Origin of the sequence: Streptomyces sp. NBC_00019 (assembly GCF_045041015.1) — a bacterium.
Classification (GTDB): domain Bacteria; phylum Actinomycetota; class Actinomycetes; order Streptomycetales; family Streptomycetaceae; genus Streptomyces.
This window is the reverse complement of the sequence record NZ_CP108302.1, coordinates 2,602,709-2,716,093: the sequence shown is the minus strand read 5'-3', so window position 1 is coordinate 2,716,093 and position 113,385 is coordinate 2,602,709. Positions and strand designations below refer to the sequence as shown.

Sequence of the window (113,385 nt, the reverse complement as noted above, 5' to 3'; positions counted from 1 at the left end):
CCTGCGCCGGCACCGTCTGACCGAGGTCCTGGTGGACACCGGCGATGGCGAGGGCGCGCTGCTGCGGGGCCGGGCCCTGGAAAGCGTGCTGGCCAACGAGGCGACCGAGCTGGACGGCGTGTCCCACGCCCACGTCCGGCTGACGGGCAGGCGCAACGCCCCGAAGGCCCGCGTACGGCTCCTGCTGGAACCGCACGTGGACCCCGGGACGGCGCTGAGCCACCTGACGGCGGAGGCCCTGGCACACGCTCGCACTTCGGCGGGCCTGGCGTCACTGCCGGCGGAGGTCCGCATGAAGGCGGTCAAGCACCGTGCGGAGAGGGTCAGTTGATATCTAGAACCCGTGTCGCATGCCGCCGTCCACAGGCACCATGATCCCGGTCAGGTAAGAGGCGGCCGGCGACAACAGGAATGCCGCCGTGCGCCCGAACTCCTCCGGAGTCCCGTACCGCCGCAACGGAATCCTCGACTCGTTGGCCGCACGCGTGGCCTCCGGGTCGGCGGACAACCCGTCCAGTTCGCGCACGCGATCCGTGTCGATACGGGAGGGCAGCAGCCCCACGACCCGAATCCCGCGCGGCCCCAACTCGTCCGCGAGGGACTTCGCGAACCCGGCGAGCCCCGGCCGCAGCCCGTTCGAGATGGTCAGCCCCGGAATCGGTTCGTGCACCGAGCCCGACAGCACGAACCCGATGACACCGCCCGCCTCCAACTCGGCCGCCGCCGCACGGGCGAGCCGCACCGCGCCCAGGAACACCGACTCGAAGGCCGTGGCCCACTGGTCGTCCGTGTTGTCCGCGAGGAAGCCGGGCGCCGGGCCGCCGACGCTGATGAGGATGCCGTCGAAGCCGCCGAAGCGCTCCCGCGCGGCCGCGATCAGCCGTGCGGGCGCATCCGGATCGGCGTTGTCGACGGCCACCCCGACCGCGTTCGGCCCCAGCTCGGCCGCCGCGTCGGTGGCCCGCTTCTCGTCGCGCCCGGTGAGAACGACCTTCGCGCCGTCGGCGACCAGCTCACGCGCGGACGCGTTGCCGAGGCCGCGCGTGGCCCCGGTGACGACGTACACGCGGTCCTTCAGTCCAAGATCCATGGCTCCTATCCTGCCTCCTCGCCCCCGAACAGGGCGAGGGCGGTGTTCACCAGACCGATGTGGCTGAACGCCTGCGGGAAGTTGCCGAGCTGGACGCCGCCCACCGGGTCGTACTCCTCGGACAGCAGCCCCACGTCGTTGGTCAGCGCCAGCAGCCGTTCGAAGAGGTCCCGTGCCTCCTTCGTGCGGCCCGTCATGTGGAGCGCGTCGGCGAGCCAGAACGAACACGCCAGGAACGCGCCCTCGCCGCCCGGCAGCCCGTCCACGGGCATCCCCTCGACGCTGTAACGCCGTACGAAACCGCCGTGGTTCAGCTCCGCGCGGACCGCGTCGACGGTGCCGACGACCCGGGGGTCGTCGGGCGGCAGGAAGCCGACGCGCGGGATCAGCAGCAGGGACGCGTCGAGTTCGCGCGAGCCGTAGTACTGGGTGAACGTGTTCCGCTCGGGGTCGTAGCCCTTCTCGCACACCTCGCCGTGCACCTCGTCGCGCAGCGCGCGCCAGCCGTCCACATCGCCGCTCAGCTCCGGGTAGGTCTCCAGGGCGCGCACCGCGCGGTCGGCGGCGACCCACACCATGATCCTCGAGTGGACGAAGTCGCGGCGGCCGCCGCGCACCTCCCACAGCCCCTCGTCCGGCTGCCGCCAGGAGGCCCGGAGAAAGTCCAGCAGGACGCTCTGGAGGGACCACATGTGCGGTTTCGCGGGCAGCCCCGCCCGCCGGGCCACCGACAGCGAGTCCATGACCTCGCCGTACACGTCCAGCTGGAGCTGTTTCACGGCCTCGTTGCCGATCCGTACGGGCTTGGAGCCGGCGAAACCGGACAGCCACGGCAGCTCGTACTCGGGCAGCCGCCGCTCGCCCGCGAGGCCGTACATGATCTGGAGGTCGGCCGGGTCGCCGGCGACCGCGCGCAGCAGCCAGTCCCGCCAGGCCTCGGCCTCCTCCAGATAGCCGCACGACGCCAGGGCGCCCAGGGTGAGCGTGGAGTCGCGGAGCCAGCAGTAGCGGTAGTCCCAGTTGCGTACCCCGCCCAGCTCCTCGGGCAGTGAGGTGGTGGCCGCGGCCACGATGCCGCCGGTCGGCCGGTAGGTGAGCCCTTTGAGGGTGATCAGGGAACGGACCACGGCGTCCCGGTGCGGACCGTCGTAGCGGCAGCGCGCCGCCCACGCCTGCCAGTCGGTGACGCTGGACTCCAGCGACTCGTACGGGTCGACCAGCGGAGGGCGCGGCTCGTGCGAGGGGTGCCAGGTGAGCACGAAGGCGACCTTCTCGCCCTTCTCGACGGTGAACTCCGAGTGCGTCCCGAGGTGTTCGCCCCAGGTGTGTACCGGGGGCTCGCTGCGCAGCCACGTCGAGTCGGGCCCCGCGACGGCCACCCGGTGTCCGTCGGACTCGCGCACCCACGGCACGACCGAGCCGTAGTCGAAGCGCAGCCGGAGCGTGCTGCGCAGGGTGACCCGGCCGCTGAGACCTTCCACGATGCGTACGAGGTCGGGAGCTTGGTGGCGTTGCGGCATCAGGTCGGTGACGCGCACCGAGCCTTCGTCGGTCTCCCAGTCGGTGTCCAGGACGAGGGTGCCGGGGCGGTAGGCGCGGCGGGTGCACTCACCGTCGGCGCCCTTGGGCGCGATGCGCCAATGGCCGTTCTCCTCGTCGCCGAGAAGTCTGGCGAAGCAGGCGGCGGAGTCGAAGCGGGGCAGGCACAGCCAGTCGACGCTGCCGTCCTTGCCGACCAGGGCCGCTGTCTGTTCGTCGCCGATCAGGGCGTAATCCTCGATACGGGGCACGGGAATGCGGGTTCCCTGTGAACCCCGGCGACAATCAGGGGGAGGACCGGGGGAGTGACGCCTGCGTACCGGAGAAGATGACCCCCGGGTCCGAGGGTGCCTGGTTCAGCACCCACAGGCCGATCAGCGTCGCCAGCGCGAAGACGACCGCGATGAGCACCGCCAGGACGAGCCGGCGGCGGCGTTCACGGCGCAGCCACTCGCCGCGTGCCGTGCGATAGGCGTCGGGGGCCGCGTGCACACCGCCCGCCAACGCGGCCAGCGCCTCCTGGAGTTCCCGCTCGGTGCGGTCCGGGGTCGTGTCCTTCATCGCCGGGCCTCCATCGCCTGGGTCAGGGCGGCGAGGCCGCGTGCCGTGTGCGTCTTGACGGAGCCGCAGGAGATCCCCATCGCGGAGGCGATCTCGCTCTCCTTCAGACCGAGCCAGTGTCGCAGCACCAGCGCCTCGCGCTGCCGGGGCGGCAGTTGCTGGAGGGCGTCGATGAGGACGCGCTGGTCGTCGTGGAGGAGTGCGGTGCTCTCGGCGGAGGCGACGAGTTCGTCCAGCGGGGCAGGGGGGTTCTCCACATGTCTGCGGGCGACCTGGAGGTGCCGTATCCGCATCCGGGTCAGATTGCAGACGGTGGAGCGCAGATAGGCCTCCGCCGCCTCGGTGTCCCGCAGCCGCCGCCACTTGCGGTAGATCTGGTAGTAGGCCTCGGCGACCACGTTCTCCGGGTCGTCGGCGCCGAGCAGCACGGCGAGCCGCAGCATCGAGGCGTAGTGCTGCTCGAAGAGCCGGGCCACCCCGGCCTCGCGTTCCAGCTCGGCCGGATCGGTCGCCGCGGGGGCGAGCGGTACCGGTACGGAGGTGGTGTGTCTCAGGTGCTGTCTCACGGGTTGTTCGCTCCCGTCTCCGGGCGCCGGCCGACGGACAGGCGCGACGGCAGATCGGTCAGGTCGGCGCCGCGCGGGACGCCGAGTCGTTCGAGGACCGCGGTGCCGATCACGGCGACGGTCAGGTTGAGCAGGAGGGCGGTGAGGCCGGCGTAGATCTGGAAGGGGCCGGTGCCGACCGACGAGAACCCCTCGCGGACGACCAGGTAGGTGCCGGACAGCATCCCGGCGCCCCATCCGGCGAGCAGCGCCCGTGGATGCAGCCGTCCGGTGAACAGGCCCACGGCGACGGCCGGGAAGATCTGCAGGATCCAGACCCCGCCGAGGAGTTGGAGGTTGACGGCGTCCTGGTCGCGCAGCCCGAACACGAACGCGACCGCGCCGACCTTCGCCGTCAGCGACACCGCCTTGGCGATGCGCACCTGGCGCTTGGGCGTGGCGGTGGGGTGCACGTACTCGACGTAGACGTTGCGCACGAAGCTGGTGGCCGCCGCGATCGACATCACCGCGGCCGGGACCAGCGCCCCCACGGTGATCGCCCCGAACACCAGTCCGGCCAGCGGCCCCGGCATCAGCCGGTCGACCAGCATCGGTACGGCGGTCTCGGCGCCGCCCTCCGGTGCCCGCACGCCCGCCGCGAGCGCCGCGATGCCGAGGAACCCGAAGAGGGCGAGCAGCCCGGTCCAGGCGGGCAGGGCCACGGCGACCTTGCGCAGGGTGCGCGGGCTGTCGGCGGCGAAGGCGGCGGTCAGGACGTGCGGGTACATCAGCAGGGCGAGGGCTGAGCCGAGGGCGAGGGTGGCGTAGGAGGGCTGCTGCTCGGGGGAGATCAGCAGCGCCGGGCCGCCGAGGCGTTCGGCGGCTCCGTCGAAGACGGCGCCCGGTCCGCCGAGCCGTTCCAGGACCAGCCAGGTGACGGCGGTGAGCGAGACGAAGACGGCGACCGCCTTGAGCGCGGAGATCACGGTGGGCGCCCGCAGTCCGTGCCGGTAGGTGGCCACCGCGAGGCCCGCGAACAGCGCCACCATCACCAGATCACCGGCCGCGCCCCGCGGATAGACGCCCCCCGCGGTCAGGACCGCGCGTATCCCGAGCAGCTGGAGTGCCAGATACGGCATCGTCGCGAGGATCCCGGTCAGCGCGACCACCAGGGCCAGCGGCGCCGAACCGTAGCGGCCGCGCACGAAGTCGGCGGCGGTGATGTACCCGTGCCGCCGGGCCACCTCCCCGAGGCGGCTGAGCAGCACGAAGGCGATCGGGCAGACGATCACCGTGTAGGGCACCGCGAAGAAGGCGGCCGCGCCGTTGCCGTACGCCAGTCCCGGTACGGCCGTGAAGGTGTACGCGGTGAAGATCGTGCCGCCCAGCAGCAGCCAGGTCCACACCGGGCCGAGGCTGCGGTCGGCGAGCGCCCAGCCCTCCAGGGACGGCAGCCGGTCGCTGGGGTGCAGCCGGCGCGCGGTCACGGCGAGCAGCGACGCTCCGCCGATCACGGCGAGGAACGTCGCGGTCATGGCGCTGTCGGCCATGGTCACCGTCCTTGGTGTGCCCGCAGGTGTGGCTTGACCCTCGCGCAAGAGTTGCGCGTGCGGCCGGTTCGGATGACAGGGAACCGGCGGGAAATCTTCTGGACATTCGCTGTCAACCGACTGCGACGGGTGGGCAACTCTTGCACAGACCCACAGCGAAGGGGAGAGGAGCGCAGGTCATGGTACGGACCGGTCATCACCGGCTACGGCGCGTCGCGATCGCCGTACTGCTTCTCGCACCCGCCGCGGGACTGCTGTGGGTTCCGCTGTACGCCGGCGCGGAGCCGCGGCTTGCGGGGACGCCGTTCTTCTACTGGTACCAGCTCGCCTGGGTGCCGGGGTGCGGTCTCTGTCTGCTCGCGGCGTACGCGCTGACGGACCGACATCGCCGCTGAGCCCTTTCTCTTCCTGTCTCGTTCCACCGTCTTCCCTGTCTCGTTCCACCGTTTCCGGTGAGGAGCCGCCATGCCCGAAACCGCCCTTCAGCCTGCCCTCGAGGCGCCTGAAAAGTCACGTATGTCACCTCGGTCGATCCTTTTGTGGGCTGTCGTCGCGCTGCTCGGCGCGGTCGCCTGGGGCGTCCTCGCGCTGGCCCGCGGGGAGAAGATCTCCGCGGTCTGGCTGGTCGTCGCCGCGCTCGGCTCGTACGCGATCGCCTACCGCTTCTACTCCCGCTTCATCGTGCGGCGCGTCCTGAAACCGGACGACCGCCGGGCCACCCCGGCCGAGCGCCTGGAGGACGGCGTCGACTTCCACCCCACCGACCGCCGGGTGCTCCTCGGCCACCACTTCGCGGCGATCGCGGGCGCCGGACCGCTCGTGGGCCCGGTCCTCGCGGCCCAGATGGGCTATCTGCCCGGCACTCTGTGGATCGTCGCCGGAGTGATCTTCGCGGGTGCGGTGCAGGACATGATCGTGCTGTTCCTGTCCATGCGCCGGGACGGCAAGTCGCTCGGGCAGATGGCCCGTGACGAGATCGGCCGGGCGGGCGGCGCGGCGGCACTGATCGCGGTCTTCGCCATCATGATCATCCTGCTGGGTGTGCTCGCCCTGGTCGTGGTCAACGCCCTCGCCCACTCCCCGTGGGGCACCTTCTCCGTCGCGATGACCATCCCGATCGCCCTGTTCATGGGCTTCTGGCTGCACCGCATCCGCCCGGGCCGGGTCGTCGAGACCAGCCTCATCGGTGTCGTCCTGCTGCTGCTCGCGATCGTCGGCGGCAGCTGGGTCCAGGAGTCCTCGCTGGCCTCGACCTTCACCCTGAGCCCGACGACCCTCGTCTTCTGTCTCATCGGCTACGGCTTCGTCGCCTCCGTCCTCCCGGTCTGGATGCTGCTCGCCCCCCGGGACTACCTCTCCACCTTCATGAAGATCGGCACGATCGCGCTGCTCGCGGTGGGGGTCGTGGTCGCCGCCCCGGTGCTGCGCGCGGACGCGGTGACCGACTTCGCATCCTCGGGCGCGGGCCCGGTCTTCGCCGGTTCGCTGTTCCCCTTCCTCTTCATCACCATCGCCTGCGGCGCCCTGTCCGGCTTCCACGCCCTGGTCTCCTCCGGGACGACTCCGAAGCTGATCCAGAAGGAGTCGCAGATCCGGATGATCGGCTACGGCGCCATGCTGATGGAGTCGTTCGTCGCGATCATGGCGCTGATCGCCGCGGCGACCCTGGAGCCGGGGCTGTACTACGCGATGAACGCCCCGGCGGGGCTGCTCGGCACGACGGCCGAGTCGGCGTCCCACGCGGTCGCGGGCCTGGGCTTCACCATCACGCCCGACCAGCTCACACAGGCCGCGAAGGCGGTGGAGGAGCAGACACTGATCGCCCGCTCCGGAGGCGCCCCGACCCTCGCGGTGGGCATGTCGGAGATCTTCTCCGGGGTCTTCGGCGGGACGGCCATGAAGGCCTTCTGGTACCACTTCGCGATCATGTTCGAGGCGCTGTTCATCCTGACGACCGTGGACGCGGGCACCCGGGTCGGGCGCTTCATGCTCCAGGACATGCTCGGCAACGTCTGGAAGCCGGTCGGCCGGGTCAACTGGAAGCCGGGCATCTGGCTGTGCAGCGGACTCGTCGTGGCGGCCTGGGGCTACTTCCTCTACAGCGGCGCCACCGACCCGCTCGGCGGGATCAACCAGCTCTTCCCGCTCTTCGGCATCGCGAACCAGTTGCTGGCGGCCGTGGCCCTGACGGTGTGCACCACGGTCCTGGTGAAGTCCGGGCGGCTGCGCTGGGCCTGGGTCACCGGGGTCCCGCTGGCCTGGGTGGTCGCGATCACCTTCACCGCCGGCTGGCAGAAGATCTTCTCCGACGACCCGCGCGTCGGCTTCTTCGCCCAGCGCGCCAAGTACGCCGACGGCATCGACGCCGGACAGGTGCTGCCGCCCGCCAAGTCCCTCGACGACATGCGGACCGTGGTCACCAACTCCACCGTCGACGGCGTACTGATCGCCCTGTTCCTGCTGCTCGTCGCGGTCGTGATCGTCAACGCGGCAGTCGTGTGCGTACGGGCCGTCCGCGCCCCGGGCACCCTGGAGACGACCGAGTCGCCGTACGTCGAGTCCCGCATCGAGGTGCCCGAGCAGGCCGGTGAGGCGCCGCTGGCCGGGGTGCGGTCGTGAGCGTCCGGCGATGGGCCCGGGCCGTCCGCTGGTACCTGAGGGAGCTGACCGGGGAGACGGAGTACGACCGCTACTGCGAACGCCACCTCCGCCACCACCCGCTCGCGCCCGTACCGACCCGGCGCGACTACCAGGTGCTGCGCACCCGGCACCAGGAGGCCCACCCGCAGGGCCGCTGCTGCTGACCTCCACCGCCGGGGGACCGCGGGGCGGACGCACCGCCCCGCGGTCCCCGACGACTCACCTCCGGGACCGAGATGTTCAGACGCCGCCCCGCCCTGCTGGTCCGCCCCGCACTCGACGACGACACGCTGCACACGACCCTGACGGAGCTGCGCCCCACCCCTCAGCTGCACGGCCTGGGCGCCGGCCGTACCCGCCCCCTGTGGCAGCCGGTCGCCGAACTGCTGCGCGACACGGGCCGCGACTGGGACCGTCGGTGGCACCGGATGTCCGTACTGGCGGGGGATCTGCCGCCCGCGGTCTGCGAGCGTTGGACCGCCGACCGGCCCGGTGACGGGGACGCCCTGGTGCTGCGGGCCTGCGTACGGTCCGCGCGGGCCGCTTCCGAGGGGCGGGCCGCCGCCCGGGAGGCGGAACAGGCGTGCCTGCGTGCCGCCGACGCCTGCCCCGAGGACCCGACCCCGTGGCTGGCCCTGCTGGACGTGATGTACGCGCTCGCCGTCCCGGTCCGGGACGCCGTGCCCGTGTGGACCGAGGCCGTCAACCGCGCACCCTGGCACCGGGGTGCCTACCACCGGCTGCTGCGCCATCTGTCCCCGCGCGGCCCCGGCACGGTCACCGCCATGACGGACTTCGCCCGGCACGCCGCCTCCCGCGCACCGCACGGATCACCCCTGGCCCTGCTTCCCGTGGCGGCCCGCGTCGAACTGGTCGCGCACCGGCAACTGCGGGGGCGGACGGGGCTCGGGGCCGACGCCCACTGGAACGAGTCCTGGGCCGGCGAGGAGATCGAGACGGCTCTGGCCAGCTGGTTCCGCACCGCCGCCACGCCGCATGCCGAGGCCGTCGCCGACCTCAACCTCCTCGCCTTCGCCCTGGTCCGCACCCACCGTCCGAACGAGGCCGCACCCGTCTTCCGGCGTATCGGCCGCCATATGACGACGCATCCGTGGGAGCTGCTGCCGGCGCCGGAGCGCACGTTTCTCTATTGGCGCGACCGGCAGGAGGCGTGAGGAGGAGGGACGGGCGTCGCCCGGCTCAGACCGCCGCCGGCTCCGCCTCCGTCGCCGTTTCCTTCTCCGCCGCCTCCCGGCGGTCCCGCAGCTCGCGCCGGACCAGGACGATCCAGCCGATCGGGACGCCCGCGGCGAACAGCCACCACTGGTAGGCGTAGGCGTAGTTCAGCGGGGCGTTCTCCTTGCCCGGCCTGCCAAGCAGCTCCGGGGTGTCGCCCTTGGGCTCGGGCGTGGTCAGGGCGATGTAGCCGCCGAGGACCTGCTTGCCGAGGCGCTGGGCCTCCTGCTCGCTGTTGATCAGCATGATCTGGCGGTCCGGCAGGCCCGTGAGGTTCTTGATGCCGCTCGCCTCGGTCGTCTCGTCGGGCATCAGCCGCCCGGTGACGGTGACCTCTCCCGCGGGGGGCGCCGGGACCTTCGGGAAGGCGGTCTGGGTGGCACCGGTGGGCACCCAGCCGCGGTTGACCAGGAGTACCTTGCCGTCGTTCAGGACGAACGGGGTCAGGACGTGGTAGCCGACCTCGTCGTCGGAGTTGGTGCGGCGGCGGACGGCGAGCTCGTCATCGGTGTCGAAGCGGCCCGTCGCGGTCACCGACCGGTACCGCTCCTTGCTGGTGACCGCGTGCCCGGCGGCCGTCATCCGCTCCACCGGCACCGGGTCGGCGGACAGTGCGTCGGAGACGAGCTGATTGCGGGCGCTGCGCTCCTCGTAGCGATGCATCTGCCAGATGCCCAGCCGGATCATCGTGGGGATGAGGACGAGGGCGACCAGCGTGAGGATCACCCACTGCCGGGACAACAGGAAGCGGTACACCCCATGACCGTACAACTCGGGTCATGGGGTGTTCGCACAGGGGTGTGGTCAGACGCGGTCGACGATGCCCACCTTTCCCTCCGCGCGGGCGCAGTGGGCGCCGCAGAACCAGTGGCCCTCGACCTCGACGCCCTGGCCGATGATCTGCACACGGCAGTGCTCGCAGATCGGGGCCATGCGGTGGATCGCACAGGAGAAGCAGTCGAAGACGTGCACCGCTCCCTGTGCGTGCACCTCGAAGGTCATGCCGTAGTTGTTTCCGCATACTTCGCAAGTCGCCATGCGCCACAGGGTGAGCCGTCGGTCCGGCGCGGGCTAGGCGGCGGCGGGCGAGTCGCGGCGCAATCACCCGTCCGTACGGTCATCCCTGCGACGCCGGTGCCACATTGCCGAGGAGTTGCCCGAAGGCCGCCTCGTCGACGACCGGCGTGCCGAACTGCCGGGCCTTGACCACCTTCGACGTGCCCGAGTCCGGGTCGTTGGTGACGAGCAGGCTGGTCAGCCGGGAGATGCTGGTGGCGACGTGCAGCCCGGCCTCGATCGCGCGGTCCTCCAGGAGGTCGCGCTCGGTGGAGGTGTCGCCGGAGAAGGCGATGCGCATGCCCTGCTTGAGCGGTTTGCCCTCTTCGTAACGCCCCGGGTTGGGATAGGGGCATGCGGGCCTTTTGCGGGCGGGGCGCCAACTGGTCGGCCGGTAGCTGCCGTAGCTCGACTGCTGCTGCCGGGGCACGGCCCGGTCCGTCCACTCGGTCAGTGGCCGGCACTCGTGCAGCGGCAGCCGTACGCCACCCTCGGCCGCCGCCCGCAGGCTCGGCCGGAACGCCTCCGCGAGCACGCGCGCGTCGTCGAGCGCGTGGTGCGCGCGCTGCTGTACGACGCCGAAGTGGGCGGCCAGCGACTCCAGCTTGTGGTTGGGCAGCGGCAGGGCGAGCTCCTTGGACAGCGCGATGGTGCACAGCCGCTGTCGCACCGGCGCCTCGCGCTCCGCCCGCGCGTACTCCCGCGCGATCATCTGCCAGTCGAAGACCGCGTTGTGCGCGACGAGCACCCGGCCGTCCAGCCGGGTCGAGAAATCCTCGACGATGTCCTGGAAGAGGGGCGCGCCCTCGAGCACATCGCTCGTCAGACCGTGGATCCACACCGGGCCGGGGTCGCGCTCCGGGTTGACCAGCGTGTACCAGTGGTCCTCGACCTCGCCGCGCGCGTCCAGCCGGTAGACGGCCGCGGAGATTATCCGGTCGTCCCGGGCGAGGCCGGTGGTCTCCACGTCGACGACCGCGTACCCCTGCGGATACGCGGCCGGCCACGTTGTGGGGGAGGACGCTGCGGTCGACTGGTCTTCGAGCATGGTCCCTGAGGATACGGGCCCCCACTGACAGCGCCGCGCGCACCCGGCCGAGAGGGGTGCATGTGCGGCGGCGGGCGGCGCCGGGTGTTCGCACAAAGGCGTGAGGAACCGCACGCACGCGCGCGTACGGGGCAGCAACCTCGCACCGAAGCCCGGCAGTTGTTCACCGGGTCAGCCCCCTCACCCCAGCGCCGCCACCAGGTCCCCCGCCGTCAGCGCCTCCAGACCGCAGCCGTCGACGGGCCCCGGCAGCAGCCGGTACACCGACCCGGCCGCGCCCTCGGGGGCCACTCCGCCGTGGACCAGCGCGAGGAACACATGCTTCTTCGCGGCCGCTTCACCCGCGAGGGCGTCGGCGTCCTCGGACGGCTGCCGTCTCTCCGGCGGCTCCAGGGCACGCACGCGTGCCGCGAACTCCGTGTCCGGTTCCCCGATGTGCCGCCGGTAGTGCCAGAGCTCGTCCACCGCGCGCGGATGCGGCGCGCGCCGTACCACCGCGACCTCGTCGCCCCGCGCGGCCGCCCGCCACACGGCCAGGTCCCACAGGGTCGTACGGCCGCAGGAGAAGTACTGATGCAGGTCCTCGGCGACCCGTCCCAGGTCGGCCCCGTGCACATACAGGCTGTGGAAGCCCTCGGCGGCCGGCAGGTGCAGGTCGGTCCACAGGAACGTGCGGCGGTCCAGGTCGACCAGCATCGGGACGTGGATGCGCGAGTCGCCCACGAGGTCGTACCGCTGACGGACCGTGCGCGGGTCGTAGGACGCGTCACGGTCCTCCAGGGCGGCGGACGGCAGCGCCATGAAGCCGGCGAAGGCGTCCAGGAGTGCCTCGAACGGGACGTCGTTGAAGCTGAAGACGACGGGCAGCGCGAACCGCACCCCACGGTCGGCGAGCGCGCCGAGGTCCAGGTCGACGTACTCGGTCGCCCCGTCCGGCGCGGGTCCCGAGACCAGATCACCGGAGTGGACCGCCGAACGGCCCTCGTACACGAGGTTGGTGTAGTCGCACAGACCCGCGAACTTCCAGTCCTCGTCGTACAGCGCCACCGACAGGTCCAGGTCCACCCGGGTGCCCGCGGGCTCCATCCAGTGCAGGAAGAGCCGCAGGACCTCCCCCTCGGGCAGCGGCTGCGTGCTGCCGCGCGGCACCGTCACGAGCGCCTTCGCGGCGGCGCTCTCGACGGCCGGTACCGCGAGACCGGTGAGCGCCGAGTCCAGCACGGCCAGGTCGAGCCGAGGCCCGTCGGCCAGGCGGCGCAGCGCCTCGGCCTCCAGCAGCGCGCACACCTGGTCCGTCACCTCCGACGACAGCGGCACGCGCGTGTCGTCGATCGTGAAGGAGTGGGTGACCTGCCCGCGCGGGAAGAACACCCGCCGCCCGCCCGGCAGATGACGGATCCGCATCCGGCCGAGCACGGCCAGCAGCGGACCCGGCCCCGCCTTGGGCAGCACATGGCGCAGGAGGTCCCCGAAACCCTCCGGCAGTGCGTCGAGTTCGCGCAGCCGCAGCAGATGGTCGAGCCTGCGCAGCAGTTCGCCCGGCCGCTGGGCGAGCAGCTCCAGGGCGGCCGTCATGTCCTTCTCGTGCAGCGCCTGTTCGACGCGTGCCGTCCAGGTGGCCGGCTTGACGCGGACCCCGTCGACCCGCACCGCGTCCGGGTGTTCGGCGGCGGTCCGCAGCAGTGCCTCGCCGAGCGCGCCCTCGGAGGTGTCCGTGGCACGCAGGACGGCGAACGCGAGCGCGGCCTGGGGATGGCGGGCGTGCTGCTCGTAGGGGTGCAGGATCTCGGCGGCGCGCTTCCAGGCGCCCGGGTGCCGCAGCACGTCCTCGACCAGCGACGGCATCGCCAGGCCGTCGAGTGTGCCGAGCAGTTGTCGGCGCAGCGCGCGCGGCAGGGAGCGCATACGGGGAGGGTCGAGCAGGTCGGCCTCGCCGCCGGACCACACGCACAGCAGCCGCAGTACGTCCGTCGCGGTCGTCAGATGCGTGGCGAGGAGCCCGGTCGCCGTCACGCGCGTGTGCCGGTCGAGCAGCAGCATGCCGAGGACCAGCGCCTTGGTCCGGCGCACCGGGATGTCCGCCGGGAACCAGCCGAGGTCGGCCGGCGCGTGCGCCAGCAGGATCTTCACATCGTCCCGGTCCTGCGGCGGCAGCGGGGTGCGACGGGCCAGCAGCTTCAGCAGGGCCCGGACCGCGTCCGCCTTCGCGTCCACGCCGAGGGCGAGCGACTTCAGCGGGCCGACGGCGAGTTCACGCTCGTGGCGCGGGTGCTCCGGCTTCAGGAAGGGGTCGGCCCGGTCGATACGGCGATGACAGACCGGGCAGCCCGCGTAGTCCGCGCCGTCCCAGCACTCCCGGCACACCAGATGCGCGCACGGCGACACCGGGTGCACGCTGCCGACCGTGCCGCACAGCACGCACGGCTGGGCGGGCCACTGCAGCAGCAGGGTGAAGATCCGGTCGACGTACAGCTGGAATGTGTCGTCCGGCACCGAGGCCGGGAAGCTGCGGAACATCGGCATATGGGTGCGGTCCGCGCCCAGTTCGGCGTCGATGTGCCGGATCAGCTGCCTGCCCGCGTCCCCGAGCCCGGCGGGCCCCAGCCAGGCGAGGGCCGCGTGCAGCTCCGCCGTCGGTGCGAATCCCCGGTCCAGCAGCTCGGCTTCGAGCGCGACGAGCCCTGGCGTCGTCGACGGGTCGCCCGGGCGGGGCCCGGCCTGGTCGACGTAGACGGTACGAAGGCGGCGGAGCAGCACGGACGACAGTACGGACAAGCGGAGGCCCCCGGCGGGAAGGAAGAGAGAAGAAGGCGAGGGGCGGAGAGTGAGCGCGCTGTCAGCGTCGGAAAGGGAGAAGGAAGCACGCTTGCGGAGCCGCCCCCGCGATCACGAATGTAGGAGAGCCGTCTGTACGGCGCCACTTATTTGTTTTCGAGCAGTGAGCGCGTCAACGCCCGCACGGACGTGACGAACAGCCGCTCCTCGTTCACCGGCCGCGCGAAGGCACGGGCGAGCCCCGGGTCGTCGTACGCGGTGGTCTCCTGCGCGGGCCGCTGCACGGGCGCGCGCTCCCGGTTGCGTTCCACGAGGACGAAGCCCACGACCTGGAACTGCACCGCCCGCACCGCCTCCGCCGCCCGGGCGCCGCGCAGCCCGGCCGCGTGCACCTCGCGCACGAGCGCCTGGCGCGCGGGCAGGAACATCCGCTCGGTCAGGCCGCGTTCGTGGACCATCGCGATCAGATGCGGATGGGCGCGCAGCCGTCGGCGCAGGATGCGGGCCACCGAGACGATCCGCTCGGCCGGGGTGCGCCCGACCGGACGGAACTCGCCCAGGTCGGCCACGGTCCGCTGGACGAGCGCGTCCAGCAAGGACTCCCGGTTGCCGACATGCCAGTAGATCGAGGTCACGGCGGTGCCCAGTTCGGCGGCGAGCTTGCGCATCGTCAGCGCCTCGGGGCCGTGCTGCTTGACCAGGTTCGCGGCGGTGTCCAGGACCTCGTCCCGGGTGAGCGACGCTCTCGCCATGCTGCCCCCAAGTCCGGCTCGTGCACGCGTATTTACCCCGCGGGGCGGGTGCTGTAACTGTGTTACAGGTGACGGCCCATCAGAAGAAGGGCGGTACGACATGGCACGCGTACGGTACGGCGCACGGACCGAGGCGGAGATCGCCGCCGCGCGCACCGCGAGCTCCAGGCTCCCGGACATCTGGTCCACCGGTGTGATGGCGATCTGGGAGACCGACCCGGACGCGCTCGCGGCGGTCCTGCCACCACCCCTGAAACCCACGGGCCGGCCGCTGGCCCGGGTCAACATCAGCAAGGTCGACCTGCCCGGATATCCGCTCGGCGCGGGCTCGTTCGCGGTCGCCGCGGCCCATGACGGCGTCGAGGGCTGGTATCCCCTCGTCATGCCGATGACCCATGAACGGGCCCTCATCGGTGGCCGCGAGGTCTTCGGTGAACCCAAGAAGCTCGGTGAGGTGGTCGTCGAGCGCGACGGTCTGATCGTCCGTGCGTTCCTCGCCCGCCACGGCATCGCCTTCGCCGAGGTGCGCGGCGCGGTCGCCGGCGACCTGCCGCTGCCGGAGCCGGTCCGGAAGACCGACTTCTACTTCAAGTTCCTGCCCGCCGTGGACGGTTCGGGCTTCGACGCCGACCCGGTGCTCGTACGCTGTCTGCGCAACGAGAAGGTCCGCAAGCTGGAGCGGATCACCGGCGACGTCGTCCTGCGCGAGTCGATGTACGACCCGGTCGCCGACCTCCCGGTGTGCCGCCTCGTCGAGATCACCATCGGCGAGAAGACCAGCGACCAGCGGGGCAGGGTGGTCGAGCGGGTCGACGCGCAGGCGCTGTTGCCGTACATCCATCAGCGCTACGACGATCCGGCGCAGGTCCTCGACGCGCCCCCCGAGGGGAGTGCGTGATGGACCTCAGGGAAGGCCAGGTCGCCGTGGTCACCGGCGCGGCGAGCGGCATCGGCCTCGCGATGGTCCGGCGGTTCGCCGCCGAAGGGCTCAAGGTCGTTCTCGCGGACGTCGAGGAGGGCGCCCTGGAGAAGGCCGTGTCGGGGCTTCGCGCGGACGGTGCGGACGTGCACGCGCGTGTGGTGGACGTCGGTGAGCGTGAACAGGTCCTGGAGCTGGCGGACTTCGCCCATGAGACGTACGGGGCCGTCCATGTGCTGTGCAACAACGCCGGGGTCGGTTCGGGCGCCGAGGGCCGGATGTGGGAGCACGAGCCGAACGACTGGAAGTGGGCGTTCTCCGTCAATGTATGGGGTGTCTTCCATGGCATCCAGGCGTTCGTGCCCCACATGATCAAGTCGGGTCAACCCGGTCATGTGGTCAACACGTCCTCCGGCGACGGCGGTATCGCCCCGCTGCCCACCGCCTCCGTCTACGCCGTCACCAAGGCGGCCGTCGTGACGATGACCGAGTCCCTGTACGCCCACCTCAAGGCGGAGCACGCACGCGTGGGCGCCTCCGTCCTCTTCCCCGGTCCGCACATGCTCCGCACGGGCCTGTGGGAGTCGCACCGCAACCGGCCCGAGCGGTACGCCAAGGAGCGGCCGCGCAGGACGCCGTACCGCAGCCTCGACCAATGGGAGGCCGCGATGGAGGAGGCGGGCCGCGAGGTGCGGTTCACACCGGTCGAGGAGGTCGCCGAGGCCGTGGTCGACGGCATCCGCGCGGACCGCTTCTGGATGCTGCCGGCGAGCGAGCACAGTGACGCCCAGATCAGGGCGCGGGCGCAGTCGATGCTCGACCGCGCGAACCCGTCGTACCTAGAGAACTTCATCCTGGACTAGGGAGCTTCGATGACCGACCAGGACGACCCGTACCTGATCATCTCCTCCGACTGCCACGCCGGACTGCCCACCGAGGAGTACCGGCCCTATCTGGACTCCCGTTTCCACCGGGAGTTCGACGACTTCCTCGCCGGGCGCGACCGGCGCCGCGAGGAGATGACCCGGCTCGGCATCCGCAACGAGGCGTTCGCGAACAAGTGGTTCCAGGACAACGAGGAGGGCCTGCGCGGGGGCTGGGAGACCGCGCAGCGGCTGAAGGAACTCGACGGCGACGGGGTGGCCGCCGAGGTCGTCTTCCCGGACGCCGACGCGGTCGACAGCCAGACCGCCGCGCCCTTCGGGGTGGGCCTCGGGCTCTCCGGCGATCACGACCCGGAGCTCGGCATGGCGGGCGCGCGGGCGCACAACCGCTGGCTGGCCGACTTCGTCTCCGAGCACCCCGAACGGCACTGCGGAGTGGCCCTGTTGCCGGTCACGGCCCCGACCGAGCGGGTTGTCGCCGAGGTGTACCGGGCCAAGGAGTCCGGGCTCGGCGCGCTGATGATCCCGTCCATGTGGGTCGACAAGGAGCCCTACCACGACCACCGTTACGACCCGGTGTGGGCGGCGGCCGCCGAATGCGGGATGCCGGTGATGACCCACTCCGGCGCCGCGCCGCGCCATGAGTACGGCGACCACCTCGGGATCTTCGTCTCCGAGGTCACTTGGTGGCCCGCGCGGCCGCTGTGGTTCCTGCTCTGGTCGGGCGTCTTCGAACGCCACCCGGGGCTGAGGTTCGGTGTCGCCGAGTCGGGCTGCTGGTGGCTGCCGAACCTGCTGTGGTTCATGGACCGCCTCTACCTCGGCGCACACGGCGGCAAGAAGCTCTCGCCCTTCCAGGAGGTGAGGCGTCCGCCCCACGAGTACCTCGACCGGCAGGTCTTCATCTGCGCGACCAACACCAAACGCCGCGAGCTCGCCCAGCGCTACGAGATCGGCGTCGACAACATCCTCTGGGGCAGCGACTTCCCGCACCCCGAGGGCACCTGGCCCGACACACGCGCGTGGCTCAAGCGCACCTTCCACGACATCCCGGTCGCGGAGACCCGCCGCATGCTGGGGCTGGCCGCGGCGGAGGTCTTCGGCTTCGACGTGGCGAAGCTGACCCCGCTCGCCCACCGTATCGGCCCCACCCCCGCCGAGCTCGGCCAGTCCGCCGACCAGACGGCCGTGGAGGCGTCCTGGGCGCGCTCGCGCGAGGTCGGCCGGCACTGGCTGACGGACCATGACTTCCCGAACCTGGGGGTGACGCCATGACCGATCGCTACACGGTCATCTCCGCCGACTGCCACGCGGGCGCCGACCTGCTGGACTACAAGCCCTATCTGGAGCGGCGGTACCACGACGAGTTCGACGCGTGGGCGGCGACGTACGTCAATCCCTACGAGGACCTGCTCGCCGACACCGCCGACAAGAACTGGAACTCCGAGCGACGGCTCGCGGAGCTGGAGGAGGACGGGATCGTCGCGGAGGTGGTGTTCCCCAACACCATCCCGCCGTTCTTCCCGTCCGGCTCGCTCATGGCGCCCGCACCTGACGCCGGGGAGTTCGAGCGGCGCTGGGCCGGTCTGCGCGCCCACAACCGCTGGCTGGCGGACTTCTGCGCGGCGGCACCGGGGCGGCGGGCGGGGGTCTTCCAGATTCTGCTCAACGACGTCGAGGAGGCGGTGAAGGAGATCCGCCGGTCCGTCGAAGCGGGCCTCAAGGGCGGCCTGCTGCTGCCGGGCACACCGCCGGGCAGCGGTCTCCCGGAGCTCTACTCGTCGACGTACGACCCCATCTGGGCCGTCTGCGCGGAACTCGGCGTCCCCGTCAACCACCACGCGGGCTCGGCCTCCCCGCCGCTCGGCGACGAACCGGCGGCGCGCGCGGTCTTCATGGTCGAGACGACCTGGTTCTCGCACCGGGCGCTGTGGCACCTGGTGTTCGGCGGTGCCTTCCGCCGTCACCCGGAGCTGAGGCTCGTGCTCACCGAACAGGGGTCGGGGTGGATCCCGGGTGTGCTGGAGATGCTGGACTACTACCACGGGCGCCTGGTCGCCGCCGCGACGAGGGCGTCCACGGCGGAGTCCAAGTTCGGCGCGGGCCTGGCCGCCCGCATGGGCGACGCGCCCTCCGAGGTCTGGCGCGACAACTGCTTCGTCGGCGCGAGCTTCATGCGCCCGCACGAGGTGCCGCTGCGCGACCGGATCGGCATCGACAAGATCATGTGGGGGAGCGACTATCCGCACGACGAGGGGACGTATCCGTACTCGCGGGAAGGCCTGAGGTTCGCGTACGCGCGCGTGCCCCGCGCGGAGGTCGCCGCGATGGTCGGCGGCAACGCCGCGCGCGTGTACGGCTTCGACCTCGACCTCCTCGACCCCATCGCGGCGAAGGTGGGCCCGACGGTCGAGGAGATCGCCGAGCCGCTCACCGAGCCACCGGCGGACGCGACGAGCCCGGTGTTCGCGAAGGGGGCGTCGGTACGGGTCTGGTGAGCGTCGGTGCGGACCGGAGGGCACCCGGGGTGCGATCCTCCCGTCTGTGACCGAACCCACGCATGACGAGGCCCACGGCGGCGCGCTCGCCGAGCGGCTGAACTGGCTGCGGGCGGCCGTCCTGGGAGCCAACGACGGCATCGTGTCCACCGCGGGCCTCGTCGTCGGCGTCGCCGGCGCCACGGACGACCGCTCGGCCCTCCTGACGGCGGGCCTCGCGGGGCTCCTCGCGGGGTCGATGTCGATGGCGGCCGGGGAGTACGTCTCCGTCTCCACCCAACGGGACTCGGAGAAGGCCGCCCTCGCCGTCGAGAAGCGGGAGCTGCACGAGCAGCCCGAGGCCGAACTGGAGGAGCTCACCGAACTCCTCCAGGACAGGGGCCTGTCCCGGGACGTGGCCCGTGAGGCGGCCGTCCAGCTCACGGAACGGGACGCCCTGAGAGCGCACGCGCGCGTGGAGCTCGGCATCGACCCCGACCAGCTCACCAACCCCTGGCACGCAGCATGGGCGAGCTTCCTGTCCTTCACGGTCGGCGCCCTGCTCCCGCTCCTCGCCATCGTCCTGCCGCCCGCCGACTGGCGTCTGGCCGTCACCGTCCTCTCCTCCCTCGCCGCCCTCGTCCTCACCGGCTGGAGCAGCGCCCGCCTCGGCGCCGCCGACCCGGTCCGCGCGGCGCTGCGGAACGTGGCGGGAGGGGCGTTGGCGATGGGGGTGACGTATGCGGCGGGGACGCTGCTGGGGGCGGCCGGAGTCTGAAACTGCTGGTGGTGGCTTTGGTGGAGATCACCAACAAGTAAGCGCGTACTCCCGGTAATACTTGTCAGTAACAACGTCTAGCCGTGGCCGACCAGCGGTTCTACGGTGCCACCATGCCGAACCTGCCCGATGTCGTGCTGTGGTCGATACCCGCCTTCGTGCTGCTCACCGTGGTCGAGGTGATCAGCGTCCGTATCCATCCGGATGAGGATGCCGCCGGATACGAGACGAAGGATGCCGTGACCAGCGTCGGCATGGGGCTGGGAAGCCTCGCCTTCGACTTCCTCTGGAAGATCCCGATCGTCGCGATCTACACGGCGATCCATGAACTCACGCCCCTGCGCGTCCCCGTGCTGTGGTGGACCGTCCCGCTGATGCTGCTCGCGCAGGACTTCTTCTACTACTGGTCGCACCGCGGCCACCACGTCATCCGCATCCTGTGGGCCTGTCACGTGGTCCATCACTCCAGCGAGAAGTTCAACCTCACCACCGCACTGCGCCAGCCGTGGACCACGCTCACCGTGTGGCCGTTCTACGTGCCCCTGATCGCCGCCGGTGTGCACCCCGCAGCCCTGGCCTTCTGCTCCTCGGCGAACCTCGTCTACCAGTTCTGGATCCACACCGAGCGCATCGACAAGATGCCCCGATGGTTCGAGTTCGTGTTCAACACGCCCTCCCACCACCGGGTCCACCACGCCTCCCAGGGCGGCTATCTGGACCGCAACTTCGGCGGCATCCTCATCGTCTGGGACCGGCTCTTCGGGTCGTTCGTCGCCGAGACCGAACGGCCTGTCTACGGGTTGACCAAGAACATCGACACGTTCAACCCGATCAAGGTCGCCACCCATGAGTACGTCTCGATCGTCAAGGACATCAAGGCGGCGCACAGTTGGCGCGAGCGCGCGGGGCGGGTGTTCCGGGGGCCGGGGTGGAAGCCGGCACCGGTGGCGGAACCGGCCGAGGAGACCGTGGCCGCGTGAGACGCCTGCTCGCCGGAGCGTTCGCCCTCGCGGCCGTCGTCGACCTCGTCTCCCTGGCCGCCGGCTGGGACGTCGGGCACACCGTCGCCAAGCCCCTCCTGATGCCGCTGCTCGCCGCATACGCGGCGTCCCGCGGCGCACCCCGGCTCCTGATCGCCGCCCTGCTGTGCGGCTGGGGCGGCGACACCCTGCTCCTCTTCGACGCCGAGTCCGCCTTCCTCGCCGGGATGGGCTGCTTCGCCGCCGGGCACATCTGCTACCTCGCGCTCTTCAGGGCGTACGGCGAGGCACGCGCGCGCAGTGCCTTCCTCGCCCCCGGCTACGCCGTCGTCCTCGTCATCAGTGTCGCCCTGCTCTGGCCCGGCCTGCCCGCCGACCTGCGCGTCCCCGTCGCGGGGTACAGCTTGCTGCTCACCGCCATGGCGTACGCGGCCGCCACCCGGCTCGGACTCCTCGCCGGGCTCGGCGGCGCGCTCTTCGTGCTCTCCGACAGTCTCATCGCGACCGGCGTCGCCAAGTGGCCCCAGCCGCCCCGGCCGGACCTGTGGATCATGCTCACCTATATCGCCGCGCAGTCACTGCTGGTCACCGGCGTACTCGGCGAGCGACGGCCGCGGGAGTCGGCGTACGGTGAAGTGCGCTCGACCACCCCCTGAGCGCACGTACCACCACAGACGAGAAGGATCCTCGCCATGCGCGCCACCACCATCCACGCCCCCTTCGACATGCGCGTGGAGGACGTGCCCGACCCCGTGGTGCAACTGCCCACCGACGCCGTGGTCCGCGTCCTGCGCTCCTGCATCTGCGGCAGCGACCTGTGGGCGTACCGCGGCACGGCCACGCGGCAGCCGGGGCAGCGCATCGGGCACGAGTTCCTCGGCGTCGTCGAGGAGACCGGCTCGGAGGTGGGCACCGTCCGCCGCGGCGACCTCGTCGTCGCGCCCTTCATGTGGTCCGACGGCGTCTGCGACTACTGCCGCGAGGGCCTGAACACCTCCTGCGAGCACGGCGGCTTCTGGGGCTCCGTCGGCTACGACGGCGGCCAGGGCGAGGCCGTGCGCGTGCCCTTCGCCGACGGCACCCTCGTCCAGCTGCCCAAGGACGCGGCCTCCGACGACCGTCTGCTGACCGCCCTGCTGAGCCTGTCCGACGTCATGGGCACCGGCCACCACGCCGCCCTCGGCGCCGGAGCCCGCGCGGGTGCCACGGTCGCCGTCGTCGGTGACGGGGCCGTCGGCCTGTGCGCGGTGCTCGCCGCCAGGCGGCTGGGCGCCGAGCGGATCATCGCGCTCGGCCGCCACCAGGCCCGCACCGACATCGCCCGCCGTTTCGGCGCCACCGACGTGGTCGCCGAGCGCGGGGACGCGGCGGTCGAGGCCGTGCGTGAACTCACCCGCGGCCAGGGCGCGCACGCCGTCGTCGAGGCCGTCGGCACCGAGCAGTCCATGCGCACCGCGGTCGACATCACCCGCGACGGCGGCACCATCGGCTGGGTGGGCGTGCCGCACGGCAGCGGCACCGGGATCGACCTCGGCGTCATGTTCGACCGGAACATCGCGCTGCGCGGCGGTGTCGCCCCGGTCCGCGCATACATCCCGGAGCTGCTGTCCGACGTCCTGGACGGCACCATCGACCCGTCGCCCGTCTTCGACCTGGCCCTCGGCCTGGAGGACGTCCCGGCCGGCTACAAGGCGATGGACGAGCGGACGGCCCTCAAGGTGCTCGTCGCCAACTGACCCTCCCCAGGGCGGCTCACCAGCGGATCGGCACCGGCAGCGCCGTCAGCAGCCCCGACACCACGACCACCACGCCCAGCGCGACGACCTCCGCCCGCGCGGGGGAGCAGGCGGTCAGCGGGTCGGGCGCCCGGCGCAGCCGGAACCGCGCCCACAGGGCGAGCGCGGCGACCACGGCCACGAGCAGCACCTTGGCGAGCAGCACCCGCCCGTACGCGGTCGCCGTCAGCTGGTGCAGGACCGTGCCCGGCGGCATCCGGCGCAGCGTGCTGCACACCCCGGTGGCGGTGATCACGGCGAGCAGAACGACAGCCACGCGCGCGTAGAGACCCAGCAGAGCCGCGCCCGCTTCCGTCGGCCCCCACCGGCGCAGCGTCCGCAGCACGTACAGCAGCCCGCCCACCCACAGCGCCGCACAGGTCAGATGGACCAGGGTCAGCCCCGACCCGACCAACGGGCTCTGCTCGGTCGTGGGATGCGCGCGCAGAGCTTCTGCCACGACGACCGCGGCCAGCGGCCAGACCTGGGTGGCGGGGCGGGCCGAGCGGGAGCACAGGCCCGCCACGAGGAACGCGTTGACCTCGAGGAGCGCGAGCTTGCCGTCCCGGGACTCGTACAGGCCGCCGATGTCGATCTCGGCGAGGCTGTGCGGCACGAGGTTGCCGGTCGCCACCACCGAGGCGAGCCCCAGCGCGGCGACGAAACCGGCGGCGGCCGCGTACGGGGCCCAGCTGCGCGGCGCGGCCGGGGGAGCGCCGGGCACGGAACGGGCCAGCCGGTTCACGAAGAGCTCGCCCACCGGGACGCACAGGGCCGCGAACAGCACCGCCCGCAGCAGCGCGATACCGACGACTCCGGGCGCCGCGGCCTCCCCGGTGCCGTGCAGCGCGGCAGACGGGCCCAGCAGCGGGATCAGCGCCCCGAGCGTCACCAGCACGAGGACGGCGACAGCCTTGCCGGTGCCGGAGCGCGGCGACGGCCCGGTCGCGTCGGAAGCCCCGGCCGTGGGTCTTGTCAAGGTCACCTCGTGATCTTCACCAGCTGTCGCAGAACCGGGCAAGTCCAGGAAAACAACTGGCGGTACGGCATTCCGCCCATGGGTACGTTTTCCGGCCGACCGCCGCTCACGCCCACCGCGCGGGATCCGCCCCCCACGGTCCCGGTGGCCGCGCCCAGTCCGTCGGCCCGCCCGCGAAGGAGACCGGCGGCAGGGCGTACCGCAGCCGCCCGAGGCCACTGTCCGTCTCGGCGAGCCAGGCATCAGGCCCGTCGTACGCAACATCCCCGCGGGAATCGGCCGGGATGCCGTTCATCAGCCACTCCGCCGTCCTCGCCAGCGCCAGCCGAAGGAACCGGCTGCCACCCTCGTCCGACTGCTCGGTCAGCGCCCGCAGCACCTCCGCCGCCAGCAGGTACCCCGTGCCATGGTCGAGGGCCTGTGCGGGCAGCGCCCCCGGTCGCTCCACCGACCCCTCCACCGCCGCGATCCCGGTGGCCACCTGTACGAGACTGTCGAACCCGCGCCGCTCACGCCAGGGCCCGTACGCGCCCCAGGCCGACAACTGCGCCACGACGATGCCCGGCCGCCGCTCCGCCAGCGCCCGCGGCGACAGCCCGAACCGGTCCAGAGCGCCCGGGCGGTACCCGGTGACGACCACGTCCGCCGCCGCGAGCAACTCCTCGAAGGTCCGCCGGTCGGCCGCCAGGTCCAGCGTCGCCGACCGCTTGCCGAAGCCCGTGTCGGCGTGCTGGTCGGGGAGTTCGGGCAGCCGGGGCGCGTCCACGCGCAGTACGTCCGCGCCGAGCAGGGCGAGCGTGCGGGTGGCGACCGGGCCCGCGATCACCCGGGTCAGATCCAGGACCCGCAGTCCTGCGGCGGGCAGCAGGGGAACCCCGCCGAGCGGCGTGAACGCACGTGCGCGTGCTGAGTCGAGCCGGCCGCGCTCGACCAACGGCCGCGCGGCCACCGCCACGGCCTGAGGATGAGCCGCCCACTCCTGCGGCGTCCGCAGCGCCACGGCGAGACCCCCGGCCGCGTACACGGCCTCCTCGATCTCCAGGGCGGAACGCTCGGCGAAGGCCGCCTCGAGGGAGTCCGGCGGACCCATCACCTCGAGCAACCGCTCCTGGTGGTGCGGATAGTTGGCGTGCGTCCGCACCCAGCCGTCGGCCGTGCGCCAGAACCTGGACAGGGGTGCGAAGTTGACCGGCGCTCGGCCATTGATCAACAGATGCCGCTCGCTGACGAACGCCGTGGCGACGGCCCCGTCGTCCACCCGCACGGCGGGCACCTCGCCGAGCCCGGCCCGCCGTGCCCCCAACTCGGCGGCGGCCCGCGCACACGCCTCGACGCAGGCCCGAGCCAGCTCCCGTACGGGAAGTCGCGCTTGAAGAGCGCCCTTGGACATGACTCCAGTCATGACTTCACTATGCAGTATTGATCCAATCAACCCATGCTGTCGGCTGTCGAGGCGGCCGACCACCAGAGACGTACCTCCTTGCGCACGTCCGTGGGCCGCAGCTCCCAGCCCTGGCTGAGGGCGACCTCCGCGACGTAACGACCGCCGGCGCCGCGATAGTCGCGCAGGGGTATCTCGCACTCGACCAACCGCCGGTACTTCTTGAGGTTGCGCGGGGCCGAAGCCATGGCGGTCCATTTGCCGACCACCTTCTCGACCCGGGTCCTGTAGTACGCGGTGTCGCCCTCGTGCCGAAGCTCGGGCCAGGTCACGCCCCAGGAAGGCAGGCGCATGCGAGCCAGGGCGCGGTCCAGCAGCTTGAACAGGCCGTTCTCGTACGAGTTGCTGAGCATGACGATCACTTCTGTGACCATGCCCACGGCGACGGTGACGAGGATGACCACCGTCCAGAACACCCAGAGCACCGGCAGAATCAGCACGGTCGCAATGAAGCGCACTCTCAACAGCCCTCTGGGCCGCACCGGTTCGGGCGTCCAGGTGGCGGGATCTTGGTACACGTCCATGGCCGTAGATCTTCCCCCATACGCAAAAGGGGCCGGGAACCAGTCCCGACCCCTTCACGCGCGCGTGAGCGTTACCTCGTCACCGCGTCCAACGCGTCCGCGGTACCCCACCCGTAGAAGCCGTTGTAGTTCTTCGGCCCCTCACACACCGCGTCGACCTTCCCGTCGCCGTCGATGTCGTACGGGTCGGTGCACGGCGTGGCGTCGGCCTCCGCGTACAGCAGGGCCTTCACCAGGGCCGGGGAGGCCTTCGGGTGCGTCGACTTGATGAGCGCGGCCACACCCGCGACATGCGGCGAGGCCATCGACGTACCGGCCATGTAACCCCAGCCGCCGCCCGGCAGCGTGCCCAGGATCAGGCCGCTGGTGGCCGGCGGGGCCGGGGTCTGGAAGCGGGTCGAGTCGCCGCCCGGTGCGGCGATGTCGATGACGCCCAGACCATGGTTGGAGAAGGACGACTTGATGCCCTTCGCCCCGGTCGCCGCGACCGTCACGACACCCGGCAGCTGGGTCGGGATGTCGAGGCACTCCGACGGGTCGATCACCCGGTCCGAGGGCGTGCCGTCGTTCGGGGAGACCGGGTCGGTGATCTCGTCGGCCGCGAGGTCGTAGTTCTCGTTGCCGGCCGCCGCGACATTGACGGCGCCCTTCTTCTCCGCGTACCGCGAGGCCCGGGAGACGGCGTCGACGAGCGCCCTCTGGTCCGGGTCGTTCTTGCAGTTGAAGTACCACGGGTCGGTGTAATAGCTGTTGTTCGTCACATCGACGCCGTGCTCGGCCGCCCACACGAAGCCGCAGACCACGGCCTCCGTGTAGAAGTAGCCGGCCGTCGTGGACACCTTGATGCCGGACACCTTCACACCGGGCGCGACACCCGTCATGCCGACGCCGTTCTTGGCGGCCGCGATCTCACCGGCCACATGCGTGCCGTGCGGGCTTTCACCCGTGGTGGGCCGCCACGCCCCGTCGGTCGTGTCCGGCTTGCCCGTCACACAGTTGACCGACGCGGCACGGTCGAAGTTCGGCGCGATGTCCGGGTGCGTGTCGTCGACACCGGTGTCGATGACGGCGACGGTCACCTTGCTGCTGCCGAGCGACTTCTCGTGCGCCTTGTCCGCCTTGATGGCGGGCAGGTCCCACTGCAGGGGCTCGAGCGGGTCCTGTCCGGCGACCGCCTCGGCGTCCGCGACCTCCGCGGCGCTGAGCACCTTCGGCGTACCCACGTCCGTCGTCGACTGCGCGGGCAGCGGCGCGTTACGGGTGTTGCCGGCCGACTCCACCCCGCGCACGGTGCGCACGACCTTGGCGAAGTCGGGGTTCGCCGAGTGGACGACGATCACGCCTATCTGGTCGTACGACGTGACGATCGTGCCGCCGGCCTCGGAGATCGCCTTCTGCACATGCTTCGAAGGCCCGTGTCCGGGGCTGACGTTGACGACATAGCTGAGCGAGGTCGCGTCGGCCGCGGGGGACTCCTCCGCCGCGGATGCCGAGACGTTCGGCAGGAACGCGAGTGCCGTCGCCATGGCCATCCCCATCGGGATGGCCAGCGCACGGCGGAAGCGCGGGTCAGGCGCTGTCATGCTGTCTCCAGTTCGTTCGCGGTACGAGCGGACCGTGCGGGTGCTGTGCGGGCTACTGGACCGCGCGCAGCGCGTTGACGATGCCGTAGCCGTAGAACCCGTTCACCCGCTTGCCCCCGACGCAGGTCGCGTCCTGCGTGCCGTCGCCGTCCTGGTCGTAGGAGGCCGGGCAGCCGGGGTTGTTCGCCTGCGCCTTCAGCAGTGCCTGCAACTGCGCCGCAGACGCCTTCGGGTGCGTCGACTTCAGCAGCGCGGCGACGCCCGCGGCGTGCGGGGAGGCCATCGAGGTGCCCTGCAGGAAGCCGTACGAGTTGTTCGGCATGGTCGACAGGATGCGGCCGTTCTTCGACGGCGTGTCCGGGATCTGGTAGAGCCGGTCACCGCCCGGGGCCGCGATGTCGACGACGCCGTAACCGTACGAGGAGTAGTACGACTTCAGGTTCTGCACGCCCGTGGCGCTGACCGTCACGACACCCGGCAGCTGGGTCGGCACGTCGAAGCACTCGTGCGGGTCGATGGTGCGCGTCACCGGCGTGGAGTCGTCGGGGCTGCTGTCGTCGACCAGGGCGTCCGAGTCGAGGTCGTCGTTGGAGTTGCCCGCCGACGCCAGGTTGAGCGTGCCCTTCTTCTGGGCGTACAGCGAGGCCCGGTTGACCGCGTCGACGATGGCCCGCTGGTCGGGGTCGTCGAGGCAGTTGTACAGCCACGGGTCCACGTAGTAGCTGTTGTTCGTGACCTCGACGCCATGGTCGGCGGCGAACACGAACGCGCAGACGACGCTCTCCGGGTAGAAGAGGCCGTTGCTCGGGTCGGTCACATTGATGGCCGAGACCTTCACGCCGGGCGCGACACCGGCCACACCGATGCCGTTGCGGGCGGCGGCGATCTCACCGGCCACGTGCGTGCCGTGGTAGTCGTCCACGGTGTACGGCCGCCAAGCGCCCTCGGTGGTGTCCGCGACACCGCCGTCGCAGTTGGCCGACTGCGAGGCCGAGAAGTTCGGCGCGATGTCCGGGTGGGTGTCGTCGACGCCGGTGTCGATGACGGCGACGGTGACCTTCTTGCTGCCCGGGTTGATCTGCGCGGCCTTGTCGGCGCCGATCGCCCGCAGGTCCCACTGGTCGGCCTCGAGGGGCTCGCTCTCCGCGTCGGCCGCGGAGGCGCTCTCGATCTTCTCGGCCTGTTCCTTCGTCAGGATCTGGGCCGCGCCCTCGTCCGTGGTGCTCGCGGGAGTGAGCGCCGAGGTGCGCGTCGCACCCGCCGACTGCACGCCGCGCACCGCGCGTATCTGTGCGCCGAAGTCCGGGTTGGCCGAGTGGACGACGATCACGCCGATCTTCTCGTACGTGATGACGATCGTGCCGCCCTTGGCGACGACGGCCTTCTTCACCGACGCGATCGTCTTGTGGTCCACCTTGGTGTTGACCACGTACGAGAGGTTGGGCGCGTCCGCGGCCTGCGTGGTCGGCTCCGCGTACGGGGCGGCCGAGGCGGCCGTCGGCAGGAAGCCGAGCGAGGCGGTCAGCGAGAGAACGACGGGCACGGCCAGAGCGAGCCGACGTCTGGAACGCAGATGAGGCATGGGGTCTCCACATCATCCGGAAACGAGAACCGCCCGAACACAGGTGGTGCTCGGGCAGGTACATGACGGGTGGTGCAGTGGCGAAGCTATCCCGCGAAGTCGCTGGCCAGCAATGACCTACCCGAGGTGACTTCGGAAAGAAGCCCGGGTAGTTGAACCGCTCCTCGCGTGCCGCCGTGACGTTGGGCAGGGAGCACGAGCACGATCGAGCCCCCTGGTCACCGTGAGGAACAGAGCCGTCACATGCCCGTCGTACCGAACCCGTCCCCGGACCCAGACCCGTCCCAGTCCACCGTGGCAACAGCACCCGCAACGCGAGGAGACTCCGTGGCTACCGACGCACCGCCCCCCTCGAAAGAGCAACACAAACTCCCCAGCGCCGAGGAGTTCACCGCGGTGCAGGAGAGTGCGGAGTTCGGTGAACTACGCCACTCCTACCGCTCCTTCGCCTTCCCCCTGACCGTCGGCTTCATCGCCTGGTACCTGCTGTACGTCCTGCTGTCGAACTTTGCCGGCGACCTCATGGGCACCAAGCTCTTCGGCAACATCAACGTCGCCTTCGTCCTCGGCATCGCCCAGTTCATCACCACGTTCCTCATCGCCTGGTGGTACTCCCGGCACGCCGCCGCGAAGCTCGACCCCAAGGCCGAGGCGATCAAGTCCCGTATGGAGGGCGACGCATGAGCATCGCGCAGCAGAGTGTCCTCGCGGCCGGAGAGGCCGGCGAGCACCGACCACTGATCATCAGCCTCTTCGCGGTGTTCGTCGTCGCGACCCTGGTCATCACGGTCTGGGCGGGCCGCCAGACCAAGGACGCCGCCGACTTCTACGCCGGCGGACGCCAGTTCAGCGCCTTCCAGAACGGTCTCGCGGTCTCCGGCGACTACATGTCGGCCGCGTCGTTCCTCGGCATCGCCGGCGCCATCGCCCTCTTCGGCTACGACGGCTTCCTGTACTCCATCGGCTTCCTGGTCGCCTGGCTGGTGGCGCTGCTCCTGGTCGCCGAGCCGCTCAGGAACTCCGGCCGCTACACCATGGGTGACGTACTGGCGTACCGCATGCGCCAGCGCCCGGTCCGCACCGCGGCCGGCACCTCCACGATCGTCGTCTCGATCTTCTACCTGCTGGCCCAGATGGCCGGCGCGGGTGTCCTGGTCTCGCTGCTGCTCGGCATCACCTCCGACGCGGGCAAGATCGGCATCGTCGCCCTCGTCGGCATCCTGATGATTGTGTACGTCTCCATCGGCGGCATGAAGGGCACCACCTGGGTCCAGATGGTCAAGGCCGTCCTCCTCATCAGCGGCACGATCCTGATCACGTTCCTGGTGCTGCTGAAGTTCAACTTCAACATCTCCGACCTGCTCGGCACGGCCGCCGAGAAGAGCGGCAAGGGCTCCGCCTTCCTGGAGCCCGGCCTCCAGTACGGCGCGACCGGCACCTCCAAGCTGGACTTCATCTCCCTGGGCATCGCCCTGGTGCTCGGCACGGCGGGTCTGCCGCACATCCTGATCCGCTTCTACACGGTGCCCAACGCCAAGGCCGCCCGTAAGTCCGTGAACTGGGCCATCGGCATCATCGGCGGCTTCTACCTGATGACGATCGCGCTCGGCTTCGGCGCCGCCGCGCTGATCGACCAGAAGGAGATCATCGAATCCAACCCGTCCGGCAACACGGCGGCCCCGCTGCTCGCCCTGCACCTGGGCGGCGTCGACTCGACGTGGGGCGCGATCCTGCTGGCGACGATCTCGGCGGTGGCCTTCGCGACGATCCTGGCGGTGGTGGCAGGTCTGACCCTCGCCTCGTCGTCCTCGTTCGCGCACGACATCTACGCCAACGTCATCCGCAAGGGCCAGGCGTCCGGCAAGGAAGAGGTCCGCGCGGCCCGCGTGGCGACCGTCTTCATCGGTGCCGCAGCCATCGGCCTGGGCGCCCTCGCCCGCGACCTCAACGTGGCCGGCCTGGTCGCGCTGGCCTTCGCGGTCGCCGCGTCCGCGAACCTGCCGACGATCCTCTACAGCCTGTTCTGGAAGAAGTTCACCACCCAGGGCGCACTGTGGTCGATCTACGGCGGTCTGATCGTCGCCGTCGGCCTGGTGCTGTTCTCGCCCGTCGTCTCCGGCGACCCGAAGGCGATGTTCCCGGACGTCGACTTCGCCTACTTCCCGCTGAAGAACCCGGGCATCATCTCCATCCCGTTCGGCTTCGCGATGGGCTGGCTCGGCACCGTCCTGTCCAAGGAGGAGCCCGACGCCGGCAAGTACGCGGAGCTGGAGGTCCGGTCCCTGACCGGCACCGGCGCCCACTGAGTTCGCCGGGCAGCGCTCCGTGACCGGCCGCGTCGTAGGTCTCTACGACGCGGCCGCGTCTTACCTCGTGGGATCGGGCACTGTCGATGTCAGTCGGGTCACGTAGGCTCGCAGGTGACGGGAAACGAGTGCTCCTCGAGTGCTCGACAGTGTTTCGCAGACGAGGGAGGGGGCCCACGTGCTCATCGACACCTACGGCCGGCAGGCCACCGACCTGAGAGTCTCGCTGACCGACCGGTGCAATCTGCGCTGTACGTACTGCATGCCCGAGGAGGGCCTGCAGTGGCTGGCCAAGCCCGATCTGCTCACGGACGACGAGATCGTCCGCCTGATCGACATCGCGGTCACCTCGCTGGGTATCGAGGAGGTCCGCTTCACGGGCGGCGAGCCGCTGCTGCGCCCGGGCCTGGTGGGCATAGTGGAGCGCGTCGCAGCCCTGGAGCCCCGCCCCCAGATGTCGCTGACGACCAACGGCATCGGCCTCAAGCGCACCGCGACCGCCCTGAAGGCGGCGGGCCTGGACCGGGTCAACGTCTCCCTGGACACCCTGCGCCCCGACGTCTTCAAGACCCTCACCCGCCGGGACCGCCACAAGGACGTCATCGAGGGCCTGTACGCGGCCCGCGAGGCGGGCCTGACCCCGGTGAAGGTCAACTCGGTCCTGATGCCGGGCCTGAACGACGACGAGGCCCCCGACCTGCTGGCCTGGGCGGTCGAGCACGACTACGAGCTGCGCTTCATCGAGCAGATGCCTCTGGACGCCCAGCACGGCTGGAAGCGCGACGGCATGATCACCGCAGGCGACATCCTCACCTCCCTGCGCACCCGCTTCGACCTGACGGAAGAGGGCTCCGAAAAGCGCGGCTCGGCCCCGGCGGAACGCTGGCTGGTGGACGGCGGCCCGCACGTCGTGGGTGTCATCGCCTCGGTCACCCGCCCGTTCTGCTCAGCCTGCGACCGCACCCGCCTCACCGCCGACGGCCAGGTCCGCACCTGCCTGTTCGCGACGGAGGAGACGGACCTGCGCGCGGCCCTGCGCTCGGGAGCACCGGACGAGGAGATAGCCCGCATCTGGAAGGTGGCGATGTGGGGCAAGAAGGCGGGCGCGGGCCTGGATGACCCGACGTTCGTGCAGCCGGACCGGCCGATGTCCGCAATCGGCGGCTAGGGAACCTGGCCCTGCGCTTCCCACTCCTTCAGCAGGACGACGTCCTTCAGGAACCCCCGCACACCGAGGAACTGGGACAGGTGCTCCCGGTGCTCCTCACACGCCAGCCACGTCTTCCGGCGCTCCGGCGTATGGATCTTCGGGTTGTTCCACGCGAGCACCCACACGGCGTCCAGGCGGCAGCCCTTCGCGGAGCAGATCGGGGTGGTCTCTTCACTCACTGTTTCGTCTCACAAAGTGCCGTGAACAAGGCGACGCCGAGCAGCCACGGGGGGAGCTGCCCGGCGTCGGTCTGTCGCTCCGACGGGGGATGCGGAGCGCGTAGGAAGTATGTCACGGGTAACCCGTCGCCCGGCACTGGAACAACATGATTGATCTGAGCTTTTCTTGAGCTTGGTACGGAGGTAACTTCCGGATTCGGGCCCTCCGCCAAGGTCACGTCCGCTCGCGCGGTTCCCCCCGCAGATCCGCCTCCGAATCGCCCACGGCGTCTTCCGGGAACGGTTCCGCGGAGCCCCTCCGAGAACCCGGCGGCGTGATCATCGGCGGCGTGGGCGCGGTCACGAACGTCGACGGCAAGGACGGCGCGTTCTCCCGCCCCGCGTTGGCGATCACCACCGCGACGTAGGGGAGAAGAGCTCCCAGTACCAACGCGACGATGGCGACGTGCCGTTCGACGTTCCAGAGCGAGACCGCGAGGATCACCGACGCCGTACGCACAGCCATCGAGATCACATATCGCCGCTGCCGGCCGCGCACATCGTCCTGAAGCCCCTGACGGGCTCCGGTGATCCGGAAAACCTGGGCGTTACCTGCCGCATGCTGCTTCCGCATCACATTCCACCATCCGCCCGCATCGGACTCTCCCCGGCCCGTACCCACTCCGCCCCCGGCAGAGGAACCGGGCCCGGACACGTCCTACGTTACGCCGCGTCTGCGCCGCCTACGAGACCGGGGCACCTCCCGCCCGGGCGAACGACCTGCGCCGTAGCGCGTACGGCTTACTCGACATGCGCCGTACCGTGCATGCGCCGACACTGGGCGTAATGCTCACGTCGAGCCGTACTAGGAGGCAGCCATGGGCTGGTTGTGGGCGATCATCGTGGGATTCGTGCTGGGCCTGATCGCGAAGGCGATCCTCCCGGGCAAGCAGCACAGCCCTCTGTGGTTGACGACCATCTTCGGCATGCTGGGCGCCATCGCGGGCAACGCGATCGCGCGTGCCGCAGGCGTCGACGAGACCTCCGGCATCGACTGGAGCCGCCACGCCTTCCAGCTTGTCGCCGCGATCATCATCGTGGGTGTCGGCGACATGCTGTACATGGCGACGCTGGGTAAGAGGAAACAGCGGACCTGAGAGCACCTACGCCGAGAGGGGCGGCCTCCCGCACGGGAGACCGCCCCTCTCGCCGTGTGCTCAGGCGCCCGTGACCTCGACCGCCGCCAGGTTCTTCTTGCCCCGGCGCAGCACCAGCCAGCGACCGTGGAGCAGGTCCTCCTTGGCAGGAACCGCGTCCTCGGCCGCGACCTTCATGTTGTTCACGTAGGCCCCGCCCTCCTTCACGGTCCGCCGCGCGGCGGACTTGCTGGCCACGAGGCCGACCTCGGCGAGCAGGTCCACGACGAGACCGAGCTCGGCGACCTGGATGTGCGGCACCTCGGAGAGGGCCGCCGTGAGCGTCTTCTCGTCCAGGTCCGCCAGCTCGCCCTGACCGAACAGCGCACGGCTCGCGGCGACCACGGCGGCCGTCTGGCCGGCGCCGTGCACCAGCGTCGTCAGCTCCTCCGCCAGTGCGCGCTGTGCGGCACGGGCCTGCGGACGCTCCTCGGTCTGCTTCTCCAGCTCCTCGATCTCCTCGCGGGAGCGGAAGCTGAAGATGCGCAGGAACTTGGAGACGTCCCGGTCGTCCGCGTTCAGCCAGAACTGGTAGAAGGCGTACGGCGTGGTCATCTCCGGGTCGAGCCAGATCGTGCCGGACTCCGTCTTGCCGAACTTGGTGCCGTCGGCCTTGGTGATCAGCGGCGTGGCCAGCGCGTGCACCACGGCGTCGGGCTCGACCCGGTGGATCAGGTCGGTGCCCGAGGTGAGGTTGCCCCACTGGTCGCTGCCGCCGGTCTGCAGCGTGCAGCCGTACCTGCGGAACAGCTCCAGGAAGTCCATGCCCTGGAGGATCTGGTAGCTGAACTCCGTGTAACCGATGCCCGCGTCGGAGTTGAGCCGCCGGGCGACGGCCTCCTTCGCGATCATCTTGTTGACCCGGAAGTACTTGCCCACGTCCCGCAGGAACTCGATGGCCGACAGCCCCTGGGTCCAGTCCAGGTTGTTGACCATGATCGCGGCGTTCGGGCCCTCGAAGTCGAGCAGCGGGGTGATCTGCGCCCGGAGCCGCTCGACCCACTGGGCCACGACGTCCGGCGAGTTCAGCGTCCGCTCCGCGGTCGGTTTGGGGTCACCGATCAGACCCGTCGCACCGCCCACCAGGCCCAGCGGACGGTTGCCCGCCTGCTGGATCCGGCGCATCGTCAGGATCTGCACGAGGTTGCCGAGGTGCAGGCTGGGTGCGGTCGGGTCGAACCCGCAATAGAACGTGACGGGGCCGTCCGCGAACGCCTTGCGCAATGCGTCCTCGTCAGTGGAGAGGGCGATCAGCCCCCGCCACTTCAGCTCGTCGACGATGTCCGTCACGGTTCTCGTATCTCCTTGGATGATCTTCGGTGGTCGGGTGACAACCAGCTACGAGGTTATACGCCCCGACTGACAGAGCTCATATTGAAGTCCGGCACCCTCAGGGCCGGCATCGCAGCCCTAGTGAACCAGTCGCTCCACTCCCTCGGCAGCGTCTTTTCCGTGCGCCCGGCCTCCGTGGCCCGGCCCAGCAGGTCCACCGGCGACTCGTTGAACCGGAAGTTGGTGACCTCTCCGGTGACCTCGCCGTTCTCGACGAGGTAGACGCCGTCGCGGGTCAGGCCGGTCAGCAGCAGCGTGGCCGGGTCGACCTCGCGGATGTACCAGAGGCAGGTCAGCAGCAGTCCGCGCGCGGTGTTCGCGACCATCTCCTCCAGGGAGCGGTCCTCGCCGCCGTCCAGGATCAGGTTGTCGATGCCCGGCGCCACCGGCAGCCCGGTCAGCCCGGCGCTGTGCCGGCTGGTCAGCAGGCTGCTCAGCTCGCCCGCCCGCATCCACTCGGTGGCCGTCAGCGGCAGCCCGTTGTCGAACACCGACGAGTCGCCGCCGGAGGAGTGCGTGAGCACGAAGGGCGAGGACTCCAGGCCCGGCTCGTTGGGGTCGCTGCGCAGGGTCAGCGGCAGCTCGGTCAGCCGGTCGCCGAGCCGGGTGCCACCGCCGGGCTTGGAGAACACGGTCCGGCCCTCGGCCGCGTCCCGGCCGGACGCCGACCACATCTGGTAGATCAGCAGGTCCGCCACGGCGGTCGGCGGCAGCAGAGTCTCGTACCGACCGGCGGGCAGATCGTGCTTCCGCTCGGCCCAGCCGAGCCGTACGGCGAGCTCGGCGTCCAGCGCGGCCGGGTCGACGTCCTTGAAGTCCCGGGTGGAGCGGCCGGCCCACGCCGAGCGCGTACGGTCCGGCGACTTGGCGTTCAGCTCCAGCGTCCCGTTGGGCTGGTCGTGCCGCAGACGCAGACCCGTCGACGTGCCGAGGTAGCTGGAGACCAGCTCGTGGTTGGCGAAGCCGTACAGCTCGCGGCCGCCCGCACGCGCGCGTGCGAAGGACTCGCCGAGCGCCGGTGCGAAGTCGGCGAACACCGCGGAGGAGGTCTCGGCGGGCCCGTCCGTGAAGTCGGGGGACGCCGGTACGCCCGTCACCAGCGGCTGCGCGTCCTCGGCGGGCGCCGCACCGCGCGCGGCGGCCTCGGCGGCCCGGACCAGGGACTCCAGTTCGTCCACGGTCACCGCGGCCCGCGAGACGACCCCGGAGGCGGTGCCCTCCTTGCCGTCGACCGTCGCGATCACGGTGAGGGTACGCGTGCGTGTGACGCCGTTGGTGGTGAGCGCGTTGCCGGCCCAGCGCAGGTTCGCCGTCGACTGCTCGTCGGCGATGACGACACAGCCGTCGGCCGTGGACAGCTCCAGGGCACGTTCGACGATCTCGTGCGGCTTGTTCGTACGAGGACTCATCGACCGGCCTCCTGGGTCGTGTTGAGGATGTTGACGCCCTTGAAGAGGGCCGACGGGCAGCCGTGCGACACCGCCGCGACCTGGCCCGGCTGGGCCTTGCCGCAGTTGAAGGCGCCCCCGAGGACGTATGTCTGCGGACCGCCCACCGCGGCCATCGAGCCCCAGAAGTCGGTGGTGGTCGCCTGGTAGGCGACGTCCCGCAGCTGGCTGGTGATCCGACCGTTCTCGATCTTGAAGAACCGCTGGCCGGTGAACTGGAAGTTGTAGCGCTGCATGTCGATCGACCAGGACCGGTCACCGACGACATAGATGCCCCGGTCGACCCCGCCGATCAGGTCCTCCGTCGACATCCCGGCCGGGTCCGGCTGGAGCGAGACGTTGGCCATGCGCTGCACGGGCACATGCCCGGGGGAGTCGGCGAACGCGCACCCGTTGGACCGCTCGAAGCCGGTCAGCTTCGCGATCCGCCGGTCCAGCTGGTAGCCGACGAGCGTGCCGTCCTTCACCAGGTCCCAGGACTGGCCCGCCACACCCTCGTCGTCGTAGCCGACGGTCGCCAGGCCGTGCTCGGCGGTGCGGTCACCCGTCACGTTCATCAGGTCGGAGCCGTACCGCAACTTGCCGAGCTGGTCGAAGGTGGCGAAGGAGGTGCCGGCGTAGGCCGCCTCGTAGCCGAGGGCGCGGTCCAGTTCGGTGGCGTGGCCGATGGACTCGTGGATCGTCAGCCACAGGTTGGACGGGTCGACGACCAGGTCGTACACCCCCGACTCGACACTGGGCGCCCGCATCTTCTCGGCGAGCAGCTCCGGGATCTGCTCGAGCTCGCTGTCCCAGTCCCAGCCGGTGCCCGTCAGGTACTCCCAGCCGCGTCCGACCGGCGGCGCGATGGACCGCATGGAGTCGAACTCGCCGCTCGACTCGTCGACCGACACCGCGGTCAACGACGGGTGCAGCCGCACCCGCTGCTGGGTCGTCACGGTCCCGGCGGTGTCGGCGTAGAACTTGTTCTCGTGGACGGTCAGCAGTGACGCGTCGACGTGGTTGACCCCGTTCGCCGCCAGCAGCCGCGCGCTCCAGTCCGCGAGGAGCCCGGCCTTGTCCTCGTCGGGCACGGTGAACGGATCGATCTCGTACGACGAGACCCATGTCTTCTCGGAGTGCACCGGCTCGTCGGCGAGCTCCACCCGCTCGTCCGAACCCGCCGCCTTGATCACCTGGGCGGCCAGTTTCGCCATCGCCACGGCCTGCGAGGCGACCCGCGCCGCCGCGTCCATGCTCAGATCCACGCCCGACGCGAAACCCCACGTGCCGCCGTGCACGACCCTGACCGCGTACCCGAGGTCGGTGGTGTCCGACGACCCGGAGGGCTTGGCGTCCCGCAGCCGCCAGGACGCGCTGCGCACCCGCTCGAACCGGAAGTCCGCGTGGTCGGCGCCCAGTGCACGCGCGCGTGCCAGCGCGGCGTCGGCCAGGGCGCGTAGGGGAAGCGCTGTGAAGGCTTCGTCGATGGTATGAGGCACCGAGGTATCTCCCTGCTCTCGTGACCTGTGGACTCCGATCATGTCGTGTGCGCAGGTTCGGGGACCATACGTTTCCGTGCGTGGTCCGCCGTCTTCTGTAGGGACCCGACAGTGCGGCCCCTGAGCCACTGTCGGTGCCCGAATGTCCGCACGCCGGGGCAGACCGATAGGTTTCGAAGGAAGCCGCCTGCCATCGAAATGCCGGGCGGGTGAGTTCAGACCGCTATCGAAAGGGTGATCCGTTGAGCCGCTCGGTTCTCGTCACCGGAGGCAACCGGGGCATCGGCCTCGCCATCGCCCGAGCTTTCGCCGAAGCCGGCGACAAGGTCGCGATCACGTACCGCTCGGGTGAGCCACCGGCCGCCCTGGCGGAACTGGGCTGCCTCGCCGTCAAGTGCGACATCACCGACACCGAGCAGGTGGAGCAGGCCTACAAGGAGATCGAGGACGCGCACGGTCCCGTCGAGATCCTGGTCGCCAACGCCGGCATCACCAAGGACCAGCTCCTGATGCGCATGTCCGAGGAGGACTTCACGTCCGTCCTCGACACCAACCTCACCGGCACCTTCCGCGTCGTCAAGCGCGCCAACCGCGCCATGCTGCGCGCCAAGAAGGGCCGTGTCGTCCTGATCTCGTCGGTCGTCGGACTGATGGGCGGCCCCGGCCAGGCCAACTACGCCGCATCCAAGGCCGGCCTGGTCGGCTTCGCGCGCTCCCTCGCCCGTGAGCTGGGCTCGCGCAACATCACCTTCAACGTCGTCGCGCCCGGCTTCGTCGACACCGACATGACCAAGGTGCTCACCGACGAGCAGCGCGAGAACATCGTGAAGCAGGTGCCGCTCGGTCGTTACGCGCAGCCCGAGGAGATCGCCGCAACGGTGCGGTTCCTCGCCTCGGACGACGCCTCGTACATCACTGGAGCCGTCATCCCGGTTGACGGCGGACTGGGAATGGGTCACTGAACACCATGGCTGGAATCCTCGAGGGCAAGAAGATCCTCATCACCGGTGTGCTGATGGAGTCCTCCATCGCCTTCCACACCGCCAAGCTGGCCCAGGAGCAGGGCGCGGAGATCATCCTCACCGCGTGGCCGCGTCCCACCCTCACCGAGCGCATCGCCAAGAAGCTGCCCCGGCCGGAGAAGGTCAAGGTCCTGGAGCTCGACGTCTCCAACGACGAGCACCTCGCCCGCCTGGAGAGCCAGGTCCGTGCGCACCTGGGCGACAGGCTCGACGGTGTCGTGCACTCCATCGGCTTCGCGCCGCAGGACGCGCTCGGCGGCAACTTCCTGAACACGCCGTTCGAGTCCGTGGCCACCGCCATGCACGTCTCCGCCTTCTCCCTGAAGTCGCTGACCATGGCGCTGCTGCCGCTGATGACCGAGGGCGGTGCCGTCGTCGGCCTCACCTTCGACGCGCAGTTCGCCTGGCCGCAGTACGACTGGATGGGCCCGGCCAAGGCCGCCCTGGAGGCCACCAACCGCTACATGGCCCGTGACCTGGGCAAGCACAACATCCGCTGCAACCTGATCTCGGCCGGTCCGATCGGCTCCATGGCCGCGAAGTCGATCCCCGGCTTCGCCGAACTGGCGTCGGTGTGGGACAGCCGCTCCCCGCTGGAGTGGAAGCTGGAGGACCCGGAGCCGGCCGGCAAGGGCGTCGTCGCCCTGCTGAGCGACTGGTTCCCGAAGACCACCGGTGAGATCGTCCACGTGGACGGCGGTCTGCACGCCATCGGCGCGTAACGCTGCCGCCGAGCCTCGGCCGACATGGAGGGGCCGCACCCTTTGCACAGGGTGCGGCCCCTCAGCGCGTCCGCGTGGGGTAACCCGTTCGGCCCATCCGGCCGGGCGGGCGGGGCGCACAATTGGGCACTCTGGATTACGCGTTCACCACGCTTCCCTCCCCAGCACGGCCGAGGAGGTCTCCCTTGTGCGCCTGTCCCGCAACATGGCCCCAGCGACCGTCGCCGTAGCTCTCCTGCTGACCCTGCCGCACGAGGCGTCACCGCACGCACGCGTGGCGGCACCGAAGGCCGAGCAACCGGACTTGTTCGGTGCCGCCTGCTACAGCAGGGTCACCGGCTCCCGGGTGACCGCGTACTGCCACAACCCGTATCCCGACGTCGACCACGTCCGGCTGCACATCGAGTGCGCCCGCTGGTGGGACGTCGACAGCGACGGCGCCCCGGTCGAGGTGGGACCCGCGCAGACCGTACGTCTGGACGGCCGCTGCTGGAAGGAAGTCCGCTCGGTGTGGGTCAGCCACCAGAAGCGGTGAACCGGCCCGGCCGGCACAGGAACGGATAGCCCGCCGCCTCCGCCGCCGCCGTCTCCGCGTCGCCCGTGCGGATCGCGTCGACCAGCCGCGCGTGGTCCATGTACGTCTCCGGCGTCAGCTCCTCGCCGACGTCCTCGCGCAGCCAGTCCCGCAGCACCTCGCCCAGGTCCGCGTACATCGCCGACATCACGTCGTTGTGGGAAGCCGCCACCACCGCCAGGTGGAAGGACGAGTCCGCCGTCACGAAGGCCTCCGCGTCACCCGACTCCCACGCCTCCTCACGCCGTACGAGAAGCGCGTCGAGCTGCTTGAGGTCCCTCTCCGAACGCCGCCCGGCGGCCAGCCGCGCCGCGGACGACTCCAGCGTGGAGCGGAGCTCGGCGATGTGCCGGGGATCGGCGTCGGCGAACCGGCGGTGCATCACACCGGCCAGCTCGCTGGTCGCCACGACATAGGTGCCGGAGCCCTGGCGGATGTCCAGCAGGCCGTTGTGCGCGAGCGCGCGGACGGCCTCACGGACCGTGTTGCGGGCCACCCCGAGCTGCTCGACGAGCTCCGGTTCCGTCGGGATGCGCGAGCCGACCGGCCACTCGCCCGACGTGATCTGTTGCCGCAGCGCCGCGATGACCTGCTCGGACAGTGCCGATCGACGGGGGTGGCTCAGAGGCATGGCACACCTTCGCATGGGATCGCCGACCCGGGGCAGTCGGGGGATGGACAACCAATCATCCCATGATTCTATGATGGGCAGCATGGCACGTGAGGAAACCCGGACGATGACGTCCCCGCACATCCGCAGCTCGGCGGCGAGCGAGCCCCCGGCGACCGCCACGCGCGCGTGGCCGACACGGCTGCTCGTGCTCGGCATCGTCCTGGCCGCCGTCAACCTGCGCCCCGCCATCACCAGCCTCGGCGCCCTCCTGGAGGAGGTCCGCGACGGACTGGGCATGAGCGGGAGCATGGCCGGGCTGCTGACCTCCGTGCCCCCGCTCTGCTTCGCCTTCTTCGGCGTCATGGCCCCACGCCTGGCCCGCCGCTTCGGACCGGGAGCGGTGGTGTGCGCCGGCATGGTCGCCATCACGGCAGGCCTGCTCATACGGCCGTACACGGGCAGCACGGCCGGCTTCCTGGCCGCAAGCGCCCTCGCCCTCATGGGCATCGCGGTCAGCAACGTCCTGATGCCCGTCATCGTCAAGCGCTGGTTCCCGGACCGCGTCGGCTCCATGACAGGCCTCTACTCGATGGCCCTCGCCCTGGGTACGGCGACCGCGGCTGCCGTGACCGTGCCGGTGACCGACAGGCTGGGCGGCAGCTGGCAGACCGGGCTCGCGGTCTGGGCGGGGCTGGCCGCCGCGGCCGTACTGCCGTGGGTTCCGTCGATACGGCAGCGGGGGACGGCGCCCGTCGCGGAGGCATACGCGCGCGAGGAGCAGCCCGCGCTGCGCATCACCCGCAGCCGTACCGCCTGGGCGCTCGCCGTCTTCTTCGGGCTCCAGGCCACCGCCGCCTACATCACCATGGGCTGGATGGCGCAGATCTTCCGGGACGCGGGCGTGCCCGCGAGCACGGCCGGACTGCTGCTCGCCGTCACGATGGTGATGGGCGTACCGCTCGCCTTCGTCATCCCGCGCGTGGCCACCCGGCTGGCGCACCAGGGCCCGATCGCCCTCGTGCTCGGCGTCTGCGGTCTCGCCGGATACGCCGGGCTCTACTTCGCACCCGCCTCCGGAGCCTGGGTCTGGGCCCTGCTGCTCGGCGTCTCCAACTGCGCCTTCCCGCTGGCCCTGACGATGGTCGGGATGCGGGCCAGGACCGGCGCCGGCGTCGCCCAGCTGTCCGCGTTCGCGCAGAGCACCGGCTATCTGATCTCCGTCCCGGGCCCGCTCCTGGTCGGCGTGCTCTACCAGCACAGCGGCGGCTGGGGCCTGCCGATCGCCCTCATGGCCGCTCTCATGGTCCCGCAGATGGTTGTGGGCGTCCTCGCGGGACGCGACAGGACGGTCGAGGAAGAGGCGGCCCGCTGACGCCACCCCGGAGGATGCGATGCCGGTCGCAGGTGCGAGACTGGCCGTATGCCAGTGCTCGACCCGAACCCGCAGAACGGCCAGAAGAAGATGCTGCTCGTCTTCGGCGCGTTCCTCGCCATCTTCGTGATCATCGCCGTCATCGCGTCGATCGCCTCACCCTGAACCGGCGGGGGTGGGGCTAGCCCCACCATCCCCTAGGGGGCGAGTCTCAGGGTCAACTGGGTGGATCACCGGATGGGTTGAGGGCCCGGGATTCCGTAACTTCGAGATGTGACCGCGGCACAGCGGACCACCGGCCCACCCGAAGACGCGGAGGCAACCATGTCGGCCCCTACGCACACCCCGCCCCACCCGGCGACCCGGGGCCGCGTCGACATCCGGCTGCCCTGGTGGGCCCTCGCCCTGCCGACGCTCGCCTTCATCACGCTGCTCGCGCTGATCCTGAACCCGTCCGACGCGCACGCCGCCGCGGACGATCCCCTGATCACCCAGCTCTTCGAGCGCATACAGCAGCTGGTCACGCGCTGAGCACCCCGGCGGGACCGGTCCTCGACCACCTCCACACACCGGTGGAGCCGCATGTCAACTCCCTGCGCCTTATGGCCTATTTCATGCGAAGCTGGGTCTCATGAGCGTCGCAGAATCCCGCAGGATCGTCCTCTTCCGGCATGCGAAAGCCGACTGGCCACAGGTGACCGACCACGAGCGGCCGCTCGCCGACCGGGGCCGCAAGGATGCCGCAGAAGCCGGACGCAGGCTGGCCGACACCGAAATCCCCTTCGACCTGGCCCTGTGCTCCACCGCGACCCGGACCCGCGAGACCTGGAAGCTTGCCGTGCACGAGTTCGCGCACCGGCCGAAAACCGTCTACGAGGAGCGGGTCTACGAGGCCTCGCCCGGCGAGCTGATCGCCGTGCTCAACGAGACCCCCGACGACGCGCAGAACATCGTCCTGATCGGCCACAATCCGGGCCTGCAGGGCCTCGCCGACATCCTGGCCGGCTCGGCCGAGGGAGATGCCGGCGAGCGGATGAGCCGCCGCGGCTTCCCGGCGGCCGCCTTCGCCGTTCTGTCGTTCACCGGCCCCTGGAAGACGCTGGAGCCGGGCGCGGCCACGCTCCTGGACTACTGGGCACCGTCCGAATGATCCGACCGATGTGAGAACCCTGTGCGAAGGGCCCGGCACCACCGAGGTGCCGGGCCCTTCGCACACCGTACGACGGCTGCCGTACGCGACGGCTCAGCCGATGTCGTCGTGTGTGTCCGCCGCCTCGACCTCTTCGCGGGTCACACCCAGCAGATACAGGACGGTGTCCAGGAACGGCACGTTCACCGCGGTGTGCGCCGCCTCCCGGACCACCGGCTTGGCGTTGAAGGCGACCCCGAGGCCGGCCGCGTTGAGCATGTCCAGGTCGTTGGCGCCGTCGCCGATGGCCACGGTCTGCGCCAGCGGCACCCCCGCCTCGGCGGCGAACCTGCGCAGCAGCCGCGCCTTGCCCGCCCGGTCCACGATCTCGCCCGTGACCCGGCCGGTCAGCTTCCCGTCGACGATCTCCAGGGTGTTGGCCTGGGCGAAGTCCAGCCCGAGGCGTTCCTTGAGGTCGTCGGTGACCTGGGTGAACCCGCCCGAGACGACACCGACCTGGTAGCCGAGGCGCTTGAGCGTACGGATGAGGGTGCGGGCGCCGGGGGTCAGCCGCACCTCGGTGCGCACCTTGTCCACGACCGAGGCGTCGAGCCCTTCGAGGAGGGCCACGCGCGCGTGCAGCGACTGCTCGAAGTCCAGCTCACCGCGCATCGCGGCAGCCGTCACCTCGGCGACCTTGTCCTCGCAGCCGGCGTGCGCGGCGAAGAGCTCGATGACCTCGTCCTGGATGAGCGTCGAGTCGACGTCCATGACGACGAGCCGCTGTGCGCGCCGGTGCAGCCCGGCCGCGACGACGGCGACGTCCACGCCGAGCGCGGCGGCGTCGGTCACCAGGGCGGTCCGCAGGGGCTCGGTCTCCACACCGGACACCGCGAACTCGACCGCGGTCACCGGGTACTTGGCCAGCCGGAAGATACGGTCGATGTTGCCGCCGGCCTTGGTGATCCGGGAGGCGGTCGCGGCGGTGGCCTCCGCGGTGAGCGGATGTCCGAGCACGGTGACGAGGGAACGGCCGAGGCCACGGGGCCGGTTGTCGCCCAGGCCGGAGATGATCTCGGCCTGCATCTTCATCGACTCCGCCCAGCTGTGGACGGTCTTGCGCAGGTCGCCCTCCAACCCGCGCGGCGGCTCGGTCACGAGCGCGCACAACACCATGCGGCCACGGGTGACGACCTGCTCGATGTCGACCACGTCGACGGAGTAGGCGGCGAGAGTGTCGAAGAGTCCGGCTGTGATGCCCGGCCTGTCCTTGCCGAAGATCTTGACGAGAAGAGTGGGGACGTCGGAGGTCTGCGAAGCGCTCATGGTGTACCCACCGTATCCGGCACCCAGTGCCTTCCGCCCCTGAGGTCCGCCTGACGGACAGGGAACACTGAGCGTCGCTCAAGTGGCGGGGGCCTTACGTGGTGGCTACGGCTCTATGGGCACATGTCGGGAGACCGGACCGACCGTTACCGGCCAAGTGGTCGGCGTGCCGGGGGCCGAGGGCGGCGGAGGCCGTGGGGCAGCGGGCGACTCGCCCCCGCCGCCGCGCCCCCGAAACGCCTTCGCCGACCGCCCCGGCTCGCATCACCACGCCCGGATCACCTCCGCCCCTTCGGCCTCCCCGGCGGGGGAGGAGGCGGCGGTGGCGGCGGCGGACCGTCGTCGGGCGTGGACGGCTCGCGCCCCGGGGGCATACGCCGGGGCGGCTTACGCGGCGACCGGGACGGCGGCTCGATCGGGCCCACCACAGTGGGAGCGCCGTACACATCGTCACCGGCAGGAGGCGACTCGTCCTCACCGGCCGGCCGCGCACCCCCGGCAGATGGATCCACCTCGCCCCGCCAGACGCCCTCACCGGGCGGCCGCGCCCCTCGCCCCGGCGGTGCGCTAGAGGACGGTCGACCTTGCCCCGGAGGAGGCGCCCCGGGCCGCCAGGCGCCCTCACTGGGCTGGCCCTCCGGTCCGGTCGGCGCTCCCGAGGGGGAGCGGCCCTGCCCTGGAGGGCGTGTCCCGGGCCGCCAGGCGCCCTCACTCGGCTGGCCCTCCGGTCCGGCAGGTGCTCCCGAGGGGGAGCGGCCCTGCCCCGGAGGGTGTGTCCCGGCCCGCCAGGTGCCCTCGCCGGGCGGAGTCCCCTGCCCCGGCGGTGCTCCCGAAGGTGAGTAGCCCTGCCCGGGGGGAGGCGCCCCCGGTCGCCTGCCGCCTTCCGCGGACTGTGCCCCTCGCCCCGGTGGCCGCCCGTGTCCCGGCGGTGCGCCCCGCGGCGGCCGCGCGTCGGACGGTCGCGCATCCTCCGGATCCCGTAGCTCGTCCGGCACCTGCAGATACGGATTGGTCGCGGGGTTCGGCGGCCGGTACGACGCGCCCGGCGTGTACGGTCCGGACTCGCCGCCCGCGGGCGTCGCCCCGGCCCCGCCTCCGCGCGGCGCACCCCGGGAATCACCCGTGTACGGATCCGCCCCCGACGCTCCTGGATACGGCGTCGCTCCCGACGCCGCGGCATACGGCGCCCCCCGCGGAGGCCCCACGTGCGGCGCCGAACCGGACTCGCCCGGGTACCGCCCGGGTGCCCCTGGATACGCCCCGGCCCCGCCCGCATACGGCGGCTGCCCAGCGTCCGGCACCCCGTTCCCCGGAACCCCGCCCACGCCACTCAGTGCCAGCGGCGCCGCCCGGCTCCCCGCCGCCCCGGTCGCACGGGCGAGCAGCGCCCCGACGGCGCCCGCACCCGCTCCCCACAGGGCGCCGAGGAGCAGCGCCATACCGAGCTGTCCGTGCAGTTCGATCCCGGCGCCGAACGCGTCGAAGCCCAGCACCGACAGCGAGGCGTTCACGGACACCTCCGTCAGCCAGGCGAGCAACGGCAACGCCACCGCCGTCACGACCCCCAGCCGCAAAGCACAGCGCCCGGCGAAACCGAGGGCACCCGGATCCCGTACCTGCGCACTCCCCGCGCCGCCCCCTGAGCCCCGTACGCCCGCCGGACCGCCGACACCGCCACCGGCCTGGGCCGACCCCGGGACAGGCACCCCCACCGGCGTCCGCACCGCCGTCAGCACCCCCGCCAGCAGCAGCATCATCGCCGCCGCGACCCCCAGCAGCCACACCCGTCCGTCCAGCTCCGCCAGCCGCGACAGCGACACGGACTGGTCGCGCTCGGAGCTCAGGAGGTCGTCCAGGGGGTCCGGGAGGAAGCCGGCCAGCGGACCGGTCGCCCGGCCGTCCCACGGCACGAACAGGCCGATCGGGATGCCCAGCCAGGTGCCGTTGGGCGTGCCCAGCAGCGCCGCGCCCGCGATCCGCTTCGGATGGTCGTCGCCGATCGAGGCGTACGCCGCCGCGGCGAGCCCCGCCGCCACGGCGACCAGAAGGACGGCCACGAGGGCGGACACCGCCGGGCGGACGACGCGATGCACCGCTTCCCAGCCGCGGGGCAACGGCGTGCGGCGCGAGGCCAGGAGCGCGATCAGCAGGACGCCCGCCGACCAGACCAGGCCCCCGAGCAGCGTCGGCACCGTGTCCACCGTGAAGCCGACCGCCGCCTTCGCGTCGACCAGGTCGCCGATCTGGTCCGGGAGCAGTCCGCCGATGTCCCCGACATCGCCGAGTCCCGGGATCTCCAGACCCCCGCCCCCTCCGCCGCCGCCGGGCAGCTCGTCGAGGCCGAGTGCGCTGCCGTCGATCGTGATGACGTCGTGACCCGCCCAGGCCAGCCCGCCCAGCGTGGCCACGAAGAGCGCGACCACCGCACCCGCGCGCACGAGGAGTTCGGCCGGTGCGACGACAACTCCGGCCGCCCGTAAGGACCGTAGGAAGAACCATGACAAAAGGAGCGCACCGACCAGGCCGACGCCCAATGGCGTGATCTCGATGGCCGTCGCCGCCTGCGCGCCCGTCAGTCCGAAAGCGGACACATCGCCGGACGGTGTCACCGAACCACCCGCCCCAAGTGCCACTACCGCCGCGGTCATCGGGCCCAGCGATGCCGCCGAGTCGGCCTCCAGCAGGTGCAGGCCGAGTGCGGCGACGCCCGCCATCCCGATCAACGCCCAGCTCACGGCGGCGATCGCGGACAGCAGGATGTCTCCCCACGGCAACTTCGAGCCGTGCTTGGTGGTGTCGACGCCCATGGACGCACTCATGGCAGACCCCCCGATCCGCGGTGCGGCGATCGCCGCGCATGTCCCCCTCGCGTGGATTACCACTCTCCGGGTCGGTTTCAACCCCGTCAACGGAACCGGTCGAAGCGTGTGCGCGTGGTCTTCACAAGGCCCGACTTTCGGTCAGGGGGCAGAGCCTGAAATAGTTCCCGACGATGTTCGACATCCCTAGACTCCCTGTGTTGGGGGTAACTCGGGGGACTACTCATGGGGCATGGAGTGCCGGAACTCGTACTGGAATTGAATGGACGTACCTGGACGCTAGACGTGTCCAGGCCCTACACCCTCGGACGCGATCCGCAGGGTGACATCGTGCTCGACGACGCCAGGGTGTCCTGGAGGCACGCCACGATCAGCTGGAGCGGCCGTAGTTGGGTCATCGAGGACCACGGCTCCACCAACGGCACCTTCGTGCAGGGCCAGCGGATCCACCAGCTGGAGCTCGGCCCCGGCTCGGCGGTGCACCTGGGCAACGCGACCGACGGCCCGCGGGTGAGCCTCTCCGGCACCGCGGCCCCGGCCGCGCAGCCTCAGCAGCAGCCGTACGCCGCCCAGGGCGCTCAGGGCGGGGGAGCTCAGGCCGCTCCGGCCGCGAACCCGGGCTGGGCGCAGCAGACACCGCAGCACCAGCAGGCCCCGCAGGCCGGCTGGCAGCAGCCGCAGCAGCAGCCCTCTGCCGGGAAGGTTCCGCAGCAGCAGGGTCCCGGCGTCGGCGCGGGGGCGCCGCCGGTCTACGGCGACCGCAGCCCGACCACGTTCCACCAGTTCTCGATCGGCCGCGTGATGCGGATCGGTCGTGCCCTGGAGAACGAACTGGTCGTCTCCGACCTGCAGGTCTCCCGTCATCACGCCGAGTTCCACTCGACGCCCGACGGGCGCATGGAGATCCGCGACCTGGGCTCGCACAACGGCACCTACGTCAACGGTCAGCCGATCGCCAAGGGCGGCTCGATCCTGCTCGGCCCGACGGACATCGTCGGTGTCGGTCACTCGACGTTCCGGATCGTGGGCGACCGCCTCGAGGAGTTCGTCGACACCGGTGAGGTCTCCTTCTCGGCCCGCCATCTGACCGTCACGGTCGACGGCGGCAAGCAGATCCTCAAGGACGTCTCCTTCGGCGTCCCGGAGAAGTCGCTGATCGCGGTCATCGGACCGTCCGGTTCCGGCAAGTCGACGCTGCTCAAGGCACTGACGGGCTACCGGCCCGCCAACCAGGGCGACGTCCTCTACGACAACCGGAACCTCTACAAGCAGTTCGCCGAACTGCGCCAGCGCATCGGTCTGGTCCCGCAGGACGACATCCTGCACAAGGAACTGACCGTCAAGAAGGCCCTGAAGTACGCGGCCAAGCTCCGTTTCCCCGCCGACACCACCGGCGCCGAGCGCGACGCCCGTATCGACGAGGTACTGCGCGAGCTGAAGCTGGACATCCACAAGGAGAAGAAGGTCACCTCCCTCTCCGGTGGCCAGCGCAAGCGTGTCTCCGTGGCCCTGGAGCTGCTCACCAAGCCGTCGCTGATCTTCCTGGACGAGCCCACGTCGGGCCTCGACCCGGGCATGGACCGCGATGTCATGCAGCTGCTGCGCGGTCTCGCCGACGACGGCCGTACGGTCCTCGTCGTCACCCACTCGGTGGCCGAGCTGGCGATCTGCGACAAACTCCTCGTGATGGCTCCCGGCGGTGCGGTCGCCTACTTCGGCCCGCCCGAGGAGGCGCTGAACTTCTTCGGCTACGACACCTGGGCCGACGTCTTCTCCGCCTTCGAGAACTACCGCGACTACGACTGGGCGGGACGCTGGAAGGGCTCGCAGCACTACCAGATGTACGCCGCGGACATCGACGCGATTGCGCCGCAGTCCGTACAGATGCCGCCGATGCAGGCGATGCGGCCGCCGAAGCCACAGGGCTGGCTGTCCCAGTTCAGCACTCTCGTGCGCCGCTACACCTCGGTGATCGCCTCGGACAAGGGCTTCCTGGCCCTGACGATCATCCTGCCGCTCGTTCTCGGCTCGGTGAGCCTGCTCATCGACCAGGGCAAGGACCTCCTGGTCAACACGGAGATCAACCCGACGACCAAGCTGCCCGTCGCCAACGGCACGGCCCTCACCGTCCTGCTGATCCTCGCGGTGGGCGCCTGCTTCGCCGGAGCCGCCAACTCCGTCCGTGAGCTGATCAAGGAACGGGTCATCTACGAGCGGGAGCGCGCGACCGGCCTGTCCCGTTCCGCGTACCTGATGTCCAAGGTGTTCGTGCTCGGCGTGGTCACCGTGCTGCAGGGCCTGATGGTCGGCGTCATCGGCTTCTCCAGCCGCACCCTCCCCGACGAGGGCCTGATCCTGCGCAGCCAGATTCTCCTGGAACTGTGCATTCCGATCATGGCGCTGGGCTTCACCGCGATGATGTTCGGTCTGATCATCTCGGCCCTGGTGAAGACCGCCGAGAAGACCATGCCGCTCCTGGTCATGTTCGCGATCGTCCAGGTCGTCTTCACCGGCTGCCTGTTCCCGCTGTCCGGCTCGGTCGGCGTCAACGAGCTCTCGTACCTGATGCCGTCGCGCTGGGCGGTCGCCGCCGCGGGTGCCACGCTGGACTTCAACAAGATCAGCCCGCCCGCCAAGGGCGAGAGCAACGACCCGCTGTGGGAGCACACCGTCGGCGCCTGGGGCATGGACATGCTCGCCCTGATCGTCCTCGGCGTGATCTGCGGCTTCTTCGTGGCCCGCTTCCTGCGCCGCCACGAGCCCGAGGTCATGCGCAAGTAGTCGTGATCTGTACGACGCCGAAGGGCGGCACCCCGGTGGGGGCGCCGCCCTTCGGCGTGCTGCGCCTTAGGCAGGCGTACGAGAGGTCCGCGCAGCCTCAGTACGCGCCGTTGACGTTGTCGATCGAGCCGTACTTGTCGGCGGCGTAGTTGGCGCTGGCGACGATGTTGGCGACCGGGTCGTACTGGCTGAAGGGGGTGCCGGAGACGTGGTACGCGTCGAAGGTCGGCTTGATGATCTGCAGCAGACCGATCGACGGGGTGCCGTTGACGGCGTTGACGTCCCAGTTGTTGATCGCGTTCGGGTTGCCCGAGGACTCCCGGATGATGTTGCGGTACAGACCGTTGTAGGTACCCGGGATGCCCTTGGACTTCATGATGTCCAGGGACTCCTTGATCCAGCCGTCGAGGTTGTTCGCGTAGGTCTTCGTGGCGGCGGCCTTGACCGTGGCGCGCTTGGCGGACCGGCTCGCGGCCGCCTTCGCCTTGCGCTCCTGCTCGGCCTTCTTCTTGGCCGCGGCCTCGGCGGCCGCCTTCTTCTTCGCGGCGGCCTCGGAGGCGGCCTTGGCGGCGGCCTTCTTCGCGGTTGCGGCCTTCTTCGCGGCTGCGGCCTCGGCGGCCTGGGTCTGCAGGCTGGTGGCGGCGAGCTGCTCGGTCACGTCCGACCGGAGGCCCTTGAACTGCTCGGAGCTGTACGCGACCTTGGCCGAGGCGGCCTCGCTCGTGGTCGTCTCCGCGTTGCTGGGAACCGCGGAGAACGCGAGGGCGGCGGCGCCGAGCGTGGCGACACCGGCGATGGCGACCTTGTGGCGCTTGGTCAGCGCGCGACTGTGGCTCTTCTTCGACATGCGGATGGACCTCTTCGAATAGCGCGGAGGTCGCTCCTCGTCCGGCGGGGGACACCGGTGCTTCCGGCACCCGGTACTTCCGGCACGAACGCCGCGGGCGGAACCCGCGGCGCTGAGCGACGGCTGCCATTCTTAGCGGCCGCAAAAATGTGTGGCAAAGGTGTGACGTACGATCCGGGGTAGTGGATCGGGGAAGGGCAAAACGGGACAGACGGGAGCGTCTTCCCCGCTCACCGGGGGCCGGTTTATCTCCTATCCACCTTCGTACGTGATGTGCGCCCTATGTGCGGGCTCACATCGGAGGCGTAACAGTCTCACCAGCAGTTGCGCCAGCAATGCTCTGTGTGAGGGCCGTCCTCCGGGAGGAGGAGATGCACGTCCCCGAACTCGTGCCACAGGTACAGCCCGCGCAGCGCCTCCGTATAGGCGCGGTCGATCGCCGCCCGCCCGGCCACCGCCTCCAGCATCAGCAGATGCGAGGCCTCCGGCTCGTGCAGCCCGGTCAGCAGCCCGTCCACCACGCGCACCCCGCGCTCCGGGGTCACCACGAGGTCCGTCCACCCTTCACGCGCGCGTACGGCCCCGTCGCTGCCGGCCGCCGACTCCACGGCCCGTACGGCGGTCGTCCCGACGGCGATCACCCGGCCGTCCCCGGCCTTCACGGCGTTGATCAGCCGCGCCGACGCCGCCGGCACCGCGAACCGCTCCGGGTACGGCGCCTCGTGCGCCTCCGCCGACGCCACCCCGGTATGCAGCGTGACCGGAGCGAACTGCACCCCCCGGCTCACCAGCTCCGCCACCAGCCGCGCCGTGAAGGGCCGAGCGGCACTCGGCATCTCCGCACTGCCGGTCCCGTCGGGGGAGGGCAGCGCGAACACCGTCTGATAGACGGAGAGGGGCTGGTCGCGCTCGGTGTAGGAGTAACGGATGGGCCGCCCGTACTCCCGCAACAGCCCGACGATCCGGGCTCCGCCCCCGGCCCCCGACACTCGCGCCCACCACAGCCGCCCGCTCGCCGCGCTCAGCGGCTCCTCCAGGCGCAGCCGCACACCCCCGGGCAACCGCACCTCCGTACCCGCGGGGCCGCCCGCACGCGCACGCGTGGTGCCCCGCTCGTCGGGATCCCGCAGCTCGACCGCCCACCGTCCGTCGTCCCCGCGCGTGGAGAAGTGCACCACCACGCGTGCGTGCCCGATCCGCCCACCCACGGCCGCGGCCAGCGTCGGCGACGTGTTGACGACGAGCAGGTCCCCGGCCCGCAGCAGCCGCGGCAGCTCCGCGAAGGCACGGTGCGACACCTCGGTGCCGCGCGACACCAGCAGCCGTACGGCGTCCCGGTCCAGCCCCGGCCCACGCTGCTCGACCGGGATCCGCGCGGACAGCTCCTCCGGGACGTGCAGGGCCGTCGTCACCGCTCCTCCACCAGCGCGGGCGCGGTGTACCGGCCGCTCGCCGGCCGCTCGTCCAGCAGCCGCAGGAAGCCGGGGACCACGTCGGCCGGGTCGGGCCGCGGGCCGTCGTCGTCCGGTACGGCCGCCGCGTACAGTTCCGTGGCCATGTCCCCGGGGTCGACCGCCCAGACCCGCAGCCCGGGCTCCTCCTCGCCCAGCACCGCCACGAGGTGGTCCAGGGCCGCCTTCGACGCCCCGTAGCCGCCCCAGGTCTCGTAGGCCTCGGCGGCCGCGTCCGAGCTGACCGCGATCACCGACCCGATCCCGGACGCCCGCAGCAGCGGCAACGCCTCCTGGACCAGGCCCAGCGCGGCCACGACGTTCACTTCCAGAGCCCGCCGCAGCCCCTCCAGCGGCAACTCGTCCAGCCGTACGAGCGGCTCGGCGCCCAGCGCGCTGGCATTGCTCACCACCAGATCGACCCCGCCGAACCGCCACGCGGCCGCCACCAGCCCAGCCCGGTGCCCGGCATCCGTGACGTCCCCCGGCAGTGCCGTCACGCGCGCGCCGTACTTCTCCAGCCCCTCGGCCACCTCCCGAAGGGCCTCCGCGCCTCTGGCGTCGAGCACCAGATCCCAGCCGCGCGCGGCCAGCGCCTCGGCGAGCGCCCGCCCCAGACCCTTCGAGGCCCCCGTGATGATCGCTACCGACATGACCACGTCCCCTTGTCGCTCTCGACGCCTTCCGATCGGCGTGATCCCAACGTAGGAACCGCACGGGCCCAGCCGCGTCGGACGCGGGTCGCGAGACGGCGGGGCCCTTTGCCCTAGGCCCACCGCCCTAGGCGACCGCCGCCACAGGTCCGATACGGACTGTCACACCCCGCCGGTACCGTGAGGACATGAGTCAAGGACCCAGGTCCGGCCTCGCAGCGGTGAGCTCCGCGCTGCTGGCCATGAGCAGGCATCTCGAGGTGCGCGACGTCCTCAAGACGATCGTCGCCTCGGCCCGCGAGCTGCTCGACGCGCAGTACGCGGCGCTCGGTGTCCCGGACGACCACGGAGGCTTCGCCCAGTTCGTGGTCGACGGCGTCAGCGACCAGCAGTGGAAGGCCATCGGCCCGCTCCCGCGCCAGCACGGCATCCTCGCCGCGATGCTGCAGGAGGCGAAGGTCGAACGCCTCGCCGACGTGCGCAAGGACCCCCGCTTCGAGGGCTGGCCCTCGGCCCACCCCGACATGTCCGACTTCCTGGGCCTGCCCATCCGCGACGGCGACGAGGTCATCGGCGCGCTCTTCCTGGCCAACAAGAACTGCCCGAAACCCGACGGCAGCTGCGGCTTCACCGCGGAGGACGAGGAACTGCTGTCCATCCTCGCCCAGCACGCCGCGATCGCCCTGACCAACGCCAGGCTGTACGAACGCAGCCGCGAACTGACCATCGCCGAGGAACGCTCCCGCCTGGCGCACGAACTGCACGACGCGGTCGCCCAGAAACTCTTCTCCCTGCGCCTCACCGCACAAGCCGCCGCCGCCCTCGTCGACCGCGACCCTTCACGCGCCAAGGGCGAGCTGCAACAGGTCGCCGCGCTCGCCGCCGAGGCCGCGGACGAACTGCGCGCCGCCGTCGTGGAGCTGCGCCCCGCGGCCCTCGACGAGGACGGCCTCATCGCCACCCTCCGCACCCAGGTCCACGTCCTCGACCGCGCCCACACCGCGCACGTGACCTTCGACAGCTGTGGCGTCCGCGCCCTGCCCGCCTCCCAGGAGGAGGCCGTCCTGCGTGTCGCCCAGGAGGCCCTGCACAACGCCCTGCGGCACTCCGGAGCCGAACAGGTCGACGTGACGCTGGCCCGGCGCGACGGCGGAGTCGTGCTGCGGGTCACCGACGACGGCAGCGGCTTCGACCCGCAGCAGACCCGCCGCGCGGGCCGTCACCTCGGACTGGTCTCCATGCGGGACCGGGCCGGCGGGGTCGGCGGCGCGCTGACCGTGGAATCGGCGCCCGGCAAGGGCACCACGATCGAGATGGAGGTCCCTGGTGGCTGACGCAATCAAGGTGCTGCTCGTCGACGACCACCAGGTGGTCCGCCGCGGACTGCGTACCTTCCTCGAAGTGCAGGACGACATCGAGGTCGTCGGCGAGGCCGCCGACGGCGCCGAAGGAGTCGCCCGCGCCGAGGAACTCAAACCCGACGTCGTCCTCATGGACGTCAAGATGCCGGGCATGGACGGCGTCGACGCGCTGCGCAAGCTCCGCGAACTGAACAACCCCGCGCGCGTGCTGATCGTCACCAGCTTCACCGAACAGCGCACGGTGGTCCCGGCGCTGCGCGCGGGCGCCGCGGGGTACGTCTACAAGGACGTCGACCCCGACGCCCTCGCCGGCGCCATCCGCTCCGTCCACGCCGGGCACATCCTGCTCCAGCCGGAGGTCGCGGGCGCGCTGCTCTCCCAGGAGGAGGCCAACAACGGCCAGGGAAGGGGTGGCTCGCTCACGGAACGCGAGCGCGAGGTCCTCAGCCTGATAGCGGACGGCCGCTCGAACCGCGAGATCGCCCGCGCCCTCGTCCTGTCCGAGAAGACCGTCAAGACCCATGTCTCGAACATCCTGATGAAACTCGACCTGGCGGACCGCACACAGGCCGCACTGTGGGCGGTACGTCATGGAGTGACCGGTTGATCCATAGGACGCACGGCAATACGGAGGGTTCCGCTCCGGACTGAGATTCATACCGTCGTGGGAATGTCCCCCGGATGGCGCATCCTTCGTGGATCTCCACCGTTCTCCAGTGCGTGCCGCGGCGACTGCCGCGGCGATCGCTAGGAGGGGCTCAGAAGTGAAGAACCTGAAGAAGGTAGCGGCCGTGACGATGGTGGCCGGCGGGCTGGTCGCCGCTGGTGCCGGTATGGCCTCCGCCACCGACGGCTCGCACGCCGACGGCAAGGCCGTGGGCTCGCCCGGCGTCATCTCGGGCAACCTCGTCCAGGCCCCGGTGCACGTTCCGGTGAACGCGGTCGGCAACAGCGTGAACGTCATCGGTGTGCTGAACCCGGCGTTCGGCAACCTGGGCATCAACCGCTGACCTCCGCCCCGGAGCGGCAGTGACCTCCGGCCTCCCAGGCACTCACTCCTGGGGGGCCGGTCAGTTTGTCGGCCCAATGATCCGAACGTGCAGTCGCGGTCCACTTTCCGTACCGTTCCCGCACGCTTCCGCGTTGATCAGCGCACGACCCGCGGCCGGGTCGGACACGCATACGCAGGAGGAACGCTTCTCTTGAACCTCGCCAAGAAGGCTGCCGTGGCCCTCACCGTCGCCGGTATCGCCACGGGTGCCGCTGCCGGTGCCGCTGTCGCCGACGCGGGTGCCGACGGCACGGCCGTGAAGTCGCCGGGCGTCGCCTCGGGCAACCTGGTCCAGGTTCCCGTCCACGTCCCCGTCAACGTCGTCGGCAACGCGGTCGACTTCATCGGCCTGCTCAACCCCGCCTTCGGCAACCAGGGCGTGAACGACTGACGTCGGATCCTGACCGACAAGGGGCTCCGCGAGTCAAGGACGATTCGCGGGGTCCTTTTGTTGTGTGCACCCACCCCGCCGCACCTGCTACCGCACGCCCCGCTCCCGCTCCTCCACATACGCGTTGTACGCGGCGACCTGTGCCCGCCGAGCCGTCCGCTCGACAGGCCGCAACGCCTCGGAGCGCGCCGCCATCTCGCCGGCGCTCACCGCGCCCCCATGCCCGTTCTCGTAAGCCACGGAGATCAACAGCCCCACCCGCTGCGCAAGCTCCAGCACCCGCACCGCCCGAGGCGGATAGCCCGGCGCAAGGACCTCCCGCCCCCGCTCGGACCGAGCCCGATACGCATCGACCGCCGCCGCGGCCACCGGCCCGGACCCGGCCACATCCAGCCGCGTCAGAACATCCGTCGCCTCCCGCAACGCCTCCGCCAGCTCCCGCTCCGCCTCGCCCAGGGACGGCACATCCGCGGGCGGCGCCTCCCGCACCGGGAGCACCTGCCACACCACCTCGACATGCACATCACCGGACGGCCCGGCCTCGTACACCTCCGGCACCAACCCGAGCGCGGCCCCGTGGCAGATCACCGCCTCCTCGGCCTCCAACGCCCGCGCATTGAACTCCGGCGGCCCACTCAGCCCAAGCGGATGCCCAGGCGCGGGCAGCGCGATGCGCAACCCCGTCACCCCGAGCGCCCGCAACCGCCCGAGCGCGAGTGTGAGCCCGACGGGCGCCGACTCGCCCGGCAGCCCCTCCACCCGGTGCACGGCGTCGTCACCCACCATCGCGAGCACGGCGTCGTCAGGCGAGACAAGTCCGGCAAGAAGGCCATTTCCCCAAGCGGCAAGGCGGCCAGAGCGTGGTTCCGAGAGCATGACCCCACCCTAAGGACCGGACCGATGGAATGGACCGGCCGACCGGTGGCGTAGATTTCGTCGAGGGCTGCGCTCAAACGCGCACGCGACAGCCGAGACGCCGACGCCGGTCAGATTGCAAGGGGAGACAACGCGCTCATGAGCGATGTTCTGGAGCTTGAGGACGTATCCGTGGTCCGTGAGGGCCGGGCTCTGGTGGACCAGGTCTCCTGGTCGGTCAAGGAGGGCGAGCGCTGGGTCATCCTCGGCCCCAACGGCGCCGGCAAGACCACCCTCCTGAACGTCGCCTCCAGCTACGTCTACCCCAGCAAGGGCACCGCGACGATCCTCGGCGAGACCCTCGGCAAGCCCGGCACCGACGTCTTCGAGCTCCGCCCGCGCATCGGCGTGGCCGGCATCGCCATGGCCGACAAGCTCCCCAAGCGCCAGACCGTCCTGGAGACCGTGCTGACGGCCGCGTACGGCATGACGGCCACCTGGCAGGAAGACTACGACGAGATCGACGAGCAGCGCGCCCGCGCCTTCCTCGACCGTCTCGGCATGAGCGACTACCTGGAGCGCAAGTTCGGCACGCTCTCCGAGGGCGAGCGCAAGCGCACCCTCATCGCCCGCGCCCTGATGACCGACCCCGAGCTGCTGCTCCTCGACGAGCCCGCCGCCGGCCTCGACCTCGGCGGCCGCGAGGACCTCGTACGCCGACTCGGCCGTCTCGCCCGCGACCCGATCGCCCCCTCGATGCTGATGGTCACCCATCACGTGGAGGAGATCGCCCCCGGCTTCACCCACGTCCTCATGATCCGCCAGGGCCAGGTCCTCGCCGCGGGTCCGCTGGAGCTCGAACTCACCTCCCGCAACCTCTCCCTCTGCTTCGGCCTCCCGCTCGTCGTCGAGCAGGTCGGCGAGCGCTGGACGGCACAGGGCCTGCCGATGTCCTGAGCCCTTCTCACCGTCACAGCAAGGGAGTTCACGAGTAAGAACCCCGTGCAGACCCGGACTGCGCCCTGTCCGCGGCGGGACCTGCGGAACTACCATGACCACGTGAACGACATCGACGCATGGGTGTGGTGGCTCATCGGCGCGGCAGGCCTCGGCATCCCGCTCGTGGTCACGGCCATGCCGGAGTTCGGAATGCTCGCCGTGGGCGCCGTCGCGGCCGCGATCATGGCCGGGCTCGGCTTCGACATGGTGGTCCAGGTCCTCGTCTTCGCCGTCGTCTCGGTGGCCCTCATCGCCGTCGTACGACCCGTCGCGGCGAGGCATCGCGCACAGCGGCCCCAACTCGCCACAGGTATCGAGGCGTTGAAGGGGAAACAGGCCGTAGTGCTGGAGCGCGTCGACGGCACCGGCGGCGGCCGGATCAAGCTCTCCGGAGAGGTCTGGTCAGCCCGCGCTCTCGACACCGACCGTGCCTACGAAGTAGGTCAGGAAGTGGACGTCGTGGACATCGAGGGGGCCACGGCGATCATCATGTGACCTCGCACGATGCAAGTGGCGCGAACACCCCCCGAGGCACACGACGGTCTGTCAGACTCGACCAGCAAGATCTTCAACAACCATAAGATCTTCCGAAAGCGCCGAGGCGGAGAGAGGTACGGGGAAGCGACGATGGAACCGGTCATCATCGTTTTGATCATTCTGGTGGTGTTGGTCTTCATCGCCTTGATCAAGACCATCCAAGTCATCCCACAGGCCAGCGCCGCGATCGTCGAGCGCTTTGGCCGCTACACGCGGACACTCAACGCGGGCCTCAACATCGTCGTCCCGTTCATCGACACCATCCGCAACCGCATCGACCTGCGTGAACAGGTCGTCCCGTTCCCGCCGCAGCCGGTGATCACCCAGGACAACCTGGTCGTCAACATCGACACGGTCATCTACTACCAGGTGACCGACGCGAGGGCCGCGACCTACGAAGTCGCCAGCTACATCCAGGCAATTGAGCAGCTGACGGTCACCACGCTCCGCAACATCATCGGTGGCATGGACCTCGAGCGCACCCTGACCTCCCGCGAGGAGATCAACGCGGCCCTGCGCGGCGTCCTCGACGAGGCGACGGGCAAGTGGGGCATCCGGGTCAACCGCGTGGAGCTGAAGGCCATCGAGCCCCCTACCTCCATCCAGGACTCGATGGAGAAGCAGATGCGCGCCGACCGGGACAAGCGCGCCGCGATCCTCACGGCGGAAGGCACGCGCCAGGCGGCCATCCTCACCGCCGAGGGTGAGAAGCAGTCCCAGATCCTCCGCGCGGAAGGCGAGGCCAAGGCCGCGGCCCTGCGCGCAGAGGGCGAAGCCCAGGCCGTCCGCACGGTCTTCGAGGCCATCCACGCCGGCGACCCCGACCAGAAGCTCCTCTCCTACCAGTACCTCCAGATGCTCCCCAAGATCGCCGAAGGCGACGCCAACAAGCTCTGGATCGTCCCCAGCGAAATCGGCGACGCCCTCAAGGGCCTCTCCGGCGCCATGGGCAACTTCGGCAACCTGGGCGGCGGTTCAGGAGGCGGCGGCCAGGGCAACGGCGGATCGGAACGCCGGGAGAAGCCGTCGATCGACTGACGCGAAGTTTCGGGTACGACAATGGGGCTCGCCTTCATCATGAGGGCGAGCCCCAGGTTGTTCAGGGGCGCGGGGAACTGCGCGACAAGCCACAACGAACCCGCAGCCGCAATCAAACAGATCCCGGCACCCCTCTAGGGGCTACGCAGCATCCCGAGCCAACCAGTCAGGCAGCGCCTGAAACTCCTCGGTCCCCAGCGACAGCAACATCGCATCCGCAGGACTCGGCTCGAACGGCGCCCGCAGCAACGGCATCCCCGCCTGCTCCGGAGTCCGGTCAGCCTTACGGTGATTGTCCTCCGCGCAGGAAGCCACCGTGTTCAGCCAGGAGTCCTGACCACCCTGCGCCCTCGGCACCACGTGGTCCACAGTCGTCGCCCTGCGCCCGCAGTACGCGCACCGGTGCCGGTCCCTGATCAGCACACCCCGCCTGGACCACGGCGCTTGTCTTCGGAACGGCACCCTCACGTACCTGCACAGCCTGATCACCCGGGGCGCCGGTATGTCGACCGCGGCTCCGCGCATACGCAGTTCGGGGTGGGACTGCTCGACGACGGCCTTGTCCTGAAGCACCAGAACGACGGCTCGGTTCAACGTCACCGTCGACAGCGGCTCGAAGCTCGCGTTCAGTACCAGCGTGTCCCGCATTACCAGCCCACCTCCTGTGTGCACCGGCCCACCCCCTTGGCGGGCTGGGATCAACTCTGGCCGGGCACGCCGAGATGGACAACGAAATAAAAGTGCCCGCCCCTGATCACTTCCAAGACCAGGGGCGGGCAAACGTTCCATGAACGTCGGGCTTCTTCAGCTGTGTTCGGGGTTCTCGTACTCCCCGATCAGCTGTGCACGCGCGATCGTGTGGAACCTCAGATTGAAGCCCACGTAGGCGGGAGAGGCGTCGGCATCCGGCCCGAGCTTCTCCTGGTCGACCGCGTACACCGTGAAGACGTACCGATGCGATCCGTCCCCAGGAGGCGGCGCGGCCCCACCGAAGTCCTTGCTGCCGTAGTCGTTACGTGCCTGTACGGCACCCTCGGGCAGGCCTTCGAACTTGCCGCTGCCCGCACCCACCGGCAGCTCGGTGACCGAGGCCGGAATGTCGAACAGCACCCAGTGCCAGAACCCGCTGCCCGTCGGGGCGTCGGGGTCGTAGCAGGTCACGGCGAAGCTCTTGGTCTCCGGCGGGAACCCCTCCCACCGCAGCTGCGGCGAGGTGTTGCCGGCCGCGTACACCTGAGCGTCCTTGAGCGCGGCCCCTTCCTCGATGTCCTCGCTAGTCACCGTGAACGACGGGACGGGCGGGTGGAAGTCATGGGGGAGAGGCCGCCGCTTGAGCTCGGTCACCTCGGTACCTCCTGATCGATCAACGGAATCAGCAGTACCGAGCCTAGAACCAGTTGCGCTTGCTGCCGACCTCGGACAGCCACTGGTTGAGGTATGCCGCCCAGTCGGTGCCCTGGTAGTCGTGCAGACCCACCTGGAAGGAACGGAAGGTGTCGCTGCCCTCGCTGAAGAGCCCCGGCTTCTTGTCCATCTCGAGCACGACGTCCATCGCGTTCTGATCGGCCACGAAGCTCAGCTCGACCTGGTTAATACCGCGGTACTGCTGCGGCGGGAAGAACTCGATCTCCTGGTAGAACGGCAGCTTCTGCCGCGTACCCCGGATGTGACCGCGCTCCATGTCCGCGTTCTTGAACCGGAAGCCCAGCTGGATGAAGGCGTCGAGGATCGCCTTCTGCGCGGGCAGCGGGTGCACATTGACCGGGTCCAGGTCACCGGAGTCCACCGCACGCGCGATCTCCAGCTCCGTGGTCACACCGATGTGCATACCGCGCAGCGGCTGACCGTCGATCGTCGTGATCGGCGTCTCCCACGGGATCTCGAGCCCGAACTGCACCGCGTGCACGGCGTTCGCCTTCAGCTCGAAGGCACCGCCGAGCCGCTGCTTGGTGAACTCGATGTCCTGCTTGTACTCCTGGTCGCCGCTCTCGACCTCGACCTTGGCCTGCAGCCCGACCGACAGCCCCTCGATCTGCTGGTCCACGGACCCACCCTGGATCCGCACCTCGCCCTGGACGACACCACCCGGAACGACATTGCCCTCGGTCAGCACCGTCTCGACCGAAGCCCCGCCGGCCCCCAGGCTCGCGAGCAGCTTCTTGAACGCCATGACTCTCCCTCTTACGTCGTCCTGCTTCTTGTGCGTGGATCCTTGATCCATACAAACGCGATCCGGCCGTGGCCGGTTCCGCGTCCTCACCCTTGCAAGGCGAACGCCCCCTGACCACCCCGTTGCAGCCACCCGTCTGCACTACCCTCGGACGGCATGATCGCGACCCCCGACCGTACGCCCCTCCCCCGCGAGTTCTTCGACCGGCCCGTGCTGGAAGTCGCCCCCGACCTCCTCGGCCGCATCCTCGTACGCGCCACCCCGGACGGTCCGATCGCCCTCCGCCTTACAGAGGTGGAGGCCTACGACGGTCAGAACGACCCCGGCTCCCACGCCTATCGCGGCCGAACGGCCCGCAATGACGTGATGTTCGGTCCGCCCGGGCATGTGTACGTCTACTTCACCTACGGCATGTGGCACTGCATGAACCTCGTGTGCGGTCCGGACGGCATGGCGAGCGCGGTCCTGCTCCGTGCCGGCGAGATCGTGGAGGGCGCCGAGTTCGCCCGTAAACGTCGACTCTCGGCCCGAAATGACAAGGAACTGGCCAAAGGCCCCGCACGCCTGGCCACAGCACTGGATGTGGCCCGCCCCTTGGACGGCACGGACGCGTGCGCCTTGGACGACACACCGCTGAGGGTCCTTGCCGGTACCGCGATCGCCTCCGACCAGGTACGCAACGGTCCCCGCACCGGGGTGTCCGGCGACGGGGGCGACCACCCCTGGCGCTTCTGGGTCGCCAACGACCCGACGGTGAGCCCTTATCGCGCCCATACGCCCAGGCGCCGCTCAAGTTGACGCGCCCTTGCGGGATGCGTAATGTAGCCCGAGCCGCTTGAACCGGGTACTGCGATCGTCAGCAGCCGGAGGCGGCCAAACCACTACCTACGACTTCCTCTCAACGAGGGTCAATTTGGCGTGCCTGCATGCCTGAATTCGAACTCGCGGAACTCGATTATGAGTTGCCGAGTGGATGGGCTAACGTAGTGAATGTCGAAAGGCCGACAGGTGAAAGCCCAAAGCCCCAGACAATCCCAACCGACAGGGAATCGGACGCCGAAAGGGTCTGATAGAGTCGGAAACGCAAGACCGAAGGGAAAAGCCCGGAGGAAAGCCCGAGAGGGTGAGTACAAAGGAAGCGTCCGTTCCTTGAGAACTCAACAGCGTGCCAAAAATCAACGCCAGATTAGTTGATACCCCGTCTCCGGCCGTCATGGTCGTAGATGAGGTTCCTTTGAAGAAATACACAGCGAGGACGCTGTGAACCATCGGCTTATTCCGCCGGTGGTTCCGCTCTCGTGATGTGTGCACCCGATTACGGGTAAACATTCACGGAGAGTTTGATCCTGGCTCAGGACGAACGCTGGCGGCGTGCTTAACACATGCAAGTCGAACGATGAACCACTTCGGTGGGGATTAGTGGCGAACGGGTGAGTAACACGTGGGCAATCTGCCCTTCACTCTGGGACAAGCCCTGGAAACGGGGTCTAATACCGGATACCACTACCGCAGGCATCTGTGGTGGTTGAAAGCTCCGGCGGTGAAGGATGAGCCCGCGGCCTATCAGCTTGTTGGTGAGGTAATGGCTCACCAAGGCGACGACGGGTAGCCGGCCTGAGAGGGCGACCGGCCACACTGGGACTGAGACACGGCCCAGACTCCTACGGGAGGCAGCAGTGGGGAATATTGCACAATGGGCGAAAGCCTGATGCAGCGACGCCGCGTGAGGGATGACGGCCTTCGGGTTGTAAACCTCTTTCAGCAGGGAAGAAGCGAAAGTGACGGTACCTGCAGAAGAAGCGCCGGCTAACTACGTGCCAGCAGCCGCGGTAATACGTAGGGCGCAAGCGTTGTCCGGAATTATTGGGCGTAAAGAGCTCGTAGGCGGCTTGTCACGTCGGGTGTGAAAGCCCGGGGCTTAACCCCGGGTCTGCATTCGATACGGGCTAGCTAGAGTGTGGTAGGGGAGATCGGAATTCCTGGTGTAGCGGTGAAATGCGCAGATATCAGGAGGAACACCGGTGGCGAAGGCGGATCTCTGGGCCATTACTGACGCTGAGGAGCGAAAGCGTGGGGAGCGAACAGGATTAGATACCCTGGTAGTCCACGCCGTAAACGGTGGGAACTAGGTGTTGGCGACATTCCACGTCGTCGGTGCCGCAGCTAACGCATTAAGTTCCCCGCCTGGGGAGTACGGCCGCAAGGCTAAAACTCAAAGGAATTGACGGGGGCCCGCACAAGCAGCGGAGCATGTGGCTTAATTCGACGCAACGCGAAGAACCTTACCAAGGCTTGACATACGCCGGAAAGCATCAGAGATGGTGCCCCCCTTGTGGTCGGTGTACAGGTGGTGCATGGCTGTCGTCAGCTCGTGTCGTGAGATGTTGGGTTAAGTCCCGCAACGAGCGCAACCCTTGTCCTGTGTTGCCAGCATGCCCTTCGGGGTGATGGGGACTCACAGGAGACCGCCGGGGTCAACTCGGAGGAAGGTGGGGACGACGTCAAGTCATCATGCCCCTTATGTCTTGGGCTGCACACGTGCTACAATGGCAGGTACAATGAGCTGCGATACCGTGAGGTGGAGCGAATCTCAAAAAGCCTGTCTCAGTTCGGATTGGGGTCTGCAACTCGACCCCATGAAGTCGGAGTTGCTAGTAATCGCAGATCAGCATTGCTGCGGTGAATACGTTCCCGGGCCTTGTACACACCGCCCGTCACGTCACGAAAGTCGGTAACACCCGAAGCCGGTGGCCCAACCCCTTGTGGGAGGGAGCTGTCGAAGGTGGGACTGGCGATTGGGACGAAGTCGTAACAAGGTAGCCGTACCGGAAGGTGCGGCTGGATCACCTCCTTTCTAAGGAGCACTTCTTACCGGGTTCGCTCGGTCAGAGGCCAGTACATCGGCGAATGTCTGATGCTGGTTGCTCATGGGTGGAACGTTGATTATTCGGCACTCTCAGTCATCTCGGGCTGCAAGTACTGCTCTTCGGAGCGTGGAAAGCTGATCACGAGTGGCGAGGGTGCCGGGCACGCTGTTGGGTGTCTGAGGGTATGGCCGTATCGGCTGCCTTCAGTGCCGGCCCCAGTGCACTCGAACCGGATGGTTCGGGGTGATGGGTGGCTGGTCGTTGTTTGAGAACTGCACAGTGGACGCGAGCATCTGTGGCCAAGTTTTTAAGGGCGCACGGTGGATGCCTTGGCACCAGGAACCGATGAAGGACGTGGGAGGCCACGATAGTCCCCGGGGAGCCGTCAACCAGGCTTTGATCCGGGGGTTTCCGAATGGGGAAACCCGGCAGTCGTCATGGGCTGTCACCCATACCTGAACACATAGGGTATGTGGAGGGAACGCGGGGAAGTGAAACATCTCAGTACCCGCAGGAAGAGAAAACAACCGTGATTCCGGGAGTAGTGGCGAGCGAAACCGGATGAGGCCAAACCGTATGCGTGTGAGACCCGGCAGGGGTTGCGCATTCGGGGTTGTGGGATCTCTCTTTCACAGTCTGCCGGCTGTGAGACGAGTCAGAAACCGTATGGATAGGCGAAGGACATGCGAAAGGTCCGGCGTAGAGGGTAAGACCCCCGTAGCTGAAATCTGTACGGCTCGTTTGAGAGACACCCAAGTAGCACGGGGCCCGAGAAATCCCGTGTGAATCTGGCGGGACCACCCGCTAAGCCTAAATATTCCCTGGTGACCGATAGCGGATAGTACCGTGAGGGAATGGTGAAAAGTACCGCGGGAGCGGAGTGAAATAGTACCTGAAACCGTGTGCCTACAAGCCGTGGGAGCGTCGCGCATTGAGTTTACTCAATGCGTCGTGACTGCGTGCCTTTTGAAGAATGAGCCTGCGAGTTTGCGGTGTGTTGCGAGGTTAACCCGTGTGGGGAAGCCGTAGCGAAAGCGAGTCCGAATAGGGCGGTATAGTAGCGCGCTCAAGACCCGAAGCGGAGTGATCTAGCCATGGGCAGGTTGAAGCGGAGGTAAGACTTCGTGGAGGACCGAACCCACCAGGGTTGAAAACCTGGGGGATGACCTGTGGTTAGGGGTGAAAGGCCAATCAAACTCCGTGATAGCTGGTTCTCCCCGAAATGCATTTAGGTGCAGCGTCGTGTGTTTCTTGCCGGAGGTAGAGCACTGGATAGGCGATGGGCCCTACCGGGTTACTGACCTTAGCCAAACTCCGAATGCCGGTAAGTGAGAGCACGGCAGTGAGACTGTGGGGGATAAGCTCCATGGTCGAGAGGGAAACAGCCCAGAGCATCGACTAAGGCCCCTAAGCGTACGCTAAGTGGGAAAGGATGTGGAGTCGCAGAGACAACCAGGAGGTTGGCTTAGAAGCAGCCACCCTTGAAAGAGTGCGTAATAGCTCACTGGTCTAGTGATTCCGCGCCGACAATGTAGCGGGGCTCAAGCGTACCGCCGAAGTCGTGTCATTCCAGCATGAGGGCCAACGCCCGCTGGGATGGGTAGGGGAGCGTCGTGTGCCGGGTGAAGCCGCAGCGGAAGCTAGTGGTGGACGGTTCACGAGTGAGAATGCAGGCATGAGTAGCGATACACACGTGAGAAACGTGTGCGCCGATTGACTAAGGGTTCCTGGGTCAAGCTGATCTGCCCAGGGTAAGTCGGGACCTAAGGCGAGGCCGACAGGCGTAGTCGATGGATAACCGGTTGATATTCCGGTACCCGCTGTGAAGCGTCAAACATCGAACCCATTAATGCTAAGGCCGTGAAGCCGTTCCGGACCCTTCGGGGAAAGGAAAGTGGTGGAGCCGCCGAACCAAGGTGGTAGTAGGTGAGTGATGGGGTGACGCAGGAAGGTAGTCCAGCCCGGGCGGTGGTTGTCCCGGGGTAAGGGTGTAGGCCGAGTGGTAGGCAAATCCGCCACTCACTAGGGCTGAGACCTGATGCCGAGCCGATTGTGGTGAAGTGGATGATCCTATGCTGTCGAGAAAAGCCTCTAGCGAGTTTCATGGCGGCCCGTACCCTAAACCGACTCAGGTGGTCAGGTAGAGAATACCGAGGCGTTCGGGTGAACTATGGTTAAGGAACTCGGCAAAATGCCCCCGTAACTTCGGGAGAAGGGGGGCCATCACTGGTGATCCGATTTACTCGGTGAGCTGGGGGTGGCCGCAGAGACCAGCGAGAAGCGACTGTTTACTAAAAACACAGGTCCGTGCGAAGCCGTAAGGCGATGTATACGGACTGACGCCTGCCCGGTGCTGGAACGTTAAGGGGACCGGTTAGTCCGACTTCGGTCGGGCGAAGCTGAGAACTTAAGCGCCAGTAAACGGCGGTGGTAACTATAACCATCCTAAGGTAGCGAAATTCCTTGTCGGGTAAGTTCCGACCTGCACGAATGGCGTAACGACTTCTCGACTGTCTCAACCATAGGCCCGGTGAAATTGCACTACGAGTAAAGATGCTCGTTTCGCGCAGCAGGACGGAAAGACCCCGGGACCTTTACTACAGTTTGATATTGGTGTTCGGTTCGGCTTGTGTAGGATAGCTGGGAGACTGTGAACTCTGGACGCCAGTTCAGGGGGAGTCGTCGTTGAAATACCAGTCTGGTCGTGCTGGATGTCTAACCTGGGTCCGTGATCCGGATCAGGGACAGTGTCTGATGGGTAGTTTAACTGGGGCGGTTGCCTCCTAAAGAGTAACGGAGGCGCCCAAAGGTTCCCTCAGCCTGGTTGGCAATCAGGTGTTGAGTGTAAGTGCACAAGGGAGCTTGACTGTGAGACCGACGGGTCGAGCAGGGACGAAAGTCGGGACTAGTGATCCGGCGGTGGCTTGTGGAAGCGCCGTCGCTCAACGGATAAAAGGTACCCCGGGGATAACAGGCTGATCTTCCCCAAGAGTCCATATCGACGGGATGGTTTGGCACCTCGATGTCGGCTCGTCGCATCCTGGGGCTGGAGTCGGTCCCAAGGGTTGGGCTGTTCGCCCATTAAAGCGGTACGCGAGCTGGGTTTAGAACGTCGTGAGACAGTTCGGTCCCTATCCGCTGCGCGCGCAGGAATATTGAGAAGGGCTGTCCCTAGTACGAGAGGACCGGGACGGACGAACCTCTGGTGTGCCAGTTGTTCTGCCAAGGGCATGGCTGGTTGGCTACGTTCGGGAGGGATAACCGCTGAAAGCATCTAAGCGGGAAGCCTGCTTCGAGATGAGTATTCCCACCCCCTTGAGGGGTTAAGGCTCCCAGTAGACGACTGGGTTGATAGGCCGGATCTGGAAGCACGGTAACGTGCGGAGGTGACCGGTACTAATAGGCCGAGGGCTTGTCCTCAGTTGCTCGCGTCCACTGTGTTAGTTCTGAGGCAACGACTGTTGCCGGCTGTAGAGCAGAACGCATAACAGAAAAGTGTGCTTGTTCGCTCGAAACCATTAGGGTTTCGGTGGCCATAGCGTGAGGGAAACGCCCGGTTACATTTCGAACCCGGAAGCTAAGCCTTACAGCGCCGATGGTACTGCAGGGGGGACCCTGTGGGAGAGTAGGACGCCGCCGAACAATCTTTGGAAGGACCCCTGGTCCCAGCGTTCAGCTGGGACCAGGGGTCCTTTTGTTTTTACAATGTTTGCAGTACCGAGACAGGAGTCACCCATGTCCACCAACTCTCCCGACGACCGACCGGAGCGCGACCAGCGGCGACGGGACAGTGGTGACCGCAACGATCGCGGTGACCGTGGCGGATACCGCGGCGGTGACCGTGGCGACCGCGGTGGCGTCCGTCGCGACAACGACCGCGGTAACGACCGGGGCGGTGACCGCGGCGGCTTCCGGCGTGACGACAACCGTGGCGGCGACAACCGTGGCGGCGACAACCGCGGTGGCGGTTACGTCCGACGAGACGACCGTGGCGAGCGCGGTGGTTTCCGCCGTGATGACAACCGCGGTGGCGACAATCGTGGCGGTGGCTACGGCCGGCGCGACGACCGCCGCGGCGACGACCGCCGCGGCGACGACCGCGGACCCCGTCCGGCCTTCCGCCGTGACGACCGTCCCAGTGGGCCGCGTCGGGACGACCGTGACCGCGGTTTGCGTCGGGACGACGATCGCGGACCTCGTCCCGCCGTCCGCCGGGACGACCGAGACCGTGGGGAGCGCCGTGACGGCGACCGCGGACCTCGTCCGGCGTTCCGTCGCGATGACAACCGTGGCGGCGACAGCCGTGGCGCTGGCTACGGCCGGCGCGACGACCGCCGCGGCGACGACCGCGGGCCCCGTCCGGCGTTCCGCCGTGATGACAACCGTGCTGGCGACAACCGTGGCGGCGACAACCGCGGTGGATTCGATCGGCGCGACGACCGTCGTGACAATGACCGGGGCGGCTTCCGCCGGGATGACCGTGACCGCGGCGGATTCCGGAGCGACGACCGCGACCGTGGCTTCCGTCGCGACGACCGGGGTGACCGCGGTGGTGACCGTGGCGGCTTCCGTCGCGATGACAACCGTGGCGGCGACAACCGTGGTGGCGGCTACGAGCGTCGCGACGACCGGCGTGATGACCGCCGTGGTGATGACCGCGGGTCGCGTCCGGCCTTCCGTCGCGATGACAACCGTGGCGACGACCGGGGCCCTCGTCCGGCCTTCCGCCGTGATGACAACCGTGGCGATGATCGTGGGCCCCGTCCGGCGTTCCGTCGTGACGACAGCCGGGGAGGCGACAACCGCGGAGAGCGTGGTGGCTTCCGTGGCCGGGACGACCGGGGTGACCGCGGACCGCGTCGGGACGACCGAGGCGGCCGTCCTGGAGGATCCCGTGGGGACGACCGCGGTGGGCGTCCTGGAGGGTTCCGTGGGCGCGACGACCGGCGTGACGACAGCCGTGGTGGATACGACCGCGGAGACGACCGGCGCGGTGGCGGCCGTTTCCGTGATGAGCGGGACCGGGACAGGGAGCCGATCAAGCGGCTGCCGATCGCCGAGGACGTCACGGGCGACGAGATCGACAAGGACGTCAGGCAGGAGCTTCAGAGCCTGCCGAAGACGCTCGCGGAGGACGTCGCCAAGAACCTGGTGATGGTCGCCCGGCTCATCGACGAGGACCCCGAGGGCGCGTACGCCTACTCCAAGATCGCTCTGCGGCTGGCGTCGCGTGTCGCCGCAGTACGGGAGGCGGCCGGATTCGCGGCGTACGCGAACCAGAAGTACTCCGAGGCGCTCGCCGAGTTCAGGGCCGCGCGGCGGATGACCGGCGGTGCGGAGCTGTGGCCCATCATGGCCGACTGCGAGCGCGGCCTCGGGCGGCCGGAGAAGGCGCTGGACATGGCCGGGGCGCCCGACGTGAACAAGCTGGACAAGGCCGGTCAGGTAGAGATGCGGCTCGTCGCGGCCGGTGCCCGGCGTGACCTGGGGCAGCTGGACGCGGCCATCGTGACGCTGCAGAGCCCCGAGCTGGCCTCCAACTCCGTACAGCCGTGGACGGCGCGTCTGCGGTATGCGTACGCCGACGCCCTGCTCGCCGCCGGCCGGGAGGACGAGGCACGGGAGTGGTTCGCGAAGGCCGTGGAGTCCGACAAGGACGGCAGCACGGACGCCTCGGACCGGCTCGCCGAGATGGACGGTGTCGATTTCGTCGACGCGCTCGGTGAAGAGGGCGACGTCGAGGCCGAGGGCGTTTCCGAGAAGGTGGAAGCGGAAGCGGACGTAGCCGAGGCGGACGACGACGTAGCCGAAGCGGACGACGTGGAAGCGGATGACGTGGAAGCGGACGAGGACGACAAGGACTGACGTCCGTAAGTGACAAGGGCGGGATCCCCTCAACGGGATCCCGCCCTTTGTCGTTTTACGGCGGCTCAGAGTTCCAGCGCGCGCAGCACCAGGCCCGACGCCGGCTTCGGGCCGAACGACGTCGACTTGCGGGGCATCGTGACGCCCTGGCGGGCCAGGTCGCGGACGACCTCCTCGCGGACCGGGTGCATGAGGACGGCCGTACCGCCGTCGCGCTCCGCCTTGCGGACCGTGGCGGCGGTGTCGTGGATGTAGGCGATGCGGGCCGGGTCGTCCTCGGGGACGTGCCAGACGTGGTCGAGGAGAGTGGCGTGCAGGACCGTCGCGTCCAGGGTGCGCCAGGCCGCGGGACGGTCCGTGGGGACCGTACGGGCGAGGAGATCCTGGTCCGGGCGGTCGATGAGGTGGAAGGCGCCGTCTCCGGCGAGCAGGAACGCGTTGTCCGCGCAGGCCGCGTCGGCGAGGGTGTCCAGGGCCTCGGCCAAGGGGACGTCGAGACGGCGTATGCGGAACAGACCCTCGAGTGGGGCCAGGGCGTCCGCTATTGGCAGGCCGTGCAGAAGGCGGTGGATGGCGCGGACGCGGAGGGGGTAGCGGGCCGTGTCGACCAGGAGGACGAGGCCGTAGTCCCAGGGGCTGGGCGAGGGGTGCTCCGCGCGTAGACGGAGGGACGTCGCCCAGCGGTGATGGCCGTCGGCGATGAGTGCCTGGTGGCCGGCGAGGTCGGTCTGGATCGCGGCCACGGCGCCGGGGTCGGTGATCGCCCAGAGGCGGTGGCGGTAGCCGTCCTCGGTGGTGGTGGCCAGGAGCGGCTCCTGCTCGGCCGTGCGTTCGACGACGGCTGTCGTGTCGGCAGGGGAGCCATTGCCGCGGTACGTGAGGAGCAGGGGCTCCAGGTTCGCGGAGGTGGCGCGCATGAGGGCCGCGCGGTCGGCGACCACGTGCGGCATGACGTCCTCGTGCGGCAGGACCACGCCCTCCGACGGATCCGACAGACGCAGGGTGCCGATGACGCCGCGTTGGAGCATGCCGTCGGTCGCGCGCTGTTCGTAGACGTACAGGCCGGGATCGGGGTCGGCGGTCAGAACGCCCTCCGCGAGCCAGCGGCGCAGGGTGTCGGCCGCCTGTTCGTTGCGGGCCGTGGGAGTGATCGCCTGGGGCAGGATCAGTCGGACGATGTTGTACGGGTCCGCGGACTGGAGGTGGACGACGCCGTCGGGGCGTACGACGACGTCGTACGGCGGGGACGTCACGGCCGCGAGGCTGCCGACCCGGTCGGGGTCGTATCGAAGGCCTCGGAACGGGGTGAGTTCCAGGCCCCGGCGCGCCATTGCTTCCGAGTGACCTGCGGTGTTCATCCCGGCATCGTACGTGTGTCAGTGGCGTGAGGGATGATCGGGGGAAAGCCGTCGAGCGAGGAGCGATGTGGAATGAGCCAGAGCGTCAGGACGAGGCCCGAGGGCAGTGGCCAGGCCCTGAGCGAGGCGTACGACACCGCGCTGCTCGACCTCGACGGGGTGGTGTACGCGGGCGGGAACGCGATCGTGCATGCCGTCGAGTCGCTGGCCACGGCTCGGGCCGGCGGCATGCATCTCGCGTACGTCACCAACAACGCGCTGCGGACGCCGGACACCGTCGCCGGGCATCTGACCGAGCTGGGGATACCGACGGAAGCCGGTGACGTCATCACCTCGGCCCAGGCCGTCGCGCGGCTCATCAGTGAGCAGGTGCCCGCGGGGGCGCGGGTGCTGGTGATCGGCGGGGAGGGGCTGCGGGTCGCGCTGCGGGAGCGGGGGCTGGAGCCCGTCGAGTCGGCCGATGACGATCCGGCCGCGGTGGTACAGGGGTTCGGGGGCCCGGATCTGTCGTGGGGGCGGTTCGCTGAGGCTTCGTACGCCGTCGCGCGCGGGGTGCCGTGGTTCGCGTCCAACACCGACCTGACGATTCCCAGCGGTCGCGGGATCGCGCCGGGCAACGGGGCGGCGGTGGAGGTCGTGCGGATCGCGACCGGGGCCGAGCCGCAGGTCGCGGGCAAGCCGTTGCCTCCCATGCACCGGGAGACGATCCTGCGGACCGGCGCCGAGCGGCCGCTGGTGGTCGGGGACCGGCTGGACACGGACATCGAGGGAGCGTTCAACGGGGAGGTCGACTCGCTGCTCGTCCTGACCGGGGTGACCGACGGGGCGCAGTTGCTGGCCGCGCCGCCGCAGCACCGGCCGACGTATGTCGACGCCGATCTGCGCGGCATGCTCACGGGGCAGCCCGAAGTCACCGAGGTGGGTGGTGGGTTCCGGTGCGGCGGCTGGACGGCGACGGCCGGTGCCGAGCGGCTGGAACTGGACGGTGAGGGGGAGGCACTGGACGGGCTGCGGGCGCTGTGTGCGGCGGCGTGGACGGCGGCCGGTGCGGGATCGTGCGGGTTGGACGGAGGGAAGGCGCTCGCGCGGTTGGGCCTGTGAGGGGTGCGCCTGGTGCCCACCCTGTGAACCCGTGCAGCGGGATCGTGGCTGAATCCGAGGGTAGGCTAACCTAACTGCGTGTTGGTCGACAGTCCTCCAGAGCAGCGCGCGGAGACCGCCCCCGCGCCCCCAACCCGCCGGGCGATACGTGCCCTTGGGTTGCTCGTGTCCGTCGCGATCCTGGTGCTCGTCGCATTGGCGAGCATCGCGATCGGGGCGAAAGAGCTGTCGATGGGGCAGGTGTGGCACGGCCTGTTCGAGGACTCGGGGACATACGGCGATGCTGTCGTCACCGAGCGGCTCTGGCGGACCCTGCTGGGTCTGCTGGCCGGTGCCGCGCTCGGTCTGTCCGGCGCGGTCCTCCAGGCGCTCACCCGTAATCCGCTGGCCGACCCCGGACTGCTCGGCATCAACGCGGGTGCGTCCGCGGCGGTCGTCACCGCCATGACGTACTTCGGTGTCACGAGCCTGACCGGCTATGTCTGGTTCGCCTTCCTCGGCGCGGCCGCGGTCGGGGCGCTGGTGTGGTTCCTCGGCGGCAGCCGGGGGGCGACGCCGGTGCGGCTCGCCCTCGCCGGCACGGCGATCAGCGCCGCGCTCTACGGCTATCTCCAGGCCGTGATGATCACGAACGAGGCCGCGCTCGGCAAGATGCGCTTCTGGACGGTGGGTTCGCTGTCCTCGGCGAGCGAGTCGACCATCCTCCAGGTCCTGCCGTTCCTCGCGGTCGGCACCGTCCTCGCGCTCGCGCTCGCCCGCCCGCTCAACGCCATGGAGATGGGCGACGACACCGCCAAGGCCCTCGGCGCCAACCTGAACCGCACCCGGGCGCTGTCGATGCTCGCCGCCACCGTGCTGTGCGGGGCAGCGACCGCCGCCTGCGGACCGATCGTGTTCGTCGGCCTGATGGTGCCGCACGTCGTGCGCTCCTTCACCGGGCCCGACCTGCGCTGGATCATGCCGTACGCGACCGTCCTGTCGCCCGTGCTGCTGCTCGGCGCCGACGTCATCGGCCGGATCGTCGCCCGGCCCTCCGAACTTCAGGTCGGCATCGTCACCGCGATCCTCGGTGGCCCGGTCTTCATCTTTCTCGTACGACGGCGGAGGACGGCGCAGCTGTGAAGACCAACCGTGCCATCAGGACGCCGGGCGGGCTGTCGGTCCGCCTCGACGTCCGTGCCTTCACCGTCGTACTCCTGCTCCTGGCTGCCGCGCTCACCGCGAGTGTCGTGCTCATCGGCACCGGCGACTTCCCGATCCCGGCCGGCGACGTGCTCAAGACGCTGCTCGGCAACGGGAACGCGGGCCAGGAGTTCATCGTCAACGAACTGCGGCTGCCCCGGGTCCTCGTCGGGCTGCTGGTCGGCGCCTCGCTCGGGCTCGGCGGCGCGCTGTTCCAGGCCGTGTCCCGCAACCCGCTGGGCAGCCCGGACATCCTCGGCCTCGGACAGGGGGCGACGGCCGGTGCGCTCGTGATGATCGTGCTGTTCTCCGGGAGCGCGGCCGAGGTCACCGTCGGGGCGCTGGTGGGCGGTCTGGTGGCCGGGTTCTCCATCTATCTGCTCGCCTGGAAGCAGGGTGTGCACGGATACCGGCTGGTGCTGGTCGGCATCGGTGTGTCCGCGATCCTCACGGCGGTCAACGGCTACCTGATGACCGTGTCCGACATCGTCGACGCGGCCCGGGCGATGGTCTGGATGACCGGCTCGCTCAGCGGCCGTGACTGGGACCATGTGTGGCCGCTGCTCTGGCTGTGCGCCGTCCTCGTACCGCTCGTCCTCGCCAACGCGCGCGGGCTGCGGATGATGGAGATGGGCGACGACGTGTCGAACGCCCTCGGGGTGCGCGTCGAGCGGGTGCGGGGGCTGCTGATGATCGCCGCCGTCCTGCTCACCGCGTCCGCGACCGCCGCCGCCGGTCCGGTCAGCTTCGTGGCGCTCACCGCGCCGCAGCTCGCCCGGCGCCTGACCCGCTCGCCCGGACCGAACCTGCTGCCCTCGCTGTGCATGGGCGCCGCCCTGCTGGTCAGCGCCGACTGGATCTCGCAGAAGGTCTTCGGCGCCGACCAGATGCCGGTGGGCGTGGTCACCGGTGTGCTCGGCGGTGTCTATCTGCTGTGGCTGCTGGTCACCGAACGGAAGGCGGGCCGGATATGAGCGGCTCGCGGAAGCCGGACATGAGCGGCTCGGCGAACAACAACACCCGGGCGAACCGGAACACCCGAAGGAGCACCGTGAACCGCCTCTCCGCCGAGAACGTCACCCTCGCCTACGACCAGCGCGTCATCGCCGAGCAGCTGTCGGTGGAGATCCCCGACAACTCCTTCACCGTGATCGTCGGCCCGAACGCGTGCGGCAAGTCCACGCTGCTGAGGGCGCTGTCGCGGATGCTGAAGCCGAACCAGGGCCGGGTGCTGCTCGACGGACAGGTCATCCAGTCGATGCCCGCGAAGAAGGTCGCGCGGACGCTGGGTCTGCTGCCGCAGTCGTCCATCGCACCCGACGGGATCACCGTCGCCGACCTCGTCGGCCGCGGCCGCTACCCGCACCAGGGCATCCTGCGCCAGTGGTCGACCGAGGACGAGCGGGTCGTGCAGGAGTCGATGGCGCAGACCGGGGTCGCCGAGCTCGCGGACCGGTACGTCGACGAGCTGTCCGGCGGTCAGCGGCAGCGCGTGTGGATCGCGATGGCGCTCGCCCAGCAGACCCCGCTGCTGCTGCTCGACGAGCCGACGACCTACCTCGACATCCAGCACCAGATCGACGTACTGGATCTCTGCGCCGAACTGCACGAGGAGCAGGGGCGCACGCTGGTCGCCGTCCTGCACGACCTCAACCACGCCGCCCGGTACGCCACTCACCTCATCGCCCTCAAGGAGGGCAGCGTCGTCGCCGAGGGGGCGCCGAACGACATCGTCACGGCCGAGCTGGTCGAGGAGGTCTTCGGGCTGCGCTGCCAGGTCATCGACGACCCGGAGACGGCGACGCCGCTGGTGGTGCCGGCGGCGCGGAAGGCGCGAGTGGAGGACAGGAAGACGGACGTGAAGAAGATGGCTGCCGCCGAGGCCTCCTGAGCTACAGGAGCTTCCGCAGCTGGAGCAGGTCGCGCAGGCCTGCCTCCAGCTTGACCCGGCCCGAGCCCCAGGCCTTGGCGAAGTTCAGCTCGCCGTCGACCAGGGCCACCAGATCGTCGCCCTTCATGGTCAGTCTGATCTGGGCCTTCTCGGGAGGAGGGCCCTGGACCGTGTCGTGCACCACGATCCGGCCGCCCGTCATCCGGCCGACGAAGGTGGTGTCGAGGTCGGTGATCCGGCAGCTGACCGAGCGGTCCATGGTCGCCGCCGTGCGGACGTCCCCCTCGGTGCGCTGCATGGTGTCGGAGAGCTTTTCGAGTGCGGCGCGGCACTCCTCGATCGTGGCCATCGAGATCGACGGTACCCCAGCCCTTCGGGGTAGCGTCTGGGCATGAGCGACGCAGCCCCGGAGACACGGACCCTCGAGGAGGCGGTGGAGCCGGAACATGAACCCGCCGCCCCGGCCCCGCTGAACGTCTCCCGCACCCCTACCGGCAACGCCGAGGTGGACGCCCACCTGGAGCGGCTCGGCGACGCCGACCACCTCGCCACCGACGGACACGTTGAGGTGTACGAGGATGTACACCGGGGGCTGCGCGACGCGCTCACCGCGCTCGACGCCCGCCCGGGACCTCCGGCGCCCCCGTCGTCGTATGAGCAGAGGGCGCCTTCACCCTCGTATGGCAATAGGAGCTGAACCGAACGTGGCAGGAGTCGCACGCCAACGTCTCGACGCGGAGCTGGTCCGGCGGAAGCTCGCGCGCTCGCGCGAGCACGCCAGTCAGCTGATCGCCGCCGGGCGGGTCAGTGTCGGCAAGACCGTCGCGACCAAGCCGGCCACGCAGGTGGAGACGGCGGCGGCGATCGTGGTCTCGGATGACGACGGCGATCCCGGCTATGTGTCCCGGGGTGGGCACAAGCTTGCGGGCGCGCTGCAGGCGTTCGTACCGCAGGGGCTCGTCGTCGAGGGGCGGCGGGCGCTGGACGCCGGCGCGTCCACCGGCGGGTTCACCGATGTGCTGCTGCGGTCGGGGGCCGCGCACGTCGTCGCCGTCGACGTCGGGTACGGGCAACTCGCGTGGACTCTTCGGAGCGATGAACGCGTCACCGTCAAGGACCGTACGAACGTACGCGAGTTGACGCTTGAAGCGATCGATGGGGAGCCCGTGGATCTTGTAGTGGGGGATCTGTCCTTCATTCCGCTCGGGCTGGTGCTGCCCGCCCTGGCGCGGTGCGTGAAGCCGGACGCCGATCTGGTGATGATGGTCAAGCCGCAGTTCGAGGTGGGGAAGGAACGACTGGGCAGTGGGGGAGTCGTACGGAGTTCGCAGCTGCGGGCGGAGGCCGTGCGTGGAGTGGCCGAGAAGGCGTGGGAACTCGGGCTCGGGGTGAAGGGCGTCACGGCAAGTCCGTTGCCCGGGCCCTCGGGCAATGTCGAATACTTTCTGTGGCTGCGTGCCGGGGCGCCCGTCCTGGATCCGGCCGACGTTGACCGTGCAGTGGCGGAGGGGCCTCGTTGACACAGAACCGAGCTCGTACTGTTTTCCTGCTCGCCCACACCGGACGGCCTGCGGCCATTCGCAGCGCCGAGCTGGTGGTGAAGGGGCTGCTGCGTGAGGGCATCGGCGTACGGGTGCTGGAGTACGAGGCCGCCGATCTGCCGTTGCCGGACGAGGTGGAGCTGGTCAAGGAGGCGACTCCGCTGTGCCTCGACGGGTGCGAGCTGCTGATCGTGCTGGGTGGGGACGGGACGCTGTTGCGGGGGGCCGAGTTCGCTCGGGCTTCCGGGGTGCCGATGCTGGGCGTCAACCTCGGACGCGTCGGGTTCCTCGCCGAGGCCGAGCGGGATGATCTCGACAAGGTCGTCGACCGGGTGGTGACGAAGGCGTACGAGGTCGAGGAGCGCATGACCGTCGATGTCGTCGTGCACAGCAACGGGGACATCGTGCACACGGACTGGGCGCTGAACGAGGCGGCGGTGCAGAAGGCCGGCGCGGAGAAGTTGCTCGAGGTCGTCCTGGAGATCGATGGGCGGCCGGTGACGGGGTTCGGGTGCGATGGGATTGTGCTGTCGACTCCGACCGGGTCCACTGCCTATGCCTTCTCTGCCGGTGGGCCTGTGGTGTGGCCTGAGGTGGAGGCGTTGCTGATGGTGCCGATCAGTGCGCATGCGCTGTTCGCGAAGCCGTTGGTGACGTCGCCGGATTCTGTGTTGGCTGTGGAGGTTCTGCCACATATTCCGCCGGGGGTTCTGTGGTGTGACGGGCGGCGGACCGTTGAGCTGCCGCCCGGGGCCAGGGTCGAGGTGCGGCGGGGGGCTGTGCCGGTGCGGTTGGCTCGGCTGCACCACGCTTCGTTCACTGACCGGCTGGTGGCCAAGTTTGCGTTGCCCGTTTCCGGGTGGCGGGGGGCGCCTCACTAGCCATCTGTGGGGGGCGTCCGGGAAGCATCGCCGGGTGCGGGTGGATTGTGGTTGCTCGCGCAGTTCCCCGTGCCCCTTCGGGGCGCTTCCCTCCCCCGGGTGACAGGGTGCCTCGCACTTGGCTGCCCTTACCTCGTAAGGTCGTCACCGTGCTGGAAGAGATGCGGATACGGTCGCTCGGAGTCATCGACGACGCGGTCGTCGAGCTGTCGCCCGGGTTCACCGCTGTCACGGGTGAGACGGGTGCGGGCAAGACCATGGTGGTCACCAGCCTGGGGCTGCTGCTCGGTGGGCGGGCGGACCCGGCGCTCGTGCGGATCGGGGCCGACAAGGCGGTCGTGGAGGGGCGGATCAGTGTTCCCGCGGGCTCTGCGGTCGTTGTGCGGGCCGAGGAGGCCGGGGCCGAGCTCGATGACGGGGCGCTGCTCATCAGCCGTACCGTTTCCGCCGAAGGGCGGTCCCGGGCGCATGTGGGTGGGCGGAGCGTGCCCGTCGGGGTGCTGGCCGAACTCGCCGACGAGCTGGTGGCGGTGCACGGACAGACGGATCAGCAGGGGCTGCTGAAGCTGTCCCGGCAGCGGCAGGCGCTCGACCGGTACGCCGGGGACGCCGTCACCGTGCCGCTGGCCAAGTACACCGAGGCCTATCGGCGGCTGCGGGCCGTGGCCGTGGAGCTCGACGAGATCACCACACGTGCGCGTGAGCGGGCCCAGGAGGCCGACATGCTGCGCTACGGCCTCGACGAGATCGCCGGCGTCGAGCCGCGTGCCGGGGAGGACGTCGAACTGGCGGAGGAGGCCGAGCGGCTCGGGCACGCGGAGGCCCTGTCGTCCGCCGCCACGGTCGGGCACGCCGCTCTCGCCGGGAATCCCGAGGACCCCGAGGGCATCGACGCCGCCACGCTCGTCGCGGGCGCCCAGCGGGCCCTGGAGGCCGTACGGTCGCACGACCCGGCGCTGGCCGCGCTCGCCGACCGGATCGGGGAGATCGGGATCCTGCTGGGCGATGTCGCGGGGGAGCTGGCGGGGTACGCCGACGACCTCGACGCCGATCCGTTGCGGCTGGCGGCCGTCGAGGAGCGGCGGGCGGCCCTCACGGCGCTCACGCGGAAGTACGGCGAGGATGTCGCCTCCGTGCTGGCCTGGGCCGAGCAGGGGGCCGCGCGGCTCACCGAACTCGACGGCGACGACGAGCGGATCGACGAGCTGACCGCCGAGCGGGACGCGCTGCGGGCGGAACTGGGTGGGCTGGCGCAGGCGTTGACGGACGCGCGTTCGGAGGCGGCCTCGCGGTTCGCCGCCGCCGTGACCGCGGAGCTGGCCTCGCTCGCGATGCCGCACGCGCGCGTGTCCTTCGACATCCGGCAGACCGAGGATCCGGAGGGTGTCGAGGTCGGCGGACGAGCCGTCGCGTACGGGCCGTCCGGTGTCGACGAGGTCGAACTGCTGCTCGCTCCGCATCCCGGGGCGCCGCCGCGGCCCATCGCCAAGGGGGCGTCCGGTGGTGAGCTCTCCCGCGTGATGCTGGCCGTCGAGGTCGTGTTCGCGGGGACGGATCCTGTGCCGACCTATCTCTTCGACGAGGTCGACGCCGGCGTCGGTGGCAAGGCCGCGGTCGAGATCGGGCGACGGCTCGCCAAGCTGGCGAAGTCCGCGCAGGTCGTGGTCGTGACGCATCTGCCGCAGGTGGCCGCCTTCGCGGACCGGCAGTTGCTGGTCGAGAAGACCAACGACGGTTCTGTCACGCGCTCCGGTGTGAAGGTCCTCGAAGGCGAGGAGCGGGTACGGGAGTTGTCCCGGATGCTCGCCGGGCAGGAGGACTCGGAGACCGCGCGGGCGCATGCGGAGGAGTTGCTGGAGACGGCTCGGGCGGACGCGTAGGGCTCTTTGCGCATAGGGCTCTCCACGCGCAGGGCGTTTCGCGCACAGGGCCCTTCAAGGGACGTGCGGACTAGGGTGGCCGGATGATCAGCCGCCCCGTCTCCCTCGCTCTCACCGCCGTCCTCACCCGCGCCGCCGTCGGCGCCCTGCGGGCCGAGGCTCCTGGCGGACGTGAGCGTTGGGAGCGGAAGAACTACGCCGGGCGGACCGTCGAGTTGTACGCCGGCCCCGCCTCCGCGGCAGGCGCCGCGCTCGTCGCCGCTCGCGTCCACCCCGCCGCCGGGCTCGCCGTGGCGGCCGCCGGGGTCTGTGGGGCGTACGACGATGTCGCCGGCGTCGACGACCCGCGCCGTGGCTTCCGTACGCATCTCCGCGCGTTGCGGGAAGGCGAAGTCACCAGCGGCGCCGTCAAGTTGTTCGGCATCTCGGCCGCAGGGCTCATCGCGGGGGCGTTCCTCAAGGAGCGGGTCGTCGACAAGGTACTGGCGGGGGTGGTCATCGCCGGGGCCGCGCACTTCGTCAACCTGGTGGATGTGCGGCCGGGGCGGGCGGCCGGTTCGGTCGTCGCGTTCGGGGTGCCGGGGATGCTGCGCAGGGGGCCCGGGGGAGAGTTGGCCGCCGCGGTCGTGGGCGCCGCCGCTGCCGTGCTGCCGGAGGATCTCGGTGAGCGCACGATGATCGGCGACACAGGTGCCCACGCGCTGGGTGCGGCCCTGGGCGCCGCTGCGGTGGCGGGCAACGGGCGGGCAGGGCTGGTCGCCCATGCCGCCGCTGTCGTGGCCGCGGCCGTGTACGGGGACAGGGTGAGTGAGGTCGCGCGATCGCTGCCGCTCGGGCTCCCCGAGTGACCCCGTTCGCTCCGACCACGCCCCGTTTCTCACCCGTGTGAGTGACCCACCCCCTCTCCTCCCAGAACCACCACACCCCCGGCGTTCCCGGAACACCCGTACGTGCTGGCATCCTTGGCCTAGAACGCAGTACGCGTAGGAAGCGCGCGGTACACCCCTCCGCTCGACACCTTCTGTACGTTTCCTCGTGACCGCCCGACCCGAACCAGGAGCCCCGGCCACGTGACCCCCGTGAGCAGCCACTCACCGCACGGCCAGTCGCCGCTGCGCACCGTTCAGGTGCTCGGCGGTGGCAACGCCCGCAGCAGCGCGCATGTGCGGTCCCTGGCCTCCGGGCTGGTCGCGAGGGGCGTGCGGGTGACCGTATGCGCCCCTGTCGATGCCGATCGCACCTACGACTTCAGTGGTGCCGGCGCCGAACATGTGCACGTGCCGCGCAGCAGCGACCCGGGGGCCGTCGCCGCGTTGCGTGCTGCCTGCGCGGACGCCGACCTCGTCCACGCGCACGGGCTGCACGCCTCGTTCCGTGCGGTGCTCGCGCTCAGCGGGCGGCGGACCCCGCTCGTCGTCACGTGGCACGACCGGGCACAGGCCGAGGGTGCGCGGGCCCATCTGGTGCGGCTGCTGGAGCGGCGGGTCGTGAAGGCCGCCTCCGTGGTCCTCGGGGCCAGTTCGACGCTGGTCGACCGGGCGCGGGCGACGGGTGCGCGGGACGCGCGGCTCGCCGCCGTCGCACTGCCCGGGGTCCGCAAGGCCGTGCGGCTCGAGGACCCCGATCGGCCGCGGCCCAAGGTGCGGGCCGAACTCGGCGCCACCGGGCGCCCGTTGCTGATGGCCGTCGGCTCCCTGGACAGCCATCGGGGGTACGACACCCTGCTGGACGCCTCGCGCGCGTGGCGGGAGCTCGACCCCGTGCCGCTCGTCGTGATCGCGGGAGAGGGGCCGCTGCGCACGGAGTTGCAGCGCCGGATCGAGGACGAAGGGCTGCCGGTGCGGCTCATCGGCCGGCGCGACGACGTGACCGAGCTGCTCGCGGCCGCCGATATCGCGCTGCTGTCGAGCAGTTGGGAGTCCCGTTCCGTCCTCGCCCAGGAGGCCCTCCACGCGCGCGTGCCGCTCGTCGCGACCGAGGTCGGCAGCATGCCCGAGCTCGTGGGCGACGCCGCCGAACTCGTGCCGTACGGCGACGCGGAGGCCCTCGCCGACACCGTCGTACGCCTTCTCGGCGATCCCGAGCGGTGCGAGGAGCTGCGGGCGAAGGGCGTACGCCAGGCGGCCACCTGGCCGTCCGAGGACGAGACCGTCGCCCAAGTGCTCAGCGTCTACGACGAGTTGACGCAGCCGCGGCCCCTCGTCTAGAGGACGTGCCTGCGGGCTCTCAGGGCCAGGCTCAACGCCAGTACCGTCTGCGGGTCGTCGAGGTCGGTGCCCAGCAACTCGCCGATGCGCGCGAGGCGGTTGTAGAGCGTCTGCCGGTTCAGATGCAGTTCGCGTGCCGTCTCCGCCTTGCGGCCCGCGTGCGCGAGGTAGGTCTCCAGGGTGGGCAGCAGCGGTGGCTTGGAGCGGTGGTCGTGGTCGCGGACCGGGCCGATCGCACGGTCGACGAAGGCCGCGAGGTCCGGATGGTCGCGCAGTCGCCACAGCAGCAGGTCGATGTCGAGGCGGCGGGCGTCGTACCAGGGCCGGTCCGACAGCCCCTGCGCAGCGGTCGCCGTCTCCGCGGCGTGCCGCAGCCCCGCCGAAGCCGCCGCCCAGCCGCCCGCCACACCGACGACCACCACCGGCGGCTGTGCCCCCGGCCGCTGCATCCCGGCCCGCTCCACCCCCGCCCGCAGCGCCGCCGCGACCCGGTCCGCGACCGCCGCCCGCTCCGACTCCGAGCGCAGGCCCAGCAGCACCAGGACGCGGCCCTCGACCGGTCGTACCCCCAGCAGGACCGGGACCCCCACGGCGGCCAGTTCCTCCGACACCGCCCGCGCCAGCACCGCCCAGCCGCCGCCGGGGGACAGGGCGTCGCCGAGCCGCATCACCACCGGCAGCAACGGACTGGTTCCCGGCTTGAAGCCCAGCACGCGCGCCTGCGCGGGCGCGTCCTCGGCGGCGATACGGCCCTCGGCGAGGTCGGTCAGGAAGTCGCCCCGGCCCCGCGCGGCCAGCTCCTCCTCCTGCCGCGCCTGCATCAGCACGACGGCGAGGATGCCCGCGGCCCGCTCGGCCGCCATCCGGTGCACAGGGGCGAGGGGAGCGCGTACGGGGAGCAGGACCAGCCGCGCTCGCACCGAACCCGTGCCCGGGCCGCCCCCGGGCACGTCCACCAGCACGGAGCCGGCCGGCGGGGTGTCCTTGTGCTGGCTCCGCAGGCCCTCCCACACCTGGAGCGGATCCGCGCCCTCGGGACCCGCCCCGGCGGCGTACAGCAGCTGGCCGTCGGTCGTCTCCAGGAAGACCGGGTTGTCGCTGAAGTCGGCCAGGATGCCCAGCACCTGGGGCACCCCGCCGCCGCCCAACAGGGCCTCGGTACAGCGGCGGTGCACCTCCTCGGCCCGCTGGAGCAGGGCGTAGTGGCCGTTGACGATCTCGGTGTGGATCTCCTCCGTCACCGTCACGAACGGCACCTCGCGGTGCAGTTGGACCAGTGGCAGCCCGGTCGTTCGGGCCGTGTCGACCAGGGCCGCCGGGAGGCGGGTGAAGCGCGGGCCGAGTTCGACGACCAGGGCCGCGATGCCCCGCTCGGCCAGGGTGCGGACGAACGCGCGCTGTTCGGCCGGACGGGTGCCGAGCCCGTAGCCCGTGGTCAGCAGCAGTTCGCCACCCTTCAGCAGGGAGGCGATGTTGGGCACCTCGCCCGCGTGCACCCAGCGCACCGGCCGCTGCAGCCGGTCGGCGCCCGCGAGGATCTCGGGGAGGCCGCTGCGCAGGCCGGGCAGCTCCAGCGCCCGCTGAACGGTGATACCGGCGCCGTGGCTGTCGAATCTGCTGTCCATGAGCCGGACGCTACCCGCGCCCGTGCCCCGGGCACATCTCCGGGCGGCGACGTCGTGGGTTGGGGCGTGGGTGATCGGGTACGCGCGCGTTCATGGACTTCAGCGTGGTGGCCGTGGCACGGGAGGACGACAGTGCGGTCGAGGAGCCGGTGCGGGTGGCGGTGGCCGCCGACCGGCTCGGGTACCGGGAGGTGTGGGCGGGCGAGGGGCCGACGTGGGACTCCTTCGTCCTGGCCGCGGCCATCGGCGGCGCCACCGAGCGGGTCGCCGTGACGGCGGGGCCGGTGCCGGTGAACGTGCGCGACCCGTACACCATCGCCCGGGGCGCCGCCTCGGTCGCCGCGCTCACCGGGCGCCCGGCCGGGGTGGCGCTCGGGACGTCCAGCAAGCGGGTGGTGGAGGGGGTGCACGGGCGGTCCCGGGTGCGGCCCGCGGCGGTGCTGGAGGAGAGCGCCGAGGCCGTACGACGTCATCTGCACGCCCTGCCCGGCGCACAGGTCGGTGCCTTCCGCCGCCGGCTGCCGGCGCCCGGCGGTCTCCTCACCGTGGCCGCGTTCGGCCCCCGCGCCATCGCCACGGCTGCCGCGCACGCCGACCGCATGCTGCTGGACGTCGTCTCCCCGGAACAGGTGCGGGAGCTGCGCGGCGCGCTGGACAGGGCGGCCGAGAAAGCGGGCCGTACGCCACCCACCCTCGCCGCCTGGCTGCCGGCGGCCGTCGATCCGGCGCCGGAGTCACTGGCGCAGGTGCTGGGCAGCATCGCCGGATATCTGACTGTGCCGGGCTACAGCCACGTCTTCGCCGACGCGGGGTTCGGCGAGGCGGTGGAGCTGGCCGCGTCCGGCGCCGACCGGGACACCCTGGTGCGGGCGCTCCCACCGGAAGCCGCCGCCACGGTCGGCTTGGTCGGCGACCTGGACGCCGTACACGCGCGGATCGAGGCTTACGCCGAGGCCGGGCTCGACGAGATCGCCCTGGTCCCGGCGACCGAGGGCGACCCGGGAGGGGAGCGCACGCTGACGCTGCTCAGGCCGGTCTGATGTTGTGGTTGAACCGGAAGATGTTGTCCGGGTCGTACTCCCGTTTGAGTGCCGCCAGCCGCCCGGTGTTCTCGGCCCCCAGCCCGGCCACCACCCGCTCCGTGCCCTCGTCGCCGATGAAGTTGAGATAGACGTCACCGGTGCTCCACGGGCGGGCGTCCGCGCGGACCTCGCGCACCCACTCCACGCACCGGTCGTCGTCCGCCGGGTCCTCCCAGGCCGCGAAGGGGTGCACGCCCCACGGCGCGCCCCGGTACGGCACGGGGTAGTCGGACGGGCCGTCGGCGACCGCGCCGCCCTCCGGGAACAGCACGTGCAGCGTGCCGCTCGGGACCGGCATGGAGTCGGCGCGGGCGCAGAAGACGTCCACGTAGTCGTCGGGCAGGCCTGTCAGATACTCCGCCGACCAGTAGTTCCGCAGGCCGGGCGGATCGTCGAGCATGCACTGGACGTCGGCGTAGGGCATCTGGCCGACGATCTCCACCTCGTGCGGCAGGGCCAGCAGCGGCTCGGCGAGTTTGCGCATGTCCTCCTCGGTGCCGGCGTACGTCAGCAGCGCACCGCACAGCATCGTGCCCACCAGCTGGGGCGGCATGAACTCCTCGGCCTGGCCGGTGAGATAGATGACGGCGCCGCCCGCCTCCAGAGGGCCGGACTCGATGATGTCGCGGTAGGTGCGCACGGCCTCACGGCCGAACTCCGGGGGATACAGCAGCAGGGCGATGGAGAACGCCGGCAGTTCGTGCAGCTTCAGGGTGAGCGCGGTGGCGATGCCGAAGTTGCTGCTGCCGCCGTGCAGGCCCCAGAAGAGCTCCGGGTTCTCGTCGGCGCTCGCATGGGCCTTCGAGCCGTCCGCGGTGACCAGCTCGACGCCGAGGAGGTTGTCGACGGCGAGTCCCCAGCAGCGCTCCAGCCAGCCGCTGCCGCCGCCCAGCACGAAGCCTCCCACCCCGGTGGTCGAGGCGCGTCCGCCGGTGGTGGCCAGACCGTATGGCTGGCAGGCGCGGTCCAGGTCGCTCATCGTGGCGCCGCCCGCGACCCGTACCGCCGCGGCGGCCGGATCGACGGTGACCCCGCGCATATGGCGCAGATCGACGACCAGACCCCCGTCGTTCAGCGCCATGCCCGCCACGCTGTGCCCGCCGCCGCGTACCGCGATCGGCAGATCCAGGTCACGGGCGAAGCGCACGGACCGTACGACGTCGTCCTCGGACACACACTGCGCGATCACCGCGGGTCGGCGGTCGATCATCGAGTTGTAGACGGTCCGGTTCTCGTCGTAGCCCGGATCCCCCGGGGCGAACACGTCGCCGACCAGGTCTTCGCGGAGCGCGGCGAGTGCCGTGCCCGCCTTCGACGGGGATGCCATGGGGCGCCCCCTTTCTCGCAGGGGGTATTGGTCCCAGCCTAGGCGGGCTCGGCTCGCACAGCGCGCTCAGCCGCCGTACGCTCCCGACGCCGTCAGTCGCAGCGCGGTGTCGATGAGCGGAACGTGGCTGAAGGCCTGCGGGAAGTTGCCGACCTGGCGCTGCAGCACCGGGTCCCACTCCTCCGCGAGCAGCCCGAGGTCGTTGCGCAGGGCCAGCAGCTTCTCGAAGAGCTTGCGGGCCTCGTCCACGCGGCCGATCATCGCGAGGTCGTCCGCCATCCAGAACGAGCAGGCCAGGAAGGCCCCCTCGTCACCGGGCAGACCGTCGACGCCCTCGCTGTCGCCCTCGGTCGGGTAGCGCAGGATGAAGCCGTCCGACGTGGACAGTTCACGCTGGATCGCCTCGATGGTGCCGATCACACGCTTGTCGTCCGGCGGCAGGAAGCCCATCTGCGGGATCAGCAGCAGGGAGGCGTCCAGCTCCTTCGAGCCGTACGACTGTGTGAAGGTGTTGCGCTCCTTGTCGTAACCCTTCTCACACACGTCCCGGTGGATGTCGTCGCGCAGCTCACGCCAGCGCTCCAGCGGGCCGTCCGCGTCGCCGGACTCGATGAGCTTGATGGTGCGGTCGACGGCGACCCAGGCCATCACCTTGGAGTGCACGAAGTGCCGGCGCGGCCCGCGCACCTCCCAGATGCCCTCGTCAGGCTCGTCCCAGTGGTCCTCGAGGTAGCGGATGAGCTTGAGCTGGAGCAGGGACGCGTAGTCGTTGCGGGCCAGGCCCGTCATGTGGGCCAGGTGCAGGGCCTCGGTGACCTCGCCGTACACGTCCAGCTGGAGCTGGTGGGCGGCGCCGTTGCCGACCCGGACCGGGGCGGAGTTCTCGTAGCCGGGCAGCCAGTCCAGCTCGGCCTCGCCCAACTCCCGCTCGCCCGCGATGCCGTACATGATCTGCAGGTTCTCGGGGTCGCCCGCGACCGCGCGCAGCAGCCACTCGCGCCAGGCGCGGGCCTCCTCGCGGTAGCCGGTGCGCAGCAGCGAGGACAGCGTGATCGCGGCGTCGCGCAGCCAGGTGTAGCGGTAGTCCCAGTTGCGGACACCGCCGATGTCCTCGGGCAGCGAGGTGGTGGGGGCGGCGACGATCCCGCCGGTCGGCGCGTACGTGAGGGCCTTGAGTGTGATCAGGGAGCGGACGACGGCCTCGCGGTAGGGACCGTGGTACGTACAGTGATCGACCCAGTCCCGCCAGAACTCCTCGGTCGCCTCCAGCGACTGCTCCGGCTCCGGAAGCGGCGGCGGCTGCTTGTGCGAGGGCTCCCACGAGATCGTGAAGGCGATCCGGTCACCCGGGGCGACCGTGAAGTCCGAGTACGTGGTCAGCGACTTGCCGTAGGTCTCGCACTCGGTGTCGTACCAGACCGAGTCCGGGCCCGCGACGGCGACCGTACGACCGTCGTGCTTGTGCACCCACGGCACCACCCGGCCGTAGGAGAAACGCATCCTGAGCGCGGACCGCATCGGGACGCGGCCCGAGACGCCCTCCACGATCCGGATCAGCTGCGGTGCGCCGTCACGCGGGGGCATGAAGTCGGTGACCCGGACCGTGCCGCGCGGGGTGTCCCACTCGGACTCCAGGATCAGCGAGTCGCCGCGGTAGGTGCGCCGGGCCGCGGTGGGCGGCTCCGCGTCGGCCGCGTGCGCGGGGCCCAGTCTCCAGAAGCCGTGTTCCTCGGTGCCCAGCAGACCGGCGAAGATGGCGTGGGAGTCGAAGCGGGGCAGGCAGAGCCAGTCCACCGTGCCGTCCCGGCAGACCAAAGCCGCGGTCTGCATGTCTCCGATGAGTGCGTAGTCTTCGATGCGCCCGGCCACGTGCAACTCCAGTCGAACGGCCACGTCGCCCCCGAGGAAAAAAGGGGGCTGTCGCTCTTGCGGTCAAGGGGTCGTTGTAATGCGTCGTTGAGCGGTGAAGCAAAGCAGCCGTTGGGCTGCGAGGCAAAACGACAATCTTTACTCAACGAACTGACGAGCTCACGTTGTTCCGGTGCTTACGGGCGGGGGGTGGTGCCGTGTGGCCGGCCGGGCTCGGCAGCGAATGTCCGAGCAGGATACGACGCACGTAGATGATCTGTGTGCCGCTCCGGTCAACGCGGATGGGCCGATCGGGTGAGCAACGGGTGAGAACCATGAGACGTGTACGTGTCTGTGTCGACGCGTGCGCAGAGCGTGGCCGGAAGCCATCTCGCTGAGGCGCTGATACCCTGGTAGCCCGTGGACCGGTGGTGGATAAAACCCCCGACCGCAGCGACGGCGACTCCGGAGATCTCCGGTCGAAGCGCCGCCCCGCACCCTAGATCGCGACCACGGGAGCCCCGTCTTGGCCATGCCGCCGAAATCTACGACGACCAAGCACATCTTCGTCACCGGGGGTGTCGCCTCCTCTCTCGGCAAGGGCCTGACGGCCTCCAGCCTCGGCATGCTGCTCAAGGCGCGCGGCCTGCGCGTCGTGATGCAGAAGCTCGACCCGTACCTCAACGTCGACCCGGGCACGATGAACCCCTTCCAGCACGGTGAGGTGTTCGTCACCAACGACGGCGCCGAAACCGACCTGGACATCGGACACTACGAGCGTTTCCTGGACCGCGACTTGGACGGCAGTGCCAATGTCACTACAGGCCAGGTGTACTCGACGGTCATCGCCAAGGAGCGGCGCGGCGAGTACCTGGGCGACACCGTGCAGGTCATCCCGCACATCACCAACGAGATCAAGCACCGCATCCGGCGTATGGCGACCGACGAGGTCGATGTCGTCATCACCGAGGTCGGCGGCACCGTGGGTGACATCGAGTCCCTGCCGTTCCTGGAGACCGTCCGTCAGGTCCGCCACGAGGTCGGCCGTGACAACGTCTTCGTCGTCCACATTTCCCTCCTGCCGTACATCGGCCCGTCGGGGGAGCTGAAGACGAAGCCGACCCAGCACTCGGTTGCGGCGCTGCGGAACATCGGTATTCAGCCGGACGCGATCGTGCTGCGCTGCGACCGTGAGGTCCCCACCGCGATCAAGCGCAAGATCTCGCTGATGTGCGACGTCGACGAGGCCGCCGTGGTCGCCTGCCCCGACGCCAAGTCGATCTACGACATCCCGAAGACCGTGCACGGCGAGGGTCTGGACGCCTACGTCGTCCGCAAGCTGGACCTGCCGTTCCGCGACGTGGACTGGACGACGTGGGACGACCTGCTCGACCGCGTCCACAACCCCGACCACGAGATCACCCTCGCCCTGGTCGGCAAGTACATCGACCTGCCCGACGCCTACCTCTCGGTCACCGAGGCGCTGCGCGCGGGCGGCTTCGCCAACAAGGCCCGCGTGAAGATCAAGTGGGTCACCTCCGACGACTGCAAGACCGCGGCCGGCGCCGCGGCGCAGCTCGGTGACGTCGACGGCGTCTGCATCCCGGGCGGCTTCGGCGACCGCGGTGTGCTCGGCAAGGTCGGCGCGATCAAGTACGCCCGCGAGAACAAGATCCCGCTGCTCGGTCTCTGCCTGGGCCTGCAGTGCATCGTGATCGAGGCCGCGCGCAACCTGGCCGACATCCCGGACGCCAACTCCACCGAGTTCGACTCGGCGACCTCGCACCCGGTCATCTCCACCATGGCCGAGCAGCTCGACATCGTCGCCGGTGAGGGCGACATGGGCGGCACCATGCGCCTGGGCATGTACCCGGCCAAGCTGGCCGAGGGCTCGATCGTGCGCGAGGTGTACGAGGGCAAGGAGTATGTCGAGGAGCGGCACCGTCACCGCTACGAGGTGAACAACGCCTACCGCGCGGAGCTCGAGAAGAAGGCGGGCATCCTGTTCTCCGGCACCTCGCCGGACGGCAAGCTCGTCGAGTACGTCGAGTACCCGCGCGACGTCCACCCCTACCTGGTGGCCACGCAGGCGCACCCCGAGCTGCGTTCGCGTCCGACGCGACCGCACGCGCTGTTCGCCGGGCTCGTGAAGGCCTCGGTCGAGCGGAAGAATTCCAAGTAACACACCAGCTTGTACGGTTGCCGGGGTGCGTACCTTCAAGGTCGCACCCCGGTTTTTTTCTTGAACGTGTGGAAGGGCAGGGCATGACGATCAAGGACACCCCCGAGGAATGGGAGATCCGGGCGACGGAGACCCCCTTCGTGGGCAACAAGACCTCCGTCCGCACGGACGACGTGGTCATGCCCGACGGCAAGGTCGTCCGCCGCGACTACCAGGTCCATCCGGGTTCGGTCGGTGTCCTCGCCCTGGACGACGAGGACCGTGTCCTGCTGATCAGGCAGTACCGCCATCCCGTACGCCAGAAGCTGTGGGAGATCCCGGCCGGTCTGCTCGACGTGCCCGGCGAGAACCCGCTGCACGCCGCGCAGCGCGAGCTGTACGAGGAGGCGCACGTCAAGGCCGAGGACTGGCGGGTGCTGACCGACGTCTACACCACGGCGGGCGGCTGCGACGAGGCCGTGCGGATCTTCCTCGCCCGCGATCTGTCGGAGGCCGAGGGCGAGCGCTTCGAGGTCGAGCACGAGGAGATCGACCTGGAGTACGCGCGCGTGCCCGTCGACGAGCTCGTACGGGGTGTGCTCGCCGGTGAGCTGCACAACAACTGCCTGGTCGTGGGCGTGCTTTCACTGATCGCCGCGCAGTCCTCCGGCGGTTTGGACATGCTGCGCCCGGCGGACGCGGACTGGCCTGCCCGCCCCTTCGAGGCGTAGTGCCGGACCGTTTTCGGCCGCGGGTCCGCCGTGGCTGGTCGCGCAGTTCCCCGCGCCCCTGAGCGGCGTTGCGAAAACCGTCGGTCCTATGATCCGTTGATCCGATCGGGGGAGTGTCCGTCTGTCACCGCCGCGCTCCTCACGGAACGTTGCAGAGCGTGAACTAGGCTCTGAAACTGCCCGAACCGGAGTCCCGGCGGGCTTGCGCGTGCGGTGGGACGGGAGTGTGGCCCGTGACGGATCAGGCGGTGGACACAGGCGGCGTTCAGCTGTCGGTCGAGGGTCATTTCCTGGGCCGGACACGGGAGTTGAAGGAGCTGCTCGCCGACATCGAGCGAGCGGGCCTCGACACCCTCTCCGGGAAGAAGGCCCCCCGCGCGCGCGTGCTGCTCATCGCGGGCAGACCCGGCTCCGGTCGCACCGCGCTCGCCGAGGAGCTCGTACGGCAGGTCGCTGAGCGTTACGACGACGGAGTGCTGCGCGCCCGGCTCAGCGAACCCGACGGCACCCCCGTCCCCGTCGAGCACACCGCCCGCGAACTGCTCACCGCCCTGGACCTTCCGACGCCGGCCGGTGCCTCCGAGGACGACCTGACGGCAGCCCTCCGCGACGCCCTCGCCGACCGGCGCGCCCTGCTTCTGCTCGACGACGCGGTGAGCGCGGACCAGGTCGACGCCCTGCTGCCGGAGACCCCGGAGTGCCTGGTCGTGGCCGTTTCCAGCGGTCCGCTCACCGGTATCTCCGACGTCCGGCCCTGCACGCTCGGCGGCCTCGACACCAAGTCCGCCCTGGAGCTGCTGAGCCGCTCCACCGGCTCGGTCCGCATCACCGTCGACCCGCGGGCCGCGGAGGGACTCGTCGAGGAGTGCCAGGCCCAGCCCGCCGCCATGATGCTCGCCGGCGGCTGGCTCGCCGCCCGCCCCAATGCCGCCGTCGCCGACCTCGCCAAGCAGCTGCACACGGAGGGTGACGAGGGAACCCCGCTCAGCCGCGTCTTCCGGTTCGCCTACTCCGCCCTGCCCGGCCCCGCCGCCCGGATACTGCGGCTGCTCTCCCTCGCCCCGGCGGGCCTGGTCGACCCGCACACCGCCTCCGCCCTCGCCGGCTGCTCGGTGGGCGGTGCCCGCACCACCCTGGACGACTTCGTCGGCCTCGGTCTGCTGCACGCCGTGGAGTCGCCGCTGCCGCAGTACGTGGTGCCGGGCTGTCTGCACCCCCTGCTCAAGGCGCTCACCGAGACCCAGGACCGCCCCGGCGAGATCCAGCTGGCCCGCGCCCGGATGCTGGAGCGGAACGTCCGGCTGCTGCAGTCGTCCCGTGCGATCACCGAGACCGACAGCCCCGAGGCCCGCGAGAAGCTCCAGGGCATGTCCCGCTCCCTGCGCTTCCCCAGCCCCAGGGCCGCCGAGGACTGGCTGCGCATCCGCAGGTCCGCCCTGCTGGCCTCGGCCCGCCTGGCCGTCGCCGACGGGGAACTCGACACCCTCGCCCGCCGTCTGATGTCCCAGCTGGTCAGGGCGCTGGTCGCGCACTTCGGCACCCAGGCCGCGGCAGCCGACCTGTACGGCCTGCACCGGCTCGTCCTGGATGTGGCCGAGCGCCGGGAGCTGCCCCGGGAGAAGGCGGCGGCGCTGCTGAACCTCGGCGACCTGGACGCGCAGACCGGTCGCACGCAGGAGGCGCTGACCCGGTACCGGGCCGCGCTGGACGCCGGGCGCGAGGCGAATGACCCGTATGCGACCGGTCGCGCGATGGAATCCGTAGGCGGTGCGCATCTGGAGCTCGCGGACTACGACCGGGCCGCCGACTGGTTCGGTCGCGCCCTCGCCCAGCGGCTGGCCCGGGACGAGCGTGCGGACGCCGCGCGGCTGTACGGCCGTATCGCCGCGACGCACACCTACGCGGGCCGCTACGGCGAGGCGATGCGCGGGTGGCGGGCCGCGGTCGCCGGGCACCGCAAGAACGGCGATGTGGCCGCCCACGCACGGGCGTTGAGCGAACTCGCGCGCGTCCAGGAGTACGCGGGGCGGCCCGAGGAGTCGCTGCGCACCTGCCAGGAGGCCGTCGAGTGGGCGCGGCGCGCCGAGGACGCACGACTGCAGGCCGCGCTCCAGCTGAGGCTCGCGGACACGCTGGAGCACCTGGGCGATCCGGCCGCGGCGGGGCTGCACCGAGGGGCCGCCGAGCGGCTGCTGGGAGAGGAACTTTCGGAGGCGGAACCGGAGCCGGAACAGCCTGATCCTGCGAAACAAGACGCTGACGCCTGCGAAATCCGTAGTACATCCACTGAAGATTGATGCAATGAAAGGCTAGACAGCGGGAACACCTTCATTAGACTGGCTCTGCCGCACCTTCTCCTGCGGTGCATACCGGTGTGCTCATGCGTGCCCGGGTATGTGTTGTATTGCCCCACACCCTCTGAGCCAAGGACCGTGATCGACGTGAAGGTCGGCATCCCCCGCGAGGTCAAGAACAACGAGTTCCGGGTGGCCATCACCCCCGCCGGCGTGCACGAGCTGGTGCGCCACGGCCACCAGGTCCTCATCGAGCAGAACGCCGGTCTCGGCTCGTCGATCCCGGACGTCGAGTACGTCGCCGCGGGCGCGCAGATCCTTGCCACGGCCGACGAGGTGTGGGCCACCGCCGACCTGCTGCTCAAGGTCAAGGAGCCCATCGCCGAGGAGTACCACCGCCTCCGCAAGGACCAGACGCTCTTCACCTACCTGCACCTGGCCGCCTCCAAGGAGTGCACCGACGCGCTCATCGAGTCCGGCACCACGGCGATCGCCTACGAGACGGTCGAGCTGCCCTCGCGCGCCCTGCCGCTCCTCGCCCCGATGTCCGAGGTCGCGGGCCGGCTCGCCCCGCAGGTCGGCGCCTACCACCTGATGCGCTCGGCCGGCGGCCGTGGCGTGCTCCCCGGTGGCGTGCCCGGCACCCAGCCCGCGAAGGCCGTCGTCATCGGCGGCGGCGTCTCCGGCTGGAACGCCACGCAGATCGCCGTCGGCATGGGCTTCCATGTCACGCTGCTCGACCGTGACATCAACAAGCTGCGCGAGGCGGACAAGGTCTTCGGCACCAAGGTCCGGGCGATCATGTCCAACGCCTTCGAGCTGGAGAAGGCCGTCCTGGACGCCGACCTCGTCATCGGCGCGGTGCTCATCCCGGGCGCCAAGGCCCCGAAGCTGGTCACCAACGAGCTCGTGTCGCGCATGAAGCCCGGAAGTGTCCTTGTCGACATCGCGATCGACCAGGGCGGCTGCTTCGAGGACTCCCGGCCGACCACCCACGCCGAGCCGACCTTCAAGGTCCACGACTCGGTCTTCTACTGCGTCGCCAACATGCCCGGCGCGGTGCCCAACACCTCCACCTACGCGCTCACCAACGCGACGCTGCCGTACATCGTCGAACTCGCCGACCACGGCTGGGTCGAGGCGCTGCGCCGTGACGCCGCGCTCGCCAAGGGTCTCAACACCCATGACGGCAAGGTCGTTTACAAGGAGGTCGCCGAGGCGCACGGCCTGGAGCATGTGGAGCTCGAGGCCCTGATCGGCTAAGTCACCTTTTCGTAAAGGCGATACGTCAATAAGGCGCGTCAACCACTCACAGGCGGCCGGACCTTGCCCGACAAGGTCCGGCCACATGTGTGTATGGTCACTTTGCGACGCTCGGTCAACTCGCCTCGAACGTAACCCTTTGGTCGATTCGCACACCGGTGAAACCTGCTGTGCGACGGCCGTACGCCCTTGACAGCGCGATGTTTGATTGCCGACACATCCTGCCGGGTCCGGCGGATTGTGTTGCTGTGAACACCCGACACGCCATAGAGTCGCCAACCGTCGGCATGGTGCCACGCTGACCTTGTCTAGAAGTTTCCTGGTCACCAAGGAGGTAAGACGACTTGTGAATGAGTCGACATTTACTCCCGGAGGTGGTCAACCAGGAACGCCTGCACGGGCTGAGGGCCCCGCGGGGTTCGAGGCTGTCGGCTCCGTCGCGGTGCGCACCTTCGCAGCCCACCAGAGCCACCTGAACCGAAGGGTGACTCTGTCAGCACACCAGAGCATGGATGGCCATCACGTGAACGCCATGGCCGGCGACGGAAGTGGCGCGCCCCACAGCCAGTTCGCCGACTACGACGAACTGCCCGAGGGGCACTTCTACGACCCCGACGCCGAATACGAGCCCGACCCGGAGTACGCGGCCACGCTCGCTCCCGACGCTGCCCGTCAGCGCCGTGAGCGCATCGGTCCGACCGGTCGCCCGCTGCCGTACTTCCCGATCCCGGGTCCGCTGACCGATCACGGACCCGCGAAGATCATCGCGATGTGCAACCAGAAGGGCGGCGTCGGCAAGACGACGTCGACCATCAACCTGGGTGCCGCGCTCGCGGAGTACGGACGTCGCGTGCTGCTCGTGGACTTCGACCCGCAGGGCGCGCTGTCGGTGGGCCTCGGTGTCAACCCGATGGAGCTCGACCTCACCGTCTACAACCTGCTCATGGAGCGGGGCATGGCGGCCGACGAGGTCCTGCTGAAGACCGCGGTTCCCAACATGGACCTGCTGCCGAGCAATATCGACTTGTCGGCGGCGGAGGTCCAGCTGGTCTCCGAGGTCGCGCGCGAGTCGACATTGCAGCGGGCCCTGAAGCCGCTCATGGCCGACTACGACTACATCGTGATCGACTGTCAGCCTTCACTGGGTCTGCTCACGGTCAACGCCCTGACGGCCGCGCACAAGGTGATAGTGCCACTGGAGTGTGAGTTCTTCGCCCTCCGCGGTGTCGCCCTGCTGACGGAGACCATCGAGAAGGTCCAGGAGCGGCTCAACCCGGAGCTGGAGCTCGACGGGATCCTCGCCACGATGTACGACTCGCGCACCGTGCACAGCCGTGAGGTGCTCGCGCGTGTCGTCGAGGCGTTCGACGACCACGTCTACCACACGGTCATCGGGCGCACGGTCCGCTTCCCGGAGACCACGGTCGCCGGTGAGCCGATCACCACGTACGCTTCCAACTCCGTCGGCGCCGCCGCCTACCGCCAGCTCGCCAGGGAGGTGCTCGCCCGGTGTCACGCCGAGTGAGTCTGCCGGGGGCCGACGAACTCTTCCGTACGACAGGGGGAATGGCGCTCCAGCCGTCCACTCCGCGGCGGGGGGCCAACGGCGAAGCCCGGGTGCCCGCACCCGCGGGGGAGAGCGACGGGGCCGCGGCCGGGTCGTCCGAGGACGCGCCGCAGTCGGTGCCCGCGCAGGGCGGTGACGGCGACGGGGCGGAGCATGTGGCCACGGAACCGGCCGCGGCCGGCGAGTCCCGCAGCCGGGACGCGGAGCGCTCCGGGCGACGTCAGGACGCGCAGGAAGGTTCTGCCGCGCCGCGCAAGCAGCGTGGCGGTGCCCGGGCGGCCTCACGTCGGCCCAGCGGGCGTGAGCGGCACGACGAGAAGATCACCGTGTACGTCTCCGCCGAGGAGCTCATGGATCTGGAGCACGCCCGTCTGGTGCTCCGCGGCGAGCACGGGCTGGCCGTCGACCGCGGGCGCATCGTCCGCGAGGCGGTCGCCGTGGTGCTGGCCGATCTGGAGTCCCGGGGAGACGCGAGCATCCTCGTACGCCGACTGCGCGGGCGGTAGCGGTAGCCTGCGGGGGCCATGACCTCGAACGACGTTCCCGCCCCCGGCGCACCTGCCGGTCGTCGGCGTGTGCTGGGGCGGGGCGCTCTGCGGGTTGAGCCGGAGGGCGAGTCGGTGGCTGCGGTCGAGTCTCCGGCCGAGGCCGGTGGGCCGTTGCGCCCACCCGTGCCGGCAGCGGAACCGGAGCCGGAGGTCGCGGAGCCCGAGGTCGTCGTACCGGAACCCCAGCCGGAACCCCAGCCGGAACCCGAACCGGAGCCCGAGGCCCCGCCTCGTGAGACCCCCGCCGAACCCCAGGAACCCGGCGACGGTGTCTTCAAGGTCCGTCTCTCCAACTTCGAAGGTCCCTTCGATCTCCTCCTCCAGCTGATTTCCAAGCACAAGCTGGACGTGACCGAGGTCGCCCTGTCCAAGGTGACCGACGAGTTCATGGCGCACATCAGGGCGATGGGGCCGGACTGGGACCTGGACCAGACGACCGAGTTCCTCGTGGTCGCCGCCACGCTCCTCGATCTCAAGGCGGCCCGTCTGCTGCCCTCCGCCGAGGTCGAGGACGAGGCCGACCTCGCGCTCCTAGAAGCGCGGGACCTGCTGTTCGCGCGGCTGCTGCAGTACCGCGCGTACAAACAGATCGCCGACATCTTCAACCACCGCCTCGACGAGGAAGCCCGCCGCTACCCCCGTACCGTCGGCCTCGAACCGCACCACGCAGAACTGCTGCCCGAGGTCGTCATCAGCATCGGCCCGGAGGGGTTCGCGAAGCTCGCCGTGAAGGCGATGCAGCCCAAGCCCAAGCCGCAGGTGTACGTCGACCACATCCACGCGCCGCTGGTCAGCGTGCAGGAGCAGGCCGGAATCGTCGTGGCCCGGCTGAAGGAGCTCGGCGAGGCCAGCTTCCGGACGCTGGTCGAGGACATCGACGACACCCTCACCGTCGTGGCGCGATTCCTGGCGCTGCTGGAGCTGTACCGGGAGAAGGCCGTCGCGCTGGACCAGGAGACGGCCCTCGGTGACCTCATCGTGCGGTGGACCGGCGGGGAGGGCGACGCCGAGCCGATGGTGACCGACGAGTTCGACCGACCGCCCGAGCCGCCCAAGGAGGACAAGGCGTGAGCGAGGAGACCACCGACGTCCGGGCCGGGCAGCGCACCGTCGCCGACCTCGATCTCAAGCCCGCCCTGGAGGCCGTCCTCATGGTCGTGGACGAGCCCGCCACCGAGGAACACCTCTCGAAGATCCTCCAGCGGCCCAAGCGGCAGATCGCGGACGCGCTGCGGGAGCTGGCCGACGAGTACACCGTCCAGGGGCGCGGGTTCGAGCTGCGGCTGATCGCCGGGGGCTGGCGTTTCTACAGCCGGCCCGAGTTCGCGGCGGCTGTCGAGGGCTTCGTGCTGGACGGCCAGCAGGCCCGGCTCACCCAGGCGGCCCTGGAGACCCTGGCCGTCGTCGCCTACCGTCAGCCGGTGAGCCGCAGCAGGGTCTCTGCCGTACGAGGAGTCAACTGTGACGGGGTCATGCGGACCCTCCTCCAGCGCGGTCTGGTCCAGGAGGCGGGCGCGGAACCCGAAACAGGTGCGATCCTGTACGTGACGACGAACTACTTTCTGGAGCGGATGGGCCTGCGAGGCCTGGACGAGCTCCCGGAGCTCGCGCCCTTTCTCCCCGAGGCGGAGGCGATCGAGGCCGAGACGCTGGAAGGGGTCCCGTCGTTCGATCCGGACGCACCGGATGCAGATGCAGACGACACGACGACGACGGAACTTTGATGCGAAGCAGTGGCAGCGGCAGTGGCAACAACAGCGGGCGCGGCAAGCCCCGGGGAACCGGTGGGGGCGGCAACCCCCGCGGGACGGGTGGACGCGGCTCCCAGCCGAAGGGCGGGGGAGGGCGCGACGACAAGCCGAAGCGCGAGGGCAAGCCCCGTCCCGAGGAGCGCCGCTATGACGTAGGGCCGGGCGGGACCCATGACGGACCGAAGTCCGGGCGTGGCACCTCCGCGCGCGGCGGTGCCAAGGGCGGGCCCAAGCAGGGCCAGGGCACCGGGCGCGGCCGCTGGGTCCCCGCGACCTCCCGCGAGTACGAGGCGCGGGCCGAGGAGCGCAACCGCGAGCGGTACGCGAACAAGAAGGACGTCAAGCTGCCCAAGACCTTCCCGGGCGCCGAGCAGGAGGGCGAGCGTCTGCAGAAGATCCTCGCGCGTGCGGGCTACGGCTCCCGGCGGGCCTGCGAGGAGCTCATCGAGCAGGCGCGGGTCGAGGTCAACGGCGAGATCGTCCTGGAGCAGGGCAGGCGTGTCGACCCGGAGAGGGACGAGGTCAAGGTCGACGGCCTGACGGTCGCGACGCAGTCGTACCAGTTCTTCTCGCTGAACAAGCCGGCCGGCGTCGTCTCCACGATGGAGGACAACGAGGGCCGTCAGTGCCTCGGCGACTACGTCACCAACCGTGAGACGCGGCTCTTCCACGTCGGTCGGCTCGACACCGAGACCGAGGGTGTCATCCTGCTCACCAACCACGGCGAGCTGGCGCACCGGCTGACCCACCCCAAGTACGGCGTGAAGAAGGTCTACCTCGCGCACATCGTTGGTCCGATCCCGCGGGACCTGGGCAAGCGACTGAAGGACGGCATCCAGCTGGAGGACGGGTACGCGAAGGCGGACCACTTCCGGGTCGTCGAGCAGACCGGCAAGAACTACCTCGTCGAGGTCACCCTGCACGAGGGCCGCAAGCACATCGTGCGCCGCATGCTGGCGGAGGCCGGCTTCCCGGTCGACAAGCTGGTGCGGGTCGCCTTCGGCCCGATCACCCTGGGCGACCAGAAGTCGGGCTGGCTGCGGCGGCTGTCCAACACGGAGGTCGGGATGCTCATGAAGGAAGTCGACCTCTAGGTCTTGGCGTTTCGTCCGTACGACGGCCGGTTCCGGATTCTTCTCCGGGGCCGGCCGATTCGTTTTGGCGCTGCCGCCGGTCTCTATCCCACACGGACGAGGGGAGCGGGCATGACCGCGACGACGGATCTGCGGGCCCGGCGGGGCCATGACGGGGACGAGGGCCGGGCGTCCTCGCGGACCGGGCCGCACCGGATCGCCACCAGCACGTGTCTGACGGCCCTGGAGAGCCGCGCGCGGCGTCCGCTGCTCGCCGGGCTCGGCGGGCCGTCAGAGGCGCCTGAGGAGCCGCTGAGGGTCCCTGCGACGGCTGCGGGGCTGTTCGCCCGCGTCGAGCTGCCCGAGGTGCGGTCATGAACCCGGGGGAGCTGCTGGAGCGTTCGCTCGCGTATGCGCTGGGGAGCGTGGCCGTGGTGGGGGCTGCCGGACTGGGCCGGGCGACGCCCTGTGCGGCGTGGGATCTGGGGGAGCTGCTCGAGCATCTCGACGACTCCCTGGACGCGTTGCACGAAGGGCTGACCGGCGGGCGGATCGGACTGCTCCCGCAGAGCGACCGCGTGTGCGGCTTCCGTACGCGCGCGTGCGCCGTGCTCGGTGCCTGGGCGGCCGGCCCTCGTGATCTGGTCCAGGTCGGAGAACGGCCGCTGGACGTACGGGTGATGGGCGCGGTCGGCGCCGTCGAGATCGCCGTGCACGGCTGGGACGTGGCGCAGGCCAGTGGGCGGTCGCGGCCCTTCCCGGTCGCGCTCGCGGCCGAGTTGCTGCCCATCGCGCGGTGCGTGGTCACCGAGGAGGACCGAGGGGTGCGGTTCGCGGAGCCGGTCGCCGTCCCGCCCTGCGCGCCGCCCGGCGCCCGGCTCCTGGCCTTCCTGGGGCGGCGCGATTCCTTCCCGGGATGAGTCCGGTGGGTTCTTCGGCGGCTAGCTAGGACTCCCGGGCCGCCTGCCCCGACGGACGCGGGCCCGCGCTCCGGGCGGCGGCGGTCGGCGTGGGGTTCGCACCGCCCGTCCGGGAGGGTTCGCCGTCGTCGAGCGCCCAGGACCGACCGGCGCCGGCCAGCAGGCGCCGCATCGTCTCCGCGGCACGGACGGACGCGGTGGCGCAGCAGTTGTTGAACAGGACGTGGAGCTGCTCGACCCGCCCGGCGAGCGAGCGCAACCGGGGCAGCCACTCGGCGAGTTCGTCCTGGCCGTACTCGTACCGGAAGCGGTCCTCCTTGCTCCCCGATCCCCAGGCCGCGCTGCGACCGTGGAAGCGGACGACGGACAGCCGCGGTGAGGTGACGGGAGCGACGGGCGGGATCGAGGAGGGGAGTGCCTGGGTCATGTCGACGGCCACGGTGGTCATGCCGTACCGGGCGAGCAGCGCGCAGGTCACGTCCGCCCACTCGCTGCGCCACCAGCCGGGATGCCGGAACTCCACGGCGACCGGCCACCCGGCGGTCCGCTCGGCGCACTCCCGCAGGAACTCCCCGGCCCGCTGTCCGGGCCGGAACCATGGCGGGAACTGGAACAGCACGCTGCCGAGCCGTCCGGCCGCCCGAAGGGGCTCGATCCCCTCGGTGAACCGCGCCCACACCTCGTCCAGCACCGCCGGGTTCCCGGGCTCGGCGGACAGCCCGCCCGGCATCGCGGAACTCCGTGTCGGATGCCCGGTGAGCAGCGAGAACGCCTTCACGTCGAAGACGAAGCCCGATGGCGTCCGCTCGGCCCACTGCCGGCTGGTGCCGGCGCCGGGCAACGCGTAGTACGACGAGTCGACCTCGACGACCGGGAACCGCTCGGCGTAGTGCCGCAACCGTCCCTCGGCGTCCCGTCGCCCCGGCGGATACCAGCCGCTGCCGGTCAACGCCCGGTCCGTCCACGAACACGTGCCCACCAGGATCTCGCTCATGCGGTGCGGTTACCCGGGTTGTGCGATCCCATCCGGCAGCTTTATAGTCGTAGTGACTATTAAAGGGGTGGGGGCGCGTGGACGCATACGACAAGTACGCCTACGAGCCCTTCGCCGTCACCGTCGATCTCGCCGTCCTCACCGTCACCGAGGGCGCTCTGCACGTCCTGCTCGTGGAGCGCGGACAGGAGCCGTACGCCGGGCACTGGGCGTTGCCCGGCGGCTTCGTGCAGCCGGACGAGTCCGCCGAGACGGCCGCCCGGCGTGAACTCGCCGAGGAGACCGGACTGTCGGACGTCTCCGGGCTGCATCTGGAACAGCTGCGCACCTACAGCGAGCCCGACCGCGACCCCCGGATGCGCGTCGTGTCCGTCGCCTTCGCCGCGCTGCTGCCGGACCCGCCCGAGCCGCACGGCGGCAGCGACGTCGCGGACGCCCGCTGGGTGCCGTACGGCAAAGCGCGACCGCTCGCCTTCGACCACGACCGGATCCTGGCCGACGCCCAGGAACGCGTCGGCGCCAAGCTCGAGTACACCTGCCTCGCCACCGCTTTCTGTGGGACGGCGTTCACGCTCGGCGAGCTGCAGCAGGTCTACGAGACCGTGTGGGGCACCGCCCTCGACCGCCCCAACTTCCGGCGCAAGGTGCTCGCCACGCCCGGCTTCGTCGAACCGGTCCCGGGCGCCGCGCGACTGACCGGCGGCCGCGGCAAACCGGCCGCGCTCTACCGCGCGGGCACGGCCACGACGCTCCATCCGCCTCTGCTCCGAACGCCTCGGGAAGGACGTCCAGCATGACCGCCACGACCGTCAGGAAGCGCGCCGCCACGGGGGCCCTGCTGGGGCTCGCCCTGGGGGACGCGCTGGGCTTCCCGACCGAGTTCAACGACGTGCCGTCGATCCTCGCCAAGTGCGGGCCGTGGCGGGAGATGGAGCTGCCGAAGCCGGCGATCGTCACGGACGACACACAGATGACGCTGGCGCTGGGGCGAGGGCTGCGCACGGCCATGGACCGCGGGCTGCTCGCGCCCAAGCGGATGGAGCGTCCGGTGCGCGAGGAGTTCGTGGACTGGTACCAATCGCCGGAGAACAACCGCGCGCCGGGCCGGACCTGTCTCGTCGCGTGCAATCTGCTGAAGACCGAAGGGCGGCTGTGGCAGGACGCCAGCCAGATCCACTCCAAGGGCTGCGGTGCCAACATGCGCGTCGCCCCCGTCGGCCTGGTCCCCGGCCTGAGCGACGAACAGCGCTCCGGCGCCGCCCAGTTGCAGTCCGCGCTCACTCATGGGCACCCGACCGCGCTCGCCGCGTCCGACCTCACCGCGCACGCCGTACGGCTGCTCGCCCAGGGTGCCGAGCCGACCGGACTGGTCGGGCTGCTGCGGTCGTACGCCGTCGAGAACCGGACCCGGTACCACCACCGCTGGCTCGGCGACCTGTGGACCCGCAGTCAGGACCCGACGCCCGAGCACTTCATCGCGCGCGGCTGGGACGAGTGCCTGGAGATCCTCGGGCGCCTTCAGGAAGCGGTCCGTTCGGTGTCCCCGGAGACCGATCCGTGTCTGGCGACCGGTGAGGGGTGGATCGCCGAGGAGGCGCTGGCGACCGGGCTGTTGTGCTTCCTGCTGTTCGTCGACGAACCGGTGACGGCCCTGCGGCGGGCCGCCTGCACCGCCGGGGACTCCGACTCGATCGCCTGTCTGGCGGGGGCCTTCGCGGGGGCGTACCACGGGGCCGACGTATGGCCCGCCGAGTGGGCGGACCGGATCGAGTACCAGAGCGAGCTGGCGACGCTCGGCGCTCTCTGGGACTAGGCCAGCCGGATCGAGCCGCCCTGCACCGTGATCTTCTTCTCGGCCAGCGGGCGGGGCGCCGGCGGGTTCTCCACCGAGCCGTCCGTGATGCTGAACTTGCTGCCGTGGCAAGTGCAGTTGATGGTGCCGCCGTCGACGTTGGCCACCGGGCACCGCTGGTGAGTGCAGATGCTGGTGAAGGCCTTGAACTCGCCTTCCTTCGGCTGGGTGACGACGACCTTCTCGTCCTTGAAGATCTTGCCGCCGCCGACCGGGATCTCGCTGGTCTTCGCCAGTTCCTGGCCGGCGGAGGCCTCGACGGTGTCGGACCCGGAGTCGCCCTCGTTGCCGTACTCGCCGCAGCCGACGGTGAACGCCGCGGCCCCGGTCGCGAGGAGGACCGTGCGTCGCGTCGGGCCGTGAGTCGTCATGTCGTCACTCCGAAGGTGCGGAAGAACCAGAGGGCGGAGGTCAGCCAGATGATCGTGAGCGCGGTGAAGACGAGCCCGCCGACGATCGGCAGCAGCCAGTTGGGGAGTCGCTCCGAGCGGAGCAGCAGCATCTTGGCACTGAACACTCCGAAGAAGAAGCAACCCAGGAGGGAGTGCCAGAAAACGCGCGTTTCGTACGTCTGATAGCCCAGCGCGTACAGACAGTGCACCGCCACCGGCACCGCCACCAGGAACGCCACCCGCCCCGACCAGCGGTGCAGCACCCCTGACCAGCTCGGGCCCGGCAGCCTGCCGTACATCATCAGCGCCGAGAAGAACTGGACGACGGCGAAGAAGATCGCGACCGTCGCCATCCAGGACTTCACCGCGCCCGTGCTGCTGAAACCGGCGAGGTTGAAGGCGGTCCCCGCCGGGTCGTGGACCTTGCCGTACACACCGAGGGCGACCGCCACCGCGGCGGCGACCAGCGCGGGAACCAGATAGCGCGCCGGGCTCGGCCGCGGTTCGGAGGGCTGGGGAGAGGGGAATCCCTGGGTGGCGGCGTTCGGGTCGGCGGTCATGTCGGCTCCCTCGTACGGACTGGAGTTCAGGGGGTGACGGGGCGGGCCGTGAGCTGCTGTCCGTCGACCGTCACCACGCCGGTCTCCGGGTCGATCTCGGGTGCGGGGGAGGGCTTGCCGTCCTTCTTGAGGATGCCGACCTGGCTGCCGTCCTTCAGCACGATCCAGCCGCCGTCGAACTTCGCGTCGCGCACGGTGGCCGTCGCCCGGTACAGGCCGGACGGCTTGATCGCCTTGTCGGCGGTGAAGGTGTAGTGCCCGCCGCCGATGTCGACCGTGCCGCTGATCCGCTTGCCCTCCTTGAGGGTGCCGTTCAGCTTCGAGCCGTCCTTGGCGGTGAGCTTCATGGTGCCGTCGTCCTCGACGTCGCCCTTGAGCCACGACTCCTTGTCCCGGCCGTCGCAGAAGTACGCGATCGCCCGGCCGTCGCGCAGGGACACGGCGATCGCGGAGGAGTCGTCGTCGGTGCGGCCCGCGTAGTCGGCGTTCGGGACGGGCACCTTCGACGGCGAGGGGGACGGAGACGGGGTCGTCCGCGTGGGAGTCGGGCTCGGTGACGCCTTGGTGCTCGGCGACTCCTGCACCGAGGACGAGGTGGTCTTCTCGCCCGTCGTCGCGTTCAGCGACAGCATGAACAGGCCTACCAGCAGACCCGCGAGAAGGGTGAGCAGCGGTCCGGAGCGCTTCATACGGGCCTCCCCCGAGGCGGGCTTCCTGCCATGAGAGCGGACCCGGGGCCTTGAGTCCAGAGGCGCACGGGCGCGTTCTCACCACAAGTAGCGGAATAGGGCAATCTGGGTGACATTGGCAGAGTTCGGCGCCGGGTCCCCCGGGCTCGGCCGACCTCGCGAAAGGTATGACCATGGCGGGTAACGACCTCGGCAGTCTTCTGGGAGGACTCCTCGGCTCGGGCAACGGTTCCAGCGGGAGCAACATCCTTGGCGCGCTGCTCTCCGCGCTCGGCAAACAGGGCGGCAACGGCAACAACCCGCTGGGCGGACTGCTCGACACCCTGGCCAGGTCCGGCCTCGCCCAACAGAAGGACTCCTGGGTCGGCACCGGCGCCAACCAGTCCGTGACCGGCGCGCAGATCCAGCACGCGCTGCCCGACGAGACCCTCCAGCAGGTCGCCGAGGAGACGGGCGTCTCCACGGACACGGCCGCGGACGAGCTGGCCCAGGTGCTGCCGCGGGTCGTGGACAAGCTGACGCCGGACGGACAGGTCCCGGCCGGCCTCGAAGACCTCGCCAGGCAGCAGAACCTGTAGGTGTCTCAGCGGGCGGGCGGGGCACACCGCCCCGACGCGGGCTGACTACGCTGGATGTACCAAGAGCCGTACATCAGCAAGGAGCACAGCCGTGGCGGTACGAGCGGTCCGGGGCGCCGTCCAACTCGAACTGGACGAAGCCGGTCACATGGACGAGCAGGTCGGAGCGCTGCTCACCGCCGTCCTGGAGCGGAACGACCTCACCGCGGACGACCTGATCAGCATCTGGTTCACGGCCACTCCGGATCTGCACAGCGACTTCCCGGCGGCCGCGGCCCGCAAGCTCGGCATCGTGGACGTCCCGCTCATCTGCGCCCAGGAGCTCGACATCGAGGGCGCCATGCCCCGCGTCGTGCGGATCCTCGCGCACATAGAGTCCGACCGGTCCCGTACCGAGATCAACCACGTCTACCTGGGCACCGCGGCCGCCCTGCGCAAGGACATCGCCCAGTGAGAACCGCACTCGTCATCGGCACCGGCCTCATCGGCACGTCCGCCGCGCTGGCGCTGGTCAGCCGGGGCGTCCAGGTCCACCTGGCCGACCACGACCCCGAGCAGGCCCGCACCGCCGCCGCGCTCGGCGCCGGCACCGACGAGGAGCCCGAGGGACCCGTCGACCTCGCGATCGTCGCCGCCCCGCCCGCCCATGTGGCCGCGGTGCTCGCCGACGCCATGCGCCGGGGCGTGGCCCGCGGCTACATCGACGTGGCGAGCGTCAAGGGCGGACCGCGCCGCGAACTGGAGGCGCTCGGCGTCGACCTCGCCTCGTACATTGGCACGCACCCCATGTCCGGCCGCGAGAAGTCCGGCCCGCTGGCCGCGACCGGCGACCTCTTCGAGGGCCGCCCCTGGGTGCTGACGCCGACCCGGGACACCGACACCGAGGTGCTGAACCTCGCCCTGGAACTGGTCTCGCACTGCCGTGCCGTACCGGTCGTGATGGACGCCGACGCCCACGACCGCGCCGTCGCGCTGGTCTCCCACATGCCCCACCTGGTGTCGAGCATGGTCGCCGCGCGGCTGGAGAGCGCCGAGGAGGCCGCCGTACGACTGTGCGGCCAGGGCATCCGTGATGTGACCCGGATCGCCGCGTCCGACCCCCGGATGTGGATCGACATCCTCTCCGCGAACCCGGGGCCGGTCGCCGACCTGCTCACCGACGTCGCCGCCGACATCGAGGAGACGGTGCAGGCGCTGCGGTCCCTGCAGTCCTCCGACGAGGCCAAGCGCGGTGAGGGAGCCGTTGGCATCGAGGACGTGCTGCGGCGCGGGAACGCGGGCCAGGTGCGGGTACCCGGCAAGCACGGGTCCGCCCCGCGCACCTACGAGGTCGTGGCTGTCCTCATCGACGACCAGCCCGGTCAGCTGGCCCGTATCTTCGCGGACGCGGGACGGGCCGGGGTCAACATCGAGGACGTGCGCATCGAGCACGCGACCGGACAGCAGGCGGGTCTGGTGCAGCTGATGGTGGAGCCGCAGACGGCGCCGGTCCTGACGGCGGCACTGCGGGAGCGTGGCTGGGCCATCCGCCAGTAAAGAGGCCGCTGGCGAGCCAGTACCCTTGTGCGGGGCCCCATCGCACCCCGCACTCCCCACCACACCGCACCAGGAAGGTGTCCTCCCGTGGAAAACGGCGCCGCCCAGCCCGTGATCGTCGCCATCGACGGTCCCTCCGGCACCGGCAAGTCGAGCACGTCGAAGGCCGTCGCGGCGCAGCTCGGTCTGAGCTACCTGGACACCGGCGCCCAGTACCGGGCGATCACGTGGTGGATGGTGACCAACGGGATCGACATCGAGGACCCGACCGCGATCGCCGCCGTGGCAGGCAAGGCGGAGATCATCTCCGGCACCGACCCGGCCGACCCGACGATCACCGTCGACGGCACCGACGTCGCCGGGCCGATCCGCACCCAGGAGGTCACCTCCAAGGTGAGCGCGGTGAGCGCGGTGCCGGAGGTGCGGGCCCGGATCACCGAGTTGCAGCGCTCGATCGCCGCCTCGGCGGAGCAGGGCATCGTCGTCGAGGGCCGGGACATCGGTACGACCGTGCTGCCCGACGCCGACCTCAAGATCTTCCTCACCGCCTCCCCGGAGGCGCGTGCCGCCCGCCGCAGCGGTGAGCTGAAGGGCGCGGACGTCAACGCCACCCGCGAGGCCCTGGTCAAGCGGGACGCGGCCGACTCCAGCCGGAAGACCTCGCCGCTCGCCAAGGCCGGCGACGCGGTCGAGGTGGACACCACCGAGCTCACGCTGACGCAGGTCATCGAGTGCGTCGTCACCCTCGTCGAGGAGAAGCGGGCCGGGAAGTGACCGTCCCTTCGGAGCGGGGTGCAGAGGTCGGGCGGCGCATCGGCGTCGGCCTGATGTACGGGCTGTGGAAGCCGCGCGTGCTGGGCGCCTGGAAGGTGCCCGCGACCGGCCCGGTGATCTATGCCGTCAACCACTCCCACGCCATCGACGGCCCGATGGTCATGGGCGTGGCGCCCCGGCCGACGCACTTCCTGATCAAGAAGGAAGCGTTCATCGGCCCCCTCGACCCGTTCCTGCTCGCCATCGGGCAGGTCAAGGTCGACCGGTCGGGCACCGACCGCACGGCCATCACCCAGGCCCTGGACGTGCTCTCGGCCGGCGGTGTTCTCGGGATCTTCCCGGAGGGCACCCGAGGCGAGGGCGACTTCGCCGCGCTGCGCGCCGGGCTCGCGTACTTCGCCGTCCGCAGCGGCGCCGCGATCGTCCCGGTCGCCGTGCTGGGAAGTTCCGACCGTCCCGGACGGTTGATAAAGGCGCTGCCTCCGTTGCGCAGCCGTGTCGACGTGGTCTTCGGTGACCCGTTCGAGGCGGGCGACGGCAGCGGGCGGCGTACCCGTAAGGCGCTCGACGAGGCGACCGAGCGCATCCAGAAGCAGCTCACCACGCACCTGGAAAACGCCAGGCGCCTGACCGGGCGCTGAGCGACACTAAGTAGTGGATCAAACCGGAGAAACCGGGTGGTCCACCGATCACCACGATGAACGACGAGGTACGGACTTCATGAACGACCACATCCACTCCGACGGCTCGGGCGAGCAGCACGACCACGGAGCGCTTGGCGATGCCGAGTACGCGGAGTTCATGGAGCTCGCCGCGGAAGAGGGCTTCGATCTCGAGGACGTCGAGGGCGCGATCGAGGAGGCCGGTCACGGGCCGCTGCCCGTGCTCGCCGTCGTCGGCCGCCCGAACGTCGGCAAGTCGACCCTGGTGAACCGCATCATCGGCCGCCGCGAGGCCGTCGTCGAGGACAAGCCCGGCGTCACCCGCGACCGCGTGACCTACGAGGCCGAGTGGGCGGGCCGCCGCTTCAAGGTCGTCGACACCGGCGGCTGGGAGCAGGACGTCCTCGGCATCGACGCCTCCGTGGCCGCGCAGGCCGAATACGCGATCGAGGCCGCCGACGCGGTCGTCTTCGTCGTCGACGCCAAGGTCGGCGTCACCGACACCGACGAGGCCGTCGTCCGGCTGCTCCGCAAGGCCAACAAGCCCGTGGTGCTCTGCGCCAACAAGGTCGACGGCCAGAGCGGCGAGGCCGACGCCACCGCTCTGTGGTCCCTCGGCATCGGCGAGCCGCACCCGGTCTCCTCGCTGCACGGCCGCGGCACCGGCGACATGCTGGACGCCGTCCTGGAGGCCCTGCCGGAGGCGCCTGAGCAGACCTTCGGCACCGCTGTCGGCGGTCCGCGCCGCATCGCGCTCATCGGCCGCCCGAACGTCGGCAAGTCCTCCCTCCTGAACAAGGTGGCCAACGAGGAGCGCGTCGTCGTCAACGAACTCGCGGGCACCACCCGTGACCCGGTCGACGAGCTCATCGAACTCGGCGGCGTCACCTGGAAGTTCGTCGACACGGCGGGCATCCGCAAGCGCGTCCACCTCCAGCAGGGCGCCGACTACTACGCCTCGCTGCGCACCGCGGCCGCTGTCGAGAAGGCCGAGGTCGCGGTCATCCTGATCGACGCCTCCGAGTCCATCTCGGTGCAGGACCAGCGCATCGTCACCATGGCGGTGGACGCGGGCCGCGCGATCGTCATCGCCTACAACAAGTGGGACACCCTCGACGAGGAGCGCCGCTACTACCTGGAGCGGGAGATCGAGACCGAGCTTGCCCAGGTCGCCTGGGCGCCCCGGGTCAATGTCTCGGCGCGCACCGGCCGTCACATGGAGAAGCTGGTCCCGGCGATCGAGACCGCCCTGGCCGGCTGGGAGACGCGTGTTCCGACGGGCCGCCTGAACGCCTTCCTCGGCGAACTGGTCGCCGCCCACCCGCACCCGGTCCGCGGTGGCAAGCAGCCCCGCATCCTCTTCGGCACCCAGGCCGGCACCAAGCCCCCGCGGTTCGTCCTCTTCGCCTCCGGCTTCATCGAGGCGGGCTACCGGCGCTTCATCGAGCGCCGGCTGCGCGAGGAGTTCAGCTTCGACGGCACCCCGATCCATATCTCGGTGCGGGTGCGCGAGAAGCGCGGCGCCAAGAAGAAGTAAGCGCGGAAACACAGGAAGGGCGGCCCCTTGTCGGGGCCGCCCTTCCTATTGCGTCAGAAGCCGCGGCGCTGGCCGGGCGGCAGCGCCGGCACATGCTGCACCATCGTGCTGTGCTGCCCGATCTGTCCGACGCGCTGCCACTGCGACTGCTGCTGCCCGACGCGGACACTGTGCGCACCCGCGCTGTAGGCGCTGTACGAGCTGCTGAACGACCCCGGCCGGTGGCCGCCGTACGCGTCCTGCGGAAGGTTCCCGAACGCGGTGAACCCCAGCTCCTCCTCGCCACTGCGGTCACCCGGCAGCGAGCGGAACGTCTCGACGTACTCGGCGTAGAGCGCGTCGTAGATCGGCGTGGCCGATGGGCCGCACAGCGGGTCCGGAGTCGGCCGCGAGGACGGGATCGACTGGTAGGACTGGCGGCGGAGAACGTCGTAGGTGTGCACGTATGTCCAAACGACCCTGAGCATCATGAGATGCGGCTGCGCTCAGGGGCGCGAGACTGCAGGCGTCCTCAGGTCCCGGCGAGCGGCATCGCGGCAGCGACCAACTTCCCGTTGGCCGCCGCCTTGTCGATCGCGTCCCGCAGCAGGTCCTCTCGGGGCTGACGCCCGATCGATCCCACCGGCGCCGCGAACATCAGCACCTGCTGATGCTTGTTCGCGGCGGCCCGCCAGCTCTCCGTGACCTGGAGCGGCTGATGCGCCTGCCACCACGCGACCGGCTGCCCACCGGTCGGCCCCGGCTGAAGGACCGCGTGCAGCTGGCCCATCGCCAGCAGCACCGACCACCCGTGCAGCACCGGCGGTACCTCCGTCAGCTGCGTCACCGGCATGAACCCCTGCTCGATGAGGAGCGGCAGGAAGTCGTCGCCGACGTCGGTCGCGCCGGGGCGCACGATGGGGGCCGTCGGTTCGACCACGAGCGCCGGGTGCAACTCCCCGGCGATCAGCACGAGTCCGCTGGTGACGCCGAGCACCGCCTGCTCGGGTACGGCCTTCTCGGGGTTCGGCTCGACACGGTCGCCGCTGATGGAGCGCACGGCTCCCTGGAGCTGCTCCTCGGTGACTTGGACGATCTGCGAGGGCAGACAGGTGGCGTGGGCGAAGGCGAGGACGGCGGTCTCGTCGCCGATGAACAGGACGGTGCTGGTGCGCTCCGCTTCGGAGTCGCCCGGGGTGCGGCAGGACGTGCAGTCGTAACTGCCGGGGGCGTTCTCTCCGGCGAGCAGCCGGTTGGCCTCATCGTCGCCGATCTCGGCGCGAACCTCGTCGCTGACGTCGAGCATGCGCGGCACGGGTGACTCCCTCAGGAAGCGGTGCCCGGGTGGGTCCCGGGCTCATGAAGAAGACAACGGGTGATCTGTGGCGGGAGTCACGCTCCAGAGCGAACGGAATCGAACCATCCGGCGCACAGGGTCACGCCGGGCCCGGAATCGGGCACTCAACGTCAATTCCTAGGAAATCCAAGGAAGTTGGTTGCGTGAAGTGGGTCACAGATCACCAAGGCGACTGGTCGACAAATCAGGAAATCGGCGAATGAAGTGGGTGGCCGAAAAAAGTTGCTACCTGCGGTAACGGCGAACTGGCCTGGAGTGACAAGCAATTGGTTGATACCGGGCGGTCGCCCTCCCTAGATTCCTCGGCCGTGTGCAACGAGCACCGCTCGGGTTCGTCCGCCGGCCGTACCAAAGCCAGCTCGCAGCACCAGCCTCCGGCGGACGGGGCGGAGCGCGACGACCCTGCCCCTGCGCAGGGAGCGCGCCCCGCTTTGGGGGACCCCGGGTCCTTCGAGAGGGAAATACATGTCCGAATGTGCCGATACCACTCGCGACAACGTTCGTAAGACGCGTACGACGGCGGTTCTCGCCGGGGCGGCCCTGCTCGCCCCTCTCGGACTGCTGGCCGCGGCCGGCAACGCCACGGCGGCGGACGGCGGAGTGTGGGACCGCATCGCCCAGTGCGAGAGCGGCGGCAACTGGCACATCAACACCGGCAACGGCTACTACGGCGGCCTGCAGTTCTCTCCTTCCACCTGGCGCGCGTACGGCGGCAGCGCCTACGCGGCGACGGCGGACAGGGCGAGCAAGTCCCAGCAGATCGCCGTGGCCACCAAGGTCCAGCGCGCCCAGGGGTGGGGCGCCTGGCCCACCTGTTCCGCCCGGGCCGGAGCGTCCGGCACCGCCCCCTCGGTCTCCTCCGGCTCGGCCACCACCAAGGCCGCTCCGTCCAAGCCGTCGAAGGCGCCGGCCCGTTCCCAGAGCCACTCGGACCGCAGCGCGTCCCGTGGCGACTACACCGTCCGCAAGGGCGACACGCTGAGCGGCATCGCCGCCCGGCACGGGACCACCTGGCAGCGGATCCACGCCGCCAACAAGGCCGTCATCGGCGGTGATCCCAACATGATCGTGCCCGGGCAGCGTCTCGAGATCTGAGCTGCTCCCCCCTTTCCGGGCACGGGGCCCCGCCCGTTCGGTGCGCCGACCGGGTGGGGCCCCTGGGGCCTTCCGCCGCGTATCGACGGCCGTCCGCCCGGCACTGCTTAGCGTGGGCCGATGTACCGCATGCCGATCAAGCTCCTCCTCGCCGCCGCCTGTCTGCTCGCCGGAGCGGCGCCCGCCCCGGCGTACGCGGCACCACCGCCCCCGGCCCCCGGTCCGTCGCCCCTTTCCGTGCCGTACGACTGTGCCCGCGACGGGTGGCCCTGGAGCTGTGTCGCGCTGTGCGAGAGCAGCGGGCGCTGGGACGCCGACACCGGCAACGGCTTCTACGGCGGACTGCAGTTCTGGCAGCCCACCTGGGAGGAGTTCGGCGGCCTGACGTACGCCCCGCGCGCGGATCTCGCCACCCGTGAGCAGCAGATCGCCGTCGCCCAGGAGGTGCTGGCCGTGCAGGGCTGGGAGGCCTGGCCGGTCTGTTCGAAGCGGTACGGGCTCAAGGGCCGTATGCACACGGTGAAACCCGGCGACACGCTCTCGGCGATCGCCCGCAAGTACGGCATCCAGGGCGGCTGGCGGGCGCTCTACCAGGCCAACAAGGAGATGATCGGCGACTACCCGGACCGGCTGAACGTGGGCACGCTGCTGGTCGTCCCGAAGGAATCGAAGAGTGCTACCCGGGACTCGGCCGTGTTCGGTCCGCCCCTGTCGGCGGGCCCAGTTCGGCGGCCTCTCCGCTGAACACGACCGTGCCGCGGCGCAGTTCGTACACGACGGCCGTCCGGCCGTGCAGGACGGGCGGCAGCCGCTGCTCGGCGACGACCACGCAGGCGTCGAGCCCGCTCAACAGGTCGTACG

At 70.1% G+C, this 113,385-nt stretch carries 107 protein-coding genes, 3 rRNA genes and 2 pseudogenes (2 of these 112 only partly in view); 70 read left to right on the top strand and 42 right to left on the bottom strand.

Annotation, left to right across the window (positions count from 1 at the left end; all coding sequences use genetic code 11):
- Nucleotides 1-331, top strand: the 3' portion of a protein-coding gene (gene amaP / locus OHU89_RS13015; RefSeq protein WP_405642539.1) for an alkaline shock response membrane anchor protein AmaP. 248 nt of this gene lie to the left of the window's left edge; the window shows 331 of its 579 coding nt (coding positions 249-579); its start codon lies off the left edge, out of view; it ends in the stop codon at nt 329-331.
- Between the two features lie 3 nt (nt 332-334).
- On the opposite strand, the gene OHU89_RS13010 is transcribed toward amaP, so the two are convergent.
- Genes OHU89_RS13010 through OHU89_RS12990 form a run of 5 tightly spaced genes read right to left on the bottom strand, consistent with a single transcriptional unit; the run spans nt 335 to nt 5,285 of the window.
- The gene (locus OHU89_RS13010) at nt 335-1,090 is read right to left on the bottom strand and encodes an SDR family oxidoreductase (RefSeq protein ID WP_405642537.1); all 756 of its coding nucleotides are present in this window, start codon (nt 1,088-1,090) and stop codon (nt 335-337) included.
- A 5-nt stretch (nt 1,091-1,095) separates the two neighbouring features.
- Nucleotides 1,096-2,880, bottom strand: coding sequence for a glycoside hydrolase family 15 protein (locus OHU89_RS13005; RefSeq protein ID WP_405642535.1), 1,785 nt, complete (start codon nt 2,878-2,880; stop codon nt 1,096-1,098).
- 34 nt (nt 2,881-2,914) lie between these two features.
- Nucleotides 2,915-3,190 carry a hypothetical protein gene (locus tag OHU89_RS13000; RefSeq protein ID WP_266894247.1) on the bottom strand — a complete coding sequence of 92 codons (276 nt, stop codon included), beginning with the start codon at nt 3,188-3,190 and terminating at the stop codon, nt 2,915-2,917.
- Nucleotides 3,187-3,756 (bottom strand): RNA polymerase sigma factor, encoded by a 570-nt coding sequence (locus OHU89_RS12995; protein WP_405642533.1) that lies wholly within the window; start codon nt 3,754-3,756, stop codon nt 3,187-3,189. The genes OHU89_RS13000 and OHU89_RS12995 overlap by 4 nt, the downstream gene beginning before the upstream one ends.
- Nucleotides 3,753-5,285 carry a sodium:solute symporter gene (locus OHU89_RS12990; RefSeq protein ID WP_405642531.1) on the bottom strand — a complete coding sequence of 511 codons (1,533 nt, stop codon included), beginning with the start codon at nt 5,283-5,285 and terminating at the stop codon, nt 3,753-3,755. The genes OHU89_RS12995 and OHU89_RS12990 overlap by 4 nt, the downstream gene beginning before the upstream one ends.
- A 179-nt stretch (nt 5,286-5,464) precedes the next feature.
- Between OHU89_RS12990 and OHU89_RS12985 the strand changes: the two genes are divergently transcribed.
- From OHU89_RS12985 to OHU89_RS12970, 4 genes are all read left to right on the top strand, one after another.
- Complete coding sequence (locus OHU89_RS12985; protein WP_405642529.1) at nt 5,465-5,680, top strand: DUF3311 domain-containing protein; 216 nt, start codon at nt 5,465-5,467, stop codon at nt 5,678-5,680.
- A gap of 121 nt (nt 5,681-5,801) precedes the next feature.
- Nucleotides 5,802-7,904, top strand: coding sequence for a carbon starvation CstA family protein (locus OHU89_RS12980; protein WP_405642528.1), 2,103 nt, complete (start codon nt 5,802-5,804; stop codon nt 7,902-7,904).
- Nucleotides 7,901-8,089, top strand: a complete 189-nt coding sequence (locus OHU89_RS12975) for a YbdD/YjiX family protein (RefSeq protein ID WP_266894255.1) — start codon at nt 7,901-7,903, stop codon at nt 8,087-8,089. The genes OHU89_RS12980 and OHU89_RS12975 overlap by 4 nt, the downstream gene beginning before the upstream one ends.
- Before the next feature lie 72 nt (nt 8,090-8,161).
- Nucleotides 8,162-9,100, top strand: coding sequence for a hypothetical protein (locus OHU89_RS12970; RefSeq protein ID WP_405642526.1), 939 nt, complete (start codon nt 8,162-8,164; stop codon nt 9,098-9,100).
- A 25-nt stretch (nt 9,101-9,125) separates the two neighbouring features.
- Here the strand turns inward: OHU89_RS12970 and OHU89_RS12965 are convergent, their stop codons facing one another.
- The 5 genes from OHU89_RS12965 to OHU89_RS12945 all read right to left on the bottom strand — a co-directional run bounded on the left by OHU89_RS12965 (nt 9,126) and on the right by OHU89_RS12945 (nt 14,792).
- Nucleotides 9,126-9,917, bottom strand: a complete 792-nt coding sequence (locus OHU89_RS12965) for an SURF1 family protein (RefSeq protein WP_405642524.1) — start codon at nt 9,915-9,917, stop codon at nt 9,126-9,128.
- A 48-nt stretch (nt 9,918-9,965) separates the two neighbouring features.
- Complete coding sequence (locus tag OHU89_RS12960; protein WP_079083468.1) at nt 9,966-10,199, bottom strand: hypothetical protein; 234 nt, start codon at nt 10,197-10,199, stop codon at nt 9,966-9,968.
- Nucleotides 10,200-10,278: 79 nt separating this feature from the next.
- Nucleotides 10,279-11,265, bottom strand: coding sequence for a DEDDh family exonuclease (locus OHU89_RS12955; RefSeq protein ID WP_266894261.1), 987 nt, complete (start codon nt 11,263-11,265; stop codon nt 10,279-10,281).
- Between the two features lie 180 nt (nt 11,266-11,445).
- Nucleotides 11,446-14,040, bottom strand: coding sequence for an MXAN_6230/SCO0854 family RING domain-containing protein (locus OHU89_RS12950; protein ID WP_405642522.1), 2,595 nt, complete (start codon nt 14,038-14,040; stop codon nt 11,446-11,448).
- 146 nt (nt 14,041-14,186) lie between these two features.
- A complete protein-coding gene (locus OHU89_RS12945) occupies nt 14,187-14,792 on the bottom strand; it encodes a TetR/AcrR family transcriptional regulator (RefSeq protein WP_405642520.1) in 606 nt (201 codons plus the stop codon).
- Nucleotides 14,793-14,892: 100 nt separating this feature from the next.
- Between OHU89_RS12945 and OHU89_RS12940 the strand changes: the two genes are divergently transcribed.
- The 8 genes from OHU89_RS12940 to OHU89_RS12905 all read left to right on the top strand — a co-directional run bounded on the left by OHU89_RS12940 (nt 14,893) and on the right by OHU89_RS12905 (nt 22,566).
- Nucleotides 14,893-15,690 carry an acetoacetate decarboxylase family protein gene (locus tag OHU89_RS12940; protein WP_405642519.1) on the top strand — a complete coding sequence of 266 codons (798 nt, stop codon included), beginning with the start codon at nt 14,893-14,895 and terminating at the stop codon, nt 15,688-15,690.
- Nucleotides 15,690-16,574, top strand: coding sequence for an SDR family NAD(P)-dependent oxidoreductase (locus tag OHU89_RS12935; RefSeq protein WP_266894269.1), 885 nt, complete (start codon nt 15,690-15,692; stop codon nt 16,572-16,574). Before OHU89_RS12940 ends, OHU89_RS12935 begins: the two co-directional genes overlap by 1 nt.
- 9 nt (nt 16,575-16,583) lie before the next feature.
- Nucleotides 16,584-17,870, top strand: coding sequence for an amidohydrolase family protein (locus OHU89_RS12930; RefSeq protein WP_405642517.1), 1,287 nt, complete (start codon nt 16,584-16,586; stop codon nt 17,868-17,870).
- Nucleotides 17,867-19,093 (top strand): amidohydrolase family protein, encoded by a 1,227-nt coding sequence (locus tag OHU89_RS12925; RefSeq protein ID WP_405642516.1) that lies wholly within the window; start codon nt 17,867-17,869, stop codon nt 19,091-19,093. The genes OHU89_RS12930 and OHU89_RS12925 overlap by 4 nt, the downstream gene beginning before the upstream one ends.
- Before the next feature lie 46 nt (nt 19,094-19,139).
- Entirely contained in the window at nt 19,140-19,850 is a 711-nt protein-coding gene (locus OHU89_RS12920; RefSeq protein WP_405642514.1) for a VIT family protein, read from the top strand.
- A 113-nt stretch (nt 19,851-19,963) separates the two neighbouring features.
- Nucleotides 19,964-20,830 carry a sterol desaturase family protein gene (locus OHU89_RS12915; protein WP_405654468.1) on the top strand — a complete coding sequence of 289 codons (867 nt, stop codon included), beginning with the start codon at nt 19,964-19,966 and terminating at the stop codon, nt 20,828-20,830.
- Entirely contained in the window at nt 20,827-21,486 is a 660-nt protein-coding gene (locus OHU89_RS12910; protein WP_405642512.1) for a lysoplasmalogenase, read from the top strand. The genes OHU89_RS12915 and OHU89_RS12910 overlap by 4 nt, the downstream gene beginning before the upstream one ends.
- Before the next feature lie 36 nt (nt 21,487-21,522).
- Nucleotides 21,523-22,566 carry a zinc-dependent alcohol dehydrogenase family protein gene (locus OHU89_RS12905; protein ID WP_405642510.1) on the top strand — a complete coding sequence of 348 codons (1,044 nt, stop codon included), beginning with the start codon at nt 21,523-21,525 and terminating at the stop codon, nt 22,564-22,566.
- A 16-nt stretch (nt 22,567-22,582) separates the two neighbouring features.
- On the opposite strand, the gene OHU89_RS12900 is transcribed toward OHU89_RS12905, so the two are convergent.
- The 5 genes from OHU89_RS12900 to OHU89_RS12880 form a co-directional block, all read right to left on the bottom strand.
- A complete protein-coding gene (locus OHU89_RS12900) occupies nt 22,583-23,590 on the bottom strand; it encodes a CopD family protein (RefSeq protein WP_405642509.1) in 1,008 nt (335 codons plus the stop codon).
- Nucleotides 23,591-23,690: 100 nt separating this feature from the next.
- Nucleotides 23,691-24,986 (bottom strand): CoA transferase, encoded by a 1,296-nt coding sequence (locus OHU89_RS12895; RefSeq protein WP_405642508.1) that lies wholly within the window; start codon nt 24,984-24,986, stop codon nt 23,691-23,693.
- Nucleotides 24,987-25,012: 26 nt separating this feature from the next.
- On the bottom strand, nt 25,013-25,549 hold the full coding sequence (locus OHU89_RS12890) for a hypothetical protein (protein ID WP_405642506.1): 537 nt from the start codon (nt 25,547-25,549) through the stop codon (nt 25,013-25,015).
- 71 nt (nt 25,550-25,620) lie between these two features.
- Nucleotides 25,621-27,132: a S8 family peptidase gene (locus OHU89_RS12885; RefSeq protein WP_405642504.1), complete on the bottom strand. Its 1,512-nt coding sequence runs from the start codon at nt 27,130-27,132 to the stop codon at nt 25,621-25,623.
- Nucleotides 27,133-27,184: 52 nt separating this feature from the next.
- Nucleotides 27,185-28,714, bottom strand: coding sequence for a S8 family peptidase (locus tag OHU89_RS12880; protein WP_405642502.1), 1,530 nt, complete (start codon nt 28,712-28,714; stop codon nt 27,185-27,187).
- Nucleotides 28,715-29,041: 327 nt separating this feature from the next.
- Between OHU89_RS12880 and OHU89_RS12875 the strand changes: the two genes are divergently transcribed.
- The 3 genes from OHU89_RS12875 (at nt 29,042) to moaA (ending at nt 32,188) form a co-directional block, all read left to right on the top strand.
- Entirely contained in the window at nt 29,042-29,398 is a 357-nt protein-coding gene (locus OHU89_RS12875; RefSeq protein ID WP_405642498.1) for a DUF485 domain-containing protein, read from the top strand.
- Nucleotides 29,395-31,020, top strand: a complete 1,626-nt coding sequence (locus OHU89_RS12870) for a cation acetate symporter (RefSeq protein WP_405642496.1) — start codon at nt 29,395-29,397, stop codon at nt 31,018-31,020. The genes OHU89_RS12875 and OHU89_RS12870 overlap by 4 nt, the downstream gene beginning before the upstream one ends.
- 178 nt (nt 31,021-31,198) lie before the next feature.
- Nucleotides 31,199-32,188 carry a GTP 3',8-cyclase MoaA gene (gene moaA, locus OHU89_RS12865; RefSeq protein ID WP_266894293.1) on the top strand — a complete coding sequence of 330 codons (990 nt, stop codon included), beginning with the start codon at nt 31,199-31,201 and terminating at the stop codon, nt 32,186-32,188.
- On the opposite strand, the gene OHU89_RS12860 is transcribed toward moaA, so the two are convergent.
- On the bottom strand, nt 32,185-32,409 hold the full coding sequence (locus tag OHU89_RS12860) for a hypothetical protein (protein WP_266829096.1): 225 nt from the start codon (nt 32,407-32,409) through the stop codon (nt 32,185-32,187). The genes moaA and OHU89_RS12860 overlap by 4 nt on opposite strands.
- A 214-nt stretch (nt 32,410-32,623) precedes the next feature.
- Nucleotides 32,624-33,022, bottom strand: coding sequence for a DUF3099 domain-containing protein (locus OHU89_RS12855; RefSeq protein ID WP_405642494.1), 399 nt, complete (start codon nt 33,020-33,022; stop codon nt 32,624-32,626).
- A gap of 244 nt (nt 33,023-33,266) precedes the next feature.
- Between OHU89_RS12855 and OHU89_RS12850 the strand changes: the two genes are divergently transcribed.
- The gene (locus OHU89_RS12850) at nt 33,267-33,545 is read left to right on the top strand and encodes a GlsB/YeaQ/YmgE family stress response membrane protein (RefSeq protein WP_266894299.1); all 279 of its coding nucleotides are present in this window, start codon (nt 33,267-33,269) and stop codon (nt 33,543-33,545) included.
- Nucleotides 33,546-33,605: 60 nt separating this feature from the next.
- Here OHU89_RS12850 and tyrS read toward each other — a convergent pair whose 3' ends face one another.
- From tyrS to OHU89_RS12835, 3 genes are read right to left on the bottom strand one after another with little or no spacing between them, the layout of a single operon-like run.
- Nucleotides 33,606-34,874, bottom strand: coding sequence for a tyrosine--tRNA ligase (tyrS, locus tag OHU89_RS12845; protein WP_405642492.1), 1,269 nt, complete (start codon nt 34,872-34,874; stop codon nt 33,606-33,608).
- A 56-nt stretch (nt 34,875-34,930) separates the two neighbouring features.
- Complete coding sequence (locus tag OHU89_RS12840; protein WP_266894303.1) at nt 34,931-36,325, bottom strand: metallopeptidase TldD-related protein; 1,395 nt, start codon at nt 36,323-36,325, stop codon at nt 34,931-34,933.
- Nucleotides 36,322-37,845 (bottom strand): TldD/PmbA family protein, encoded by a 1,524-nt coding sequence (locus tag OHU89_RS12835; RefSeq protein WP_405642491.1) that lies wholly within the window; start codon nt 37,843-37,845, stop codon nt 36,322-36,324. The genes OHU89_RS12840 and OHU89_RS12835 overlap by 4 nt, the downstream gene beginning before the upstream one ends.
- Nucleotides 37,846-38,087: 242 nt before the next feature.
- Here OHU89_RS12835 and fabG point away from each other — a divergent pair, with 242 nt between their 5' ends.
- From fabG to OHU89_RS12820, 3 genes are all read left to right on the top strand, one after another.
- The gene (fabG, locus tag OHU89_RS12830) at nt 38,088-38,807 is read left to right on the top strand and encodes a 3-oxoacyl-[acyl-carrier-protein] reductase (RefSeq protein WP_266894307.1); all 720 of its coding nucleotides are present in this window, start codon (nt 38,088-38,090) and stop codon (nt 38,805-38,807) included.
- 5 nt (nt 38,808-38,812) lie between these two features.
- Nucleotides 38,813-39,589 (top strand): enoyl-ACP reductase FabI, encoded by a 777-nt coding sequence (gene fabI, locus OHU89_RS12825; RefSeq protein ID WP_405642490.1) that lies wholly within the window; start codon nt 38,813-38,815, stop codon nt 39,587-39,589.
- Between the two features lie 187 nt (nt 39,590-39,776).
- Nucleotides 39,777-40,124 carry a hypothetical protein gene (locus OHU89_RS12820; protein ID WP_405642488.1) on the top strand — a complete coding sequence of 116 codons (348 nt, stop codon included), beginning with the start codon at nt 39,777-39,779 and terminating at the stop codon, nt 40,122-40,124.
- Here the strand turns inward: OHU89_RS12820 and OHU89_RS12815 are convergent.
- The gene (locus tag OHU89_RS12815; RefSeq protein WP_405642486.1) at nt 40,105-40,794 is read right to left on the bottom strand and encodes a FadR/GntR family transcriptional regulator; all 690 of its coding nucleotides are present in this window, start codon (nt 40,792-40,794) and stop codon (nt 40,105-40,107) included. The two genes, OHU89_RS12820 and OHU89_RS12815, sit on opposite strands and share 20 nt — an antisense overlap.
- A 70-nt stretch (nt 40,795-40,864) precedes the next feature.
- Here OHU89_RS12815 and OHU89_RS12810 point away from each other — a divergent pair, with 70 nt between their 5' ends.
- From OHU89_RS12810 to OHU89_RS12795, 4 genes are all read left to right on the top strand, one after another.
- Entirely contained in the window at nt 40,865-42,148 is a 1,284-nt protein-coding gene (locus tag OHU89_RS12810) for a CynX/NimT family MFS transporter (protein ID WP_405642484.1), read from the top strand.
- Nucleotides 42,149-42,196: 48 nt separating this feature from the next.
- Nucleotides 42,197-42,313 (top strand): SGM_5486 family transporter-associated protein, encoded by a 117-nt coding sequence (locus OHU89_RS12805; protein WP_266829118.1) that lies wholly within the window; start codon nt 42,197-42,199, stop codon nt 42,311-42,313.
- A gap of 159 nt (nt 42,314-42,472) precedes the next feature.
- A complete protein-coding gene (locus tag OHU89_RS12800; RefSeq protein WP_046257754.1) occupies nt 42,473-42,679 on the top strand; it encodes a hypothetical protein in 207 nt (68 codons plus the stop codon).
- Between the two features lie 100 nt (nt 42,680-42,779).
- Complete coding sequence (locus OHU89_RS12795; RefSeq protein WP_405642482.1) at nt 42,780-43,298, top strand: SixA phosphatase family protein; 519 nt, start codon at nt 42,780-42,782, stop codon at nt 43,296-43,298.
- A gap of 93 nt (nt 43,299-43,391) precedes the next feature.
- Here OHU89_RS12795 and serB read toward each other — a convergent pair whose 3' ends face one another.
- The gene (gene serB, locus OHU89_RS12790; RefSeq protein ID WP_405642480.1) at nt 43,392-44,603 is read right to left on the bottom strand and encodes a phosphoserine phosphatase SerB; all 1,212 of its coding nucleotides are present in this window, start codon (nt 44,601-44,603) and stop codon (nt 43,392-43,394) included.
- Between the two features lie 878 nt (nt 44,604-45,481).
- Nucleotides 45,482-47,422: pseudogene (locus tag OHU89_RS12785) on the bottom strand (streptophobe family protein); the annotation flags it as partial.
- Between the two features lie 237 nt (nt 47,423-47,659).
- Here OHU89_RS12785 and OHU89_RS12780 point away from each other — a divergent pair.
- The gene (locus tag OHU89_RS12780; RefSeq protein ID WP_405654465.1) at nt 47,660-50,203 is read left to right on the top strand and encodes an FHA domain-containing protein; all 2,544 of its coding nucleotides are present in this window, start codon (nt 47,660-47,662) and stop codon (nt 50,201-50,203) included.
- A 97-nt stretch (nt 50,204-50,300) separates the two neighbouring features.
- Here the strand turns inward: OHU89_RS12780 and OHU89_RS12775 are convergent, their stop codons facing one another.
- The 3 genes from OHU89_RS12775 to OHU89_RS12765 form a co-directional block, all read right to left on the bottom strand.
- Nucleotides 50,301-51,050 carry a transglycosylase SLT domain-containing protein gene (locus tag OHU89_RS12775; protein ID WP_405642479.1) on the bottom strand — a complete coding sequence of 250 codons (750 nt, stop codon included), beginning with the start codon at nt 51,048-51,050 and terminating at the stop codon, nt 50,301-50,303.
- A 314-nt stretch (nt 51,051-51,364) separates the two neighbouring features.
- The gene (locus OHU89_RS12770) at nt 51,365-52,462 is read right to left on the bottom strand and encodes an S-adenosylmethionine:tRNA ribosyltransferase-isomerase (protein WP_405642477.1); all 1,098 of its coding nucleotides are present in this window, start codon (nt 52,460-52,462) and stop codon (nt 51,365-51,367) included.
- Nucleotides 52,459-53,154 (bottom strand): SDR family NAD(P)-dependent oxidoreductase, encoded by a 696-nt coding sequence (locus OHU89_RS12765; RefSeq protein WP_405642475.1) that lies wholly within the window; start codon nt 53,152-53,154, stop codon nt 52,459-52,461. The genes OHU89_RS12770 and OHU89_RS12765 overlap by 4 nt, the downstream gene beginning before the upstream one ends.
- Nucleotides 53,155-53,342: 188 nt before the next feature.
- Here OHU89_RS12765 and OHU89_RS12760 point away from each other — a divergent pair, with 188 nt between their 5' ends.
- From OHU89_RS12760 to OHU89_RS12745, 4 genes are all read left to right on the top strand, one after another.
- Nucleotides 53,343-54,488 (top strand): GAF domain-containing sensor histidine kinase, encoded by a 1,146-nt coding sequence (locus OHU89_RS12760; RefSeq protein ID WP_361487600.1) that lies wholly within the window; start codon nt 53,343-53,345, stop codon nt 54,486-54,488.
- Nucleotides 54,481-55,122 carry a response regulator transcription factor gene (locus tag OHU89_RS12755; RefSeq protein WP_266894329.1) on the top strand — a complete coding sequence of 214 codons (642 nt, stop codon included), beginning with the start codon at nt 54,481-54,483 and terminating at the stop codon, nt 55,120-55,122. The genes OHU89_RS12760 and OHU89_RS12755 overlap by 8 nt, the downstream gene beginning before the upstream one ends.
- Nucleotides 55,123-55,279: 157 nt before the next feature.
- Nucleotides 55,280-55,525 carry a chaplin ChpE gene (chpE, locus tag OHU89_RS12750; RefSeq protein WP_307032609.1) on the top strand — a complete coding sequence of 82 codons (246 nt, stop codon included), beginning with the start codon at nt 55,280-55,282 and terminating at the stop codon, nt 55,523-55,525.
- 192 nt (nt 55,526-55,717) lie between these two features.
- Nucleotides 55,718-55,957, top strand: a complete 240-nt coding sequence (locus OHU89_RS12745) for a chaplin family protein (protein WP_405642472.1) — start codon at nt 55,718-55,720, stop codon at nt 55,955-55,957.
- An 87-nt stretch (nt 55,958-56,044) separates the two neighbouring features.
- Here OHU89_RS12745 and OHU89_RS12740 read toward each other — a convergent pair whose 3' ends face one another.
- Complete coding sequence (locus tag OHU89_RS12740) at nt 56,045-56,833, bottom strand: hypothetical protein (protein ID WP_405642470.1); 789 nt, start codon at nt 56,831-56,833, stop codon at nt 56,045-56,047.
- A gap of 138 nt (nt 56,834-56,971) precedes the next feature.
- Between OHU89_RS12740 and OHU89_RS12735 the strand changes: the two genes are divergently transcribed.
- The 3 genes from OHU89_RS12735 (at nt 56,972) to OHU89_RS12725 (ending at nt 59,386) form a co-directional block, all read left to right on the top strand.
- On the top strand, nt 56,972-57,769 hold the full coding sequence (locus OHU89_RS12735; RefSeq protein ID WP_266894335.1) for an ABC transporter ATP-binding protein: 798 nt from the start codon (nt 56,972-56,974) through the stop codon (nt 57,767-57,769).
- A gap of 102 nt (nt 57,770-57,871) precedes the next feature.
- Nucleotides 57,872-58,306: an NfeD family protein gene (locus OHU89_RS12730; protein ID WP_266894337.1), complete on the top strand. Its 435-nt coding sequence runs from the start codon at nt 57,872-57,874 to the stop codon at nt 58,304-58,306.
- Between the two features lie 132 nt (nt 58,307-58,438).
- Nucleotides 58,439-59,386 (top strand): SPFH domain-containing protein, encoded by a 948-nt coding sequence (locus tag OHU89_RS12725; RefSeq protein ID WP_046257770.1) that lies wholly within the window; start codon nt 58,439-58,441, stop codon nt 59,384-59,386.
- 141 nt (nt 59,387-59,527) lie between these two features.
- On the opposite strand, the gene OHU89_RS12720 is transcribed toward OHU89_RS12725, so the two are convergent.
- The 3 genes from OHU89_RS12720 to OHU89_RS12710 form a co-directional block, all read right to left on the bottom strand.
- Complete coding sequence (locus tag OHU89_RS12720; RefSeq protein WP_266894339.1) at nt 59,528-60,034, bottom strand: HNH endonuclease; 507 nt, start codon at nt 60,032-60,034, stop codon at nt 59,528-59,530.
- A gap of 156 nt (nt 60,035-60,190) precedes the next feature.
- Nucleotides 60,191-60,730, bottom strand: coding sequence for a YbhB/YbcL family Raf kinase inhibitor-like protein (locus OHU89_RS12715; RefSeq protein WP_405642468.1), 540 nt, complete (start codon nt 60,728-60,730; stop codon nt 60,191-60,193).
- 43 nt (nt 60,731-60,773) lie between these two features.
- A complete protein-coding gene (locus OHU89_RS12710) occupies nt 60,774-61,556 on the bottom strand; it encodes a sporulation protein (RefSeq protein WP_046257773.1) in 783 nt (260 codons plus the stop codon).
- Nucleotides 61,557-61,712: 156 nt separating this feature from the next.
- Between OHU89_RS12710 and OHU89_RS12705 the strand changes: the two genes are divergently transcribed.
- The 6 genes from OHU89_RS12705 (at nt 61,713) to OHU89_RS12680 (ending at nt 70,288) form a co-directional block, all read left to right on the top strand.
- The gene (locus OHU89_RS12705) at nt 61,713-62,354 is read left to right on the top strand and encodes a DNA-3-methyladenine glycosylase (RefSeq protein ID WP_405642466.1); all 642 of its coding nucleotides are present in this window, start codon (nt 61,713-61,715) and stop codon (nt 62,352-62,354) included.
- Between the two features lie 530 nt (nt 62,355-62,884).
- A 16S ribosomal RNA gene (locus tag OHU89_RS12700) occupies nt 62,885-64,410 on the top strand.
- A 310-nt stretch (nt 64,411-64,720) separates the two neighbouring features.
- Nucleotides 64,721-67,843: ribosomal RNA gene (locus tag OHU89_RS12695) — 23S ribosomal RNA — on the top strand.
- A 105-nt stretch (nt 67,844-67,948) separates the two neighbouring features.
- Nucleotides 67,949-68,065 (top strand): 5S ribosomal RNA (rrf, locus tag OHU89_RS12690).
- The 16S, 23S and 5S rRNA genes sit together here, the layout of an rRNA operon.
- 151 nt (nt 68,066-68,216) lie before the next feature.
- Nucleotides 68,217-69,578 carry a hypothetical protein gene (locus tag OHU89_RS12685; protein WP_405654462.1) on the top strand — a complete coding sequence of 454 codons (1,362 nt, stop codon included), beginning with the start codon at nt 68,217-68,219 and terminating at the stop codon, nt 69,576-69,578.
- Complete coding sequence (locus OHU89_RS12680; protein ID WP_405654459.1) at nt 69,470-70,288, top strand: hypothetical protein; 819 nt, start codon at nt 69,470-69,472, stop codon at nt 70,286-70,288. The genes OHU89_RS12685 and OHU89_RS12680 overlap by 109 nt, the downstream gene beginning before the upstream one ends.
- 65 nt (nt 70,289-70,353) lie before the next feature.
- Here the strand turns inward: OHU89_RS12680 and OHU89_RS12675 are convergent, their stop codons facing one another.
- On the bottom strand, nt 70,354-71,646 hold the full coding sequence (locus OHU89_RS12675) for a DUF1015 domain-containing protein (RefSeq protein WP_405642464.1): 1,293 nt from the start codon (nt 71,644-71,646) through the stop codon (nt 70,354-70,356).
- 72 nt (nt 71,647-71,718) lie between these two features.
- Here OHU89_RS12675 and OHU89_RS12670 point away from each other — a divergent pair, with 72 nt between their 5' ends.
- The 4 genes from OHU89_RS12670 to OHU89_RS12655 all read left to right on the top strand — a co-directional run bounded on the left by OHU89_RS12670 (nt 71,719) and on the right by OHU89_RS12655 (nt 75,820).
- Nucleotides 71,719-72,747, top strand: coding sequence for an HAD hydrolase-like protein (locus OHU89_RS12670; protein ID WP_405642462.1), 1,029 nt, complete (start codon nt 71,719-71,721; stop codon nt 72,745-72,747).
- A 78-nt stretch (nt 72,748-72,825) separates the two neighbouring features.
- Nucleotides 72,826-73,869 (top strand): FecCD family ABC transporter permease, encoded by a 1,044-nt coding sequence (locus OHU89_RS12665; RefSeq protein WP_405642461.1) that lies wholly within the window; start codon nt 72,826-72,828, stop codon nt 73,867-73,869.
- On the top strand, nt 73,866-74,903 hold the full coding sequence (locus tag OHU89_RS12660) for a FecCD family ABC transporter permease (RefSeq protein ID WP_405642459.1): 1,038 nt from the start codon (nt 73,866-73,868) through the stop codon (nt 74,901-74,903). The genes OHU89_RS12665 and OHU89_RS12660 overlap by 4 nt, the downstream gene beginning before the upstream one ends.
- A 20-nt stretch (nt 74,904-74,923) precedes the next feature.
- Nucleotides 74,924-75,820, top strand: coding sequence for an ABC transporter ATP-binding protein (locus tag OHU89_RS12655; RefSeq protein WP_405654456.1), 897 nt, complete (start codon nt 74,924-74,926; stop codon nt 75,818-75,820).
- Between the two features lies 1 nt (nt 75,821).
- On the opposite strand, the gene OHU89_RS12650 is transcribed toward OHU89_RS12655, so the two are convergent.
- A complete protein-coding gene (locus OHU89_RS12650) occupies nt 75,822-76,169 on the bottom strand; it encodes an SCP2 sterol-binding domain-containing protein (protein WP_046256764.1) in 348 nt (115 codons plus the stop codon).
- 42 nt (nt 76,170-76,211) lie between these two features.
- Here OHU89_RS12650 and OHU89_RS12645 point away from each other — a divergent pair, with 42 nt between their 5' ends.
- The 6 genes from OHU89_RS12645 to OHU89_RS12620 all read left to right on the top strand — a co-directional run bounded on the left by OHU89_RS12645 (nt 76,212) and on the right by OHU89_RS12620 (nt 82,329).
- The gene (locus OHU89_RS12645) at nt 76,212-76,517 is read left to right on the top strand and encodes a hypothetical protein (protein WP_405642457.1); all 306 of its coding nucleotides are present in this window, start codon (nt 76,212-76,214) and stop codon (nt 76,515-76,517) included.
- Between the two features lie 7 nt (nt 76,518-76,524).
- On the top strand, nt 76,525-77,340 hold the full coding sequence (locus OHU89_RS12640; protein WP_405642455.1) for a TlyA family RNA methyltransferase: 816 nt from the start codon (nt 76,525-76,527) through the stop codon (nt 77,338-77,340).
- Nucleotides 77,337-78,242 (top strand): NAD kinase, encoded by a 906-nt coding sequence (locus OHU89_RS12635; RefSeq protein ID WP_046256761.1) that lies wholly within the window; start codon nt 77,337-77,339, stop codon nt 78,240-78,242. Before OHU89_RS12640 ends, OHU89_RS12635 begins: the two co-directional genes overlap by 4 nt.
- 161 nt (nt 78,243-78,403) lie before the next feature.
- A complete protein-coding gene (recN, locus tag OHU89_RS12630; protein WP_405654453.1) occupies nt 78,404-80,122 on the top strand; it encodes a DNA repair protein RecN in 1,719 nt (572 codons plus the stop codon).
- Nucleotides 80,123-80,205: 83 nt separating this feature from the next.
- Nucleotides 80,206-80,970 carry a hypothetical protein gene (locus tag OHU89_RS12625; RefSeq protein ID WP_405642453.1) on the top strand — a complete coding sequence of 255 codons (765 nt, stop codon included), beginning with the start codon at nt 80,206-80,208 and terminating at the stop codon, nt 80,968-80,970.
- A 222-nt stretch (nt 80,971-81,192) separates the two neighbouring features.
- Nucleotides 81,193-82,329, top strand: coding sequence for a glycosyltransferase family 4 protein (locus OHU89_RS12620; protein ID WP_405642451.1), 1,137 nt, complete (start codon nt 81,193-81,195; stop codon nt 82,327-82,329).
- Here the strand turns inward: OHU89_RS12620 and OHU89_RS12615 are convergent.
- A complete protein-coding gene (locus tag OHU89_RS12615) occupies nt 82,326-83,954 on the bottom strand; it encodes a PucR family transcriptional regulator (RefSeq protein ID WP_266894357.1) in 1,629 nt (542 codons plus the stop codon). The two genes, OHU89_RS12620 and OHU89_RS12615, sit on opposite strands and share 4 nt — an antisense overlap.
- 92 nt (nt 83,955-84,046) lie before the next feature.
- Between OHU89_RS12615 and OHU89_RS12610 the strand changes: the two genes are divergently transcribed.
- Entirely contained in the window at nt 84,047-84,994 is a 948-nt protein-coding gene (locus OHU89_RS12610) for an LLM class F420-dependent oxidoreductase (protein ID WP_405642449.1), read from the top strand.
- Here OHU89_RS12610 and OHU89_RS12605 read toward each other — a convergent pair.
- Together OHU89_RS12605 and OHU89_RS12600 are read right to left on the bottom strand one after the other, a co-directional pair.
- Nucleotides 84,981-86,363, bottom strand: coding sequence for an FAD-binding oxidoreductase (locus tag OHU89_RS12605; RefSeq protein WP_405642448.1), 1,383 nt, complete (start codon nt 86,361-86,363; stop codon nt 84,981-84,983). The two genes, OHU89_RS12610 and OHU89_RS12605, sit on opposite strands and share 14 nt — an antisense overlap.
- A gap of 66 nt (nt 86,364-86,429) precedes the next feature.
- Complete coding sequence (locus OHU89_RS12600; RefSeq protein WP_266894363.1) at nt 86,430-88,232, bottom strand: glycoside hydrolase family 15 protein; 1,803 nt, start codon at nt 88,230-88,232, stop codon at nt 86,430-86,432.
- A gap of 511 nt (nt 88,233-88,743) precedes the next feature.
- Here OHU89_RS12600 and OHU89_RS12595 point away from each other — a divergent pair.
- The 11 genes from OHU89_RS12595 (at nt 88,744) to OHU89_RS12545 (ending at nt 100,519) form a co-directional block, all read left to right on the top strand.
- Nucleotides 88,744-90,393 carry a CTP synthase gene (locus tag OHU89_RS12595; protein WP_266894365.1) on the top strand — a complete coding sequence of 550 codons (1,650 nt, stop codon included), beginning with the start codon at nt 88,744-88,746 and terminating at the stop codon, nt 90,391-90,393.
- A gap of 83 nt (nt 90,394-90,476) precedes the next feature.
- Entirely contained in the window at nt 90,477-91,103 is a 627-nt protein-coding gene (locus OHU89_RS12590) for an NUDIX domain-containing protein (protein WP_405642446.1), read from the top strand.
- A 233-nt stretch (nt 91,104-91,336) separates the two neighbouring features.
- Nucleotides 91,337-93,400, top strand: coding sequence for a tetratricopeptide repeat protein (locus OHU89_RS12585; RefSeq protein WP_405642444.1), 2,064 nt, complete (start codon nt 91,337-91,339; stop codon nt 93,398-93,400).
- A 135-nt stretch (nt 93,401-93,535) separates the two neighbouring features.
- The gene (gene ald / locus OHU89_RS12580; RefSeq protein ID WP_405642442.1) at nt 93,536-94,660 is read left to right on the top strand and encodes an alanine dehydrogenase; all 1,125 of its coding nucleotides are present in this window, start codon (nt 93,536-93,538) and stop codon (nt 94,658-94,660) included.
- A gap of 346 nt (nt 94,661-95,006) precedes the next feature.
- Nucleotides 95,007-96,185 carry a ParA family protein gene (locus OHU89_RS12575; protein ID WP_171145042.1) on the top strand — a complete coding sequence of 393 codons (1,179 nt, stop codon included), beginning with the start codon at nt 95,007-95,009 and terminating at the stop codon, nt 96,183-96,185.
- The gene (locus OHU89_RS12570; protein ID WP_405642439.1) at nt 96,170-96,733 is read left to right on the top strand and encodes a hypothetical protein; all 564 of its coding nucleotides are present in this window, start codon (nt 96,170-96,172) and stop codon (nt 96,731-96,733) included. The genes OHU89_RS12575 and OHU89_RS12570 overlap by 16 nt, the downstream gene beginning before the upstream one ends.
- Nucleotides 96,734-96,751: 18 nt before the next feature.
- Nucleotides 96,752-97,846, top strand: coding sequence for a segregation and condensation protein A (locus OHU89_RS12565; RefSeq protein WP_405642438.1), 1,095 nt, complete (start codon nt 96,752-96,754; stop codon nt 97,844-97,846).
- Nucleotides 97,843-98,499, top strand: coding sequence for an SMC-Scp complex subunit ScpB (gene scpB, locus OHU89_RS12560; protein ID WP_267016282.1), 657 nt, complete (start codon nt 97,843-97,845; stop codon nt 98,497-98,499). Before OHU89_RS12565 ends, scpB begins: the two co-directional genes overlap by 4 nt.
- The gene (locus OHU89_RS12555) at nt 98,499-99,620 is read left to right on the top strand and encodes a pseudouridine synthase (protein WP_405642436.1); all 1,122 of its coding nucleotides are present in this window, start codon (nt 98,499-98,501) and stop codon (nt 99,618-99,620) included. Before scpB ends, OHU89_RS12555 begins: the two co-directional genes overlap by 1 nt.
- A gap of 111 nt (nt 99,621-99,731) precedes the next feature.
- Nucleotides 99,732-99,977: a hypothetical protein gene (locus OHU89_RS12550; RefSeq protein ID WP_405642434.1), complete on the top strand. Its 246-nt coding sequence runs from the start codon at nt 99,732-99,734 to the stop codon at nt 99,975-99,977.
- Nucleotides 99,974-100,519 carry a TIGR03086 family metal-binding protein gene (locus OHU89_RS12545; RefSeq protein ID WP_405642432.1) on the top strand — a complete coding sequence of 182 codons (546 nt, stop codon included), beginning with the start codon at nt 99,974-99,976 and terminating at the stop codon, nt 100,517-100,519. Before OHU89_RS12550 ends, OHU89_RS12545 begins: the two co-directional genes overlap by 4 nt.
- A 25-nt stretch (nt 100,520-100,544) precedes the next feature.
- Here the strand turns inward: OHU89_RS12545 and OHU89_RS12540 are convergent, their stop codons facing one another.
- On the bottom strand, nt 100,545-101,513 hold the full coding sequence (locus OHU89_RS12540) for a DUF72 domain-containing protein (protein ID WP_405642430.1): 969 nt from the start codon (nt 101,511-101,513) through the stop codon (nt 100,545-100,547).
- Nucleotides 101,514-101,590: 77 nt separating this feature from the next.
- Between OHU89_RS12540 and OHU89_RS12535 the strand changes: the two genes are divergently transcribed.
- Together OHU89_RS12535 and OHU89_RS12530 are read left to right on the top strand one after the other, a co-directional pair.
- Nucleotides 101,591-102,310, top strand: a complete 720-nt coding sequence (locus OHU89_RS12535; protein ID WP_405642428.1) for an NUDIX hydrolase — start codon at nt 101,591-101,593, stop codon at nt 102,308-102,310.
- Nucleotides 102,307-103,326, top strand: coding sequence for an ADP-ribosylglycohydrolase family protein (locus tag OHU89_RS12530; protein WP_405642427.1), 1,020 nt, complete (start codon nt 102,307-102,309; stop codon nt 103,324-103,326). Before OHU89_RS12535 ends, OHU89_RS12530 begins: the two co-directional genes overlap by 4 nt.
- On the opposite strand, the gene OHU89_RS12525 is transcribed toward OHU89_RS12530, so the two are convergent.
- The 3 genes from OHU89_RS12525 to OHU89_RS12515 are packed head-to-tail and all read right to left on the bottom strand — an operon-like array spanning nt 103,323 to nt 105,006.
- A complete protein-coding gene (locus tag OHU89_RS12525) occupies nt 103,323-103,736 on the bottom strand; it encodes a Rieske (2Fe-2S) protein (RefSeq protein WP_405642425.1) in 414 nt (137 codons plus the stop codon). The genes OHU89_RS12530 and OHU89_RS12525 overlap by 4 nt on opposite strands.
- Complete coding sequence (locus tag OHU89_RS12520; RefSeq protein WP_405642423.1) at nt 103,733-104,317, bottom strand: DUF6529 family protein; 585 nt, start codon at nt 104,315-104,317, stop codon at nt 103,733-103,735. The genes OHU89_RS12525 and OHU89_RS12520 overlap by 4 nt, the downstream gene beginning before the upstream one ends.
- A gap of 26 nt (nt 104,318-104,343) precedes the next feature.
- Nucleotides 104,344-105,006 carry a hypothetical protein gene (locus OHU89_RS12515; protein WP_266894393.1) on the bottom strand — a complete coding sequence of 221 codons (663 nt, stop codon included), beginning with the start codon at nt 105,004-105,006 and terminating at the stop codon, nt 104,344-104,346.
- A 137-nt stretch (nt 105,007-105,143) separates the two neighbouring features.
- Here OHU89_RS12515 and OHU89_RS12510 point away from each other — a divergent pair.
- The 6 genes and pseudogenes from OHU89_RS12510 to der form a co-directional block, all read left to right on the top strand.
- Nucleotides 105,144-105,584, top strand: a pseudogene (locus OHU89_RS12510) (YidB family protein); the annotation flags it as partial.
- 91 nt (nt 105,585-105,675) lie between these two features.
- Nucleotides 105,676-106,038 (top strand): chorismate mutase, encoded by a 363-nt coding sequence (gene aroH, locus OHU89_RS12505; protein WP_405642422.1) that lies wholly within the window; start codon nt 105,676-105,678, stop codon nt 106,036-106,038.
- The gene (locus OHU89_RS12500) at nt 106,035-107,120 is read left to right on the top strand and encodes a prephenate dehydrogenase (RefSeq protein WP_405642420.1); all 1,086 of its coding nucleotides are present in this window, start codon (nt 106,035-106,037) and stop codon (nt 107,118-107,120) included. Before aroH ends, OHU89_RS12500 begins: the two co-directional genes overlap by 4 nt.
- Before the next feature lie 87 nt (nt 107,121-107,207).
- Complete coding sequence (gene cmk / locus OHU89_RS12495; protein ID WP_365399324.1) at nt 107,208-107,894, top strand: (d)CMP kinase; 687 nt, start codon at nt 107,208-107,210, stop codon at nt 107,892-107,894.
- Nucleotides 107,895-107,947: 53 nt separating this feature from the next.
- The gene (locus tag OHU89_RS12490) at nt 107,948-108,535 is read left to right on the top strand and encodes a lysophospholipid acyltransferase family protein (protein WP_405654450.1); all 588 of its coding nucleotides are present in this window, start codon (nt 107,948-107,950) and stop codon (nt 108,533-108,535) included.
- Nucleotides 108,536-108,614: 79 nt separating this feature from the next.
- Nucleotides 108,615-110,093, top strand: coding sequence for a ribosome biogenesis GTPase Der (der, locus tag OHU89_RS12485; protein ID WP_405642417.1), 1,479 nt, complete (start codon nt 108,615-108,617; stop codon nt 110,091-110,093).
- Between the two features lie 53 nt (nt 110,094-110,146).
- On the opposite strand, the gene OHU89_RS12480 is transcribed toward der, so the two are convergent.
- Both OHU89_RS12480 and OHU89_RS12475 read right to left on the bottom strand, forming a co-directional pair.
- Nucleotides 110,147-110,536: a hypothetical protein gene (locus tag OHU89_RS12480; protein WP_405642415.1), complete on the bottom strand. Its 390-nt coding sequence runs from the start codon at nt 110,534-110,536 to the stop codon at nt 110,147-110,149.
- A 68-nt stretch (nt 110,537-110,604) separates the two neighbouring features.
- Nucleotides 110,605-111,387 carry a hypothetical protein gene (locus OHU89_RS12475; protein ID WP_405642414.1) on the bottom strand — a complete coding sequence of 261 codons (783 nt, stop codon included), beginning with the start codon at nt 111,385-111,387 and terminating at the stop codon, nt 110,605-110,607.
- 507 nt (nt 111,388-111,894) lie between these two features.
- Here OHU89_RS12475 and OHU89_RS12470 point away from each other — a divergent pair.
- Nucleotides 111,895-112,524: a transglycosylase family protein gene (locus OHU89_RS12470; protein ID WP_405642412.1), complete on the top strand. Its 630-nt coding sequence runs from the start codon at nt 111,895-111,897 to the stop codon at nt 112,522-112,524.
- A 120-nt stretch (nt 112,525-112,644) separates the two neighbouring features.
- Nucleotides 112,645-113,268, top strand: a complete 624-nt coding sequence (locus OHU89_RS12465; RefSeq protein WP_405642410.1) for a transglycosylase family protein — start codon at nt 112,645-112,647, stop codon at nt 113,266-113,268.
- Here OHU89_RS12465 and OHU89_RS12460 read toward each other — a convergent pair.
- Nucleotides 113,201-113,385 carry the final stretch of an ATP-binding cassette domain-containing protein gene (locus tag OHU89_RS12460; protein ID WP_405642408.1) on the bottom strand. 490 nt of this gene lie beyond the right edge of the window, so the window shows 185 of its 675 coding nt (coding positions 491-675); the start codon falls outside the window, past its right edge; it ends in the stop codon at nt 113,201-113,203. The genes OHU89_RS12465 and OHU89_RS12460 overlap by 68 nt on opposite strands.

Coding starts and splice junctions, on each gene's coding strand:
- OHU89_RS12530 (WP_405642427.1), top strand. CDS start 102,307: ATGACCGCCACGACCGTCAGGAAGCGCGCCGCCACGGGGGCCCTGCTG.
- OHU89_RS13010 (WP_405642537.1), bottom strand. CDS start 1,090: ATGGATCTTGGACTGAAGGACCGCGTGTACGTCGTCACCGGGGCCACG.
- OHU89_RS12890 (WP_405642506.1), bottom strand. CDS start 25,549: ATGGACGTGTACCAAGATCCCGCCACCTGGACGCCCGAACCGGTGCGG.
- OHU89_RS12945 (WP_405642520.1), bottom strand. CDS start 14,792: ATGGCGAGAGCGTCGCTCACCCGGGACGAGGTCCTGGACACCGCCGCG.
- serB (WP_405642480.1), bottom strand. CDS start 44,603: ATGAGCGCTTCGCAGACCTCCGACGTCCCCACTCTTCTCGTCAAGATC.
- OHU89_RS12850 (WP_266894299.1), top strand. CDS start 33,267: ATGGGCTGGTTGTGGGCGATCATCGTGGGATTCGTGCTGGGCCTGATC.
- OHU89_RS12650 (WP_046256764.1), bottom strand. CDS start 76,169: ATGGCCACGATCGAGGAGTGCCGCGCCGCACTCGAAAAGCTCTCCGAC.
- OHU89_RS12805 (WP_266829118.1), top strand. CDS start 42,197: ATGCCAGTGCTCGACCCGAACCCGCAGAACGGCCAGAAGAAGATGCTG.
- OHU89_RS12990 (WP_405642531.1), bottom strand. CDS start 5,285: ATGGCCGACAGCGCCATGACCGCGACGTTCCTCGCCGTGATCGGCGGA.
- OHU89_RS12520 (WP_405642423.1), bottom strand. CDS start 104,317: ATGACCGCCGACCCGAACGCCGCCACCCAGGGATTCCCCTCTCCCCAG.
- OHU89_RS12670 (WP_405642462.1), top strand. CDS start 71,719: ATGAGCCAGAGCGTCAGGACGAGGCCCGAGGGCAGTGGCCAGGCCCTG.
- OHU89_RS12935 (WP_266894269.1), top strand. CDS start 15,690: ATGGACCTCAGGGAAGGCCAGGTCGCCGTGGTCACCGGCGCGGCGAGC.
- OHU89_RS12610 (WP_405642449.1), top strand. CDS start 84,047: ATGGACTTCAGCGTGGTGGCCGTGGCACGGGAGGACGACAGTGCGGTC.
- OHU89_RS12555 (WP_405642436.1), top strand. CDS start 98,499: ATGCGAAGCAGTGGCAGCGGCAGTGGCAACAACAGCGGGCGCGGCAAG.
- OHU89_RS12740 (WP_405642470.1), bottom strand. CDS start 56,833: ATGCTCTCGGAACCACGCTCTGGCCGCCTTGCCGCTTGGGGAAATGGC.
- OHU89_RS12735 (WP_266894335.1), top strand. CDS start 56,972: ATGAGCGATGTTCTGGAGCTTGAGGACGTATCCGTGGTCCGTGAGGGC.
- OHU89_RS12655 (WP_405654456.1), top strand. CDS start 74,924: ATGAGCGGCTCGGCGAACAACAACACCCGGGCGAACCGGAACACCCGA.
- OHU89_RS12775 (WP_405642479.1), bottom strand. CDS start 51,050: ATGTCGAAGAAGAGCCACAGTCGCGCGCTGACCAAGCGCCACAAGGTC.
- OHU89_RS12595 (WP_266894365.1), top strand. CDS start 88,744: ATGCCGCCGAAATCTACGACGACCAAGCACATCTTCGTCACCGGGGGT.
- OHU89_RS12545 (WP_405642432.1), top strand. CDS start 99,974: ATGAACCCGGGGGAGCTGCTGGAGCGTTCGCTCGCGTATGCGCTGGGG.
- OHU89_RS12645 (WP_405642457.1), top strand. CDS start 76,212: ATGAGCGACGCAGCCCCGGAGACACGGACCCTCGAGGAGGCGGTGGAG.
- OHU89_RS12880 (WP_405642502.1), bottom strand. CDS start 28,714: ATGCCTCATCTGCGTTCCAGACGTCGGCTCGCTCTGGCCGTGCCCGTC.
- OHU89_RS12840 (WP_266894303.1), bottom strand. CDS start 36,325: ATGAGTCCTCGTACGAACAAGCCGCACGAGATCGTCGAACGTGCCCTG.
- recN (WP_405654453.1), top strand. CDS start 78,404: ATGCGGATACGGTCGCTCGGAGTCATCGACGACGCGGTCGTCGAGCTG.
- OHU89_RS12675 (WP_405642464.1), bottom strand. CDS start 71,646: ATGAACACCGCAGGTCACTCGGAAGCAATGGCGCGCCGGGGCCTGGAA.
- OHU89_RS12705 (WP_405642466.1), top strand. CDS start 61,713: ATGATCGCGACCCCCGACCGTACGCCCCTCCCCCGCGAGTTCTTCGAC.
- OHU89_RS12930 (WP_405642517.1), top strand. CDS start 16,584: ATGACCGACCAGGACGACCCGTACCTGATCATCTCCTCCGACTGCCAC.
- OHU89_RS12615 (WP_266894357.1), bottom strand. CDS start 83,954: ATGGACAGCAGATTCGACAGCCACGGCGCCGGTATCACCGTTCAGCGG.
- OHU89_RS12515 (WP_266894393.1), bottom strand. CDS start 105,006: ATGAAGCGCTCCGGACCGCTGCTCACCCTTCTCGCGGGTCTGCTGGTA.
- OHU89_RS12565 (WP_405642438.1), top strand. CDS start 96,752: ATGACCTCGAACGACGTTCCCGCCCCCGGCGCACCTGCCGGTCGTCGG.
- OHU89_RS12970 (WP_405642526.1), top strand. CDS start 8,162: ATGTTCAGACGCCGCCCCGCCCTGCTGGTCCGCCCCGCACTCGACGAC.
- OHU89_RS12870 (WP_405642496.1), top strand. CDS start 29,395: ATGAGCATCGCGCAGCAGAGTGTCCTCGCGGCCGGAGAGGCCGGCGAG.
- OHU89_RS12795 (WP_405642482.1), top strand. CDS start 42,780: ATGAGCGTCGCAGAATCCCGCAGGATCGTCCTCTTCCGGCATGCGAAA.
- OHU89_RS12955 (WP_266894261.1), bottom strand. CDS start 11,265: ATGCTCGAAGACCAGTCGACCGCAGCGTCCTCCCCCACAACGTGGCCG.
- OHU89_RS12490 (WP_405654450.1), top strand. CDS start 107,948: ATGTACGGGCTGTGGAAGCCGCGCGTGCTGGGCGCCTGGAAGGTGCCC.
- OHU89_RS12625 (WP_405642453.1), top strand. CDS start 80,206: ATGATCAGCCGCCCCGTCTCCCTCGCTCTCACCGCCGTCCTCACCCGC.
- OHU89_RS12765 (WP_405642475.1), bottom strand. CDS start 53,154: ATGTCGGTAGCGATCATCACGGGGGCCTCGAAGGGTCTGGGGCGGGCG.
- OHU89_RS12940 (WP_405642519.1), top strand. CDS start 14,893: ATGGCACGCGTACGGTACGGCGCACGGACCGAGGCGGAGATCGCCGCC.
- OHU89_RS12815 (WP_405642486.1), bottom strand. CDS start 40,794: ATGCCTCTGAGCCACCCCCGTCGATCGGCACTGTCCGAGCAGGTCATC.
- OHU89_RS12895 (WP_405642508.1), bottom strand. CDS start 24,986: ATGACTGGAGTCATGTCCAAGGGCGCTCTTCAAGCGCGACTTCCCGTA.
- OHU89_RS12525 (WP_405642425.1), bottom strand. CDS start 103,736: ATGACGACTCACGGCCCGACGCGACGCACGGTCCTCCTCGCGACCGGG.
- OHU89_RS12980 (WP_405642528.1), top strand. CDS start 5,802: ATGTCACCTCGGTCGATCCTTTTGTGGGCTGTCGTCGCGCTGCTCGGC.
- der (WP_405642417.1), top strand. CDS start 108,615: ATGAACGACCACATCCACTCCGACGGCTCGGGCGAGCAGCACGACCAC.
- OHU89_RS12725 (WP_046257770.1), top strand. CDS start 58,439: ATGGAACCGGTCATCATCGTTTTGATCATTCTGGTGGTGTTGGTCTTC.
- OHU89_RS12915 (WP_405654468.1), top strand. CDS start 19,964: ATGCCGAACCTGCCCGATGTCGTGCTGTGGTCGATACCCGCCTTCGTG.
- OHU89_RS12720 (WP_266894339.1), bottom strand. CDS start 60,034: ATGCGGGACACGCTGGTACTGAACGCGAGCTTCGAGCCGCTGTCGACG.
- OHU89_RS12925 (WP_405642516.1), top strand. CDS start 17,867: ATGACCGATCGCTACACGGTCATCTCCGCCGACTGCCACGCGGGCGCC.
- fabI (WP_405642490.1), top strand. CDS start 38,813: ATGGCTGGAATCCTCGAGGGCAAGAAGATCCTCATCACCGGTGTGCTG.
- OHU89_RS12960 (WP_079083468.1), bottom strand. CDS start 10,199: ATGGCGACTTGCGAAGTATGCGGAAACAACTACGGCATGACCTTCGAG.
- OHU89_RS12550 (WP_405642434.1), top strand. CDS start 99,732: ATGACCGCGACGACGGATCTGCGGGCCCGGCGGGGCCATGACGGGGAC.
- OHU89_RS12760 (WP_361487600.1), top strand. CDS start 53,343: ATGAGTCAAGGACCCAGGTCCGGCCTCGCAGCGGTGAGCTCCGCGCTG.
- OHU89_RS12710 (WP_046257773.1), bottom strand. CDS start 61,556: ATGGCGTTCAAGAAGCTGCTCGCGAGCCTGGGGGCCGGCGGGGCTTCG.
- OHU89_RS12855 (WP_405642494.1), bottom strand. CDS start 33,022: ATGCGGAAGCAGCATGCGGCAGGTAACGCCCAGGTTTTCCGGATCACC.
- OHU89_RS12540 (WP_405642430.1), bottom strand. CDS start 101,513: ATGAGCGAGATCCTGGTGGGCACGTGTTCGTGGACGGACCGGGCGTTG.
- OHU89_RS12985 (WP_405642529.1), top strand. CDS start 5,465: ATGGTACGGACCGGTCATCACCGGCTACGGCGCGTCGCGATCGCCGTA.
- OHU89_RS12590 (WP_405642446.1), top strand. CDS start 90,477: ATGACGATCAAGGACACCCCCGAGGAATGGGAGATCCGGGCGACGGAG.
- OHU89_RS12810 (WP_405642484.1), top strand. CDS start 40,865: ATGATGGGCAGCATGGCACGTGAGGAAACCCGGACGATGACGTCCCCG.
- OHU89_RS13000 (WP_266894247.1), bottom strand. CDS start 3,190: ATGAAGGACACGACCCCGGACCGCACCGAGCGGGAACTCCAGGAGGCG.
- OHU89_RS12605 (WP_405642448.1), bottom strand. CDS start 86,363: ATGGCATCCCCGTCGAAGGCGGGCACGGCACTCGCCGCGCTCCGCGAA.
- OHU89_RS12800 (WP_046257754.1), top strand. CDS start 42,473: ATGTCGGCCCCTACGCACACCCCGCCCCACCCGGCGACCCGGGGCCGC.
- OHU89_RS12885 (WP_405642504.1), bottom strand. CDS start 27,132: ATGACAGCGCCTGACCCGCGCTTCCGCCGTGCGCTGGCCATCCCGATG.
- OHU89_RS12465 (WP_405642410.1), top strand. CDS start 112,645: ATGTACCGCATGCCGATCAAGCTCCTCCTCGCCGCCGCCTGTCTGCTC.
- OHU89_RS12470 (WP_405642412.1), top strand. CDS start 111,895: ATGTCCGAATGTGCCGATACCACTCGCGACAACGTTCGTAAGACGCGT.
- OHU89_RS12905 (WP_405642510.1), top strand. CDS start 21,523: ATGCGCGCCACCACCATCCACGCCCCCTTCGACATGCGCGTGGAGGAC.